Here is a 115,343-nt window from a genome sequence, read left to right as displayed (position 1 = left end):
TGTTTTTTCAGGTTTATCTACAAAATTGTAGAGATAAGCAATATGATGACTCGGTTCATTTCCCTGCGCATACTGGCCCATTAACCCTGTAATATCTACCTGCTCTCTGCCTGTTGTCTTATCCGGAGCAGCGAAGATGGCATCAATGAACTTTTCAAATTTCTCTTTTCCGCCATGAGCTGCAATAAGACCGGGAATATCCTGTTGTACGGAATACGAATAATGCCATGAATTTCCTTCTGTATAATTATTGTTTACCTCTCTCGGATCAAAAGGTTCATACCATTTTCCATTCTTTCTGGGTTGCATAAATCCGTTCGTAGGATTATAGAGGTTTTTCCAGTTTTGAGAACGTTTCATGAAATACTGATAATCTTCTTTCTTACCTAAAATTTTAGCCATTTGAGCAATACACCAGTCATCATAGGCATATTCTACTGTTTTGGAAACACTCTCAGACTCATCATCTATGCTGATGTAATTATTATGCTTGTAGGCATTTAACCCAAAAATATCCAGCATGGCAGAATTCTTTGACGCCTGAAAAGCTTTTTCATAATCAAATCCCTGAATTCCTTTAGCCATAGCATCGGCAATTACAGAAACAGCATGATAACCGATCATGCATTCTGTTTCATTGGAAGCCAGCTCCCATACAGGAAGTTTTCCTCCCTGCTCATATTGTTTGATAAAGGTGTTGACAAAATCGGCGGTTCTTTTTCTGTCAATTAAAGTCATCAGAGGGTGTGCTCCCCTGAAGGTATCCCAAAGCGAAAACACGGTATAATAATCGAAGTCTTTGGCTATATAAAGCTTATTATCACGGCCTCTGTATTTTCCATCAGTATCCATATTGATATTAGGCTGTGTAAAAACATGGTACAATGCCGTATAAAAAACAGAGAGTTTGTTTTTATCCTCAGACTTTACCTCTATTTTTGAAAGCTCTTTATCCCAATCTGTTTCAGCCTGTTTTTTTACTGTTTCAAAATCCTTCATCTGTCCTTCTGCCAGCATATTTTTTTCTGCCCCTTCATAGCCTGTAGGGGAAATGGAAACTTTTATATTGATTTTTTCTCCCTTTTTAACCTCTGCAGAAAATGCCAAAGCCAGTTTTGTTCCGGTATAAAGGTTGGCCTCCTGTTTTCCGTTAACTTCCTTCTTAGAGATTTTCATAGGTTTAGAAAATTCAATTCTGGAATAGATATACTGATTGGTTGCCCAGGCTTCACTTCTTCTGAAAACTTCAATGGTTTTATCATCAATGATTTTTACTTCACCTTCCAGCAATTTGTCTCTATGGTTGAGGTCCAGAATAATATTAGCATTTCCGGCATTATTGAAAGTATACTCGTGATAGCCGACTCTTTTGGTAGTGGTAAGGCGGACGTTGATGTTGTTTTTATCTAATTTTACAGTATAAAATCCGGCAGTAGCTTTTTCGTTCTTATGTGAAAATTTTGAAGAATAGTCTTTACTATTCAGACTTGGATTGCCCATCGTAGGCATAAGCATAATATCTCCATAATCAGAAACCCCGGTTCCATTCAGGTGAGTATGGGAAAACCCATAGATCACCGAATCCGAATAATGATATCCGCTGCATCCGTCCCAGCTTCCGTCTATTCTGGTATCCGGAGAAAGCTGTACCATTCCGAAAGGAACTATAGCGCCCGGAAAAGTATGACCATGACCTCCTGTCCCTATGAACGGATTGACATATTGTGAATAGTTCTGAGCAGAAATAATCTGGGTAACAAATAAAGAAAACGTGATGAGCCCTTTTTTCATATTCTAATTTTATAATAGCGAATATATTGAAAAACAGCAAAACAGATGTAATAAAAGAATGGTATAGCTTGTCCTATAAAAAACGATCATAATTCATGAAGAGAATATTTTTGTCAGGAATACTCCTGCTTCCGGCAATTGCTTTTTCACAAAGTATAACGGGAAAAATCACACAAACCGGACATGAGGTTTCCTACGTTGAAGTAGTAGCTGTAAAAGGTGAGAAGAAACAAACTGTTATTTCGGATGAAAAAGGAAATTATTCACTGAAACTTTTGGAGAAAGGAAATTACCATATACAACTTATACAGGAAGGAGTGGAAGTATTCAATAAGGATATTACGGTAAGTGGAGATCTGAAACAGGATTTTTTTATTGAAAAAAAGAAAGAACAGCAGATCGAAGGAGTTAGTCTTACCGCCAGAAAAAAACTGATTGAGAGAAAGGCAGACCGATTGGTTTTCAATGTTGCTAACTCCATTGCCTCACAGGGAATGGATGGGGCAGATGCTCTTGCAACAACACCATTGGTTAAAATAGATGATAATACAGGAGTTTCCATTGTTGGGAAAAATGGGGTAGCGGTAATGGTAAACGACAGGATACTGAACTTTTCACCCACCGAGCTTGTAACCTACCTTAAGAGTCTGCGATCTGAAAATATCGAAAAAATAGAAGTCATTACCTCACCGCCTGCCAAATACGAAGCACAGGGAAATAGCGGACTGATCAATATTGTGTTGAAGAAGAATCAGAATCTGGGATGGAGCGGAAGTTTTACGACAAGTCTTCAGCAGCAAACGTATACAGGAACATCCAATAGTGCAACCGTCAATTATCAGAACGAAAAGCTCCGTTCTTCATTGAAATTAAGACAGAATAAATATGACAAACATTCATATGAAAATTACTGGATAGAAGGTGCAGATGGTCTTAAAAGTAACGACAACAGAAAAGATTTCGGTGACGGGTTGGGCGCTAATCTAAGTATTGACTATCAGTTGGGGAATAAGTCTAATATAGGCTTTATCTATGATTATGGATTCGGCCACTCCAATATGAATATCACAAATACGTCGAACTATTTTCAGAATGACAACTATACCAATACACTACTTACGTATGCAGAACACAGAGCAACAGGGAAGCAGCATACGGCAAGTGCCTATTATGATCTGAAATTCGGAAAACAGGATCATAAGCTGAGCATTACAGGAAATTATTTTTCCAATGTTCCTGAAACGACCATTGATTTTACAACAACGGAAAACCTGGGAGACCGCTTTGTGGTAAAATCTCCTTCAACGGTAGATTATAAAATCTATTCCGGGCAGGCCGATCTTACCTTACCTTATCAGTTTGCAAAAACCGAAACAGGTGTGAAGTTCACTAATTTTGATAATAATTCTAATATATCCTATCAGAATCTGATCAATGGAAATTATGTGACAGATCCATTAAAAAGCAATCAGTTTGAATATAATGAGAAAAATTATGCCGCCTATATCAGCTTTGAAAAATCTTTCAATGAAAAATGGTCGGCAAAAGCTGGGCTTCGCTATGAATACGCTGTTGTTAACGGAAATTCTTTAACCTCAGGACAGCAGACAGAGAATTCTTATGGGAAATTTTTTCCAACGGCTTATGTCACCTATAAAAGTAATGAAAATCATACCTTCAATCTTAATTATTCCAAAAGGATCAACAGGCCCGGATTCCGGGCGATCAATCCATATCGCTGGTACATCAATATCAATTCTTACTTTACAGGGAATCCGTTTCTGAAACCTTCTATCAATCACAATTTTGAACTGTCCTATGTCTACAAAGGAAAACTGTCAGCTTCTGCTTATTTTCAGAGAACTTTGGATGCGTTTGGTCAGCTGGCGAACCTGAAAAATGAAAACAGGATCAGTACTTTTGAAAACTACTACAATCAGAACAGTATGGGAGTTTCCCTTAACTATTCAGATACTTTTTTCAAAATGTGGGAAGCGAATTATTCAGCCAATTATTCTTATATGAATACAACTGTTTTTGCAACCGATGCCGTTTCCAGAAAAGGAAACAGCTACGATTTCGATGTTCAGAATACTCTGGGACTTACTAAGGGCAAAACAATTCAGTTGATTCTCAATTATTGGTTCCGTTTACCTTCAAATTCAGGAAATATGTATATGGATTTTGCCGGAGTTTTTACGTCAGGGCTTAAGTTGAGCTTTATGGAAAGGAACCTTCAGGTGAATGTAATGGTTTCCGATATTTTTAAGCAAGGGAAAAGTATTGGTAAAATTTATTATACGACAGGAACCCATTCTTACAATAATTATTACGATGCCAGAAGACTAACAGTATCGGCCACTTATACTTTTGGAAACAAAAAGGTAAAAGGAGCCAGCCGTCATGTGAATTTTGATGAGAAGAACAGAGCGAATTAGGAAAGGAAGTTAGAAAAAGGCCATTATTATTGGACTTTTAAATTGCTGAAAACTATAAGTTATTAGGATACTCCTTTACATTCAAATCTATAGGGTTTCGCAAAAATAGCTTTCAAAAAATCCGGAGTAATATCTATACTTCTCCCTCAAAGAAATCTTGAAGATACAGCTCCTGATCATTCTCTCTTCTTTCTGTTCCCAGGTATTTTTTCCATGCCCGGGATTCATAATATACAATTCCCATTTCCCAGACACAATAAGTGGGGAGATGGGTTTTATTTCTGTCCCATATTTCAAATGTTCCCGAACCATCATAGTATACACTTTCCCATAATTCATTTTCACTTCGCCATGTGCAGACCAAAAGAAGATAGTTTTCTCCACATCGGTGCATGATAACAAAGCCAAGATCATTGATCTCCTGAAAATTTTCACCGGCATTTTCTATGGCAAGTTGGGCATTTTTGATGTCTTGGGAAGAAATTTCGGAAAGATTTCCGGCAAGGTCATACCATTTGAACCTGGTCTTTCCAACGTTGAAAATTCCTTTGGGAGAAGCATATTTAGATGGGTAAGCAGTATTTTTCATACATTATTTTGTGTGACGGAGAAAAAGTCAGAATGAAAAAATAGAATAAACAACATTTTTAATCATCTGATTTATCACCTGATATTATAGATTTTATTGATTCTAAATTACCGAAAAAATCCGTAAATTTGTAAACAATTTATATTTATATGTTGACGAAAGAAAAGGTTCAAAATTTCCTTAAAGAAATAGAAGTAGACGATTTAGTGAATAATTTTCAGATTATGGGTGAAGATGTTTATATTGACATGACCGCTCATTCGCCTGCAATGCATGAAAAGAAAAAGCTGGAGGCTGCAATGAAGCAGGCTTTTGCCAGTGAGTTTGGAGAAAATGTTCATTTAAAACTTAAAATCGTTTCTCCGGAGCCTAGTGAAATTCAGCAAAGTCAGATCAAAGGAAAACAAATTCCCGGGATTCAAAATATTATCGCTATTGCTTCCGGAAAAGGAGGAGTAGGAAAGTCTACTGTTTCTGCAAATATGGCAGTAACATTGGCTAAAATGGGCTTTAAAGTTGGGTTATTGGATGCCGATATTTACGGACCATCAGTACCTACTATGTTCGATACAGAAGGCGCAAAACCCATTTCTGTAGATGTTGGTGGTAAAAGCATGATGAAGCCTATTGAAAATTATGGGGTGAAAATGCTTTCTATAGGATATTTCTCAGGAGCTAATCAGGCTGTGGTATGGAGAGGTCCAATGGCTTCAAAAGCATTGAACCAAATGATCAGAGATGCAGCGTGGGGAGAATTGGATTTCTTATTAATAGATCTTCCTCCGGGAACAGGTGATATTCACTTATCAATTATCCAGGAAGTTCCTGTTACAGGTGCTGTAATTGTAAGTACACCTCAGCATGTAGCATTGGCAGATGTAAGAAAAGGTATTGCAATGTTCCAGATGGAAAGTATTAATATTCCTGTTCTTGGATTAATCGAAAATATGGCGTATTTTACACCGGATGAACTTCCTGAGAATAAATATTATATCTTTGGAAACCAGGGAGCACAGTATCTTGCTGAAGATCTTGGAATTCCGGTGCTTGGAGAAATCCCTTTGATCCAAAGTATCAGAGAAGCCGGAGATGTAGGAAGACCTGCAGCCCTTCAGGAAGGTTCTAAAATTGAAGAAATCTATACAGAAACAGCAAGAAAGATGGTTGAAAGCTTAGTAGAAAGAAATAAGAATATTCCTCCTACTGAAGCTGTAAAGATCTCAACAATGGCAGGGTGCTCACCAAAAGCAAAATAATAATAACTTTCAATCAAATTTGAAAAAACCGAATTGAACTGAAAAAATATGGAAACAAATATAACGCACGAAGATACAGTAACAAGAGTAATGGAAGCTCTGGAAAGCATCAGACCGTTTCTGAATAAGGACGGAGGTGATATTGAGCTTATTGATGTGAAAGATAACCAGGTTTTTGTGAAACTTTTAGGTAACTGTTCCGGATGTTCATTGAACTTTTCAACCCTTAAATTAGGTGTTGAAAATACCATTAAACAACATGCCCCGGAAATTGAAAAAGTAATCAACGTAGAGTAAAACTACATCGGAGATATTTTTAAGACAGATCTTTTTTAAAGGTCTGTCTTTTTTGTTTTCTTATTTATCTATCATTAGCTACCAATAAACCTCACCGGTTTTTAAAACCGGTGAGGTTTGGGTCTGCTAAAGATATTATACCGGGATGTAAGTGTGCCCTACAGGAATAAAAAACCTGGCAATTATCCATTGCCAGGCCATTAAAACAATAGTAGAAAAATATAAACTATGAATGCTGAGTTAAAAACTTTTTATAGTTTTCCTCATTTTCAAAATAAGCCACCTCACCGTCATCACTTATCATCACAATATAGGCATTGGCCTTATCTACTGTTTTGCCGGTATACGGATCTACAGCTTCTCTTACAGTTTTGTCCTTGGGAATACGTTCTACACACATCTCACAGCAGCCGTAATATATTTTTCCGTCGTGGGGAACTTCTATTTGCTTTTTACCCATATAGGCATTGTTCACCATACAGACGGTTTCATTAGGAACTTTGTCCCCTTTTGCATATTTTCCTGAGGCTACAGGCTGCATTTTTTGCATTGTAGCAGCTTCCTGACTGTTCTTTTTAGGTTTTTCATTGCTGCATGCAGACCAGGTAACAGCACAGAAAATAATGATGAGTGGGGTTCTGATAATTGTTGTCATTATTGATATTATTTAATTATACTTCCTTCTAAAATTTCTTCACTTCCTTTCTTAATAATTTGATCACCTTCAGACAGATCACCGAACACTTCGATGGTGTCATTTAGAATTCTTCCCTTTTTTACAGGGATAAACTGAGCTTTCCCAGCCTCTTTTCTGATGATATAAATTCCCATATTGCTTTCTACCAGAGCTGACCTTGGGATGAAGAATGTAGCTTCATTATTTTGTAAAGGGATCCTTGATTCTGCAATCATAAAAGGTTTCAGCTCTCTGGAATGATTAATGAAATCAGCTTCTATTTTCTCAGAACGAAGCTTCATATCTAAAGAGCCTGATTTTCTTGATATCCTGGCTTTAAAACTTATTTCCGGAAGAGCATTGATTCTGAATGAAATGGTATCTCCCAGATTCAAGTAAGGAACATTAGCTTCGGGAACAGATAAACTGAGACGTAATTTCGAGGTATTCTGTATCACCATCAGTGGAGCTCCACTCATAGGGCCAACATAGGCTCCCACGTCTACATTTCTTTCTGTAATGACTCCGCTGAAAGGAGCACGGATAACCAGATATTGGTTGATATCCTGAATTTCACGGTATGCCGACCTTGCTGCATTAAGCTGTGCTTCATCAGAAAGTTTGCGCGCAGTGATCTGATCCAGGGCATCTTTGGCAATTGCTCCTTTGGTTTCATTGGCCCTGTAGGTTCTGTCATAATTGGATTTTGTGGCAGTATATATGGCCTCCTGGGCCTGCCATTTAGCTTTTGCATTGGCTGCCTGAGACTGTATTTCCGGTGCTTCCAGAACCATAAGGATTTGTCCGGCATTTACATAAGAACCGATGTCTACATTAATTTTCTTGACATAGCTCTGTATTTTGGCAAATAAAGCAGTTTCCTGATCCGGAACAAGCTCACCGGGAAGTGTAAGATCAACTTTTGGATTGCTTTTTTTTATCTCCACAGTTTCCATGGCAGGCATCATCATAGATTTTGTTTCCAGCTTTGGCTCAGTTTCCGTTTTATCTCTGCAGGAAGCCGGAATAACAATAAGACTTAAAGTAATGGCGGTATATAAAATGTTTTTCATTGGATATAAAATTATGGATTGGGATTAGAATAATGAATGCTTTCTTTGTCTTCAGGATCTAGCGAAGGAGAAATAATGCTGGTGTTTTTTTGCATCCATCCGAAAACAAGAGGAAGGATAAACAGAACAGAGAATGTAGAAAAAATAAGTCCTCCGATGACAGCCCGGCCTAGTGGTGATACCTGATCACCACCTTCTCCAAAGCCGATAGCCATAGGAAGCATTCCGGCAACCATAGCTAGTGTGGTCATAATAATGGGACGGATACGCAACCTGGCAGCTTCAATACCTGCTTCTAAAGCATTTCCTGTTGATTTCCTGATTGTTTCAGCATTACTGATTAATAAAACAGCATTGGCAATGGATACTCCTACAGACATAATGAGTCCCATATATGACTGCAGATTTAAAGTAGAGCCGGTAAGTTTCAGTAATGCCAATGAACCGACAATTACAAATGGAACGGTTGTCAGAATTACCAGAGAGACTCGGAAAGACTGGAAGGTAGCAGCAAGCATCAGAAAAATAACTGTAGCAGCAATAAGCAATCCCGAAGAAAGGCTATCCAATGTTTCATGCAATACCGGAGACATTCCCACCACTTCAATATTAACTCCTTTTGGAAGCTCACCAAGAGATTCAATTGCTTTTTTCACATCTTTGGAAGCCTGCTCCAGATCTGTTTTGTGGATATTGGCTGTCACGGTAGTGTAGCCCATCGTTCCCAAATTGTAACTTTCGCCTAATTCTTTTGTGGGGGTAATGGTGGCTACATCTCCGAGAACAGGTCTATCAGAATTTTTAGACAGCGGAAGGCTGGCCAGCTCTTCTTTGCTGTTCAGAATATTCTGGGGAGTCTGAACCTGTACATCATAGGCAATCCCCATCATTCCTCCTACCCAGAAGTTTTTATTGGTATAGCGCGTGGAAGCTGTAGCTGTTACCAGTGATTTTGCAATATCCTGGGCATCCAGTCCTAATTGAGCAGCTCTCGTTCTGTCTATATTAATCTGTAAAGCAGGGTAATTCATCGATTGAGGAATTTGCTGATCACGCATGTAGTCTATATCTTTCAGTTTTGCTAAAAGTTTTTCGGCATACATACGGTTCATTTTTTTCATCATTCCGGAAATCCGTATCTCTACAGGATTATTGGTTCCCTGGCTCAGAATTTTTTCTGTCAGTTCTATAGGCTCAAAAGAGAGCTGAAGATCCGGCATTTTTTCCTTGTAATATTTTCGTAGCTCATCTTTGAACTCGTCTGAATTTCCGTTGAATTCTTTTAGGGCAACCTGCATCAATGCTTCATGTGGGCCGGCATTATACAGATAGATAGGGCTCACCGCAAATGTAGAAGGATGCTGCCCGATAAATACGGAAGAAATAGCAATATTGTCTTTTCCTACTTTATTTTTCAGGTGTTCCAGAAATTTTTTCACTTTGATTTCAGTCACTTCAATGCGGGTTCCTTCAGCCGCTTTTATACGAACCTGAAACTGGCGTGAGTTGGCTGTAGGAAGGACATCTTTTCCTGTCCCCTGATAAAGTCCGATTCCGATACACAAAATAACCGCAAGACTTAGACTTACTATGATCTTTCTTCGTTTCATCAGTGAAGATAAAAATCCGGCAAAACGGTCCCGGAAACGGGTAAACCAATTGGGTTTATGATTCTCACAGACTTGTGGATCGTGTTTCATCATCCAATTGGCCATTACCGGAACAAAAGTTTGGGATAAGATGAAAGAAACAATCATTGAAAAACCAATAGCCATCGCCAGTGGCATAAATAATGACCCCGGAATACCACTCATCATAAAGGCCGGAGCAAAAACGGCAAGAATACAAAGCATGATTAAAAGCTTCGGAAAGGCAATCTCCTGACAAGCATCCCATATTGCCCGTGCCCGGGTTTTACCCATTGCAAAATGCTGATGGATATTTTCAATGGTCACCGTACTTTCATCAACCAGGATTCCGATGGCTAAAGCAAGGCCTGATAAAGACATGATATTAATAGACTGTCCGAATAATTTCAGAAATAATACTCCCGAAATAATGGATATCGGAATAGTCAGAACAACAATTAGCGCAGCACGGCGGTCATTTAAAAATAACATCACCATAAGCCCGGTTAGTAAAGCTCCTAAAATACCTTCTATAACTAAACTTTTTAAAGCATTTGAAATATAAACGGACTGATCAAATTCATAGGAAATATTGACATCATCGGGCATATTCCGTTGTATTTTAGGTAGGGATTTTTTCAGCGTATTGACCACTTCCAGAGTAGAAGCATTACTGGCTTTGGCGATATTAATATAAACGGATCTTTTCCCGTCTATCAAAGCATATCCTGTTGCGATATCCGCCCCGTCTTTTACGGTAGCTACATCCCGGATATACACATTATCTGCTGTCCCCTTGAAAAGAGGAATGTCTCCAAGTTCTTCAACCTTTTTTACAGTATTGTTGGTGGGGGTAAGATAATTGGTTTCTCCTATATACACATTTCCCGAAGGTGAAGTGATATTATTTCGGCTTATGGCTTCCACTACCTGCTCCGGAGACATATGGTGCGCACGGAGTTTAACGGGATCTACATTAACCTCTATGGTACGCGGACTTCCTCCGAATGGCGGAGCAGTAGTAAGCCCGGGAATAGCAATCAAAAAAGGACGTGCATTGAAATTGGCAATATCCTGAAGTTCATTATTGGTTTTTGTACTGCTTCGGAAAACAAGCTGTCCTACAGGTTGTGAAGAGGAGTCGAACCGGATAATAAACGGTGGTGGAGCTCCGGGAGGTAAAAATACCTGCGAACGGGTGGAAAGCGCATTAATCTGTGCAATGGCTTCCCCCATATTTGTTCCTTCATAAAAATTGACTTTCATTAAGGTGAGCCCCTGAGTGTTTTTAGATTCAATACTCTTGATTCCGTTGGTAAATAAGAGCATATTCACATACATTTTTGTGAAGTACCCTTCCATCTGCTGTGGGGTATATCCATTAAAAGAATGGGCTACATATACAACGGGAAGATTCATTTCCGGGAGGATATCCACTTTAACGTCTTTAGCGGCTTTTATTCCAAAAAACAGCAGACCCAATACCAATACCATTACAGATATCGGTCTGCGTAATGCAAACTTTATAAGATTCATGTTTAAATTTTTGGTTAGTGGGTAATTGCTTTTGTAATGATCGAGATGTCACCTTTTGAAGCCGCAATAAGGATTACTGCCTGCCAGGAATTATTTTGTGCAATTTCATAATTGATCTCAGCACGGTTCAAAAGATAGAGAGCCTGGGTGAAGTCTACAATGGTTGTCAAGCCATTTTCATATAAAGCTTTTTGTTGTTGAAAAGCGTCTGTGGCAGCCTGCATCTGTATTCGGGACTCTTTTACTTTTATAAGCGCATTTTTATACTTTGATTCAGAAAGGCTCTGCTGATTGGATAACTCCTGTTGTAGTTGCTGATAATCAAAATCCAATGCTTTTGTGATCAGTTTCTGTTCATGGACTTTGAAGCTGGTTCTGTAGAAGTCCGTAAGGTTCCAGCTGAGGTTTAAGCCAACAATGTAATTCATTCTGTCTACTCCGATTCCTTTTAGGTAAGACGATGAAAAAGCAGCATTATCCTGAACATAATTCCATCCAAAACCTGATCCACGACCCTGAAATACTCCAAAAAGTGAGAGTGACGGAAGTTTCAATGTGTGTAAATGGTCTTCCTGTTTCCTGCTTTTATTCATTTTCTGAGCAATAAAAAGAATGCTTGGATGCATTTCAGAAGATGATGCGGTTTCCTGAGTCAGAGATGGGGTATTGCTACTGAAATAATGATCCAGCTGATAATCTGTAAAGTCTTCCACCAGCAAATCAGCTAGTTTTTTGTTGTAGTCCAGTACATGATCATTAGCATTGATCGTTGCTGTCTGGGCACTGGACATTTCCGCTTTGGCGAGTGAGGCATCTACTTCCGGAATTAATCCGCTTTCTGCTCTTGCTTTCGCGATGGTATAAATGACTTCTGAACGGGTATGATTTTCGTGCTGAACCTTTTCAAGGCGTTGGCTGACAAGAAGATTGAAATAAGCGGCGGCTGTTTTGATCTGGTGTTGGAAAATTTCCTGATGCAAATCTGCTTGATGAACTTCTGTATTGGCGATTTCTATATTTTCTTTGGAGGCAAGCTTTCCAAACGTGTAGATATTCCAGTTGACATTAGCAAGATATAAGCTTCCAAATGCAGCATTCCAGTTCTGTTCTGCCAGCGGCATTGAGGTAGCGGCTGTGCCAAGTCCACCCTGGCTGTACATAGGTCCGTTTTGTGCGTTAATAGTCCCAAAACTCTGTTGAGCCATTAACGTAACTTCCGGAAGGTAGTAGGTTTTTTGAAGCTGAAGCCTTTCCTGAGAGGCCTGTATATTGATTTCCTTTTTTTTGATGGACTGGTAATTTTTTTCGGCCCTAAGTAATACGTCTTCTAAGCTCGTTAATTGAGCAAAGGACAGGGCAGGGCAGCCCAGCCATAAGATGAGTGCTCTGAATGATAAATTCATATGGTATATTTAGAATTAAAATTGAAAAATAGTTGTCCCTATTGGGATCATAGTATGATTCAACAGTATTCTAAATTCTGTAAACGCAATGAAGGATGAAAAGGGAAGGGTAGTTGAGATGGTATTTTGAAGGATCAAAATAAGAAGTATGATTCTCAGGGTCAGCAGCAGGTGCACTGTCAAATACTGTCCCTAAGTTATAATAAGGAATGGATGCTGATAAAAATTTAACCGGAGAGTTTTTGTAAGAATGTGGCAGGTTGTCTTCTTTACAGATTTTTTTAACTTCCAGCTTACAGCATCCACTATGATTTTTTTGTTTATTGGCACTGCATTTCGGGCAATCCAGATCAGAAAGCTTTTTCAGTCCTACATGGATTTCACTTGAATTTCCTTTGCATACATGTTTGCTGGTAGTAAACCCTGAAGATACCACCATATAAAGAAAGAGAAATAATATGTGAAAGACGCTTTTCATTTCGCGTGATAAAATTAGCCTGATTAGCGTTGATGATATTATATAATTATGGAAGAAGTTTATACTTTACGGGAAATAGGTCTCATTTCTATGGATAATCATTGTTTTCAACCATTAAAAAAGACCCAAAGATATCTCTGAGTCTTAATTAATTGTTTAGTTATGGTGATACCGTTCGATTATTTATTGTTTCACAACCTTATTTCCCACTCCTGTAAGAGAGGCATTAGGCTTTCCTGATTTTGTTCCGGAAGTTCTGTAGTATACTGTATTGTTGCCACCTTCTATGGCAACGTTATCCACTTTATCAATGTATATTTTGTTACCGGTTCCTGAAACAGAAACCTTTCTTGCGCTTCCTTTAACTGTTACTGTATTATCACCACCAGAAACCTCTACATTTCCACCATTAAGGGTATAATTAAGGGTATGTCCAACACCATCTACCTGTATTGTTTTACCATTAGACTGTTCCACCCCTTTCATGGATTCTGTTTTTCTGGATTGAGAAAATGCAGTACCTGTTCCTAGTAACAGGATAGCTAAAATACCTGCTGTTTTAATACTTTTCATATTGAATTTGGTTTTTGTTGGAGGTAAATATAAGTACAAAATAATTTTCTCATTGTTAATCAAAAGTTAAATGATTGCTTTTTTTGGATGTAAAGAGAATCTGTCTCAAAAGTCAAGGGAAGATTCCTAGACGACATCCTTGGATATCCTTGTCAAGGTTTTAAACCTCTCTTCTTTAAGTTAAAATTATAAACAAAAAAGCCTCTAAAAATAGAGGCTTCAATCAAATCGTAAAATGTAGATTACTTGATAATAATTCTTTTAAGATGTCCTTCAGAAGTTTTCATAAGATAAACTCCTGTAGAAAGACCGGAAGTATTGATGGTTAAAGCGTCCTTTTCTTTTCCAATCAGTTTTCCTGACATATCATACAGCTCATAATCCTGTTTTCTGTTAAAATAAAGGGTATTTCCTTTGTTTACAGGATTAGGGAATACATTGAATGTTGCAGTTTCAGATTGTATTTCGCCCGTTCCCAGGGTTGGAGCCTGGGCTACCTCATAGATCGATAAGGTACCACTGATCTCATTGGCTACAATGACATACCCTTTGTGGGATGTGGTATTTTCAGGAGCTATATAAATAATACCTTCAGGTCCGTTATCACCACCATAGGCAGAAGTAGAACGGGAATGTTTATAATCTGTAAAAGTAGGATTGTTAGGATCTGTAATATTGTAAACCATTACTCCTCCTGTTCTTTCCAATGTAATGAAAGCGAAGGTTTGCCCGTTGATTGTCCCTAAGGTAACTCCTTCCGGCTCCGGACCTTTTGCACGGCTTCTGTTTTTAATGGCATTGGATTCATTATCCACATTGAAAAGCATTGGATAATAGGTTGCAATGTATCTTTCAAACTGGTCTCCACTGTCATAGACTCTTTGTTTTGTATCTGCATTGAAAATGGAGAATGAGCGTGCTCCTAATGCTGCTATTTCCTCAAAATCTGTATCTCCGTCTGCATTCCCTGTAGCCGATGAAACTCTGAATCTCCCTAAATTATGAGAAGCTTTTAGTATGGCTGACTGAGGAAAAGCAGTTGGATCTAAAGTGTAATTATTAGCACCTACAGTGGTTCTTTCGCTGTATCCGGAAAGGTCTTTCTCATCCCCTTCATTGGCTGTTACAATATAATGGGTATTTCCTACTTTATAGTTCTGTACAGCATCAGGAGTGTAATAAGCTTTTACAGGCCAGTTGGCAATTAATACCTCTCCATTGTTATCAGAGGCATCAAAGCCATTCCCCGGTAGGCTCATGTCCTTTTTACCTAATCCCCAAATCCCAGTAATGGATTTGGTGGTAAGGTCAACTTCTGCAATAGCATTGTTTTCCTGAAGCGTTACCCAGGCCTTTTGGCTGTCTGCACTTACGGTGACATATTCAGGTTCTAAATCCTGAGAAAGGGTATTGTTGGTTCTTACTTTTCTTAATCCGGTTGCTGTTAAGGCTGAAACCTGAGAATCAAAACTGTTAAAATTAAGAGTAGCTACATGAGTTTGGGTAAGGTTACCGATTCCTCCTGATATATCAATGATGCTGACAGTACCTTCAGGGTCTACCGTATAAGCATCGTTTGGCTCTCCTTCATTGGCTGTAATCACTTTTGTACCGTCAGGAGTGAAGGTAATCATATCCGGTAAAGCTCCTACGGTAACCTGTTTCAGAAAGTTTCCGTTAATATCAAAAAATACTACAGAACCGTTCTGTTGAGGATTGGTGTTTGGAGATGCTGCCGCTATGATTCCGTTTTTCACAGCGATACTTGTAATTCCGCCGTAAGGAGCCATATTGACTGTTTTGATAACCGATGGAATGTTAGGATTACTGAAATCAATAATATCAAATACATCGGTAATGGAGCTGATTGTAAATAAACGCTGTGTGGAAGGATCGTGAACTACAATTTCTGTGGAACTGTTATTATTTCCTGAAGGATCAAAACTTCCGATATAATTCAGCTGGATCTGATTGGATGGAACAGGGGCCGGTTTATCATTGTCTATAATATAAACTGTTGCAGAATTATCTCCCGAAATGGTTGCTCCGGTTGGGTTTTCGAGACTTACCACAAAATATTCTGCCTGCTGCTCTTCCGTTGCATCATCAATAATAGGGATATTGACAGTATAACTTGTTGTGGAAGGCGTAATAGTAATGGTCTGGTTAGCTAAACTAAAATCATTACTGTCTGCTGTACTGAATGGAGCAGGTTTAACCACTACATTAACTGTTGCCGTTGAGGGATTGGCTACGTTAATTTTGAAGGCCAGGGTTCCTATATTTTCATTGACTTTAATGAAATTCTTATCTAATGAAATTGTAGTTCCTGCTGTTGTAAATGTACTGGATGTCACTGCTGTGACTCCATTATCGCTGAAATCTTCAATTGTATTGGGTTTAAGAGCTACATAATAAGTCTGCCCCGGCACTAAGCCGGAAGTTGGGATGACGGTAATGATGTTGTTGCTGAAAGCTGTAGTAAAGGGAACTTGTGTACCAGTAGAGTTTCCCAGACGAAACTCTACCAGATTTTGTGCATTAGAATCGTTAATCGCGGAATTGTCTGCCCATCTTACATTTTCATTAAAAGAAATAGTAGGGTTGACAGTTGTTGAAGCATTATTTGTGTTGTTTATAGGAAAATAAGTGACGGTGGGGGGAGTAGTGTCAGCACTTCCTGCTGAAGTCGCATCTACCGTAAAATTATCAAAGCGATTGTTTCCACCTGTTCCTCCTCCTGTTGCAGAAAATTCAACTTTTAATTTAAAATTCGGGTTATTGGAAGCTCCTGCTACAGCCGAAAAGTCAAAGGTAATGAGTTGTGGGTTGATATCCTGAGGATTTACAGTCTGGTAGGGGATAAAGGTGGTTCCATCCGTAGAATAAGACCATGCCTGTGTTCCTGCTCCCTGACCTGATCTTCTTGTCGTGAATTTTATATTCACATTATTATAACCTGTTGTAGGAAGGTTGAATTGTAATGCACCCCCAATAGGATTATTAAATCTTAAATGGGTTCCGGATGGATCTCCATTTCGGGCATTCAGATTAGCCGGATCGAAGTTTTGTCCTGTACCATTCGCAAAATCTATTATACTGCTGCCACCTGCTAAAACATTCAGTGAGCCATTAGTAAGTGTAGAAGTAGGTGTCGTGATGGAAGCTGTGGAAGCATTATTATTAAAATTCCAGTAATGAATAAGGGTTTGCCCGAAAAGTCCGCTCTGAAAAAAGAATGCGGCAATGACAGATCCTTTTAATAGGTAGTTGTTGATCATTTTTTACTTTTATTAGATAAATGCAAAAATGAACTTTATGTTTGTTAACTATTTTAATGGAATTTTAAGAAATGTTTAAAAAACAGGTTCATACCATACCCAATATGCAATAGAGGATAGCCGATTATAGAATTTACTTACTGACAGACTTACCGGAAAAATTGAGAATAGATCCGGATTTGTTTCCTTCCAGAGGGTGTTGTTGCATGTAAAAAAATCCTGAAACTGCAGTCAGGAGCAAGAGTACAAAAATAACCAGAACAATTCTTTTTAACATGTCTCTCATATCGCTAAATTTTTAATATCTCTAATCTCTAAAGTGGAAGTTGGGTATCCTTTTTGTACAGCATTGATCATAGCTTTCCCCACTTCGTGTAAAGATAATGATTTTGACGGTAAAAAAATAGGAAAAAACCAAATAAAAGGTTTGAAAAACCATTTTACATTCAATTGACCTTCAACAGGTTTCATAAATCCGGGGCGAAAATTATAAGCGCTTTTGAAATTCATCTTTTTTAAAGCGTTTTCTGTTTTCCCCTTCACTCTTGCCCACATTAGCTTTCCACTTTCCGTGCTATCAGTCTGAGCTCCTGAAACATAGGTGAAGACCATTTCCGGATTCTGATTCAGAACAGCTTTTGCCAAATGCAGAGTGGTATCGTAAGTAATTTTAGTATAGTCTTCCTCATTCATGCCGACACTGCTGATCCCGGCGCAGAAAAAACAGGCATCATAGCCTTTCAGGTTTTCATCATTGATATGTATTGACAAAAAGTCAGAAACAAGATATTCCTTTAGTTTTGAATGCTTTTTTCCGGAAGGTTTTCTGCTTATGCTCAGTATTTCAGAAACGTTCGGGTTTTCCAGGCATTCCAGTAAAACACCTTCACCTACCATTCCGGTAGCTCCTGTAAGAATTATTTTGATTGGGTTCGTTGTTTTGCTATTGATAGTTGTATGACGGATGAGGGATCGGGTTTACTTTAAAGTTAGGGATTTTTTTTTGTTTAAAGAATAAAGAATAAAGAATAAAGAATAAAGAATAAAGAATAAAGAATAAAGAATAAAGAATAAAGAATAAAGATATTGGATATTAAAATTCAATAGGAGCGGACTTTAGTCCGCTTTCATAGATAAATACAATTCATTGGGCTTTAGCCCAAACTTAAATTTTAGATGATGAATGAGAATTTCATAGCCCTGATTGCAGCGACATCCTTTTTCCGGAATGGCTTTAAAAAGTGGCTGTAGAAAAAGATACAGCGGAAAGCAGGAATAGCTTCAAAAAAAGAAAACCCGGACCAATACGGCCCGGTTTTCAAATATAATATTGTGAAAATTATTCTTTATGCTGTAGCTGACTGTAAATATTCTGGATCAATCCATCTGCCACAGAGATCTTAGGAACGAAAATCCTGTTGATATCGGACCATGACATTACATTGTTGAAAATGCGTAAGGCAGGAACTAAAACATCTGCTCGGTCTTCTCTCAGGCTATAGTTTGTCATCCTTTCTTCTACTGAAAGTTCATTAAATTCCTTATATACCTTTTTAAGATGAGATAAAGACATTGGTTTGCCTTCTTTTGTTTTGCTCATGGAGAAAATTTTGTTGATATTTCCTCCAGAACCTATAGCAACAATAGGTTTTTTACTGACAATATTTTTTTTGATCTCTTCTTTCATCTCTTTCCAGTTGTCTGCCGTGACAAGGTCATTAAGCAGACGGATGGTTCCGATATTAAAGGATCTTTCGTAGAGCATTTTACCGTTTTCGTAGAAGGTAAGTTCTGTAGAACCTCCACCTACATCGATGTATAAATAAGCAAAATCTTTGTCGAGCCCTTCAGCTACGTGGTTTTCATAGATCAGGGTAGCCTCTTCATCTCCGGAGATAATTTCTATATTGATTCCGGATGTCTCCTGCACCTGTCTGATGATTTCATCACCGTTTGCAGCATCACGCATGGCACTTGTAGCACAAGCCCTGTAATGGTCTACTTTATAGATCTTCATGAGGTCGCTAAAGATCTTCATGGAATCGATGACCATTTTTTCCCTTTCGCTGCCTATTTTTCCAATGGTGAACACATCCATTCCCAGCCTCAGAGGGATTCTTAAGAGGTTGAGTTTAATGAATTCAGGTTTTCTATTATTTATTTTTACTTCATTAATAAGAAGTCTGGCTGCGTTACTTCCTATGTCTATCGCTGCGATCTTCATTTTTTGTTGGTTTTAGCTTTTAAATATTTATAGGTTTCTATTTGAGAGCGACATTCTTTCTTGTCATTTCTTACATATTCGTTGCTCAGTTTCTTATCTAAAATCCGGGCTTTTACATTGTCTCTGAGCTGAATGTCGAGGATATCTTTAATTTCTTTTTTTAGATTTTTATCTGTAATTCTTGCTGCTGCCTCAATTCTGTAATCGAGGTTTCGGGTCATCCAGTCTGCAGAAGAGATGTAGATGTCCTCAGAGCCTTTATTGTAAAAATACATTACTCTGGCATGTTCCAGATATTCATCAACGATACTTATCGCTTTTATTTTTTCTTTAAAGTCTTTTTGATTGACGGCGCAGTAGATTCCTCTTACAATAAGCTTTGTCATTACTCCTGCTTTTGCGGCCTCATAAAGTTTTTCAATTAAAGACCTGTCACTTAGAGAATTGGCTTTAACAATAATTTCGGTTTTTCTTCCGGCTTTAGCCTCTTCAATTTCTTTATCAATATGGTGAATGATTTTTTCACGCATAAATTGTGGACAAACCAATAGATTTTTGCAGGTTTTCAATACCGGAAGATAATCATCTTTTGGTTTTTTCAGGACATTGAAGACTTTATTGATGTCTGCCATAATGCCACGGTCAGCTGTCAGCAACAGATGATCTCCATAGATTCTGGCTGTTTTTTCGTTGAAATTTCCGGTGCTTACAAATCCATACTGAATGGTTTTGTTATGGGCTCTTTTTTTGATCACACAAAGTTTGGCATGTACTTTTTTGTTGGGAAGTCCCACCAATACTGTAATTCCTTCGGGTTCCAGCATGTCTTTCCATTTCAGATTGGATTCTTCATCAAATCTTGCCTGAAGCTCCAGCATGACCGTTACTTCTTTGCCATTTCTTGCGGCATAGATCAACGCATTGATGATCTTTGAGCTGCTTGCCATACGGTAGGCTGTGATCTGTATAGATTTTACATCCGGGTCCATAGCAGCTTCACGAAGAAGATCGATGACCGGATTATATTTATGGTAAGGAAAAGTAAGCAGTATATCTTCTTTTAAAATGACGTCTGTTACCCTTTCACCGTGTTCAAAAGCCTGATGGGTGAAAGAAGTTCTTTCCTCGGGTCTTGCATAGGTCTCAAAAACATCGGGAAAGTCCATGAAATGTTTGAAGTTATGGATTTTTCCTCCCGGAATAATACTGTCTTTTTTGGTAAGGTTAAGCTTTCTGATCAGGAGCTCCAGGAGTGCCTTATCCATATCTTTATCAAACACAAAACGGGTAGGTTTTCCTTTTCTCCTGTTTTTGAGTCCTTTTTCTATTTTTTCTGCGAAGTTGGTACGGATGTCATTATCCAGGTCCAGTTCAGCATCTTTTGTTACTTTAAAAGCATTGGCTGCAAATTCATCATAACCGAAATAAGAGAAAATATGGGGTAAGTTGAAGGTGATGACATCTTCCAACAGCATTACATTTTTCTCTTCCGGATCTTCAGTAGGAAGCAGTACAAATCTTCCGACAAATCTTGAAGGAATCTCAATAATGGCATAGTTACTGGAATACTGCCAGTCTTTTTTTCTCATGGCAACACCCAGATAAAGACTTTTATCTCTTAGATAGGGCATGGGAGTATTCTCATGAAGCAGGATAGGGATCACATTAGATTCCACCACTTCATCAAAATAATTTCTGACAAATTCCTTTTGTTTGGCAGTCAGATTTTTAGAATTCTTAATGAAAACTTTATGGTCAGCCATTTCTGCCTGGATTTTTTTCCAGGTTTTATCAAAATTCAGCTGGTGCCTCATCACAATATCGTTAATGTGCTGAAGAATTTTGGAAGGAGGCTGATAGAAAGATTCAGCAATCACTTTTTCCTTAAAATCCATGGCACGCTTTAATCCGGCAACACGTACTCTGAAAAATTCATCCAGATTATTGGAAAAAATGCCGAGGAAACGTATTCTTAAATGAAGAGGAACTTTCTCGTCCATAGCCTCCTGTAAAACTCTTTCATTGAAGGCAAGCCATGTAATATCTCGCGGATTAAAGTGTAATGACATTCTTAAATGTATATAATTTATCAAAAATAATAATTCGTAAAGTTTCTGACTCTATTTATAAGGTTAAACTTTGATTAATTTTTAAGGAAGAGTGAATTATTGCTCCTGGGTTGATAATAATTATCCGGAGATCATTGTGAATCAGTGTGTTTTTTATATTCTAATAACTAAATATCATGAAAAAAACAATTGTACTGAGTGTATTACTTTCTGTGGGGGTAATGAATGCCCAGCAAAAACAGAGATACGGTCTTTTTGCAGGAGTCAATATCAGCAGTCTTTCAGGCTCTGATGCGGACGGTTTCTCTTCCAGAACAGGATTTCATGCCGGTGGTTTTATCTGGAATTATCTGTCTGATAAAATTTCTATTGATGTAGAGCTGGCCTATTCACAGATGGGATCAGATTTTAATGCCAATATTCCTTATAAGATCAATGATATGAACCCTTCCTCATTTTCATTAAGTGGGAAATTAAAAGCAGATTATCTGAGACTGCCCGTATTGTTCAGCTATCATCCTATAAATGACCTTTCTGTTTCTTTAGGACCGGAAATTGGAATTTTAATCAATAAGGAACTTGAATATAACCAGAGCATCAATGGGACAACGAAACAAAAACCGGATAATATGCAGCAATTTGATGCCGGAATAAAAGTAAAAGCACAGTATATTTTCGCAAAACATTATCTGGCCTCAGTGGGATATTATGTTGGAATGACAAAAATTTATAAAAGCACTGCAGTATATGCTTCCAATTCTTTGAATTTTCAGGATGCCCCTAAAATATATAATTCCAATCTTGGAATATCTGTAGGCTATGTTTTTTAAATTTTCCCGCACCAATGCTAGCTATTGTCTGCTGATTATCTGAAAAAATTTCCATATTAATCTATAGAAAACCTCGATGTAACGGGGTTTTTATTTTTATTGTGTCATTTTGTCACAAATCTTTGAATGGTACAGATATTGAGAAATTGAGAGTGTAAATTAAACTTAAAAATTAGAAAAAATAAAATATTATGAGTAAAATAATTGGAATTGACTTAGGAACAACCAACTCTTGTGTTGCTGTTATGGAGGGTAAAGACCCTGTTGTTATCCCAAATGCAGAAGGTAAAAGAACAACACCTTCTATTGTAGCATTTACAGAAGATGGTGAAAGAAAAGTAGGTGATCCTGCAAAAAGACAGGCTGTAACGAATCCAAAGAAAACTGTATACTCTATCAAAAGATTTATCGGAACTCACTTTAAAGAAGATGCTAAAGAAATCTCAAGAGTACCATATGAAGTAGTAAGCGGACCAAACGATACGGTAAAAGTAAAAATTGACGATAGAGAATATACTCCACAGGAAATTTCTGCAATGACTCTTCAGAAAATGAAGAAAACTGCTGAGGACTACCTTGGGCAAGAAGTAACAAGAGCGGTAATTACTGTTCCTGCATACTTCAATGACGCGCAAAGACAGGCTACTAAAGAAGCTGGTGAAATTGCAGGTCTTAAAGTAGAAAGAATTATCAACGAACCTACAGCTGCAGCGTTAGCGTACGGTCTTGATAAAAACCATAAAGATCAAAAAATCGCAGTATATGACCTTGGTGGTGGTACTTTCGATATCTCTATCCTTGATTTGGGAGATGGTGTATTTGAAGTATTATCTACAAACGGAGATACTCACTTAGGAGGTGATGACTTTGATGATGTGATCATCAACTGGATGGCTGATGAGTTCAAAGCTGAAGAAGGTGTAGATTTAAAAACAGACGCTATTGCTCTTCAAAGATTGAAAGAAGCTGCTGAAAAAGCAAAAGTTGAATTATCTTCTTCTGCTCAGACTGAAATCAACTTACCATATATTACAGCTACAGCTACAGGTCCTAAACACTTAGTGAAATCTTTAACTAAAGCTAAATTTGAGCAATTATCTGCTGATTTGGTAAGAAGATCTATGGAACCGGTTGCTAAAGCATTAAAAGATGCAGGTTTATCAACTTCTGATATTGACGAAGTAATCTTGGTAGGAGGTTCTACAAGAATCCCAATTATCCAGGAAGAAGTAGAAAAATTCTTCGGTAAAAAACCTTCTAAAGGTGTTAACCCGGATGAGGTTGTAGCAATTGGTGCAGCTATCCAGGGAGGTGTATTGACAGGAGACGTAAAAGACGTATTACTTCTTGACGTTACTCCACTTTCTTTAGGTATCGAAACTATGGGTTCTGTATTCACTAAATTAATTGAAGCGAATACTACAATCCCAACTAAAAAATCTGAGGTATTCTCTACAGCTTCTGACAATCAGCCAGCTGTAAGCATCAGAGTAGGACAGGGAGAAAGATCTATGTTCAACGACAACAAAGAAATCGGTAGATTTGATCTTACAGATATTCCACCAGCACCAAGAGGAGTTCCTCAAATTGAAGTAACTTTCGATATTGATGCAAACGGTATCTTAAGTGTATCTGCTAAAGATAAAGGTACAGGTAAAGAGCAAACAATCAAAATTCAGGCTTCTTCAGGTCTTTCTGACGAGGAAATTGAAAGAATGAAAAAAGAAGCTCAGGAGAACTCTGCAGCGGATGCTAAGAAAAAAGAAGAAGTTGAAATTTTCAACAAAGCTGACGGATTGATCTTCCAGACTGAAAAGCAGTTGAAAGAATTCGGTGAAAAGCTTTCTGCTGACAAAAAAGCAGCTATTGAAGCAGCTCACACAGAATTGAAAACAGCTTTCGAAGCTAAAAATGTTGATGATGTAAAAGCTAAAACTGAAGCTTTAGATGCAGCATGGATGGCCGCTTCTGAAGAATTGTATGCAGCAGGTCAACAACCGGGTGCTGATGCAGGAGCAGGAGCTCAAAACCCTGGAGGTAGCAATGCAGGAGGTGAAGATGTACAGGATGCAGACTTCGAAGAAGTAAAATAATCGATGTAGTAAGAAATACGAACATCTATTTATAAATAAAGACCGCAGTAAACATTGTTTGCTGCGGTTTTTTATGATTGATAATAAAGGTCTTAATGTATAAATTTATTTTACAAAGGGCTGTGTAAATAATCAGATTTAAAGAATTTCAACTTCTTCAGGAACAATAAAGAGAATCGTGCAGCCATTTTCAGAGGTCACAGAATGCTTAAAAGTAGGCGGAGTATATAGATAATCTCCTTTTTCCAATTGGGCACCTGCTATGTGGGCACTTCCTTCTAAGATGAAAAGCTCTTCTCCGGCAGGGTGATTGTGATAAGGATAACTTGCTCCGGGTTCAAATTTTAAAAGAATAGTGGTAGAGCGGTTTTTCTCCGGATCAAATTTCAGCGATTTTACGAAAATACCTTCGTAATAAATTCCTTTTTCAATGAGAGGTTGCCATTCTTTCTGTTCTGTTTTTACGATATAATCGTGAATGTTTGTGTTCATAATATTACATTTTAAATTGTTATTGAGGTAGAAATTGTTCTAAGGTCCATTTGTAATGAGAGAAAGTGCTCAGCAGAAATGCCCCGGCACTGAAAACAAAAACCGAATAATCCAGAGGTTCTTTAAGTCCAAAGGAAATACTCATGGCAACAGTAAATAATAGGGTGAGTATAGATGCACAAAAGGCAACTTTCTTGATACGATATCCTACAAGAAGTAAGATCCCGATCAATACTTCGGCAACCGTGGATAATATTGCAATGCCCGGCGCAAGAGACTGAGGTAAAAAAGAATTGGTTTCTGCGGTATAGTGTACAAAGTTTTTCCAGCCGGAAGATTGAGATCCCCAAAGGTTTAATCTGCTTGCTGTCGCCGATAAAAATCCTGCGGCTAATGCTATTCTTAATGAGAAGACGGCTATGTTCTGTTGAGTTTTCATACTTATTTTAAGTCTTAATTATAAGTACAAAGTTCAGGGAAAGAGACCTTCTAAAGAATAGAGAATTCCGGGAAAAGCATATAATATTTTAGTTTTTCACTGCTTTCTGATAGTCTTTTGGAGAGTGAGAAGTATGCTTTTTAAAGAAATTGGAAAAATAAAAAGGATCATTAAACCCAAGCTGGTAAGCAATTTCCTTTACACTCAACTTTTCATAAAGTAAAAGTCTTTTCGCTTCGGAAATAACAAGGCTGTAGATGACATTCTGTGCCGTTTTATGGGTATGCAGTTTTGAAACCTCATTCAGTTTAGCTTCAGTAGTCCCCAATAGATCGGCAAAACGAGATACCGGATAATTGTCAGCAAAATGATTCCGTACGCTTTCAAGGAATTTTAAAAACAAAGCGTCGGGTTTCCAGATTTCATCTCTGTTGGCAATTTTACTGCGGTTGATTTCTACTAATAATAGTTCAATTAAGGAGTGGGTGGAGATCAGATATTGATAGGGTTTTTCTTCAATTTCTTTTTCAATCCGGCTGAGGGTTTCTGTAAAAAAAGATGGATGCTGAATGCTGATCATTTCATTCATTCCAAAATGACAAAAAAGACCGTTGTGGAAAATAAGTTCAATATCACGGTCACTTTTACTGAAAAAATCCAGAGTAAATTCCAGGACAGTCAGTTCTCCTTCTGCCATCATGAGCTGGTGGAACTGTCCGGAAGTAATCGTGATGGTCTGTCCGGCTTTCAGGATAAAGGTGTTTTCATCAATCAGAATTTCTGCACTTCCGCTTTGGCACCAGAAGAGTGTATATTTTATAATCCGTCTTGGCTCAGGATGTCCCGCCTGATGTGAATATTTTTTTATTTCAATCATAATAGGAATATATCGATAGCTTCTGATTTTCAGTTTTTGGTTTAGCTCAGACTAAATTACAAAATTGCTCATGTAAAGATGATATATACCCATTATTTTTTAAACTTTTAGCTAAGTTGCTTTTATAGCTGTTGAAACTTCTGTTGGAGCTGTAAAAGATGTTGTAGTACTTCTTTTTTATGTATTTAATTATTTGATATTCAGTATGTTTTGTGTTTTTGATGAAAATCATAATAATGAAATCAATTATTTACGTTTAATTTATATATTTGTTTTTATTTAGAATAAATAAAAAATATTAATACAGAAAAATAAAAATGACATACAATCCCTGTGAAATAAGGAATTCATGAACAAGTGGATTATTTGTTATCAAAAAAATAAACTAACGAAATTTTAAGATTACTACAAAAATGGCTGCCGGGTACACTCAAAAAGTGTAATTCCCTATGTGAAATGCAGCTTACGCTTTAAAAACTAAAAAAATTATGGAACAACAAAGCAAAAGGATCCTGGCACTGGATTTAATAAAAGGAATGAGTGTTATAGGAATGGTGATTATACATACCTTACTCATATTTGCGAATGTAAAATCACAATCAGAGTCGGTTATTGGAAGTTTTATTGTGTTTTTGGGAAGAGGAACTTCCATCTTTCTGATCTGTATGGGAATAACGTTTATGACGTCGAGCCATCAAAGCCTTAAGAGTGCATTAAAGCGCGGAGTTTTACTCGTATTTGCAGGCCTTTTTATGAATTTTATGAAGTTTATGATCCCTGTGATTTTTAATTTTGCTCCGGATAATTTTATCCAAAAATATGGCTGGCACGCTCCCATAGAACAACAATATGTGTATCTGGTGTTGTTGGGTGATATTTTGCAGTTAGCGGGGATGTCTTTACTATTCGTAGGCTTTATCAGAGAATATGTCAAAAATAAATATGTAATTCTTGCGATAGGATTATTGGTAGCGCTTGTATCCCGGGAGGTAAGTGGAATCAATATGGATTATCCTGTTATTAATTATGTTTTAGACCTTCTTTTTAATAATGATTACCCTGCCTATGTTTATTTTCCTGTTTTCCCATGGATGTCTTTTATTATTATCGGGATGTTTTTTGGTAAATGGTTTGTGGAACTTAATCATAACAGCAGGCAGCTGTTTAGAAATATGCTATATGTAGGACTGTTGTTTATAGCCATTGGGGCTCCTTTGGTTTTCTTATATGGTGAATACCACTACAATGGTTTTTATCACATGGGACCCGGAGGTGTTATTTATTTTGCAGGATGGACATTAGTTTTTCTGTGGCTTATTTTTAGGATCACCTTACATACGAAAGAAAATAATGCGATCAGAATTTTAAAATACTGCAGTAAAAATCTAACATCAATGTATATGATACAATGGATATTAATTTCCTGGGGTAAAGGTATCTTCGGGTATAGACAACATGGAATTGGGTATGTGCTTGTACTGATCCTGTTTTATATTGTCCTCACATTTGCCGTTCAGATTTCATTAGATATACTAAGAAAGAAGAAAACATTAGTTCTCTTTAGAAGAGCATCAATGGATGAAACCGCTCTGAAATAATACTGAATGCTTATTGGGTTTCAGAAAAAAGGGATACCACACCGGATATTAATATTTTACAAGAAATACAATAATGTGATTACCATATTTCTTGTAAAATACTTACATTCGTGTAGATAAAAAACAAAAGTATTAATGAAATATTCTAAAATTATTGTGGTGGCTGCCTTACTGTTCTTTCAGTTAGGTCTGGCACAGGAGAAGGCAGGTATCGTATTAGATAAAGCGTTTAAAGAAGCTAAAGTAAGCCATAAAAATGTATTGCTGGTGTTTCATGCTTCATGGTGCAAGTGGTGTAAAGTTATGGAGAAAAATATGAACCTTCCGGAAACCAAACCTATTTTTGAAAAGAATTTTGTTACCGCATATGTAGATGTTCAGGAAAGAGGAGAAAAGAAAGCGCTGGAAAATCCGGGCGGACAGGAGCTGATGAATAAATACAAAGGAGAGAATGCCGGACTTCCTTTCTGGCTGATCTTAAATCCTAAAGGAGAAGTGCTTGCCGATTCTTTTGATGACAAGAAACAAAATCTGGGGTCACCCTCTACCCCTGAGGAAGTTGCCATTTTTAGTGCAAAACTGAAGAAAAGCTCAAAACTGAGTAAAGAAGAGCTTCAGATCATTGAGAATGTTTTTACTAAAAAAGATAATTAGAAAAATCCCGGGTTAGACGCCTGGGATTTTTTATGTTCCTTCCCTAATTTCCATAAAATATAACTCCCCGAACAACAAAAGTTGTCCGGGGAGTCTTTTCAAATTAAACTATTTTATTTACCAAAGTAGATCTGATCCTGTTTTTGCTGTTCAGTATAGATGATCTGGAAACTTACGGGCATATAACGGTAAAGAAGCTTCCAATGCTGGATTTTAGCATGCTTTTTAAAGCTCTCAAAAGACCTGATGAAGATATTTTCGATCATCGTTCTTACATAAGAATTTCCATTCCTGTAAAGCCCGTCCATGAGTTTGATGTGATGAGCTATAATGCTGATCTTCGATTCCTGCAAAAGACCCTTCAGGTAATTAACGGTAGCCTGCATGATTCCTGCAAAATTATCCTGAACAGATAACTGTGTGATTTCCCTGCGAAGGGGCGGATAGAAAAATTTTAAGTATTCAACAGCTATTTTTTGATTAATAGTTTGCATTTGTACTTTCATCATAATTTAGAATTTTTCAAACACTTAGTATTGCAGCGAAATGTATACCAAAATTTATAAACATGCTGCAAAAATGAAAACACTTACAATCACAGCAATGTGAGTGAGTAATATCTCGGAATTGTGTCTGTTAGTCGTGGTTTTCCAGGTTTTCCAATCTGAAATTTTTCTTATTTTATTTTTCATAATCTATTGATTGTGAGTTATTTTGATTTTTGTTTAATTTAAACACTTTGTAATGAAACGGGTCAAAAATGTAATAAACTTATATCCCGTGACTGTAAATTTGTCTTGAATAGATCTTTTGTAGGTCTATGGAAATATGACTAAAGATCATTTTTTTATATTCTTCACTGCAGAATGCTGTAAAATTGTCCAGAGAATAGATAAAAGTATTCTCAATAGCATTTTTTAGGACTGTATCTCCATCGCTGTACATTTTGTCCATCTTCTGTAAACTCCTCAGCAACAGATTTCTGTCATTCTGGCGGATCATATTTTTAATACGTTCGGTGAAAGCCCGGACTATAGCATAAGGATTTTGATTTTTCTCCTCTTTCAGTTCACGTTCAAAGTCGGGAACGAGTTCTGTGATTTCCTGTGCAGCCTGTAAATAGTTCATATTATTATGATTTTAATGATTTTGTTCCAGTATTTTGATGATAGCACCAAAAATAAAAACGGTTAAAAAAGCAAAGAAAAGCAGGTGATAGGGTTTCAGCCATTTCGGAGTTTTTGGTCCTCTGCTTTTTAATCTTCTCAACTTGTCTATTCTGTTTAATGTTTTTAAGTCCATTTTTGTATGTTTTGAAACTAATGATGCCAAGACTGTTCCTTTGGAGTTTGATTGTGTTTATTTAATTGTAATACAGTCTGTTATATTGATTTTATTGAGCTTTTAGAATTGAAAAAGCATGTCAAAATGATAAGGATTTTATCAAAATGAAATAAATTTTCTAAAGTGAAATTTTATTTTTGATGAATTCAAAAATTAGAATTGTTTCTTCCATCAATGTTTGTTCAATTCCCAAGTACTGAATCACAGAAACCTTGATAAATTCTATAATTACTTGTTTCAGAAGGATTTTACAATTTGTCATAAAAAATTTTCTGGAAAAGTATTTTTTGACTAAAATTTTAGAAAGGACACAAATTAAATAATTCAATTTATTGATAATCAGTATTTTAATTTTTATTTTGTAAATTTGACTGAAATGATTAAACGAGTATTTATTTGATTATCAGTTTATTGTGATTTTGATCGGCCATTTTTTTGACCCATTTTTGTGACAATTTTACACAGGTGTATCTATATGATGGAAAGAATAGAATGAATATCTTTGCAGTCCAAATATTCAGAAGATGTTTTCAAAAATTATAGTACACAGAGTCGGAAATAAAATCAATGGAGATTCCTTAACGCTTTCCCAGGAGGAATTGAAGCTGGAGGAAGGAATGGCAGAATTGCTTGAAGATTACTTTTTAGGATCATTCAAATCAGAAGAAACTTTTCATTTTTACAGTGATACCTATCTGGTAAACAATCCGGTTTACAGTGCGGTTTCTGAAATTTTTGAAGATAAGGCCAAATTTATATGGGAATCTGAAAATATTGCAAAACACCTTTTCGAAGCAGCGGAGAACCCTAGAGTTCAAAGTGGAGAGCTGTTTATTGTACTTTTTGAAGATGAAAGTGATCGTCCGGACAGAGTGGATAAGATAGGGATCTTCAAAACCGAAAAAAGAGAATCTTTCCTGAAAATTAATCCTACAGAAGAAACATTTGATATTGAAAAAGATCAGGGAATCGGCTTATCCAAAATTGATAAGGCAGCTTTAATCTATAATAATGATAAAAATACAGGCTATGTACTTTCGGTAGTTGACAACAACAAAAACGGAGATATGTATTACTGGTTTGAAGATTTCCTGAAAGTAAAGCAGCGCGATGATGAATATTTCCATACTCAGGAAGCGTTGATGGTCTATAAAGATTATATCACCAAGCAACTTCCACAGGAATTTGAAGTTTCTAAAGCTGATCAGGCAGATTTCCTTAATAAATCTATTAATTTCTTCAAGGAGAAAGAAGAGTTTAAGCTGGATGAGTTTGCCAGTGAAGTATTGGGAGACGAGCACGTCATTGAAAGTTTTGTGAATTTTAAAACAGATTATGAGCAGGATATGCAGGTGAATATTGCTGAGGAATTCCCCATCAGTGAAGCCGCTGTAAAGAAAACCCAGAGACATTTCAAAAGCATCATTAAACTTGATAAAAATTTCCATATCTATATCCACGGGGACAGACAGAAAATTGAAACAGGGGAGGATGATAAAGGAAAATACTACAGACTTTATTTTGAAAAAGAAGTATAATAGAAATCAATTCATTAAATAATATCATAACTTTATTGCTGATTACAAAATAGCAGTTATGAAGTTTATGATCGTTTTCTGGGGAGCTTTCCTCTTTTTCTTCTGCGTACCTTTTCCGATTTTCATTTATATGGTGACGGAGGAAGTCGCAACAGGACCGAGAAATTCATTAGCGGTGAGCTATGGATATCTCGGTCTTTCTTTATTACTATGGGGATATATTCTCGTATTCTTCATTAATACTCTTTTCATTAAAACTTTTAAGCAGAGGAACACCATTCATTCCATTCTGAGAAATGGTATTCCCAGAGAGGCTAAGGTAATGCGTTACCAGCTTTTAAAATACTTTCCGAAAACCAATATGAATGCTATTCAGATTGTTCTTTCATTTCCCAACCTTAGGAATACCATGATTGAACATGAGATGATGTTTCATGATTCCAAGCCACAGGAAAAAAGGTTTGATGTAGGAAATCATGTGAAGGTATTGTTGAATCCTAATGTTTCACAGGAACCTTACTTCATTTTAAGTGATCAAAAGGTTAGTTTCAATGCATCGGGAATGGTTTTAAGAATAGTATTTATCATATTGTTAATCGCTTATATTATCGGTCTGTACTCTTATTTCTATAGGCGGGAATCCTTTGATTTTGGCTGGCAGTTTCTCACTTTTATGCATCCTATTATTTTCAGTGGAGTGATGACCCTTATTTATGTATTGGTTTTTCAGCTGATTATAAGGAAGTTTTTTAAGAACAAAAAAGAAGAACGTATCCTCTTTGTGGGAAGAAGTGCCGAAGCACAGATTATCAGTGTGAATCAGACGGGGCTGACAGTTAATGACCAGCCGCAGATTATGTTTCAGGTCAGTTTTAAGGATTTTAAGGGAAAAGAACATATTGCGGTCTATAAAAAGGTGATCAGACTTCTGGACCTTTCCTCAGTTCCCAAACAAGGTGCTGTTGAGATCTTATATGATGAGAATGATCCGGGTACAATTACGATTCCCAGAGTTTAAATAAAGGAATACTACAACATATTGAACCTGGAAAACCCATGTTCAATCTAAAGATAAAAAAGAGCGGATTTGTAATGGACAAATCCGCTCTTTTTATGATAATTTTTTTGTTCACTTATTTTTTCTGAAAAAACAGCGACCTGTTGTATTCAAAATTCATTCTGGCGATATTGAGTACAGAAATTCCCTGTGGACATTCTACCTCACAGGCTTCTGTATTGGAGCAATGTCCGAATAATTCGCTGTCCATCTGGGCTACCATATCCAATACCCGTTTGCTTCTTTCCTCTTTTCCCTGAGGAAGCAGAGCCATATGGGTAATTTTTGCTGAGGTAAATAAAGCGGCACTTCCATTTTTACAGGTTGCCACACAAGCGCCACACCCGATACAGGCTGCAGAGTCAAAAGATTCTTCAGCAGTCTGATGGGTAACCGGAATGGCCGTGGCATCAGGAGCCTGACCGGTATTCACAGATACGAAACCTCCTGAAGAAATAATTCTGTCGAAAGCGGAACGGTCTACCTTTAAATCCTTCTTCACTGGAAAAGCGCCTGCCCGGAAAGGCTCTATCAAGATTGTTTCCCCATCTTTAAAAGATCGCAGGTGAAGCTGGCAAGTAGTCGTATTTTTTAAAGGACCATGAGCGATACCATTAATCATCATTCCGCACTGTCCGCAGATCCCTTCACGGCAGTCGTGATCGAATTCTACGGGTTCATCTCCTTCAGTGATCAGTTTTTCATTTAACGTATCAAGCATTTCTAAGAAAGACATGTGAGAATTTAATCCTTTCAGGTCATAATTAACCAGTTTTCCTTCACTTTGTCTGTCTTTCTGTCTCCATATCTTAAGGTGTAAATCCATAATTTTTTGTTTTTTATTTGTAGCTTCTTACCGTTGGCTGTATTTCTTCGAATATCAGGGGCTCTTTGATCAGTTCAGGTTCTTTGTTTTCGCCTGCCCAAGCCCATGCAGAGATAAACTGATATTCTGAATCGTTTCTCAATGCTTCACCATCCGGTGTTTGAAATTCTTCCCGGAAATGAGCACCGCAGGATTCATTACGGGTTAATGCATCATAACACATAAGCTCGCCAATCTCAAAATAATCAGCAACACGGCCTGCTTTTTCAAGTTCGGAATTCATTTGATCTCCCTGTCCGGAAACTTTTACTTCTTTATAGAATTCCTGTTTCAGTTTTCTGATCTCCTCGATGGCATATTTCAGACCTTCCTCATTTCTTGCCAGTCCGCAATAGTCATATAATAATTTTCCTAACGTTTTATGGAAATGATCTACGGTTTTGGTTCCTTTGATATTGATCAGGTCCCGAATCTGGTTCTTAACTGCATTTTCGGCCTGTTCAAACTCAGGCGTATCCGGGGATATTTTTCCGGTATGAATCTCATCTGCCAGGTAATTGGCAATGGTATAAGGAGCAATAAAGTATCCATCTACAGAAGCCTGTAAAAGGGAGTTTGCTCCTAAACGATTGGCGCCATGATCTGCAAAATTGGCTTCTCCCAATGCAAAAAGTCCCGGAACGGTAGTCATCAGCTCATAGTCTACCCAAAGACCTCCCATTGAAAAGTGAGCAGACGGAGAAATCATCATCGGTTCTTTATATGCGTCGTATCCTGTTATTTTAAGATACATATCGAATAAATTTCCGTATTTCTCTTTAATCTTATCTTTTCCCTGTTCCTTAATAGCCTTTGAAAAATCAAGATAAACAGCATTCTTTAACGGTCCTATCCCATATCCTGCATCGATTCTTTCTTTTGCAGCACGGGAGGAAATATCTCTTGGCGCCAAATTTCCAAATGCGGGATATCTTCTTTCCAGATAATAATCCCTTTCATTTTCAGGAATATCGTTAGGCTGTCTGTTTTCATCCAGTTTAGCAGGGACCCAGATTCTCCCGTCGTTACGCAGAGACTCGGACATCAGGGTTAATTTAGACTGGTAATCTCCGGATTGTGGAAGGGAAGTAGGGTGCACCTGAATCCAGCTTGGAGAAGCCATTAATGCTCCTTTTTTATGAGCTCTCCAGATGGCAGAGCCATTGCATCCCATAGCCAATGTAGAAAGGTAGTAGATCTTTCCGTAACCTCCTGTTGCCAGTACTACAGCATGGGCCGCATGTCTTTCAATTGCTCCGGTATCTAAATTCCTTACGATGATTCCTCTTGCTTTGCCGTCAATAGTCACCAAATCGAGCATTTCATGTCTTGAAAAAAGTTCTACAGAACCCTTTCCAACCTGTCTCATCAAAGCCTGGTAGGCTCCTAAAAGCAACTGCTGTCCGGTTTGCCCTCTGGCGTAGAATGTCCGGCTCACCTGAACACCACCAAATGAACGGTTGTTGAGATAGCCTCCATACTCACGTCCAAAAGGAACGCCTTGTGCTACGGCCTGATCGATGAGGTTTAAAGAACATTCAGCCATACGGTAAACATTGGCTTCACGGGCCCTGAAGTCTCCTCCTTTCAGGGTGTCTACAAACATTCTGTAAACACTGTCACCGTCATTTTTATAATTTTTTGCGGCATTTACCCCTCCCTGTGCAGCTACGGAGTGAGCTCTTCTCGGACTGTCCTGAAAACAGAATGACTTGACATTATATCCCATTTCACCCAAAGATGCAGCAATAGAACTTCCGGCCAATCCTGTTCCCACAACAATCACGTCCAGTTTTTTACGGTTGGCAGGGTTTACAAGTCTGGCTTTCTTTTTATAGTAATCCCATTTTTGTTCTAATGGGCCTTGTGGTATTTTTGAATCTAAAATCATAACGGGGTTTTTAATGATAAGTAAAGAATACATAAACCGGCATCAGGGCAAAACCTAAGCTGATAATGATTGAATAAGCAATTCCAATGGTCTTGAACCACTTTACAAATTTAGGGTGATACAATCCCAGAGTTCTTACCGCACTGTGTATTCCATGAATCAGGTGATAGCAGAGTGCAATCATAGATGCTACATAAATGAGCACATACCACCACTCTTTAAAAACTGTAACCACCAGAATATACAGGTCTTTATTTCCATTCTCGTCCAAAGGTGGATTTCCGAATTTGTAGACATACCAGAAGTTTTGAAAATGAATCACCAGGAAGATTAAAATCAATGTTCCCAGGATTCCCATATTCCGGGAAGCCCATTGGCTGGCTCTTCCACGTCTGTCATTCCGGTAGTCACCTCCTGATTTTCTATTTTTTAGAGTGATCACCAATCCGTCTACGGCATGCAGAATAATACTGGCATATAAAACGTAAGACACTATTTTGATAATGATATTTCCGGATAAAAAATGGGAATAGGCATTAAACTGAAGATGTGCCTGCTCCTGAGGAAGGAACAGCTGGAGATTTCCCAGAAAATGAATCAGCAGAAAGAACCCCAGAAACAGTCCCGTAAGACACATCAGCATTTTTCTTAACAATGTTGATAACATAAATTTGATTTTATAATTAATAATATCCTAAAACTTTCATCCATAATCCTCCTACAACCATGTAGATAATTAATAATACAATCCCTATTTCGAGACCTCTGAGCCACCAGACTTTCAGGTCTACATATCCGCTTCCGAAGAATACCGGAGCAGGGCCGTGTCCGTAATGTGTAAGTACACCATAGATTGAACCTAAGAAACCAAGCATCATGGCAAGTAACATGGGTGGAATTCCCAAAGAAACACCTACTCCCAGTAATGCAGCATACATCGCTGCAACGTGAGCTGTAGCACTGGCAAAAATATAATGACTGAAAAAATACACAACGATAATGACAGGGAAGGCTACCTGCCAGCTGAGACCTCCGATTTTCATTTTGATAAGGTCACTGAACCATCCGATAAAGCCTAATTCATTCAAAGAACTTGCCATCATTACCAGTACAGCAAACCAGACAATAGTATCCCAGGCTCCTTTTTCCCCTTTTACATCTTCCCATGTCAGAACTGAGGTTAATAATAAGAGTGTTAATCCAATAAATGCCGTTGTAGTAGCATCAATAGATAAGGTTCCCCCAAATATCCAAAGCGCTAAAAGGATGAAGAACGCCAGTAGCATCAGCCATTCGTTTCGGGAGATAGGTCCCATTTCTTTTAATTTCTGAGCAGCCATTTTCGGGGCATCTCCTGTTTTTTTCAATTCCGGCGGATATAATTTGTATAAAACCAAAGGAACGACAAAGAATGCTACGGCACCAGGCAAGAAACCGGCTGCTGCCCAGGACATCCAGGTAATATCAATACCCAGGTTGGCTGCAAATTTCTGACACATCGGGTTACTGGCCGTACCTGTCAGAAACATGGAAGAAGCGATGAGGTTCATATAGTAGCTGTTCAGCGTTAAAAAAGAACCTAATTTTCTATGGGTTTCGGGTTTTTCAGGAACGGAATCGAAGCTTATGGCCATAGATTTCATAATAGGGTAGATAATTCCGCCACCTCTTGCCGTATTACTCGGAATAGCCGGTGCCAGACAAACATCTGCAAGGCCCAGCCCATATGCTAATCCTAATGAGCTTTTTCCGAAAACCCTGATGAATAAAAAGGCAATGCGGTTTCCAAGGCCTGTTTTGATAAATCCTCTGGCTATAAAGAATGAAATCCCAATCAGCCAGATCACTTTATCTCCAAAACCTGAAAGGGCTTTGGTGATTGATTTTCCGGCATCTCCCGGAGCCACCACCTGTGTAAGGGCCGTAAATGCGATAGCCATCATACACATTGTGCCCATGGGAGCAGCTTTAAGGATAATTCCTAAAATGGTTGCAGCAAAGATGGCGAACAGGTGCCATGCATCCTGAGTAACACCTTCGGGTACAGGAATGAACCATATAATCAATGCCACGATAAATGTAATCGCTACATTTTTGATATTAATTTCTTTCATGATAATAACTATTTAAGGGTTTAGAATCTACTCTGTACCTGAACAATGAATAGATTGTTGTTGTATTGTGAGGTGTTTGCCACCTGATATTTGTAACGGTCAAACTGTACTCCCAGCTGGATTCTTGCTCCATAATTTTTCAGAAACTCCAGTCCAACCATTGGGGTGATCGTTTGTCTTGGGTTGGAAGCCAATCTGAAGTTGGTATCCAGATATTCATAGCGGCATGAGAGTTCAAAAGCGCTGAGGTTTTTATGGTTAATCTCATATCTTAGATTAGGAAGAAAGTAAACCCCGCGAACCAGGTACTGATCCGGGTTTTCAGGTCTTACTTCAGGGGCTATAGAATTGTATAAAACGTGATTGGTGGCTTGTTTGGCTTCCAGTTGCATATCAAGGCTCCATCTTGGATCAAATTGTACCAAAGAGCTCAGGTCAACTCCTAAAGCATATACTTTTTTACTGAATACTTCACCAATACCTCCATTAAGGCCTACGTTGAAATTGTATTTTTTAGACAGTCCAAAGACCAGGCGGGTAGAATACTGCTTTCCGTTGTCATTGTCATTGACCTGGTTTTTTCCGTTTCCATTCACTACAGACACGGCATACTGGAAGGGGACTTCTCCAAGCTGAAGCTGCCCGGTTGCAGACATTCCGATCTGGAAACTCGTCCAGCCCAGCTTTCCAAATTCAGAATACTGATTAGACCAGTCCAAAGATTTAATAATATCGATAGGGTAGGTTTCCTCGATCCCGAACCAAGGTCTGAACTGTCCGACCGTAATCGCTAATTTAGGATTAAAAGTATACTTCAGATAAGCGTTTTCAAGGACCCTGCTTTTAGGATCATTTTTAAAATCTGCAAGGTTGGCCAAAACAACAACTTCAGTACGTTTACTGATCTGCGCCCGGACCTGAACTCTCATGTATTTGAGCATGAAATTATTGCTGGTTCCGGAACCATCTGCGTGATGAAGTCCGTTTACATCCACATCTTTGCTCATGCCTACCAGATAACGCGCCTGGAAAAGGCCTTTGATCTGAAGCTGCGGGTATTTTACATTATCTTCTTCCGGTTGTGGTTTGGTCTGTAAAGAATCCTGTATCTGCGCATGAGCTGAAAACCAGCAGGCAAGCATGCAGAGCAACAGGCTTCTCTTTTTAAGTGAAAAAAAGGCCATATCTTTTTGTTTGTTTTTTGTTTAAACCCACCTGTCAACTCTTCGAATTGCCACATCTCCCAAGGAAGAGAATGGTCACCTATCAAGTAATTGTCTTATGGACAAACCTCTGATATAAAGAAAGGGGGTGTATTTCTTATGTGTTGAGGTGAGCACTTAAATGACTTAAGTGTTTTATTATTTTATGGTTTTTGGGTAGTTTTTATTCTAATCCCAGAAATTTGAATGGTATTGATTCCTTGAAATCCGTATTGGATTTCCCATTATAGGTATGAAAGCTGCCCAGGTCCAGTTTCATTACTTTTCCTTTTGGGCTGAGGTCAAAATCTTTAAGATCTACCCAAAAAGTATTAGGGGTGAAAACGGTTTCAAAATAGTAAACCAGATTCTTTTGATCCGAAACAGAGCGCCATCTTGTGGAAGAGATATTAGGTTCCGTTGCTGAGGTAATTCCATAAGGTACAGAACAGTTTCTGATGACACTGAAAACACTGGCCACTGCCGTACGTGTATCAGCACTTCTTGGGATCGCATTGATATAATAAGAGGCTCTTACAAATCTGTCTGCAGCGCGGTTGGTACCCGGAAGCATAACGTTACCGGGAATCCCTTTCCAGTAATTATTAAGGGCCAGCTGCTCCTCAAAGATCGGAGAGTTGGTCATCACCGTATAGGAAGGGTCATGGTGAATCACCAGTTTTCCATTGATATACTCAAATACCGCGTTGTCTCCTGAAGCATCAGAAATGGAAAGGTGTATGGTGGTGAATTTTTCGGTTCCGGGAATATAATCGCTTACAATAACGAAAGGCTCCTTTTTTGAAAATTCTACCGCTTCTTTTACAGTGGCAAAATTATCGAGATAATATTGTGCCCATAAAGAAATGGCAAGTCCCTTTTTACTTCCTTTAGGATCGAATTTTGGGTACTGGGATTCACCAAGCCATAGCATATTGGCAACCAGTCCTTTTTCATTCATTCCGTCTGCTGAGGCAATATCCCAGCTGGAGCTGATGATACTTCCGTATTTTGAAGTCCATTTTACAGATTTTGGCCCTGTTTGTCCGGTATGTTCTATTCCTTTTGGAAAAACCCACAGATTGGCTGGGATTTCATCACGCCAGTCCATAGAACGGGCTGTCAGAATAGTGTTTTGTGGACCTTTGTAGACTACACGGGTACATGCTTCAGACGGATTCCATAATCCTATTGAAAGGACAAGAGAAAATAAAATTAATGGGAACTTTTTCATAATAGTATTATTTGAATTTAAATTTTATATTGAATTTATTGTGAATAATTCAATGAATTTTTCATCATATTCATTATTTGGTGATATAAATTTAGTTAAAATTGTTTAAATGTCACAATTATTTTAACTGATAATGTGTAATTCATGTTATGAATCATGAAGTATGGCTGGTTAACATTATTATTGGATTTTTTTTTGTATATTTTAGAGATATCTTATTAAAACAGGGGTAAAATAAAGAATGTTTCAAAGTGATTTGTAATGGGTTGAGAAGCATGACAGATAGAGATTATTGCCTGAAACAAAGGAAAATAGATACCACACAGCTCTCGCTGTAGAAAAAAAGCTATATCTTTGATAGATTGACTGACATATTATGAATTTTGTAGAGTGCCATGAGGAACCCATCCATATTCCAGGCTATATACAGAGTTTTGGCTATTTGATTGGCATTGATGCGGAATCCCATTCCATTACTTTTTTCAGCAGGAATATTTTGGATATATTGAATATTGAGAGTTCAGATGAACTTTTCAACAGAAAACTTACGGACTTTCCTGAAAGTTTTCAAAGCATTATTGATTCAGATATTTATACTTCGCTGGATAAATTTACCAGAAGGGAGAATGAAACATATTTCGATAAGATTTTTATTGATGATAAAGAATATCACTTTTCTGTTTTTAAAAGCGGAGGGTATATCTTTTTAGAATTTGAAGAAGTCCTGATCAATCCGAATAAGCGGATATCCAACAAATATGACAATTTTTATACTATAGATAACCAGCAGGAGCTTTGGAATCATCTGTTGGAAACGCTTTCCAAGGTTGTGAATTATGACCGGATGATGGTGTATAAATTTATGATGGATGGTTCGGGAAAAGTGATTGCAGAAAAAAAAGGGGATAGTATGGAAAGCTTTCTGGGACTTCATTACCCGGAATCTGATATACCCAAGCAGGCGAGGGAGCTTTATCTTAAAAAACGAAAAAGAATATTCAGCAATGTTGATGCTGAAACGGTTCCTCTTTTAAGTAAAGCAGAGAAATATATTGACCTCAGTTTTGCGGCTTCAAGGGGAATGTCTCCTATTCATGGGCAGTATCTTAAAAATTCGGGAGTATCTTCCAGTTTCAGTATTTCCATTATCATTGATGATCACCTTTGGGGGCTGGTTACCTGTCAGAATATTGAGGCTAAGCATATTGACCTTGAAGACAGGGTACAGGCCGGTATTTTTACGGCTCTGGCCGCAAATGCCTATTCATCTTTTAAATCTAAAAATGAACTGAATTACCGCCTGGAGCTGAATGAGAAATTATCCCATCTTAAAACGGATTTTTTAAAACATAATAATCTACTGGATTCGCTGTCCGAAAATAAAACGGAAATAAAGGATTTGCCGGAAGCTGACGGTCTTGTGGTTATTTCGGATGAAAATATAGTGACAGACGGAGTTACTCCGGATTATGAGACGATCAATACCATTGTAGAATGGGCTTTTGAAAACTGCGAAAACACGATTTATATAAGCCGAAGTTTTCTGAAAGATTATGGTGAGAAATTAGGTTTGTCTGAAAATGAGGCAGGCGTGATTATCTATTTTATTGACAGAGACAAAAAAGAAATGCTGATCTGGTTCCGGAAAGAATTTGATGAGCATATTAACTGGGCAGGGAACCCTGAAAAGAACATCGGGGTATTTTCTCAAAATGGGGAAGAAAAACAGATTGTTTCTCCGAGAACTTCTTTTCAGATTTTTACAGAAAACATAAAAGGTCATTCTAAAAGATGGAATTCCCGAAATATAAGTTCTGTTCATGCAATCCGCGACCTGATCCTGGAAAGTTCCCACAAAAATTATATTGCGATCAAAAGACTGAATGATGAGCTTAAAAAAGTAAACGAAGAGCTAGACAGTTTTTCTTATACTATCTCCCATGATTTAGGAACTCCTCTGACCGTGATGAAGCTTAATGCACAGATGCTTTTGGGAAATTTATCTGACGATTCTGAAAAAAGTAAAGGGAAGATCCATACGATCATTGAGGAAATTGATACTATGGCGGAGATGATGCATGATGTATTGCAGCTCAGCCGTGCCAAGCACAGTGAGATCCAGCTTGAAACCCTGAAAACAGGTCATACCATTCATAAGATTTCTGAAAATGCTAAGATGACGTATGGAAGTTCGAAAAGTGAAATCATCATTAAAGACTGCCCTGATGTAATGGGGGATAAAACCATGCTTCATCAGGTATTTTTAAATATTATCAACAATGCTGTAAAATACTCTTCCCATAAAGATCAGCCAAAAGTGGAGATTGAAGGGGTAGAGGATGGCTCTGCTATTGTGTACCGGATTTCAGATAACGGCATCGGAATTCCTGAGGAGGAGAAGCATAAAATGTTTAAAATTTTCAACAGGATGGAAAATGCGAAGAAATTCAAAGGAAATGGAATAGGGTTGTCTATTGTTCATCGGATTATGAAAAGAATTGGTGGGAATGTAGATTTTGAGAGCAATAAAGAAGGGACTTCTTTCATTTTAACGTTTAAAAAGCCTTAAATTTGAGAAACTTTTAAAACGTTATTATGGTATCAGAATATTTAAAACAGAATACAGCCAATTATCACGATGCAGCAGAAAAGCTTTTTAATTCTGAAAAAATTTTTAATAAAACTTTCACTTTAGAAGATTATAAAAAAATCATTCATACCAATTATCTGATGCTTCTTCACAGCGAGGATAAAATATTCACCAGTCTTTCTGAGAAATATTCGGAAAAACTTCAACTCAACGAGAGAAAGAAACTCTCTCTTATTGAAAAAGACCTGAAAAGCCTTTCCCTGAACAGTCAGGAAGTTTCCCATGATCTGGAATTTAATAATGAACATGAAGCGTTGGGAGCAATGTATGTAATTGAAGGTTCTACATTGGGAGGAAACGTAATCGCCAAGCAGCTTTCTAAAACGGAAGGTTTTGATGAGGTTACCTTCAATTTTTTCGGATGTTATCAGGAAAATACAGGACCTATGTGGAAGAATTTTAAGGAGGTGCTGGATACTGAAATTCGTGAAGAAAACTACAATGAAGTCCTATCCGGCGCGAAAAAACTATACTCGTTTTTACTGAACGTCAATTAATTTCTTTTAATACCTAATAAAATTCCTGAAAAATTGCCCACTTTTTCAGGAATTGTTAAATTTGGGGAGTTTCAATTTTAAACTTAACTTAAAAAATAAATAATTTAAAAAGTATACAATATGAAAGTAACTGTAGTAGGTGCAGGCGCTGTAGGAGCAAGCTGTGCAGAATACATCGCAATGAAGAACTTCTGTTCAGAAGTAGTTTTAGTAGATATTAAAGAAGGATTTGCTGAAGGTAAAGCAATGGATTTGATGCAGACAGCGTCGCTGAACGGATTCGATACAAAAATTACCGGAACAACAGGAGATTACAGCAAAACTGCAGGTTCTCATGTAGCAGTGATTACTTCAGGTATTCCTAGAAAACCTGGAATGACAAGAGAAGAGTTGATTGGTATCAACGCAGGAATCGTAAAAGATGTTACTGAAAATTTAGTAAAACATTCTCCGGAAGTAATCATCATCGTAGTTTCTAACCCAATGGATACGATGGCTTATTTAGTGCATAAAACTTCAGGTCTTCCTAAGCACAAAATCATCGGAATGGGTGGTGCTTTGGATTCTGCAAGATTCAAATACAGATTGGCTGAAGCATTAGAAAGCCCTATTTCTGATGTGGACGGAATGGTAATCGCTGCTCACAGTGATACAGGTATGCTTCCACTATTGAGCAAAGCGACAAGAAACGGGGTTCCTGTAACTGAATTCTTAGACGAAGAAAAACAAAAATATGTAATTGAAGAAACTAAAGTAGGAGGAGCTACGCTTACTAAACTATTAGGAACTTCAGCTTGGTATGCACCAGGTGCAGCGGTTTCTGTAATGGTTCAGGCTATTGCATGTGACCAAAAGAAAATGATCCCTTGTTCTTTAATGCTTGAAGGTGAGTACGGTCAAAACGATATCTGCTTAGGAGTTCCTGCTATCATCGGAGCAAACGGAGTAGAGAAAATCGTAAACGTTACTTTAACTGCTGAAGAGCAATTAAAATTCGCTGAAGCTGCAAATGCAGTAAGAGAAGTGAACGGAGATTTGAAATTCTAATCATTAGATTTTGCATAAATGAGAACCGCACCTACAGGCTGCGGTTCTTTTAGTTTACTATTTATTGAGACTTGCTAAATTTGTTGAAAAACTCTTTTCTTCCTTTTTTATCGTAAACATAAGGATCAATAAAATTTTTTGTCCAGTTATTTCTGATTTGGGGAAAGTCTCTTCCAATAAATTTTTCAAGTTCAGTTTTTTTAACATCAATCGCATACACTTTATTTTGGAACGGGAGTGTAATTTGTACTTCATTAATAAAATCAAGGTTTTTCATTAGTCTTACCGATCCATCTACTAGTGCTTTTTGAATAGCATCTCCGCTTAAGTTTTCAGATTGTCTTTGTTTGTCTATTGAACCATTATATCTTATTTGATTTCAGATCTATGAGTAATACCTTCCCAATTATTTTTCTCATAGTAGTCTAATTATTTTATAGCACGTCAAAACTAAAAAAAACTGTAATAATTAATTACGGGAAACCATAACTAGAATCAGCGCGGCCGAAGGCCGCGCTGATTCTAGTTTACAATAAATAACTTATTTCATTCTATGTACAAACTCTCCAATCGTATTCACAAAATCTTGGTTTTTCTCATAATACAGCAGGTGTCCGCCATCAATGGAAGCTACTTTCTGATTGGGAAACTGAAAGGTTTGATAATGTTTTGTTCCTACAGCTTTATCTTTTTTTCCTGTAATAATTAATACCGGGACTCTGATGTCTTTTGTAAGAAGAGTGTAGTCCGTATAATATTCAGGGTATTCTTTGGGCTTTGTAATCACAGCCATCCCGAAATCGATGATCCTTGGATGAAGAGAGTCTATTTTATCCATTTGTTTAATGGTTTCAATATCATCGGTAAGAAATTTATACCCGATACGCTTTTTTCTCATTAAGCTGCTGACTTTTGCAATTTCTGACTGAAGGCTGTCTTTAGAAATGTCTTTGACAGGAGTGTGGAGAAGTTCATTTCCATATTGAATCTGTTCTCTTAGTGATTCATTATTGAGAAAATGTAACGTGACATTGGCTAGGATAAGTCCTTTTGTATATTGAGGATATTTTTTAGCATAATTCACCGCAATAATCCCTCCAAAAGAATGTGCCAGTAAGAAAACCCTGTTCAGTTTCATATGTTGTCTCAGCTCTTCAATATCCTGGATCATTTTGTCAAGGTGATAGTTTTCTGCCTGAGCTGATCCCCCGGAGCCGCGCTGATCCATATAGATCATTTTCATGTTTTTTTCAAGGTTATTTCCTCCCATCAGTTCAAATGAGGGATATCCCTGTCCGGGTCCTCCCGGAACATAGATGCAGGCTTCTCCTTTTCCGGAGACTTTATATTTTATTTTGATATGGTCGGAGGTTTCAAAAAAGCCTTCAGAACTGTTGCCTTGGGCAGAAACAGAAATGATAGATAAGAAGAAACAGAGGAGTAGCGAGATGGTTTTCATATACTAATAACAGTTGAGAGAACCTGTTTATTACTTTTTTTTATGAATTATTTTTCTTAAAAAAGGCTCAACGGTGAAAGTTGAGCCTTTTTCTAATTATTGATGATATAATTACAGAACGGCTAAATATTTAAGATAGGGTTCCAGAATATCTTTGTTGATCAATGGGGGATATGGCATATCACTGTCCTTTATAAAATCGAGAGTATTTTCTGCATCATAATAGTATGTGTTTTTATATACCTCTTTTAAAGTTGCTTTTCCATATACTTTATCTGTGAACATTCCCAACAGGGGGTATAGTGGATCTTCCTCATTATTTTTCCATGTATCCAGCCATTCATTATAGGGAAGGGGTTTCATATCAAATCCGAAGTATTGATTGATCCTGTCAAAAAAATCTGTGATAGAAACATCTCTTTCGGCTAGAGGAGTCAGATGGAATTTCTTGCCTAAAGCATTTTTCTGTCGGGATATATGAACAATTGATTTGGCCATATAATCTACCGGAACCAATTGAGATTTGAAGCCTAAAATAGTAGGGTAGGCCTTATTGGCGATACAGCTTTTCACCAATGCCCCCCACCATTGATAGACTGCTGTAGAGCCTGTCTGTGAATTACTCAATGCGTATCCCAGTCGGAAAACAATCACCGGAACTCCTTTTTCCTCTGCCTTTTGCATAATCTGTTCCATTACCCATTTACTTTGTACATATCCCAAATCTCGGCTTACCGCCTGTAAATCCTGGTGGATATCATCATTTTCATACACCCATTTTTTATGGGTAAACTGATGGCCAAAGCTAAAGACTGCACTTGTAGAAAATAATGAAACCGGTTTTACTTTTTCAGCTGCAGCAAATTTAATGACTTCCTGAAGTCCCAGAATATTAGCTTTTCGGATAATGGAATAAGGTTCAATAAAATTCACAGAACTCCCTGAATGATAAATACAGTCTATTGTTTTTGCTAAATAATTAAATTGTTCCTCTCCAAGACCCAGTAAAGGGTTGTTTAAATCTCCGGTTACCACTTTTATCCTCCCTGTTGTCAGCCAATGGGTAGGAAGTAAAAATTGTTCAAATGCCTGGTGTAAACGTTTTAATGCAATCTGTTCATTTTCTCCCCGAATAAGGCAATAGATGGTGGTTTCGGTTTGCTTCATCAGTTCATCAATAATATGCACTCCCACAAAACCATTAGCTCCTGTCAGCAGTACATTTTGAGGAGAGTTCATTACTGAAGCATCTATATCACTATCGGTTACAGAGATTTCAGGGACAAGCTGGGCATCTTCTAAGAGCTGCTTGATCATACTTTCATTTTGAGCATCATCCTGATGAGAAATATTCTGCCTGGTCCTGTTTTCTATAATATTTGCTTGTGATTCAATTGTTTTGTGAATAAACAGATCCTGTAGTGATATTCTGTCGCGATAAGAATCGGGTAACCTGTTATAGAGTTTAGCCAGGAGCAAAGAATGGCCCCCCAGTTCAAAAAAATTATCAGTGACTTCAATGAATGGGTATTGTAAAATTTCTGTCCAGATTCCGAATATTGTTTTTTCATAATTGTTTCTGAACTCTTTTTTCTCGTCTACAGAAACGAATGCTTTTTTATAATTGTCCAATAAAGCCTTCTTGTCAATTTTTCCATTCGAATTTATAGGGAGTTTTTCCATGATCACAAAGTCATGGGGAATCATATAAACAGGTAGGGTCTGTTTAAGCTGCTCACGGAAGTTTTTGATCAGCAGATTTTTATTTTTATCATCAAGGGGCATTCCGGGATATTCTAAAAATCCGATTAATTTTTTATCATAATCGCTTTCAGGTTTTACTTTTACCACTGCTTTTCCTACACCTTCCAGTTTTGAAATATTTTCTTCTATTTCCTGAAGCTCAATACGGTATCCCCTGATTTTAACTTGATCATCTATTCTGCCTGCATATTCTATTTCTCCGTTAGGTACCCATTTGCCAAGGTCACCTGTTTTATATATTTTTTCTCCTTTTTTTAATGGATGGTCTATAAATTTGGAATCAGTGAGTTCCTGATGTCCAAAATATCCTCTGCTTAGATTTATACCACTCACACAAATTTCACCGGTTTCATGGATCGGTAGAATTTGATCATTTTCCATAATATAAATATCAGTGTTGGCAATAGGGCCTCCGATGGTCATAAGGTCCTCTTCTGATTTTATAATTTTTGACGTTACCCAGATCGTGGTTTCTGTGGGTCCATAAACATTACATATGGTGTGTTTTCCTTTTAATAATGTTTTGCCTAATGCAGGGGATAAATACTCTCCGCCACAAATGATCATCATGGGTTCTATTTTCTCCCAATTTACGGTGTCTGCCAGCATAGACCAGGTACTCGGTGTGGTCTGAGCTACCGTGATTTTATATTTTAAAAGTAATTCGACTATAGCTTCGGGATTCAGCTGATCTTCCTGTGAAGCGACAACCAGTGTGTTTCCTGTCATGAGTATTGAAAATATTTCCAGAACAGAAATGTCAAAAGCGTAGGTGCTTACAGCAAGCATATGTCCTGCAGATCCGGGAATTACCTTTTCTATGAAATAGCTTAATGCATTAACCACATTGATATGTTCCACGGCTACTCCTTTGGGTCCTCCAGTAGAACCGGAGGTAAACATAACGTACATCAGATGATGGGGTTTCAATGTTCTTTCAGGTTTTTCTGCAGACATCGTTTCCCAGTATACATTTTCCCAGCATAAAGATTTTTCAGCCACTTCCTTTGCGGTCTTTTCAAAAGCATTTTCAGTTAGTAACAGTGATATTTTACTTTCACTGCTTATATTTTTCAATCTGTCCTCAGGGTATAAAGGAGGCATTGGAACATAGGCTGCTCCTGTTTTCATAATAGCTAAAAGTGAAATAATAAGCTTTTCACTACGGTCAATCATAAGGCCTATACGGTCATCTGGTTGTATGGAAACGATCCTCATTATATGGTTGGCTAGCTGATTGGCCATTTCGTCCATTTCGCGGTAAGTAAGTTCTTTGTTCTGGTAAATGATGGCGGTTTTATCCGGAACCATTTTTACCTGTTCTTCTATCAAATCTATAATAGTTTTGTGTAGAGGATAAGTGTCATTTGAGGTGTAATTGAATTCAAGGATCTGTTTTAGTTGTTCATCCTGAATAAGTTGTCCTTTGATCATTTTTGGATCAGGTAATGCATTTAAGTTCATGGTTTGTGATATGGGTTTTTAAAAATATTGATAAAAGATATGCTGTACTCTTAAAAAGTAAGAGCAGAATCAGTATGTTTTAATTAATGAAATGGTAGAAAAATGCTGAGTCAATCAGTTATTTTATTTATTGACTCTATTAATTTTAAACGTCTGAGATAAAATGATGGGTACTGAATTTAAATTCAAAAAGTATTTTCAGATTTTCATCTCTTATGGAATTGTGTATCATCTTTTTTTGTGGTTTTCATGGGTTAGTGACAGGAAATAGTAACAAAAAAATGAGTATTTCTGTTAAGAATAAAATAGAATTTTTTTCGCTGGAAAATTAATGAAGGATAAAGTGAAATTCGTGATCACTTAAAGGGAATATTCACATTTTTATTCTTAGAAAGAACGGGGTACAATCTTGATTATTTAATGATATGTAAATGTATTGATAAAAATCATAATATTTCTATTAATATTGATTTATTTTTTAACATATTTGTTTTATGGTTTAAAAATAAATAATCATTATTTAAGTAGGAGGTTACTTCTGAAAAATTGTGAAATTAGAATCTGGAATTACTTTTCGTAAAATTAGAGCTGGTTTTTATTGTCATAACTTAAACAATCATGTATTATTAAATTATTGGTTATATAAGATTTAAGTAAGCTCAGCAATTTTTTTAAACAACCCTGGATAATGGATGACCAATCCATCTTCATCCACTAAGATGTCAGCTTTAAAGTCGGTCTCAATATTTTCGTACAGATATCCTGTAGGGCTTGTTTGGGTATACTGTTGCTTGGCTGGTTTAATATGATTGTTTAAAATATCAATATAAATAACTTCGATCTTCTGCGGATGGTTTTCAGTTAGAATCAAATTATTTATTGGCAGTGTATTGGTAAAAGGGGTTAAAGAGATATCGATATATTTAAACCCTTTCAACTCAGGATGTATAAGGTCGTTGATCTCCCAATGATCCTGTTGTTTTTTTCCTGTTATCTTAGTCTTTATGGTATTGACTTCAGATTCAATTAAAAAATCCAGCATTGTCCAATCTTTATTAAGGATGAGCTGATAATCTACAGTATACATTTTATCCTGGTAACAGCCAATGATTTTTGATGTTACGGTGTAGTTTTTATCATCCTCCTGTATATTGAAATATTCGAGAGACTGATAAATTATTCCTTGCCATATTAATGTTTTCATTTTACTTTGGTGTATTGTATGATCTGTTTTAGAATGTATTGAACAAAATATTGATTAATGGGAGATTCTTCGTTTCCTGATCCTGCTTAATGTTTCCCTTGCTACGCCTAAGAAAGATGCCAGTTGGGTAAGTGATACCCGCTGTAGCATTTCTGGGTATCTGTTTTCAAGATATTCCAGCCTTTCCTGAGCGGAATAGAGTTTGAAAAGATTGGAAAACTCTTCCTGTTTTGTAGCAAACTGACGGATACAATGACGTCCCAGGCTTTCAATTTCATGAGATTCTTTAGCAATTGTGAACAGTTTTTCTTTATTGAAAATAACTGTATGTACTTCTTCACATGCAGCCATATTGAACTCAGATGGCTGTCCACTGCCAAAGCTGCTGATATTGGTAGCTATTTCATTTTCAAAGAAAAATCCGGTGTTCTTTGTCACTCCATTTATCTCATAATATGTTTTAGAAAATCCTTTATCAATAAAGAACAGAGAATGGCAAACCTCTCCTTCCCGCAGCATAATTTCATTTTTTTTAAAATTTTTTTCAGAAAGGGCAGGCTGGAGCAAAGACCAGCTTTCATCAGAAAAAGGAGTGAGAGAACGGAGATAGCTTAATAGGTTTTCCATGCTTAGTTTTTTGCTCTTAAAATTATTAAAAGATTAATATGATTTACTTCCTATTATTCCAGATCCAATGTCATAAAAAGGGCAATCTCGTCGGAATTATTATACAATCTTGTGTTCATACCGGTAATATTGAAGCCCATTCTTCTGTAAAATTGTATCGCAGGATAATTAGTATTCTGGGTTTCAAGTTCAATAACCCGGCAGTTTAATCTTCTGGCTTCTTTAATGGCATTTTTGATCAGCTGTATCCCTGCGCCCTGTCTCCGGTGTTTCTCATGGATCAGAATGTTTTCGATATAAAAGCTGTTGTTCCAGGTTCTTTGCTCACCAATAATCCAGCCTACCAGCTCATGATTCATATACGCTCCGAAAGAATTTCCTTTTTCAATAACTGTATTAAGGGTTTCAAGCTCATCAAGCTTTGTTTCCCATAATTTGGTATAGGAAAAAGCTTTTTCTTTTACCGTAAATTCAAAAACACCGGCATATTCTATGGAAGAGACAGAATATATGGTATCCGTAGTATAGCCATTGTGCCCCCAATTTGTGGAGGGATTGTTGGTAAGCTTTTCCAGTTTTTTTATTTCCATAAAATGATTTTAATAGGAAGTTTATGACATTTCGGTACAGATCTCTACCAGATAATTATCCAGATCTTTGATGTAAGCTGTTTTTTGTCCCCAGGGTTTTACTGTAATATTCTCATATAGAGAGGCACCATTTTTAACGGCTTTTTCTACCAATGTTTCCACATTATCTGTAATAAACCCCAGTTCTATCCCGAAAGGTTTAGTTTCCGATTTCGAGGATAAAAAACCTTCTTTTAAATTGGAACTGGCCAGACTGATCGATGCAAAAGAAATAGTAGTTTCTCCGGTTATCAGCTCACCATAATCCTTTTCTGGAGTGATGAATTTTATTTCTGTATCAAAAGTATTTTTGTAGAAATTCATTGATTTTTCTACCTCTTCTACATACAGGATGACATATTTAAATTTGATCATAGTATAGGTTTAATATTTAATAATTGTTGGATAAAATTATTTTTTCTTGATAATATAGTTTTCATCTACCATCAGTTCGATATGAGGTCCATTCAGCGGATAATATTTCATACCTCCAAAATGACCGAAGCGAAGCGGGTATTTTTGACTCAGGTCCCTTATTTTTGCTCCAAAGGAATTAACATCAACGTCTATACTCTGGTCTTTATACTGTCTGCCATTGGTAAAGAAGAGCATCAGATTACACTGATCATTAAAGTCGAAATCGTGGTAATAAAATACGCTGAGGTTTTCTTCGCGGCATATTGCAGCTAAATCATTAATACAATCTTTTTTGTATACCAGAGGAAGGTTACAGTCAATTCTTATTGAAAAATTTTCAGCGTTATTCTGCCTGAAATCAGAACCTGTCATCTGAATAAACCGATGTTCTATAGTCCTGAATATTTCTCTTTCCGGATCATAGTTTTTGGTATACTGAGCTTCAAAAGGAATATGTCCATCCAAAAGTACTGCATTTTGATCTGTCAGCAGCTCTTCCATTTCAGCAGCTAACTGAAAGTAATAATCAAAAAGCTGATCGTCTCCGATGGTAATCATCACCTGATTGCCATTGATTTTTAGCTGTAAATAGGTTTGAGGGAATTTTGCTTTCAAAACTTCCAGTCTGTTGAGGAAATTTTTAATATCATCCACCTGAACTTTTGTCTCCAGTTCGGCAAGACTATCGGTATGACCACCATATCCCTGCATGAAGCTGAAAAATTTGAAATGATATAAATTTTCAGGAAATTTAAAATACCAGTATACTCCTAAAATCATGGATGAATTGATTGGTGAATTGAATATTGATCAAAATTAAATAAAATTTCACACTCCAAAACATTCAAAACCCTTAAATTTGTGGTCAATAAAAATTTACTTGGATGCTTAGGAAAATTTCAATTGCGGCAGCTGCTGTTTTGTCCGTAGTTACAATCAATGCGCAGAAGAACAAAAATACTCAACTGGAAAGACCGAAATTAGTAGTAGGTTTGGTAGTAGACCAAATGCGTTGGGATTATTTATACCGTTTTTATGGTAAATATGGAAATGACGGTTTCAAAAGGTTGCTGAATACAGGATATTCTTTAAATAATGTACATATTCCTTATGTTCCTACGATTACTGCTTTGGGGCATACATGTATCTATACCGGGTCTGTACCTGCCATCCACGGAATTGCAGGAAACGACTGGACAGATAAGGAAACAGGTAAAGGAGTGTACTGTACGGCAGATGACAGCGTTCAGCCGGTAGGAACTACCAATACTAAAACAGGAAGCCACTCTCCAAAAAATCTATGGTCTACCACAGTAACCGACGAGTTGAGGCTGGCAACGAACTTCCAGGGTAAAGTAATAGGAGTTTCTCTGAAAGACCGTGCTTCTATTCTTCCGGCAGGACATACGCCGAACGGAGCTTTCTGGTTTGACGACAGTACCGGGAACTTTATTACAAGTACATGGTATATGAAGGAGCTTCCACAATGGATCCAATCATTCAATGCTCAGAATTTACCTGAAAAATTGGTGGCTAACGGTTGGAATACCTTACTTCCAATCAATCAGTATACAGAAAGTTCACCCGACAATTCTTCATGGGAAGGTCTATTGGGAAGTGCCAAAACACCTACATTCCCATATACCAATCTGGCGAAAGATTATCAGACAAAGAAAGATAATATCCGTTATACTCCTTTTGGAAATACATTGACATTAAAACTGGCTGAAGCTTCTGTAGAAGGAGAACAGTTGGGTGGAGACAATATTACAGACTTCTTAGCGATCAATTTGGCTTCTACAGATTATGCAGGTCATAAATATGGGCCGAATTCTATTGAGGTTGAAGATGTTTATATCAGACTGGATCAGGATTTGGCTCAGTTTTTCAGCTACCTGGATTCAAAAGTAGGAAAAGGGCAGTATACTGTTTTTCTTTCAGCTGACCACGGAGGAGCTCATTCTGTAGGATTCCTTAAAGAGCATAAAATTACTACAGGCTTTTTTGGAGAAGGAATGGAAAAAAATCTTAATCAGAAACTGAAAGAAAAATTTGGGGCTGATAATTTAATCAATGCTATAGACAATTATCAGGTGTATTTTGATAGAAAAGTATTGACAGATGCTAAACTTGAACTGGATGATGTGAGAAACTTTGCGGTAAAAGAGCTTGAAAAAGACCCTACGGTTTTATATGCTGTTTCTGTAGACAGAGTTCAGGAAGCCAGCATTCCGGAGCCTATCAAACAAAGAATCATCAATGGGATCAACAGACAGAGAAGTGGAGATATTCAGTTAATCTCTCATGACTCTATGCTTCCTCCTTATTCTAAAACAGGAACTACACACAGTGTTTGGAACTCTTATGATTCCCATATTCCATTGATTTTTATGGGTTGGGGAGTTCAGCATGGGGAAAGCAATAAAGAATACCATATGACAGATATTGCACCTACGGTTTCTTCTTTATTGAAGATCCAGTTCCCAAGTGGAAATGTTGGAAATCCAATTACAGAAGTGATGGGTAAATAATCAAACAACATCAGTATATATAAATGGCTGCCTTCAACTATTGAAGGCAGCTTTTATTTTTATAGTATTCATAAAGGTCAGGTTTTATAAAGGGTTTTTATGTTTGAATTTTTCTACACCTTATTCATACGCCTTCATTTTTCACCCGGTATTTCACTTTTTGTCCAATACATTTAAAAAGCTATCTTTGCAAAAATTATGGTTTCCAATATATTGGAATGAAAAGGGAATCGGGTGGAACTCCCGGACTGTCCCCGCAACTGTAAATCGCAACAAAAGTTTCTGTAAAAAACCACTGTGTAAAAACGGGAAGGTACAGAAGGCGAAAGTCAGGAGACCTGCCAGAATAATAATCAAAATATATATTGCTTTCGGAGGAAGAGTAAATTAGTATGGATATAAAAAGATCTTTAGTACTGCTTTTTTCGTCTTATGGCTGCTTTCTTTTTGGACAAGAGAAGGCCTTAGATACTATTTATATATTCGACAGCCAGATGAACAAAGTAAAGCTCTTCCATCACGTAACGAATATTACCAATGAAGATGCTGAAAAAAACTCGACTAACCTTTCCGAATTACTGAGATTTCAATCTTCAGTCTATATCAAAGAAAATGGACGTGGTGCTGTTTCTTCACCTTCTTTCAGGGGGACTACCGCCCAGCAGACTGCTTTTGTATGGAATGGAATTAATATTAACTCCAGTTTTTTAGGACAAGGAGATGTCAATAATATAGCCTTGTTTGGATATGACCAGATCGGAATTAAACCTGGTGGAGGTAGTGTCATTTACGGCAGTGGTGCCATCGGGGGAAGTATTCATTTGAATAACAGCCTTGATTTTAATAAAGGGTTCCATGCTGTTCTGTTTTCAGAATTTGCATCTTTTAATACTTATAATAATGTTGTTAAAGGTTCTTACAGCAATGATAAGTTCAGCTTTAAAGTTTCCGGAAGCCATTCAATAAGCCAGAATGATTATGAAGTAGAAGAAGCGGGCGGAAAGAGGTATACGAATGACAACGGAAAATACTATAATACCAATTTCAATATAGCAGCAGCTTACAAAATTGCTCCCCATCATCAGATCTCATGGATATCAGAGACTTTTAACGGAAAGCAACATTATCCTGTTCGTTTTGGTGACCTGGAAACCAAGACAAAGTACCATACCCAGAATTTCAGAAACCTGATGGCCTGGGATTGGAATACTACGCGTTTCAGCAATTCATTTAAAGCAGCCTATACCGAGGAAAATTTTGAGTATTTTGGAGATATTGCAGGACCAGAAACCAGTGGAGGTGCCGGAAAGAATTATATTTTAAAAAATGATTTCAATTACTTCCTCAATTCAAAATGGAATATCAATATTATCGGGGAATTTCAAGTGAATAAAGGTAAGGGCGAAGGAAGTTCAAAAATAGGTGATATCAGTAGAAATGCTGGATCTATTGCCGGATTACTTCGTTATTTTCCTACCAAAGATTTAAGGTTTGAAGCCGGAATCAAGAAAGACTTTGTGGAAGACTTCAGCTCGCCGGTCTTATTTTCTTTTTCAGGAAAATGGAATGCCAACAAATGGTATGATGTAGGGCTAAGTATTTCAAGAAACTTCAGAGCTCCTTCATTTAATGATCTTTACTGGACTCCAGGAGGAAATCTGGATTTAAAACCGGAAACTTCTTATCAGTTTGAATGGAGAAACCAGTTTAAATTAGGAGACTTTAAATTATCTGTAGCTCCTTACTATATGAATATCCGTGATATGATCCGGTGGCTTCCAACAGCTTCAGGATATTACGGAGCGACCAATACCAATAGAGTAGAGTCTTATGGAGTAGAGTCTCAACTGGAATTTGAGAAAAAGTTTGGAAAGCATATGTTGAAATCAAATCTTGGATATTCTTATACAAAATCCAAAGACCTTGATGTTCAGAAACAGCTGATGTATGTGCCTTTCCATAAATTTACAGGAGGTATAGACTACCAATATGATTTTGTGAAGGTATATGTACAGGGAATGTTTAATGGGCTTACCTATACAGATTCCAATGAAAAAAGAAGTGATGCTTTAGATCCTTATTTTGTGATGAATGCCGGTGCCGGAGCTACATTTCTTACAAATTATACCCTCGGTTTTAAAGTAAATAATATTTTAAATGAAACCTATTATACGATGCTTTCCTATCCGTTACCCGGACGAAATTACAGTATAAGCCTTACTATCAATTTTTAAAATAAATTAATTATATGAATATCAGAAAAATTTTACCTCTTGCGTTTGCTTCCATGTTACTTTTCAATGTTTCATGTAGCAGCGATAGCGACATTGTAGAGCAGCCAGTTACTTACGAAGCCGGAGTGCTTATTTCCAATGAAGGCGGATTTACAACCACTACAGCTGAAGTTTCTTTCGTAAGCAGCAATCTTGCTAATCTGTATGACAAAATTTATGCTTCTAATAACAATGGTGAACCTCTGGGAAAAGTTCTTCAGAGTATAGGTTTTCAGGGAGATCGTGCTTATTTAGTGTCTAATGTTCCCAATAAAATTGATATCGTAAACAGATATACTTTCAAAAAACAAGCTACTGTAACCGCTAATCTTGATGGCGCAAGATATATTGCTTTCTCAGGAAACCAATATTATGTAACCAACAATAACTTTACAACAAATAAAAGAAAGCTGAATGTTTACAATACAGGAGATAATTCTTATGTAAAGAGTATTGATTTTACAAATGCTGCTGAAAAAGTGGTGGAAGCTGAAGGAAAAATTGTTGTACAGACTGATGGTACAGGATATGACGCGAGTTGGAATCCAATTGCAACAGGATATACTATCTCTGTGATAAATCCGTCTACAAATACAGTGAGCCAAACAGTAACTCTTCCTGCCAACGGGATTATTAAAGATCTTATTTCTTATAAAGGAACTGCTTATGCATTGGCTTCCGGGGATACCAATTCTTATATCTATAAGATCAATACTGCAGATGGAACGTTTACAACAACAACTCTTCCTATCCCTAAAGTTCAGAAGCTTAGAGCAGAGGATAATAAATTCTATTTTATTACAGATACCAACAAAATATACGGAATGACTATTGGTGCTGCTGCTGTACCAACAACTCCTATTATGACTGCTATAGGTAATGTATATGGATTTGATGTAATTGATGGCAGAATCTTTGCCTCAGACGCAAGTTTTTCAGCAGACAGTAAAGTGAATGTTTACAGTGCAAGCAATGGAACTCTATTGAGAAGCTTCACAGCAGGAATCGGAACAAACGGTTTCTATAAAAACTAACATACAAGGCTTTGGCCTGTATACATAAATTTTTATTTTTTCATCATTTGTGTTTTTTTTCGGTCGGTCTCATAGAGCCGGCCGATTTTGATTCACATATTAAAATAAAAACCCCGGGCTGGAAATCTTTCCAGCCCGGGGTTTTATGATTTAAAATTATATTTTTAATCCTAATTTTTCTGCTTCAGCAATCACAAATTTTGTTGCCTCATCTTTTTCATTAGGAATTTCTCCTTCAAGAATAGCTTCCTTTACTTTCTCCTTTAAGATACCGATTTCACGGCCTGGTTTAAGCTGGAACATTTCCATGATCTCTTCTCCGGTAATAGGAGGTTGAAAATTCCTTACCTGATCCTTTTCCTCTACTTCTTTGATTTTGACAGCCACATATTCGAAATTCTTTTTAAACTTATCCTGCTTTTTAGAATTTTTTGTGGTGATATCGGCCTTACAAAGGGTAAAAAGATCTTCAAGGTTTTCACCGGCATCAAATAATAATCTTCTTAATGCCGAATCAGATGCATCATCCGTGATCAAGGCAATAGGTCGGGAGGAAAGCTTTACCATTTTCTGAACATACTTCATATCGCTTCCTAAAGGTAATTTAAGTCTTTGAAAAAGAGCTTTTACCATTTTTGAACCTAAGAATTCATGTCCATGAAATGTCCATCCTGTTCCTTCAACAAACTTTTTAGTAGGAGCTTTTCCCACATCGTGAAGAAGTGCTGACCAACGCAACCAAAGATTATCTGTATTCACAGAAATATTGTCTACAACTTCTAGGGTATGGTAAAAGTTATCTTTGTGAGTTTGCCCTTCCACTTCTTCCACTCCCTTAAGCTCTATAAGCTCAGGAATAATAAGTTTTAAAAGGCCTGTTTGTTCCATTAAACTTAATCCTACAGAAGGTCTTTCAGACAGCATGATTTTGTTAAATTCCACCATGATTCTTTCCATGGAAACAATTTCAATTCTTTTGGCTTCCTGTTTGATAGCCTCCAGAGAATTTTCTTCAATGGTAAAGTGTAATGTAGAAGCAAACCTTACTGCTCTCATCATTCTCAACGGGTCATCAGAATAAGTCTGTGCAGGCTCTAGCGGAGTTCTTAAAATTCCTTTTTCCAGATCCTCAATTCCATGAAAAGGATCAATCAGTTCGCCGAAATTATCTTTATTTAAAGAAATGGCCATGGCGTTGATGGTAAAATCCCTTCTTTTCTGATCATCCTCCAATGTTCCACCTTCTACTTCAGGCTTGCGGCTGTTTTCAGTATAACTTTCCTTTCTCGCTCCTACAAATTCAAGATCAAGGTCCTTGTATTTGATCATAGCCGTTCCATATGTTTTAAACACAGAAACTTTTAGTTTAGGATCAATATCCTGAGCTACAGTCTGAGCAAGCTCAATACCATTTTGTTCGGTCACAAAATCTATATCTGTAGAAGCTTTTCTTTTCATTAAAAGATCCCGGACATAGCCCCCAACAATGTATACGGACTGATTATTCTTTTCCGCAGCCTCAGAAATTATTTTGAAAAGTTTTAAATTTTTATTTTGGTTAAGATTAATTTTCATCGTTAGTAAATAGCGTCAAGTTGTACTCATATCACCCATTAATCATAATGAGCATACATTTTATTAATTTTTCCTTCTTCATTAAAAAACATGACTTCAACAGCCTGTTTGTCCATAATAGATTTGTAGAATAATGCAACAGAATCAACTCCTGCAGTAGATTGTATCAGCTCGAAGTGAAGATTAGGAAATTTTTCCAGCGCCTTTCTCCAGTAATCACGAACGGATTGTTTTCCCTGCAGTGAACTTTCCTTTCCTCCTGTAGCCATTGAAATCATTGGAGTGGTGATTTCAATATCATCAGAATAGTGGGATAGAATAGCTTCTAAATCATGAGAATTCCAGACATGTATCCACTCCCGGGCAAAATCTTTATGGTTTATCATATATTGTAATGAGTTGGAATTTTGCAAAGATAGAACTAAAAAAAGAAATCCTGCCGATATGAACAGACAAGACTCTAAAATAAACAGATCAATATATTTTATTCACGAAGAACTTTGATTCGGTTGTCACTCCATATTTTGATCACCGAAGATCCTGAATATTTTGACACTTTATCTCTATCTTCTTCCACAGCATAATCTACAAGACTGATCATCTCATTTGAAATATCTGAAAACTTCAACGGACTTTTCTCACCACTGAAATTAGCAGAGGTAGAAACCAAAGGTTTATTCAGTTTTGTAATTAATTTTTTACAAAAGTCATTTTTTACCAATCTGATACCAATACTGCCATCTTCGGCAAGTAATTCTTTGGGCAATCCGCGGGGATTTTCATAAACAATGGTAACCGGCTTTTCACTAAGATCAATAATTTCCCATGCCATTTCCGGAACATCCACCAGATCCTGAAGTCTTTTTTCAGACTCCACTAAAATGATCATGGATTTATTTTTTTCACGTTTCTTAATGTCAAAAATTTTATTGACAGCCTCTATATTGGTAGCATCACAACCAATTCCCCAAATAGTATCTGTAGGATAAAGAATTGTTCCGCCGGATTTTAATACTTCGATAATATGTTCCATAATGGTATTGAATTCAAAACAGTCTATAAAGGTAGAGAATCTGGGAATTTCAGACAAAAAATTGAGGAATAAATGATATTGTATTTTAATTTTTTTAGGCTTTGGCTAAAGCCAACGGAAGATTTTTTCATAGGAAAACGGGCTAAAGCCCGTTCCTATTGATGATGGAGATGTTTTGTATTAATGATTTATGATTCAAGGGTGAAATAGACATTTTCAAAATGGTTATGCCTTATGTATTGAATTCAATAGAAATGGGCTAAAGCCCATTTAACAAGAAAATATACATGATATGGCTTTAGCCAAAACTATACGGGTAGAGAATCGGGGAATTTCAGACAAAAAATTGAGGAATAAATGATATTATATTTTAATTTTTTTTAGGCTTTGGCTAAAGCCAATGGAAGATTTTTTCATAGGAAAACGGGCTAAAGCCCGTTCCTATTGATGATGGATATGTTTTATATTAATGATTTATAATTCCAGAGTGAAATAGACATTTTCAAAATAGTTATGCCTTACGTGTTAAATTCAATAGAAATGGGCTTTAGCCCATTTAACAAGAAAATATACATGATATGGCTTTAGCCAAAACTTAGAAAATTCTTATGGATATAATTACATCCATCCCAACTTAGATAAATATCTTTCTTCAATAATATTCAGATGATGATAGTTGTGGCCAACGATCAATTTTCCAATGGTTTCTACTGAAATTTCGTTGCCATTAGCGATTCCTGTGTTTTGTAAAGCAGAGGGATTAAGACTTTCTAATAAGATCTGAGAAGATTTTCTTACCAGTTTATATTCTTCGATCAGAGACTCTGGTGTTCTTTCATCTGCGAAAGAGTTATTGGCATATTCATTTTCATCAAATCCCGGAAGATTGTTTTTGTCACCTCTTGCAAAGGCTAATATTCTGTATTGAAAAACTCTTTCGGTATCTGATAAATGCAACAGAAGTTCTTTCAGTGTCCATTTGCCTTCAGCATAAGCAAACCTGGATTGTTCTTCCGTAAGGTTGGAATAAATTCCTATTGTTTTCTCTTCTGATATTTTTAATTCTGCCAACCAGTTTCCTGTTGGCACCTGATCTAGATATCTTTGAATATATTTTTGAAAATCTGTCATGTTTTTAATTTTTTTAAGTTAGATAGATTGTACATTATACAAAAAAATCATGAATTGCTCCACTCATAGAAATTGACGGAATTATACAATTCAAAACCACAGGTAGGGTATAATTGATTTCCGATATCATTGCTTTTACCTGTTTCCAGTAATATACCGCAGGCTTTTGATGATCTGCATAGTTCTTTAGATGCTTCGATCAGTGCTTTAGAATATCCTTTTCCTCTGTGATTTTCATTGACGTATAAGTCATTAAGCAGCCAGTAACGCTGCATTCTTGTGGATGAAAATAGCGGATATAATTGTACAAAACCTGTCAGTTCACTGTTCTCTTCTGCAACAAAAATTTCAGAGTCTTTATTTTCAAGTCTTTCCTGAAGAAATTTTTCTGCTGAAGGAATATCTGATTCTTTATGATAAAAAATCCGATACTGGTCAAATAATGCAGCTAATTGAGGGAGGTCATTAGCGACCGCTTTTCTTATATTTTTCATAAATATTTGGTGATAATAGGTAAATAAAAAGGAGTATTTTATATGATAAATACTCCTTTTTACTATTGTATGTTAAGAAAAAGCTTTCTCTAAATCTGCAATAAGATCTTCTGCATCTTCAATACCAACACTTAAACGAACCAAGTCATCTGTAATTCCTAATTCAGCACGTTTTTCTGCCGGGATAGAAGCGTGAGTCATTAAAGCCGGGTGATTGGCTAAAGACTCTACACCACCTAAAGATTCAGCTAAGGTAAATACTCTTACTTTTTCCAGAAACTTGATGGCATCCTCTTTTTTTCCGGATTTGAAAGTGAATGATACCATTCCTCCAGATTCTTTCATCTGAGATTTTGCAAGCTCATACTGTGGGTGAGATTCTAATCCAGGATAGATTACTTTATCTACAGCAGGATGTGTTTCAAGATATTTTGCTACGGCAAGACCGTTGTCAGAATGTCTCTGCATTCTTAATGCTAAAGTTTTAATCCCTCTCAATACAAGATAAGAATCATGAGGTCCTAAAATACCACCGCTTGCAAACTGAATAAAGTGAAGTTTTTCTCCCAATTCAGCATCCTTAGCGATCAGTGCACCTGCAATCACGTCAGAATGTCCTCCTAAATATTTCGTAGCAGAATGCATCACAATATCAGCTCCTAAATCAATTGGTCTCTGGATGTAAGGTGTAGCAAAAGTATTGTCTACAGCTACTAGAATGTCTTTTCCTTTAGCAATTTCTACTACAGCTTTGATATCTACCAACTTCATCAATGGGTTCGTTGGTGTTTCTACCCAGATTAATTTTGTTTTATCTGTAATTACGTCAGCAATTTTAGAAACATCATCAAAATTCACGAAAGTAAATTTCAGTTGATATTTTTCAAAAAGCCTTGTAAACATTCTGTAAGTTCCACCGTAAAGATCATCTACAGCAATAACTTCGTCGCCTGGGTTTAATAATTTTAAAACACAGTCGATAGCAGCAAGACCTGACCCGAAAGCTAAACCTCTTGCTCCATTCTCAATGCTTGCCAAAGAGTCTTCCAATGCCTGTCTTGTAGGATTGGCAGCTCTTGAATATTCGTATCCGGAATGCACTCCCGGGCTTTTCTGTGCAAATGTAGACGTTAAAAATACAGGTACATTTACAGAACCTGTTGCAGATTCATGATGCTGCCCTCCGTGAATTACTTTTGTATTAAAATTCATATTTATATAATTTGATACTTTAAAAATGGGGTAATTTGAAGATGAGATAATGGTTTTTGATTGTATTATGATCTCATCCTATTTTCAAATTATCAAAGAACCCTATTTTCAAATTGTTTTTATTTTATTGCTGACTTTACTGCAAATTCTTCTGCAATTTCTTCCATCCACTGCGCTACATCCTCCTCTCCGGTAGCTCTCTGGTATGTACTTCCTAAAGATACTAAGATCTGGTGGATAAACATCTTCATTTGATCTACAGGCATTTCTTTAGTCCAAAGGTCTATTCTCAAAGCTTCCATTGCTTTATCATCCCATACAGAGATCATGGTTGCTTTAGTTTCTTCCTTTTCAACTCCGCCATCCTGTGCATTCCATGTTATACTTTCAGGGATGTGGTTTTCATCCAGCTCTACATCTATCGTAATCTGAGTCTTTCTCATTTTTCTATTTTTCTAAATTCTAAATTTTCTATTATTTAAGTTTCGGTTTATAACCGGACTGATTAAAGATTGTCGTCGCGTCCATTTTCAGGAAAGCAGTCAGTTTTGTTTCAGGTTTTTCTTTAAGATAAGCTTTACAAATCTGCCATCCTGTAAAAATTCCAATTTGTGGTGAAGATTCATTATCAATCTCTGTATAAAATTTGGAGAAGGGGCCCGGAGCAATAAAACGTTCTCCTAACCTTGGATCATCCCCAAAAAGCAGATTGCTTTCCACAAAATAATTCCAGATATTCGCTTCATTTACCTTAGCCCATTCATATTGTTTCTGGGTATAATTCATTTTAAGGTAATCAGGAAAATCCGGTAAGAAAGCATCCTGAAGAGTCATTACCTTTCCGTTCAGAATTACCTGGTCAATAAATTTCTGGTGATCCGGAGATTCTGTAACAATATTTTCAGCAAATAACTGTGAAACCTTAGGAACAATATTCTGAGGATTCATCGATTTCTGGAAATACAGTTCCAATCCTTTGTAATGAGGATTGCCATCACCCATAAAACCTGTAATATCTATAAACAGGAGATTCCCTTTTTCATCATAAAAAATAGGATCCTGTACCATCTGTAATGCAGATGAAAAAAGATATACTTTAGGACTTTTGAACTGTGGAAAATAATATTTGATATGTGAAAATAAATCCTGCAGTTCCTTCTGAAGTTTTACTCCATCAATTTTTCCAATCGCTTCTTTATAGATTTTTATTTCTTCAGTATCAGCTCTTCTTTTCTGAAAGTCAGCATCAGAAACACTTCCCTGAAACCAGGGAAACTTAGTTTTAAACTGATCTAACGGAATTCCCGGATTATAAAATTCTTTTGAAATATCCGTCACTTCAACTTTTTCAGCGGTATTGGTTATTTCTACCTTCCATTGATTTTCCGGTTCTTTTTTACAGGAATCTAAGCCCAAAACTAAAACAGAAGAAAGCGCAATAAATCTAAAAATCTTCATTATTTTTACATGAAATTAAGTTTACAAAAATAAGGATTAAAAAGACAATTAATGATGAAAATTAAAATATTTACAGCACTATTTCTTATTTTGGGATTTTCTTTTTTCTACGGTCAAAAGCTTGAGTTTAAAGATAAAAACTTTGAAAAAGCAGTCCTTGAAAATTTTGATCTGAATAAGAATGGAATATTGGAAAAGACCGAAATAAGTATGATCACAAACTTATTTTTAGTTCAGAAAGGAATTACATCAGCAGAGGATTTACGTTTTTTTGAGCATGTAAAAATGGTTATTCTGGATGATAATATTATTTCCAATATAGCGATAAGCAATATGGATAATCTGGAACTGTTCTCATGCACAGGATGTAAGGTTTCCTCATTCAGTGCTGAAAACCTGAAAAGTATGACCTCGTTATATCTTGACAATAATCTTTTGGAAACAATTTCATTAAAGGTAGCGCCAAAAATTAATCAATTAACATTATCTTTAAATCAACTAAAAACTATCGATTTGACTTCATTTAAAAAATTAAGAAAGTTGAATCTTGAGCATAATAAACTCCAAAAACTGGATATTTCAGAAAATACTGATCTTCAGACAGTGAACGTTGGCGGAAATAAAATGAAAGATGCAGATATAAAGAAGGGAATGAAAACCAATATTACTATTTTTGGAACCGAAGAATAAACTAATGATATGAGAATAGAGACGGATCGACTGATTTTAAGACAGCTTGAGGATAATGACTGTGAACGGATGTTTCTTATGGATTCTGATCCTGAGGTGATGAAATATCTTGGAACACCGGTAGCAAGCATCCAGGAATCAAAAGAGATGATAAAAATGATTCAGAAGCAATATGAGGAAAATGGAGTGGGAAGGCTTGCTGTTATAGAAAAAGAAAGTGGACTGATGATAGGGTGGAGTGGACTGAAATTATTAACTCAACCCATCAATAACCATGTCGATACATTGGATCTTGGATATCGTTTCATCCCTGAATTCTGGGGAAAAGGCTATGCCATGGAAACAGCGATAGCTGTTCTTCATTATGGTTTTCATGAATTGAATGCAGATGCTATATACGCTTATGCAGATTCCGGAAATACAGGATCCAATTATATTTTAGGCAAATTGGGGTTTGAACGAACCGGAGAGTTTGAGGATTCTGGAGTACTCTGCTGCTGGTATGAACTGAAACGTGAAAAATATCTTTAATATAAATATGACAATACGCAAAGAGGAAGAAAAAGACCATAAAAAAGTATTTCAGCTTATAGAAGAAGCTTTTAGGAATATGGAACATAGCGACTATCAGGAACATTTTCTTGTTGAAAAATTAAGAAAATCGGATGCTTTTATCCCCGAACTGTCTTTGGTAGCAGAAGATGAGCAGGGTGAAATTACCGGTCATATTCTCTTCACAAAAATCAAAATAGATAATGGCCCAGAATCTTATGAATCATTAGCATTAGCTCCTGTTTCAGTAAAACCTGAGTTTCAGAATAAAGGAGTGGGTGGCAAACTTATTCTTCAAGGACATGCGATAGCCAGGGAACTAGGCTATTCCTCAATTATACTTATCGGACATGAGAATTATTATCCAAGATTTGGTTACGAAAAAACCAGTAATTTTGGAATCTCTTTTCCATTTGATATTTCGGAAGAAAACGGAATGGCTATTGAGTTGACAGAGAACGGATTAAAAAATAAAAAAGGGGTGGTGAAATACCCTAAAGAATTTGGAATAGACTAAAAAATATAAACAATGCAGACACAAAAAGTGATAGATCATATTGTAAGCTGGTTAAAAGATTATGCAACAAAAGCTAAAGTAAACGGGTATGTATTAGGTGTTTCCGGAGGCGTAGATTCCGGAGTGGTTTCGACTCTGGCGGCAATGACCGGTCTGAAAACATTATTGATCGAGATGCCTATCCGTCAGAAAGCTGATCAGGTAGATAGAGCAAGGGAACATATGAATGATTTGAAGTCAAGATTCCCGAATGTAGAAGTGATGTCTGTGGATCTTACGCCTGCATTTGAAGAACTTTATAAAACTTTTGATGTAAAAGATGATTTATATCCCAATGAAAAATTAGCTTTTGCCAATACAAGATCCCGTTTAAGAATGCTTACCCTTTACTATTATGGGCAGCTTAACGGACTTTTAGTATGTGGAACCGGAAATAAAGTTGAAGATTTCGGAATCGGATTTTATACAAAATACGGAGATGGTGGTGTAGATGTTTCTCCCATTGCAGACCTTTATAAAACAGAAGTTTATACCCTTGCAAAAGGATTAAACCTTATTAAAAGTATTCAGGAAGCGATTCCTACGGATGGACTTTGGGATGTAGACCGTACAGACGAACAGCAGATTGGAGCTACGTATCCGGAACTGGAAAAAATTCAGAAAGAATATGGATCCAAAACGGTAGAAGATTATGAAGGAAGAGATAAAGAAGTCTTTTTAATCTTCGACAGAATGCATAAAGCGGCCAAACATAAAATGGATCCCATTCCCATCTGTGATATTCCGGAAGAGTGGAGAAGCTAATAAAATTGTTGTATTATTAATAGAGTATTACCATGAACAGTAAAATAAGATCAGTTTTTTTTATATGCCTGGGACTTCTTTTTGGAATGTCTGTCATGTATATTTACAATAATTTTATTGCAGATAAAAAAGACCAGGCCGCTACAAAAAAAGAAACTGTAAGTTACGGAAGTACATCTGCTCAAGATGGGTACACTAACGGAACATCATCTGCCCAAATTTCCATTGATAAGTTAACAGAAGAAAAAACCGTTATTACCTATGTGAAACAAAACCATAGGCTGCCTGATTACTATCTTACAAAAAATGAGGCCCGAAAACTGGGATGGAATCCTTCAAAAGGAAATCTTTGTGAAGTGCTTCCCGGGAAGGCTATTGGAGGAGATAAATTCGGAAACAGGGAAGGACGGTTGCCGGGTGGCGAAAAATACTTTGAAGCCGATGTTAATTATCAATGCGGAGGTAGAAATGCAGACCGAATCATATACACTGAAAATGGCGACGTCTACCTTACTAAGAATCATTATAAGAGTTTTGACAAACAGTAAATAGTCATTGCTTTATCACTTACGTTCCTCGCCATGACAATTGGTATATTGTATTTTAAATTATTGTATTAATTTTGAAAAATAATAATCTCTTTTATCTGCTATTGGCTTTGCTCCTGATTATCTCATGTTCGGAAAAACAGAAGATGAAGATCGAGGAAAGGCGTAAACCCGCGATTACCATTCTTATACAGCCATTTAAAGATGTTAAACCAGAAAGTTTGGAAACCGTGGCAGAAGGAATTAGGGAGGTTTATCCGAATGTCAAAGTACTTGATGCTATAGATTTTCCGGAAAATACTTATTATAAAGAGAGAAACCGGTACAGGGCTGATTCAATTATCAAGTTCTTGAGTAAAAGGACAAAAGAAGGTTTTGTAACAATAGGATTAACCTCGAAAGATATTAGTGCTACCAGAGGGGAAATCAGAGACTTTGGAATTATGGGATTGGGATATACTCCCGGAAAGGCCTGTGTAGCATCAAAATTTAGGTTAAGTAAAGAAAATTCTGATGAACAGTTTTTTAAAATAGCCATTCATGAGCTTGGCCATACGCAGGGGCTTCCACATTGCCCGGAAAAAATGTGCTTTATGAGAAATGCAGAAGGTAAAAACCCCACCAATGAGGAAACCGGGTTCTGCAAGAAATGTAAAAGTTTTTTAATCAAAAAAAATTGGAAATTCAGTTCAATATGAAGACAGTATATATAGATTTTACAGACATAGGCGATTATGAAGATTTTTACGCCCAATTAAAGGAAAAAATTCAGCTTCCTGAATACTTTGGGGATAATCTTGATGCGCTTTATGATACCATTACAGGAGACCTGGAAATGCCTCTCCACATTGAATTCGTAAATATGACAGTAGATCAGCTTGAAATTTTCGAAGATCTGCTTACCAGTTTGGAAGATGCTGAAGAAGAAGTTGAAGACTTTAGTTTCAGTTATTATCTGGAGCAATATGAAGATGAAGATGAAGACGATGAGGATGTAGAATCAGAAGAAGAAAAATAAACGAAAAATAGAAAGAGATTGTTTCATAAATAGAAACAGCCTCTTTTTTTGATCTGTGGTTTTATTTACCATGTGATGCAAAATTGATTGAAAAATAAAAACCTGCAGAAAACTCTGCAGGTTTTTATAAGTCTATTTGTCTTGTTACAGATTCACTCTTTCTTACAAGAACGTTGAATCAAAATAAAAAGGGAGAAGATCTTTTACGGCGTGTACTTTTACAACCTCATCATTCATGCTTGAAAAATAGAGATCAATGTCTTCACTTTGTTTTGTTTCATATTCTATTAAACTCTGACGGCATGCTCCGCAAGGAGGAATCGGCGGATTGCTTTCATGAAATTCTTTAGGACCTCCTACGACGAAGATCTTTTTTATTTTCACATCCGGAAAATTAGCAGCTACCCAAAAAAGAGTGGTTCTTTCAGCACAAAGTCCTGATGGAAATGCAGCATTCTCCTGATTATTGCCGGAATAGATTTCTCCATTTTCCAATAATACGGAACACCCTACCAAAAATTGGGAATAAGGTGCGTAAGCGTTTTCACGAGCCGCTTTGGCTCTTGCTAATAATGTATTTTCTATATCACTCAGCTCACTGCTATTTTTAAAATATTCGTAACTGATCTGTATGTCTTTTTTCATATATTGTAGACTAAAAAAGGGGGGTAAAATTACTTCTTTTTAATGAAGTGGGCAATATTTATTCTTCTGGAGTTAAGTTGAATTTTTTTAAAAAGATAAAATGTTATATACACCAATACAATTCAGAAATGTAGAGCTAAAAAACCGATGGGTAATGTCACCTATGTGTATGTATTCATGTGAAAACGGAATGGCCAATGATTTTCATTTTGTACATTATGGAAGCAGAGCACAGGGAGGTACAGGACTGATTGTGATAGAGGCTACAGGAGTAGAACCCCGGGGAAGGATTACCAATCATTGTATGGGAATCTGGAATGATGAGCAGGCGGAAAAACTACAGAGAATAGTAGAGTTTGTACATACCCACTCAGATTCCAAAATAGGAATCCAGCTGGCACATGCTGGTAGAAAGGGCTCTACCTGGAACAATCATCAGATCTCTATTGAAGAAGGCTGGGAAACGATTGCTCCTAGTCCTATTCCTTATCATCCTTCAGAAAGAATTCCACATGTGCTGACTACTGATGAGGTAAAAGGGCTTGTGCTCAACTTTAAAGAGGCAGCAAGAAGAGCTGTAAAAGCAGGTTTTGATATTATTGAACTTCATGGGGCACACGGATATCTTATCCATCAGTTTCTTTCGCCACTTTCCAATATAAGAACCGATGAATATGGCGGAAGTTTTGAAAACAGAATCCGTTTTCTGTTGGAGATTGTAGAGGCCGTAAATGAAGAGCTGAATGCAGAAACGGCACTTTTTGTAAGGGTTTCCGGAACAGAATATGCTGAAAACGGATGGGATATTGAAAGCAGTGTGGCTTTAGCTAAAGTTTTAAAAGACTATTCCGTTGATCTGGTAGATGTATCGAGTGGAGGAAATATTCATGGAGCTAAAATTTCAGTTTTTGATGGCTATCAGGTTCCATTTTCTTCACAGATAAGAAATGAGGCCGCTGTTAAGACAGGTGCTGTAGGTTTGATTACTGAAGTTGAACAGGCTGAAGAAATCCTTCAGAATGGAAATGCCGATCTTATATTTGTAGCACGGGAAATCTTGAGAAATCCATACATAGCGGTTCAGGGGTCATTTGAGATGAAAGAAGAATGTTTTTTTCCTCATCAATATACAAGGGCGAAAATCTCATCATAAATACGTGTAATATAGTTTAATACTGCAGAAATGGATATTGAAGATTTCATGCTGACCTGTCCCAGTAAAAAATTTCTGGGAGTAGAATGCCTTGGGTGTGGTGCTCAAAGAGCTATTGTGCTGGTATTTGAAGGAAAGTTTTCAGAGGCTTTTCATATGTATCCTGCCGTATATACTTTATTATTGTTTTTCTTTACCCTTGGCTGGAGTTTCATCGACAAGAAAAGAAAATATGGTGTTGCTTTAGGGATTATGGTGGTAATCAATCTTTTAATTATGATTGCCGCTTATATTTATAAACATAATATTTTTGAAACCGTTTAACGTTTTGTAATTAATTGTTAATCATTCTTATAATGGTCTACAGAAGACTGAAAAATCCAATATGAAAACTTTCCTGTTGTTTGTTTTGTTTCCGGTGATTCTATTTTCACAAACGAGTACCATGATGAAGAATCTGGATGATACTCAAAAGAAAATTCTTTTGAACCTGGTAAAAGAAGATGCGAAAGTATCCATTTTCTCTATACAGCATCAGCAATACCTTGATTCCATTCTTATTATTTTACCTAAAGAAGCCTTTTTCTGGCAACAAAAAGCAATGCCGCTGTTCAAACAAAAAAAATATGAATTGGGTATGGTATATCTGAATAAAGCCGTTGAATTAGATAAAACCAATCACTACAAAGAATACAGGGCATTTATAAAATGTGTATTTCAAAAAAATTATACGGAAGCCCTGAATGAATTTAAAGCTCTTTCAGAAGAAAATGAGAATGGAGTTATTATGGATCATCCCTATACGTTTTGGATGGCTTTATGTTACCTGCAGTTAAATCAATTTGATATATCCAAAAGATATATGGAAAAAGCTGTTGCTTTCGGAAAGAAATACAATGAGGTGAATCCTTATGAAATGTTTTATCTGGGAGTTATAGAATATGAAAAAGGTAATTATCAGGAAGCCATAAAAAATCTCGATATATCCTTGAAGTATTATAAAGATTTTGCTGATGCTAAGTATTACAAAGCTTTGTCATTAGCCAGAACTGACAAAAAAGAAGAAGCCGGCAAATTACTTCTGGAGTCAAAAGAGAATTTTGAAACAGGAAAATCTTTCAATGAAGGAAATTCTTTATACGAGACATTTCCCTATCAGGTTTCCAGGCTTAGCTACATCAGTATGGAGGCATTGTAAAAGAAGAACAGCAAATCATCAATAAAAACACATGAAATTATTGAATGAAATATAAGCTTAAAATCACAGAGTTAGAGGGGAAATCCTCTTGAATTAGAATTCAAAATCCGGTAAAAAGTCGTAGAACTACTACAATTTATGAAACTGTTGCTTAAAAACTTTTTAGATTAGAACATGAACTCTATCTTTGTTATATAAATCCTATATACGGGAACAATCATTAAGGATAAAATTTAAGAAATGGCAGGAAATTCAAGAGGAATCTTAAAATTCAATGGAGGTGAAGGTCAAAAGTTATTAAAGCTTAATTACAGCGTATCAAGAGCTACAGATGTTTCAGGACGTGTAGCATCTGATCCGACAAACGCCCTTATTAAAGTAACGATTGAAGCAACAGAAAAATCTGATGTTTTGGAAAGCTTACTCAACAGCAAATACAAGCCTACAAACGGAGAAATTAATTTCAATAAATCTCATGAAGAGGGAACATTGATCTCTTTAAAATGGGAGAATGGATATGTGATCCAGCACGAAGTAGACTTTGATGCTTTAGACAGCAACAATATGCTGATCAGCTTTGTAGTTAGTGCAGAAAGTATTACGTACGGAAATTCATCTTATGACGGACTTTGGCCTATGAGCTAGATCCTCAGTGTTGAGATATAAAAAGGCTGTCCTCTTAAGACGGTCTTTTTTTACCTATTATAAAACCTGATTTCAGGGATTATTATTTACTAAGTCCCGTTTTATAAAAAAATTAAAAACCTTAACAAATCACTACAAAATATGTCAAACACATCTGGAAGAAGTGCAGGATCTTTTCGTCCGACACAAAATGCAGACGGTGTATCTGAAAATCACCATACTGGAATTAACCGCCTGGTAAAGCTTTCTTTGGTTATAGAAGGAAAGATGATCAAATACTATAAACACTTTAAACTTAAGCAAAGTACAAGACGCCACCATGAGTTTACCCTTACTCTGGCACATGATGCGCTGGGAGACAGGCAAACCCATTCACTGGAAGAGGCTAATAAGTTTCTGGGTAAGCGTCTTACGGCAGTACTCTCTTATAAAGATATAGACAACAGTCCGGAAAGAACTTTTGTGGGAGTTATTACGGGAGTAGGATTCAGCCAGGAGAAAATGAGCCTGGGAAATGTCGTGCTTACGGGTTGTAGCCCAACCATTCTGCTTGATGGGGCACCACATATTCAGAGTTTTGGAGGTACTCAGCCTGTTAATATGGGAATTATTGCTGATGAAGTGATTAAACAGGGGATTGACAAAGGTCGTTTTGATATCAGGGTGGATGCCAATAATTTTTCACAGATTATCTACAGCAGCCAATATGACGAAACCCATTACAATTATCTGGCGAGGATGGCAGAAGCCTATGGAGAGCAATTCTATTACGATGGGGAAGTGCTTCATTTCGGAAAACTGCCCCCACAAAACAAACCTATTGTATTGACCTATGGAAGCAGTGCCAATGATATAAAGGTTGACCTGAAAGCTGTTCATACCCGACCGCAATTCTACGGCTACAACAGTAATAAAGATGAAAAGCTGACTTCAGGATCCACCCCGATTAAGCATGTGGGAGATCTGGCTAAAACAGCATACAGCCATAACGATTCTATCTATAAAACTCCTGCATTACAAATAGCTCCTGTAAAAGCAGCTACGCATCTCGATGTTGAATATTCACAGAAAAGCGCTTCAGGAAGTGAAGCGGTAAATGTTTTTTCTATCTCAGGAAATACAACGGTTCCTTTTCTGCATCCCGGATGTGTAGTAGATATGCAGATGCGTAAACCGGATTCTAATGAAACCTCTTATTTCACTAGAATTATGATTACAGAAGCAGAACATGAAATTGATACTATAGGTCATTATCAGGGAAGCTTTGTAGGAATAGCTTCAGATACGGGTTTTCTTCCCAAACCGGAATACACGGTTCCAAAAGCAGAGCCACAGACCGCAACGGTAATCTCCAATACGGATCCTGAAGGACAAGGAAGAATACAGGTGAGATTCGACTGGCAGACCAATGACACTACCCACTTTATCCGAATGATGAGCCCTGATGCCGGAGGAACGGATCAGATTTCTCAAAACAGAGGATATGTAGCCATTCCTGAAGTAGGAGACCAGGTGATGGTTAATTTTGTTCACAGTCATCCGGACAGACCTTTCGTAATGGGAGGAATGTTCCATGGAGGGGTAGCGTTAGGGGGAGGTGTCAATAACCATTTGAAATCAATACAAACCCGAAGTGGGATCAGAATCTTAATGAATGATCAGGAAGGAAGTGTAACGATCCTTGATCCAAGTGGCAATAGCTATTTTATGGATGGTAAAGGAAATATCAGCATGAAAGCTCCGAAAAATTTCACGTTAAATGCCGGTGAGAATATCAATATCAGTGCAGGAAAGGAAATCTCTGTGAGTGCAGGGGCAAGTATTACCAGTACTGCCAATGAAGATATTATTTCTACCGCCGGAAAAGATATGAAACTAACGGCATCAGGGGATATCACAGAATCTTCGGATACCAGAACAGAAATGGTGGAAAAAGAATTTAAAAGACAGTCTGAAACGTCTAATGAAATAGCCGGTGAAATTTCTATGTTTAGCGAACTTGAGAATATGACCATGCAGAGCGGAAAAATTGTAGAATTCAACAGTGCTGAAAAATCAAAATTATTCTGATATGGCCATTATAAAGACAGCAACTAATATAAAAATAACGGTCAAAGATTCTTATCATCTGAACGTGGGGAAAAAAGTTGAAAAAATAGCAAAGAAGATCAACGTTGAAGCACAAAGAGATAACCTTGTGTTAGCAAGTAATAAGAAAATCATGTCTCATGGGAATAAATAAATGTAGTTTTTTTCTTGATATGGTTTCTTATCAAAGAATTTGCAGTTAAAGTTAATAAAGACAATCAAACTATTTCTGTCAATCAATTTTTAGTGAAAAACTATGCATAATAATCAATTTGGAAATTATACACCGCCAGCACCCCCAAAAGGGCAGATAGACATTAGAATCGGTGTTTTTTTTGACGGTACACAGAATAACAGAAGAAATTCACAAGCTGCAGGAAACGAACCTGGATATAAACCTACTGCTGAAGAGAAAGCAGCTTACAAAAAACATTCAAATAAATCTGATGATAGCTATACTAATGATTTATCTAACGTAGCCAGAAAAGAATACTGGTATAATGAAGATAAAAGCAAGTATATCAGTAAAGTATATATCGAAGGGATTGCAACAGAAGATTTACAGGGAGATGTGGATAAAAAGACAAATCATAAAGGTGTGGCTTACGGTGCAGGAAGCACAGGGGTAATAGCGAAGGTTCAAAAAGGCTGTCAAAGAGTAGCTGAGAAAATTAATGAGCTTAAAGGCAGGTTTGAAATAAATACCATTATACTAGATGTTTTTGGTTTTAGCCGAGGTGCTGCAGCGGCAAGGAATTTCGTATATGAAGTGACGCAAACGAAACCAAGGAATGGGCTGTTAGGGTTTATTTTAGATAACGATAAAATAGAATATGGATCCCTTCAAATTAGATTTCTTGGGGTATATGATACTGTATCCTCCTATGATCCTAAAGCGAGTGAAATTACAGTACACCCCGATTTTAACAATGATGTAGGAGAGCTGAATTTAAACACATTAAAAGCAAAGAAAATTATTCATTTATGTGCTTCAGATGAGCATAGAGAAAATTTTATGCTGACAAGAGTAAGGCTAGCGCCAGGAGGTAAAGATTTTTTTCTACCGGGTGTTCACTCTGATGTTGGTGGATGTTACACTCATAATATGCCTGAAAGTAAACAGATCATGGATTTTGATAATACTGTGGGAGATGGTTTGAGTGATGCAGACTATGATAGGGCCTTAAATATTGATTTAAATAATCTTATTGAGCAAGGTTGGTTTAAGCGCAGTGAAGTGGTAGCTCCCAATTCATGGCATGAAACATACATTAATAGAGAAAAAATAAGTAACAGGTATAGTTTTATTCCTCTGCATATAATGAGTGAACAGGTTAATGAAAACTATTCTAATACAATTGATATAACCAATTTAAATAAGTCATATCGTATTCCTAACGGGACTGAAGATAAATATTATCCGCTGGATTTAACTAAGGTTAAAAAACGGCTCGATGAATATGTCAGCGGGTCGGCTCCTGAGATGACTTATTATACGAATACAGAAATTGAAGCACTACGAAAGCAACTAGCAGCTAAAAAAATAACCGCAGAGAAATTTAATCGAATTGTACAGGATCACAATTTACTAATATATTTAAGAAACAGATACTTACACTGGAACTCAAAATTTGGAGATATTGGGTATAATCCTCATTTCACCTTTGACAAAAAAACATTACAAATAAAAAGATTTCGAGAAATGGCTTTTAACTCATGAAAATACCTGTAAAACATATACTCTTCAGACTTATTATATTGCTTATCCCTTATTTAGGGTTTTATTTTATGTTTGCAGAAAGCGGTTTCAAGGGACAAACCTATGATTTAGATGAACTCCCTTTGTATTTGTTTTTTGCTTTGTTTGGTTATGTTTTTGTAGAGATATTTTATTGGAAATATAAAAAAGATAAAAATAAACTTATTGCGAATATATGTTTGATCGTATTTTTCACATTGCTTTATTTTATATTACCTCACCGAAGATATTTTAATTAAAATCTCAAAAAGAAATGCATTTTAAAACGAATATAATTTATTGTTTACTTTTCATCAGTACTTTAATCTCATGCCAAAATAAAATGGAAAAATACAAATGGCTTCCCACGGAAAGTTCACCCCTTCTATATCCTATGAATATTTATAAAGGTCATCTTTTTCTTGAAGATGGCAGCAGTGTATATATTCCTTGTTCGGGTAGTTCTCATACAGGTTGGGGCTATAGCGGATCTATGCATACTCAGGGAAGTGATTTAAAAGCTGTTCCCATTAAGCTTGAGGTAACCTGGGCATCATTTTTAGAAAATAAATTTTATACCGGAAGCTGGGACTTGCCTGTAGATAAAATAAAAGAACTTTTTAAAGAAGGAACCGTTAATTGGAGAACCAATGAAAAAGAAGGCTATTCCTCTGTTGTCGTAGGACTGGCCCCTGGAGGAGTGGTAGTAGTCTGGATGTATGGTAATGATCAGCAGGTAGAAATAGGACGATACCAGGCAAAAGAAACTTCTGTATCTATGAAAGATTATGTTCCCGGAAATCCTACCATAACGCAGGAAGAATATTTTGATATGAGTAAATCTGTTCCTGAGGCATATGAAAATATGAAGAAAAATGGAATTCAGTTTGGGATTTGGGATACCTACCGTAAAAAATATAACTGGAGAACCAGCATAGAAATTCCTAATCATACTTTCAAAAATGTGACATTGGAAATGTATAACGGAGAGGAGGAAACATTGTTTAATGAGACCATTAACAAAAATCCTTTTAAGGAAAGAGCGATCCCACGTCTGTTATCTTATTTATTTGAAGACAAAAATGGTAAGCAAACAGTTTTTGAAGTAAGATACTTCGATGAAGAAGAGATATTTTCATTATTTAAAAAAGTAGATGAAAACAAACCTATAGAGATTGTCCTTCGTATGAATGAATATCTGACCAATAGAAGACTGATCTTAAAACAAGGAAATAATGAGTTTCCTATACAGAAAATTGATTATGACAATATGTGGGAACTTAAAAAATATAAGTCAAAATAATGTAAAACCAGGATTACATGATGATCTGCATAATATGGAGAAGGATGTAATCGTAAGCGTTGTAAAGTAAATATTGAAATTATGGGCATAGCTCTGCTGGCAACAACATCTCAGAAAAAATAGTATGCCGGTAGAAAAATAAAGTGGGAAGATGATTTTATGCAGAAATTTAATAAACATATCGTTCAACAAGAAGAAACTTTAAAAAGCATTGCCGCTTTTTATGACCTGGATACGGATGCTTTAAAGCTATTTCACAATAATCTTTGTCAGGTAAAAGATATGATCCTCATAGAACTGACCGGGCAAAAGGAGCTCTTTATTCCAAGAACGGCAGTAGCAGACAAAAATAAACTGGTGAAGTTCGGGAGAGGAAACAGCCTGATTTTTCAACCAGGTAATTCATTTTTTAAATATGGGGTGATCATTAATCTGGAAAGGGGAGATCATAAAAATGAGCTGAAATACGAAACCTCAGTACGCTGGCTGAAAAGTGAAAATAACCTGCATTTTTTTGAAATTGACCGAACCTCTAATCTGTTTCTGAATGAAGAAGAAGTAAATGAGATTGCTGATACACTGGCCTATAAAACATCAAAAGTTTTATATCCTTTACAGGTAAGTGTAGATCAATATGGAAAATTCAGTGCAGTTGAAAACCTTTCCGTTTTCAGTGAGCGGTGGCCGGATGTTAAAAATGAAGTCTATAAAGAATTTGAAGGAGAAATAGTGGATGAATATTGCAGAAAGATTGAAGCGATACTGGATGAGCCGGATGCAATCAGCCTGTATCTTAAAAATGATTATTTCATCAGAACACTATTCTTCGGAGTCTATCAGCGTTTTGGGCAGAATTATCAAATTGAGGGAACAGAAAGTTTTCCTGTTGTAAATAACCCTATAGAGCCCCGGTATAAAATAAAACTGGAGATCGACCCGCTGAAAGATGAATACGATCTTGTGAATATTGGAGGAGAAGGAAAATTGCATGATGAAAGAGATGTATATGACTTTATCAACGAATCACCTTTTTCATTAATTATTGATGATAACCCAACAATCAATCACCAGGGAGATTTTAGGATAAAATATTATCTCAACGGAAAACTCCAGCTTCCCGAATCCATGTATATGGAGTGCAGTATTATGCTGAAGGAAGAAAAAAAAATATCAGTAGTAGTATCCGCCCTGACGGAACAGTAAAAAACAAAATAAAATGAAAATAAAATTAAATCATAAACTTCTTACACTGCTTTTTATGGCCTGGTTTGGCCTGTATTTTGGGCAGAAAGTGGAATTTACCGTACCTAAAAGTATTGAAACATTACAGAATTCTATATTTTATTTCAGTAATGACTTTACAAAAGATGAAGCCAAAGCGGCGGCAGCATCTGATGACAATTTTTCAACTACTGTTGATCTTTATAATTTAAAATACGATACAGACTACAAAAACCCTTATCTGAAACTGGCATTGAAAAACGGAGCAAAACCTAAGCAGTTTATTCAGCAGGCAGTATGGAATGTAACCATGAAAAAAGTGTCCGGGAAAAGTACGAAAATCAGTGTTTTCCTTGAAACTGTTACTCCGGACCGTTGGTCAAAAAAAGATATTGACATAAAACAGACCCAGTCTACAGGAAAAGTAGAACAGGAAATCAAAGAATTTCTTTTAAATTATAATGAACCAAAGGTTTCTGAAGCTTTAGAAGCAGCGGCAGACGCAGCTGACGTAGCCGCTACAGAAGCTATGGCCACAGCTCAGGTTGCTGATTTTGAAGCCAGAAATTCAATAGAGAAGGTAACATCAAAAAAATTGCAAACCTTATTCGGTAAAAAGCAGTTTATTTCTCTGCCCTCAACATCCGGAACCTTTACGAAGCTTTTACAGATCCAACCCAGCGAACTTGAATGTGGAGATTGTAAAAACGGGAAATACTCCAGTTGGGATTTTGATGATTTTAATATGATCTACACTCAGATGACGACAGGATTAGAATATTATGCCCTGCAGTATTATGGCAGTCAAAAAGTTTCAGGATTACCGTATGGCCTGGTATTCAATGAAAGTTCACCCACAGAATGTAAAACAAAATTTGCAAGATATAATGCCCAGCTTTACCAGACAACGGTGGATACCGATGAAAACTCATCAAAGGCACTTACAGTAGTTACTTTTAAGATCAACAACAGTTTTGTTCGTCTTGAATTTGGAAATGAATATTTAACCAGACTTGTTATCTCAAATAAAGAATTCTAACCATGGCTGAAAAACATATTGTAGTACAGGGCGCGATGTGCAAATGTCAGTTTGGACAGGCCCCGGATAAACTTAAGGTGCTTACGCACCAAAAAGAATATGCAAACGATAAAAGTGCATCCAAAAAACTGATCGTTACCACAAAGGAAATAGGAGGTGCCACTTTTGAAAAAAATACATTTGGAAACTGTACAAAAAACGGGGGACCACCACCGCCATGCAAAATAATGGTTACCGAATGGCAGAAGTTTTATGATAAAGTACAGCTTAGCAATGGTGGGTTTATCATCCTTGAAGACAGTAAAGCGGTCTGTGCTGTGGCAGGAACTCCTTGTATTGAGATTATAGACCATGGGCAGAGAGCCGAAGCCGGCCAGCAGAATTTTAAGAATGCTGATAAAGATGTACAGCAGCAGATCAATCCTTTAGTGAATGCTGAAGAAATGTATAAAAAAGAACCTGTTTATGACACATCAGGTGATAATTCAAAGAATACGGGATGGCAAAAGGAATAAAGAAAATAAATATAGCTACAACTCAGGACAATACAAAAGTGGTAGTCACCCAGGGCGACTTTATAGGAGTTGAACCCGGAAAACCTATTTGGTTTAAAGTTTCAGAATGGTTTCCCGGTACCCCTGAAGCAGACAAAAAAAAGGAAGTGATCTGGATACGGCAAGACAGTGCACGGCAAAAAGTGATTAACCAGCTTAGAAGACCTGCGGGCTATGTATACTGCTATACATTCAGTAAAAAAGAATGTGGAGTTCTCTCTTATTATATAGAAGCAAGCCTGGGTGGAAAACCGGATAAAGTAAATAAAGTAGGAAAATATATCTTTGGACATTGCCCTCCGAGGATTGTAGACTCCAGATGGAGTACTCAGGAAGGGGGAAAAGATGTCAGACAGACATATTATTTCAGCTATGGACATATTATTCACCTTTACCTGGGAACAGAAGGGCTGAATGGAAGAAAAGATCTTATCGTTGAAATCTACAGAAGAATCAGAACAGGAGGAGGAGCAAAAGATGATCCTATGATGAGAAGATGGACAGATGTGGAGGTCAATAATGGGGAGATTAATGTGAAGGTTCAGAATACATCACAATGGAAAGGAACCATCAAGAATATAAAAAATATAGAAGAGCTGTATGTAAAGGTTAAAGATCCCAAGACCGGAAAATATATTGTAGATGATAATAATGATGACATTCACGCAAGGTTTTTAAGGATGCAAAATAACTTGGTGGCTGAAGCACCTCAGCCGCCTCAGAATGTTGTTCCTACCAAAATCTATGCACCGGATAAAAACCTGGCAAGGTATGAACCCTGCAAATTTGAAACAATACAGATCAGCGACATTGTTTTTGAAAAAGATAAAGAAGTTAAAAAGCCAATCATGCTTTTTAATAACGGGGTTGGCGTTAAAAATATAGCAGAAAGAGAAACCATACACGCGACTATTTTTTATGAGTTCAATTCTGCAATCATTGAAGGTGACGGAGAAAAGAAACTGAATAATATTCTTCGTTTTTTACTGGAACACCAACATTCTACAATAACTGTAGATGGATATGCCTGTGTGATTGGTAAGATGCAGTACAACCAAAGCCTTTCTCAGAAAAGATCAGATATTGTAAAGAAATTTTTTACGGACGGAGGACTGGACAGCAAAAGAATAAAATCCCTGGGAAAAGGGGAAGTCCATGCTACAGATGATAAAAACGGTAAGGACAACATCAAATATAAAGACGAAAAAGAATATAAAAATAACCGAAGAGTAGATATTTATTTTGATTATTATCCACATGATGCGAATACCATTATTTATCATACCATTGCACCTTCTTCATCCACCAAAAGGAATATAACGATAGATGTTTCGGCATTTGATACAAAAGCCTGTTTCAGGAATAATGATCTTCATACCAAAGAAATAAGATTACTGGATGTAGGTCAGGCTATTGATGCCGGAGATAAGGAGAAAAAATTTGCCCCACCCACATTCGATTATCCGATATATTCAGATTTATCCAGAGCAAATGCTCTTCCGCTGCAGTATATCTGGCCGGAAGCAACCACTCCGAATAAAATACAGATGTATGCCCACAGCTGTAGATTTTATAGCAATAAAAAACGTACGACGGTTTTAATAAAAGCCTATCCTGATATCAAATGGGATTTCCATTTTTTCCTGAATCTGAGTAATGATCTAAGCGTTAAATGGCAAAATCTTTCTGCTGCAAAGCATAAGGAGATGCAGAGCAAAGCCGGAAAAATAGGAGCTGAAAAAAGATGGAAACAGACCGAAATAGATTTTGGGGTAACAATGGAAGCCAACTGGGACAGAACAGCCGCGGATAAATATAACGGTCATGCTGATGCCACCTTAAAATTTGAGGATAAAATAAAGTGGATGTATAAAGTCTTTAGCTCACTGAAAGAATTTTCAAAAGGAGTGACAGACCAAACCAAAGGTAAAATCAGGAAAAATAGTTTTACCAGTAAAATGCCGTTAACAATAGAAATGAAACCACCCAATTTCTGTCTGGGAGCAGAATGGATGCTGGAAAGAGGGAAGAAAAATAAAAAATCCCTTTCTACTATTGGAACAGATCTGGAGTTTTATTTCAAAGCTTCCCCGATTGTAGGTATTGAAATGACTATAGACCTCCTTGATATGCTGATTCAGGCCGGAGTAGGAGTGGTAAGCGGAGGAACCGCCAATGTAGCTGCTAAACTGATCCTTGATGAGGTGAGAGCCTGGCTGGCTGATGAAGACCATCCTATATCTCTGAATATGTATATTGACCTGAAGCTCTTTGGAAATCTTTCCGGAGAGTCAAAAATTCATTTTAATACCAATTCAGACGAAAGTAAAGGAAATGGAAAACTGGAAACTCAGATTGGTATTGAATTGGATGCCGGTATTGAGGTAAAAGCAAAATTTGTAATCATTGTGGCTGAAGCCTATGCCGAAGGTAAAATAAAAGCAACCGGTAAAGCAACTGCTACTTTTGGACATAATCTTATCTATGACCAGAAGAGCAGCACCCAGAAAACTTTATACTACAAACCGGATGTAAAGTTTGATGGTCTGGTAGCCACCGTAGTCGTGAAAGCAAGTGTTGGTTTATATATTAAAAAAGGAATTTTAAAAGGAGACCGGAAAATGGATTTGGCGGATTTTGATAAAACATACGAAATCCTTCCGGAATTCGATGTTATAGAAAAGCTGGAGAAATATACCGGATTCTCTCCAACGATACCGTTCATTCAGCAGGGATAATATGAAAAAAATAATAGTAACAGGTGTGCTTATGCTGTTTAATTTCTGCAGCTCACAGTCAAAAACAGATCTGACAGCTTTACAATTGGGAGCTGCCAATGAAATAGTGATCAAAAATACCACTAAGCAAGTTGACCTTGAACAGACCACTGGATTTCCCTATTATAATACCTACAAAGTAGACCAATATCAATATGGAGATATCAGTTTTGTGCAGGATTACCCCAAAGAAAGAAAGTACATAAAAAGTGAGGTCGGATTTTTAGTAGAAAACCAGAAGCAGAATGCACTGTCAGGATATTATATAATGACCAAAAACTTTAAGGAAAGTGACGCATTGTCGGCTGCATTGAAGAAAAAATATGGTGAGCCTAAAATAATTATTGAAGCTACCGACAGATGGCCATATTCGGGGTATTACTGGCAGGGTACTAAAGATGGGTTTGATATTATGCTGGAGCAGGTGAAAAAGAAAATTAGTGTTGATCAGAAAGAAATAAAAGGTTTTGAAACCAACCTTTATTTTATAAAAACAGGATCACATTACGGAAATATGAAAGACAGAGAGACTGTATTGCAGAGCTTTATAACCAGACATGAACAATAATATGAAAAATTTAAAATACGCATTAATACCAATAATCTGTATGGGATTTACATCATGTAACCAACAGGACAAGAAAAGCAGTGAAGCCCAAATTGAAGCCCGGAATGATACTCAAACGGGACCTTTCAATCTTGCTGCTCTGACGATGGGACAAAATATCAATGATATTTTAAAATCGGGAGGAATGACCTCTAAAGATACCGTACAAACCGATGAGGTAACTCTGATTGGAAATGAGAGATTAGCTTTTTCTTCAGAAGCATTATTACATTTTAACGGGATCAGTTTAGACGGTAAAAACAATAAAAACATCAATAAAGTGATTTTACACTTTGGAAAAGTAGATCAGGAAATTGGACCTCTCGCTAATGAAAAGGATGACGAGCTGGGAATGTACCAGCTGGATATTTATACTGAACCTGAAAAAAAAGCTCTTTTTGAAAACTTAAACAAAACCCTTCAGAAACCTGTTTTTACCACAGTACATGAAAGTTTTGAATCAGACGTCAAAGACAATGAGATCATACAGACTCAAAATAAATTCAGACAGGAAGTGGCCATATGGAAAAATAAAGGAATGATCTATTATTATTGTGAAACCAAAATAGATAATAAACCTGATGAATACAGATGTAACTTATTTGTGTTTAAAAATAAAGAATGGAAAGATCTGCTGAAAGGATCAGGATATCAGGATCTCGATAAAATTTCTCTTAATTGATCCGAACAGATAATATTTCAATTTCAATAAAATAAAACCAGTAAAAAAATAGTATATATTTCCCATGCAGCAGCCTTATTATGTAATTGACTTCAGTGCATCAGCATGTATGTTTGAGATCAGGATTAATGATTATCCGGTTATCCATATGAATGCTACCAATCAGGTATCTACCATGATCCCTGTTAACTATGCCCTACTGGAAAAAGGAAAACAGACGATAACAGCCTCTATTTTACCGGTGGCAGGGCAAACCGAAATTGATAAACAGGCTGAGCTGAAATTCAATATCAAGCTTTTTGATGTTACCAATAATTTTGTGTTTGATAGACAGTTTGGAGACTATCAGTCTAAACCCGTAGAAGATAAAAAATTACCGGTGATCAGGTATGAAAGTTCGTTTGATGCCGATGTTCCTTATAAGCTTACTGCATGGCAGGACGGAATGAACCTTAAGGATGTTAAAGACTGCCGGGAAAAACTGGATCTGGCTTATAATAAAATCATCAGGCTGATTCAGAATGCCAAATATGATGAGTATAAGAAACTCATTCTAAGAAGAGAAGGAAATATGGCTCAGTCGATGTATCTGTCTCCACAGGAATCCGAAGGAAGATTCAAAGAATTACTTAATGAGTTTATGGGAGGCATGAAAATTCAGCCGATACCTGCTGATGCCATGATGATCCTGTATGCAGACAACAGAACAGCTGTTTTAAAAAGGCCAAATGGTGATGCCGCATTATATTTAATAGATCCTAAAACACAGGAAGAGCTGATGCTCGATATTACCTTCTATATTCCGCAGGGAAAAAATGAATTTGAGATCATATAATCTTGGAAATAAAATGTATTTTTGAAGGCCATCCCCATTCTTAATGAATGTTTTAATGGGCTTTCAATATCCAAATCATCTATGAAGAGCGAAAAGAAAACGTCATATACGGGATACATTGTTCTGGGAATAATAGGATTTTGTTTTCTCTATTTTATTCTGTGGACTATTTTTAAAGAGAAAATGCCGTTACATAAGTATCTGTATGAAATATCCAGTAATTATGATGCTTATGCAGAAAAAGCATTGTTTATTTTTCCTGTAGTATTTTTTGTTTTCATTTTTCTTACCTTAATGAAATCTACTTCTGCTAAACGTTTTTTAAGGTTGCAGGCATCTCTTCCAACCTCGAAAATAAAATCCTTAGCTAAAGGACTTGTAGAAGTGGAAGGAACATTGGTCATGAAAAACCCTTTACTTTCTCCGGTAGACAATGAAACCTGTATCGGGTATTATTATACCATTGAAGATATTGATAAAGATTCAGACGGTAAAGAATCTTACAGAACGATACATAGAGAAACCCAGTGTAATCCTTTTCAGATAAAAGATGAAACGGGAATTATAGAGGTAGAACCCGAAGGAATTGAATTGATCCTTCTCGGAGAAACAAATATTGGCAGCAACAATAGTAAAAGACACAAAGAAACCCTTCTGAAAGACGGTCAGAAAATGTTGTTGGTAGGCTATGCCGATGTTAAAAACGGACAGCCATTTATCAGAAAAGACGACCATTATAAAGTGCTGGGAATCACCTCTGCATCAGGAATCACGGTATGGAATAAATATCAGCCGTTGTTGAGGTCTTTTCTGTTTACCTGTTCCGTTATCCTTTTAATAATCATATTTATATTTACACAATAATGAACCAAACTGTTGCAATTATATTACTGATCCTACTGGGTGTTGCCGTTATAAGCTTCTTCATCAATTTGTATAATAAGCTGGTGATGCTCAAATTCAATGTAGAAAAAGCCTACGGTAATATTGATGTGGTTTTGAAACAAAGAGCAGATGAAATTCCTAATCTGGTGAACGTAGCCAAACACTTTATGAGCTATGAAGAAAAGCTGCTTACACGCCTTACAGAACTGAGAACCTTTTATAACAGTACTACAGATGCTGATAAAAAGACCGAACTGGCCAATGAAACTTCAAAGGCTTTATCTTCATTCTTTGCCGTTTCTGAAAACTACCCGGAGCTTGCTTCCAATAACAACTTTTTGGAACTGCAGAAAAGAATTTCTGAACTTGAAAACAAAATAGCCGACAGAAGAGAATTTTTTAACGACAGTATTAACCTTTACAATATAGGAATTCATGAATTCCCCAATGTAATACTGGCAAAAATGCTGGGTTATAAAGACAAAACTTTACTGGAAGTAACAAACGCCGAAAAACAATATGACGGAGTTCAGTTTTAATACCTTTTTCGGACTCGAAAAACAAATGGCAGAATATCCTGAAGTCGCGATATTTGGAGCCCTGTTTTTACCTTTGCTTTTATTTATCCCTGTAGCTGTAATAGGCTGGATATTCAGAAAGCTGAAATTCAATATGTATATTATTCATGTATTGCTGTATACGCTGATGTTTACCTTTGTTATAGGAGCTCTTGCCGTATTTATACTCTTCTTTATCACGGATAGAAACGGTGTGAAATTAGCGTATTGCTGGCTCACTGTATTGATAGGGATGTTCTTTTTCAGTATGATGAATACCAATACCATTACCAAAATGTTTACCGATTGGTCAAAGATTATTAAAGAGAAGGATAGCAAGTGATTGAGGAAAGATAAAGAATAAAGAGTGCAATTCACGGCTGCTTGGTCAGATCAGCCTGCGGCTATTTCTTAGGTTTAAACATTTTAAAAATAAGCCTTTGCGTCAAAATTAATACTGCATTCAGGAACAAGAGAATCTCTGTATTGGCAAACACGAAAGGCATAAAATAAAGGCTGGTCTCTGAAAATAGAGACCAGCCTTACTTATTGTTATCAATTCAAGATTATTTTACCAAAAACTGCATCGTTGTATTATCCAGTTTCAAAATATAAATTCCCTGACCAAGATTTTGGGTCTTAATAGAATTTCCATTTTTAAAAGGCTGAGTAACCGTTTGCATTACTTTCCCCTGTACATTATAAATCTCTGCTTTTTTGATATGCTGTACATCTCCACTTACAAAGATTTCCTGATTAGTAATCGGGTTAGGAGAGATTTTAAAATTTTGAACTTTTGTTTCTAAAGCTGCAGTTTGAGCATTTCTGGCAGTTCCACCAGGATAACATGTCCATTTAAGATCGTCAATAGCAATTCTGTTACTTGCAGAACCATTAACCAGACTTACAGTTACATTACCAGAAACATCAATATTGTTAATCGTAGTAGTCGTTACCGTTGCACTGTAAGGAATACTTCCTACTGTGGTTCCGTTTACTTTTACATCAAGATTTCCATTACTTCCGGAAAACTTCAGCTGGGTAGTTACTGTTAAAGAACCAATACCATTGCCTGAATTACCTGATGTTAAAGAACCGCTTCTTATGGTAATGGCTTTATTGTTGATCGTTTGGTCTGTTCTGGCATCAGTAGCTGTCCAGGAGATCCCGCCGTTGCTCCATGTTCTTGTAGAATAAGAGGCACTGGTGGCAGGGATGGTTTCAAAAGTTTCATTGACACAGTCTGTAGATGGATTGGTTGATCCTGCATTGGTTGTTCCTGAAACAGTAGAGCTGTTTGCGGAAGAATTTCCAGCAGCATCTTTAGCAACCACATAGAAAGTATAGGTAGTAGAAGGGTTGAGACCTGAAATAGTAGCTGTAGTAGAATTTACTGTAGTATTCAGGCTTCCGTTCATATAAACAGCATAAGAAGAAACACCTACGTTATCAGAAGAAGCATTCCATCCAAGAGAAATACTGTTAGATGTTTTTCCGCTAACCGCTAACCCTGTAGCCGTTGTTGGAGCCTGTGTATCATTGCTTGGCTGTTGAGATCCCCAGATAAGATTCACATAGCTTGGATTATCAATAAACGGGTTTCTATTACCCTGGTAAGTATAGGATGCATTATTTCTGTTGATTTCAGCCTGAGAAACAGGATCCTGGTTGTTCCAGGCTAAAAGAACATTAAGCTCCCATGTCTGTAAGCCCGGAAATGCAGAACTTCCCAGCATATTTCCTGAAGAAAAAGAAGAAAGCTTACTCTGATAGCGGGTTACAAAATAAAAGATCATACGTGCCACATCACCTTTAAACTCATCGATCGGTTCGAAAACAGTTCCTGAATATCCTGAAGATGTAGAATTTCCAAGCTTAGATCCGTTTTTAGATGTAAAAGTAGCACTTCCCACCTGTCCGAAAGGATAATTACTTCTCATACCGTTTACCTTTCCGTCAGTAGCTCTGATGAAATGAATATCAGAAACCATAGGGGAAGATTGATTAAATAAACTTTGAGGAACAATATGCTCTCTGTTATAGCAATTTCCTTCCGTAGAATAAGTACCACACTGATTGGTGCCCGGTGTATAGTTATAAGGATCTGCTCCTACAGGCTTTTCTGAGTAAATATCAAGGATAGACCCATCATTTTCATAATTCTTGTCAATATCAGTGGTTTTATACCCGGTCCACAATCCGTTGTAACCTTTATCCTGATGTCCATTGGTAATAATGGTGCTTAATTCCGTTTTCAAAGCAGCACCGCTCAGTCCGTTGGCAGAATTGTAATATCCTGCAGGAGCCTGAGCATTGGCAAGGCCTGCAAAAACAGAAAATAAAATGATTTTTTTCATACTAATATTATTTCCAGCAAGAATACTACATTTTTATGAATAAAAAATTACATAATTATTAATTTTCAATAAGCAATATTGTGCTTTGCATAATAAGCGATTAAGTAGTATTGTTCATTAAAATAGGATAGAGGTGCAAGGAGAATTTTTTAGCTAATCTGTATGTAAAAATAGGATAAGTGATGAAAGTCTGCATCATAATTCAACAGGATCAGACTTCAGTTTTGTTTGTTAATTAAAATCATTCTGTATCAGAGTTATTCTAAACCTGTTCTTATAGCCATCATAAAAAATGCCGGCACAAATGTACCGGCATCTATAATAAGTGCTTTAATTTATTTCCTTTGTGGCGGATAATTTTTCATGATCTCAGCAAGAATTTCCGGAATTTGTCTCTGTTTGGATTTTGGTGAATCCACAGAAATCCCACTTCCGATACCTTGCCAAACTAATTTGTTTGTTTTTGAATCGATAAGATCTACGATTAATGCCCCTTCATTATAATTGCTGGTCCATGTTCTGCTCATTCCTACGCCCCATCCGAACGGGCCTCCCCAGCCCCACATTCCGTAAGGTGATGAAGAATTGATATCCGTTACTTTTTTATGATTGGCTTTTACGTTGACAATCAGATCAGGATTTTCTCCGGACTGAAGTCCTTTGCTTTGAAGCTGTCTTGATAATTCATTCAAAACCCTGTCTTTATCAATATCATTCAATTTCAAATCATCAATTCTTATTTTATAGGTTTTATAAGAATTGAAATTGGCTGTTTCAGCATAATCAGAACGTACCTGAAAAGGGCTACATGAAGTAAGACCTAATGTAGCAGAAGCCAACAAGATAAAAATATATTTTTTCATTTTATTTATTTTTTTTTATCGTTTTTAATGAATGTATCTGTCTTTTTATCATACCCGTAAGGACAGTGTCTGCAGCCGCTTTTACAGCAATGTCCTCTTTTCAGATGAAATTTTTCTGTAAAAACCTTGTATCCCTGTTCGTTGTAGTAAAAGTCCTCACCTTCTTTGATGTCAAAATGGGCCATAAGTTAAACGTTAGTCAAAAAACTTTTTATATTTGTTGTTATGATAATTGTATGCCAAAAGCCTTTAAAAAAATTAAAAATTAACGGCATTGCTCTCTTTCCCTTTATCTTCATTAGGAAACCCGAAGATAAGGAAAATAAAGTACTTATCAATCACGAAAAGATCCATTTAAGACAGCAGCTGGAGATGCTTATTATTTTCTTTTATATTTTCTATGTCATCGAATATTATTATTGGCTGTTCAAATTTAAAAATGGATATCTGGCCTATAAAAGGATTTCATTTGAAAGAGAAGCTTACGCAAGAGAAAAAGATTTGAATTATCTCAAAACAAGAAAACTGTGGGGGTTTTGGAAATATATAAAATGATAAAGCTCTGTTTTTTATTTTTCCATTCATTATCAAAATCCTGTTGAGTTTTCTGGGGCTTAAAATATTTGTCGTGATTTCTCTTGATATCATAGAGAATAGCATTACCTATTAAGTTCTTTTGTAAGAATCAGGTATTACTAAATTACAATATAATCTGATTATGTACCAGAGCTTATCCCATTCAATAGAAGTGGACTTTAGCCCGCTTATAAATAAACATTCAACCATTGGCTTTAGCTAAAACCTAGTAAATAGATTCTTCAACGAAAATACCCCATCAGAATTTCGACAGGTGTTGAAACCTATAAGGAAATAAATCTTTTGTTATTTTTGTAATCAATAAACCTTGAGTAGTTCAAAAATAAACATGTTATTACAACTTCCCACAGAACCTGTTCCCATTCAGGAAATTTTCACTGATAAAAAGGTGAGCCTTTTTATCAAAAGAGAAGACCTTATTCATCCTCAAGTTTCAGGAAATAAATACTGGAAACTTTTCTATAATATCAATAAGTATCTTGAAAAAAATCCTGAAAACCCTTATGTTATTACCTTTGGAGGGGCCTTCTCGAATCATATTTCTGCAGTTTCTGCTGCAGGGAACATGGCGGGTATTCCAACATTGGGAATTATAAGAGGGGAAGAGCTGCAGAATAAATGGCGGGATAATCCTACTTTGGTTTTTGCCAAAAGAAATGGGATGAACCTGAAATTTGTCACCCGTGAGGAGTACCGCCATAAAGAAAAACTCACTGAATTCCTGCAACAGGAGTTCCCTGATGCGTTGATCGTTCCGGAAGGAGGCACCAATAAAGAGGCCGTGGAGGGGATAAAAATGATGCTCAATGAGCAAACAAAAGATTTTGACTATCTTTGCACCGCAGTGGGAACAGGAGGAACCATTGCCGGAATCTCAAAATTTTGTGAAGAAAATCAGAACGTTATAGGATTTAAGGTCGTTGACGATACTTCACTGGAGAAGAAAATAGGAGAATTAACTTTGAAACATAATTTTAATCTAATAGATTCAAGTTTTGGAGGTTATGGTAAAATAAATGATGAAAACATTCGTTTTATCAATGATTTTAAAGAGAAATATAATATTCCTTTAGAACCGATTTATACAGGAAAGATGATGCAGAGGGTTTTTGAATTGATGGAGCAAGACTACTTTCCTGAAAACAGCAGGATATTGTGCTTTCATACAGGAGGATTACAGGGGATTGAGGGAGCAAATCTGCTTTTAGAAAAACAGAATAGAAATTTAATTATATAAGTAAAATTGAAAAACATGAAAAGACTTTTCTTATTAATAAGCCTTTTAGTTTTATCAAAATTTTCTGCCCAAAGTTGGGCAACTGAAGATCAGTATATCCAAAAATTCGCTAAATATGCGGTAGAGGAGATGGAAAAATATAAAATTCCGGCTTCTATTACCCTTGCTCAGGGACTGCTGGAAACAGGAGGAGGGCAAAGCAGACTGGCGCTGGAGGGTAAAAACCACTTTGGAATAAAATGCAAGGAAGATTGGACAGGTAAAACAATGAAACATACAGATGATGCACCTAATGAATGCTTCCGTGTGTATGAAGATCCAAGACAGTCTTATGAAGACCATTCCATATTTTTATCTACAAGGAAATACTACGCCAATCTTTTTAATCTGGATATGAAGGATTATAGAGCCTGGGCTTATGGTCTTAAAAAAGCGGGATATGCCACCAATCCACGTTATGCTTCCATCCTGATTACTAAAATTGAAAAATACAGATTATACGAATACGACAATACCAGTTCTAATGAAGTATTGTATGCCGTTCTAAAAATGTATCCGGATCTTAAGGATGACAGAGCTTTCATGGCACAGCTTGAACCTTCAAAAATGGGTAAAAAGGCTAAAGATCCTGTTACTGTAGAAGTTCCTTACAAGCAAACCTCTTATGCACAGCAGCAGAAAAGAGTGGAGAGAATCAAAACAAAAGCGGAGATTCTTAATTCTATTCTAATCAAAAGCCATCCAAATGATGGTCTGAAGTATATTGTTATTCCTGAAGATACTAACGTACAGTTTATTGCCAATAAATTTAAAGTGAGCGAAAGCAGACTGATGAAATGGAATGAGCTGGAAAATGATGTATTAAAGAAAAACGATATTGTTTTCCTTGAGTCTAAAAACTCTTCGGGAAATACGGCCACTTACAAGGCTGCATCAGGGGAAGATATGCATGATATCGCCCAGAAATTCGGAATCAAATTACATAAATTATATGCTAAAAACAGAATGGATGAAGGACAGCAGCCATCTGCAGGACAGTTAATTTATTTAATAGATAAAAAACCAAGAAATTAATTTTTGTTGATAAAGGATCATTAACGGTTAATTATTAACTGTTGATCAATGCTTGTCAACCCGTAACTAATATATGAAGTATCAAAGAAGTTCGGCTTTATTTGATGAAGCCTACAAATACATTCCGGGAGGAGTAAACTCTCCGGTTCGCGCATTCAAATCAGTGGGAGGAGTTCCTGTTTTCATGAAATCGGCAAAAGGAGCTTACCTTACCGATGCAGATGATAATACGTATATCGATTACATCAATTCATGGGGCCCTGCCATCTTAGGACATACCCATCCTGAAGTTTTGGAAGAACTGAAAATTCAGGCTGAGAAAGGTTTTTCTTTCGGTGCTCCTACAGAACTGGAAACAGAAATTGCAAAATTTATCATTGAAAATGTACCTAATATTGACCAGATCAGAATGGTTTCTTCAGGAACTGAGGCATGTATGAGTGCCATCAGACTGGCAAGAGGGTATACAGGAAGAGATAAAATTGTAAAATTTGAAGGTTGCTACCACGGACATTCAGATTCATTCCTGATTAAAGCAGGAAGTGGAGCTGCTACCTTCGGAAATCCCAATTCTCCGGGAGTAACAGCAGGAACAGCTAAAGATACTTTATTAGCCCGTTATAATGATTTTGAACAGGTTGAAGATCTGTTCCGTCATAATCAGGGTGAAATTGCAGCAGTGATCATCGAGCCTGTTGCAGGAAATATGGGTTGTGTTTTACCCGAAAATAATTTTCTTCAAAATTTAAGAAGAATCTGTGACGAAAATGGGGCTTTACTTATTTTTGATGAAGTAATGACCGGTTTCAGATTGGCTTTTGGTGGAGCTCAGGAGCTTTTCAATGTGAAAGCTGACCTGGTAACCTATGGAAAGGTAATCGGTGGAGGTCTGCCGGTAGGTGCTTTTGCCGGAAGAAATGAAATTATGGATCATCTGGCTCCAAAAGGAGGCGTGTATCAGGCTGGAACGTTAAGTGGAAATCCACTGGCTATGAGAGCAGGATTAAAAACCCTTCAGCTTATTAAAAATGATTCGGAATTCTTCAACAGACTGAATAAAACAACAGAAACTTTAGATTTTGAAATTGGAAAAATTTTAAATGAAAAAGGAATTGCTCATAAGATCAACAGAAATGGGTCTATGATGTCTGTATTCTTCCATATCAACAGCGTTTCAAATTTTGATGAAGCTCAGGAAGCCAATCATTCATTATTTAATAACTTCTTCCATCAGATGCTGCAACATGGAGTGTATCTTCCACCAAGCGGATATGAAACTTATTTCATCAGCGATGCGATCAAGGAGAAAGAAATTGATATGACGCTGGAAGCAGTAAGGAAATTTGAATATTCTAATAAATAATAAAAAAGACCGGATTTTAATCTGGTCTTTTTTTTGGGTAACCAGACTCAATCTATCAATTTTTTTAAAGGGGAATCTCTACTTCTAGAGTTAAAGAGCCTGTTTAAATTTGATTCAGGAATTCTTATATATTTTGTTGACAAGACTCGATAGATCAGTTTGAAATTATTTTTTTGATTAAAAAGATTAATGCAAAGTTTATGAATAATTCCGCTTTATTGTAAGCGCGCAAAGTGATGCGACTTCGTCGCTGATGAAGATATATGCTTATCCATACGCTTCGACGAGTCAACGAAGTTGATTCTATCCTTTGCTCCCTTATAATATGGATAATGAAGCTAAAGCTTTGCGTTAGAAAAACATATCATCAGTACATTATCTTTTTAATCCTTTAAAGGATGTGATTTGGATAAAGATTTGAATGTTATACAAAAAATCAAATTTAGAAATTTAAACAGACTTAAAGTCATCGTTTGTTTTTTACCTGTTTTTAGGTCATACCCTATAAAAACAAATTTTCAAAGCATAAATCATACAGATTTTGTAATAAACCATACACTTTGTTCCTGATCATTCTTTTTAATTTTGTCATAAATAGATTGGAAATGATGACTTCAGACAATAATATATCCCGTAAGGATTTTATCAGGAATTCTGCATGGGCAATGGCCGGATTAACTTTACTCCCTAATATCATGACAGCATCACCTTTTTTGGATGAGAAAAATATATTGGCGAAAGGAAAATTAAGCCTTAAAAATGTTCGTTTGGAAACCGGGTTTGAATATCAGGAAGGAGAAGTTGCATCCACCAAGACGGATCTGTTTTATATAGAAGTTGAGCATGGAAAGATCACAAAAATTGCTCCCAACCAACCTCATGCTAAAGCAGTAGACGGAAAAGGATTACTTATGCTTCCCGCATTTAAAGACATGCATATTCATCTCGATAAAACATTTTATGGAGATCAATGGCAGGCCGTGAGAAAAAGAACTGGCGGTATCAAAGGGATGATTGAACTGGAGCAGAAAATGCTTCCTGAGATGTTGAAAAATTCAACTTTTAAAGCTGAAAAACTGATCGAACTGTTGCAGTCAAAAGGAACTTCATATGCCAGAAGCCACGTGAATATTGAACCTACTTCAAAACTTCAATCATTAAAAAACCTTCAAAAGGCTTTAGAGAATAAAAAGAAAGGTTTTGGAGCAGAGCTGGTTGCTTTTCCTCAGCATGGAGTATTCTATACCGATTCAGCTCCTTATCTGAAAGAGGCTGCGAAGATGGATATTGATTTCATTGGGGGGGTAGATCCATTCAATATTGACGGAAATATTGAAAAAGTAATGGATTTTACCGTTCAGTTGGCATTGGATCATCAAAAGGGAATAGATATTCATTTGCATGAAACCGGAGATTCCGGATTGAAAACCGTAGAATATCTTATTAAAAAAGTGAATGAAAACCCTTCTTTAAAAGGGAAAACTTATATAAGTCACTGTTTCATCCTGGCTAAGCTGGAGAATACAAAACAGGAAGAAATAGCCGAAAAATTAGCAGAGGCCCAAATAGGAATTGTTTCTACGATTCCTTTTGGAAGAATGATTATGCCTATTCCAACCTTATACAAGCATAATGTAAAGGTATTGACAGGTAATGACAGTATTGTAGACCACTGGAATACTTTCGGAACAGGAAGTGTACTGGAGAAAGCCAACCTGATGGCCCAGTTATATGGGTATTCTACAGAGTTTTTACTGTCAAGAAGTTTAAAACTGGCGACAGGAAATATCCTTCCATTAGATGATAAAGGAAATCAGCAGTGGCCCAAAACAGGTGACCAGGCAGATTTTGTATTGCTAAAGGCAAGCTGCTCTGCAGAAGCTGTATCTAGGATTTCAAATGTTGAATCATTGGTGCATCAGGGAAATGTAGTCTTTTAAATTTTCTGCCTAAAAATAAACGATTATGAAAGTTTTAGTATTTCTTTTAACATTTGGAAGTATGAGTGCCTGCGGAGAGAAACCCGTTGATTTCTCAAAAGAGGATACGAGACCACAGGAAAATATTATAGAAAAGGTGAAAAACAATGATCTCACGGCCGTAAAATCTGCTTTAGAAAATGGAGCGGATGTTAATACTCAGGATAAAAGGGGACGTTCTTTATTACTGCTGGCAACAGTAGAAAAGAACATAGAAATGGCAAAGCTGCTTGTTTCGTATAAAGCCGATGTGAACCTCCAGGATCATCAGAAAGACAGTCCGTTTTTATATGCAGGAGCAAGCGGGCAGACAGAATTGGTTACATTGTTTTTGAATAACGGAGCCCGTTTTGATTTGTATAACCGATATAATGGTACCGCATTAATTCCGGCATGTGAACGGGGATATGTAGAAACTGTAAAAGTTTTAGTGAAGGCAAAAGGTTTCCCAATCAATCACGTGAACCGCTTAGGATGGACGGCATTAATGGAAGCCGTGATCCTTGGAAATGGTACCCGGAAATATCAGGAAATCGTGCAGATTTTAAAAGATAATGGCGCGGATATCAACATTCCTGACCATTCCGGGAAGACTCCTTTGGAACATGCAGAATCATTAGGTTTTAAAGAAATAGCTGAGATTTTAACATCATAGCATGCCATAGGAGTAGGCGTAGAAGTGCAAAGAGTTAAGCTGTATTGAATTTTGTCCTTTTGTCTTTGCGTTACTTAATGTCCTGTAATTAATAAATTTAGATATATTTTAGTTTGTGTTTGAACCACAAAGGATTCAGTATTTGTTTCTTTTGTGGTTATTTTAATTTTTCTCTCATAATTTTTATTAATTTTAGGAGAAATTCAGGTAGTGTGGGTTATCATACGGATCATTTTCCCATTTTAGGAATTCAGGAGTTTAGTGAGAATCAGCTTAAGGGCTGCAATCTGCTGTTTAACGAACTTTACGGGGCACGTTCTATTGATGATCCCCATAAACACGATTTTTTTATCATTAATCTTTTTGAAAAGGGAGTTGGTTCTCACACCATTGATTTCGTAGAATATCAGGTGAAAGATTTCCAGATCCATCTTGTTTTTCCGGATCAGGTGCATCAATGGGTGATTGAAAAAGAAACAATAGGATACCAGCTGATGATCAGCAGGGATTGGTTTGAAAGTTTTCTGCCTTCATTAAGATTTTCCGCATCCTATTACCAGAACCATCCGGTGATCAATCTTTCCCAGGATATTTTTACAACTTTCAGATATGAATTTCAGGCAATCCAGAAAGAACTGAAGGGTGAAAAGGTTTTTTGGGAACTGATCCAGAAGAGAAGTGAGCTGATAGGCCTGTTGGTAAGTAAGTCTGTGGAAGGTGCTTTCAAAGATTTTGAAGTCTATAATTCAAATCCTATTATTTCAAAATTCTTACATCTGATTGATGAACATTTTAAAACTGAAAGATCCGTTTCTTTTTATGCAGATAAACTTAATATTTCTGCCAATTATCTGAATATTGTCTGCAAAAAAAATCTCAATGCTTCAGCATCATCCCTTATTCAGGACAGAATTTTATTAGAAGCAAAACGTCTTCTGAAAGTTTCTGAAATGTCTGTAAAAGACATTGTATATGATCTTGGTTTTTATGACCATGCCAGCTTTTCGAAATTCTTTAAGGCACAAACCGGGATGACCCCCTCTCAGTTTAAAGAATAATTTGTACAACATATGACATAATTGATACACCGGTTTTGAGAAAGAGCTGATGTAATTTTGTATTGTTAAAATTTTAAATCATGCAATTTCCATATCAATTAGCTGCAAAAGGAAAATACTCACTGAAAAATGTCCGCCTGGAGACAGGTTTTGAATACGAAAATGAAGAGGTGACAGGTACAAAAACAGATCTTTTCAGTATTGACATTGAAGATGGGAAAATAAAAGCAGTAAAAATTAATGAACCGGCTTCAAACGCTATAGATGCTAAAGGATATCTGATGCTTCCTGCTTTCAGAGATATGCACATCCATTTGGATAAAACATTATACGGACTTCCATGGCAGGCACTCTCTCCGAAAAGGAGAACTGTAAAAGATATGATTGCCTATGAACAGGAGATTATTCCTGAACTGTTAAAAACTTCTGTAGAAAGAGCTGAACAGCTCATCAACCTGCAGCAACATTACGGGACTCATTTTGCAAGAACCCATTTTAATATTGATCCTACTTCGGGATTACAATCACTTGAACATCTGGAGCAGGCCCTTGAAAATAAAAAAGACTCTTTCAAAGCTGAGTTGGTGGCTTTCCCACAGCATGGAGTATACTATACGGATACAGCCCCTTTACTGAAAGAAGCGGCACAGCTGAAAAGTGTAGGCTTTATCGGGGGACTTGATCCTTTAAGTATTGATGGAAGTATCGAAAAGGTAATGGATTTTACCGTTCAGTTGGCTTTAGATCATCATAAAGGAATTGATATTCACCTCCATGAGGTAGGAGAATCAGGTATGAAAACCATCAATTACCTGATCGATAAAGCTATTGAAAACCCGGAACTTCAGGGGAAAACATTTGTAAGTCATGCTTTTGCTTTAGCCCATCTTTCTCCAAAAGAAACAGAGCAGATTGCTGAAAGGCTGGCTGAAGGGAAAGTGGGAATAGCATCTTCTGTCCCGTTCAAAGGAATTGTAATGCCCATACCTACTTTAAAGAAATATGGGGTGAATGTATTGATAGGGAACGATAATGTACAGGATTACTGGAGTACTTTCGGATCAGGAAATATGCTGCAGAAAGCAAACCTGATCGCTGAACTGTATGGGTATGCGACAGAGCTGGCATTATCAAGAGCACTGCAGTTTGCTACCCCGAGTATTCTTCCACTGGATGAACAAGGAAAACAGCAGTGGCCTAAAGCAGGAGATGAAGCGGCTATTGTTCTTACCAATGCATCATGCTCCGCAGAAGCTGTTTCCAGAATGACCACAATAGAAGCCCTGATGAATGACGGGAATCTGTTTTGGAGAAATTAGAAAGAATATATATTTTTTTATATACACTTGTTTTTTGTAGATCAGCCATCGGATTTTTCCGGTGGTTGATTGTTTACAGCTTGTCTGAAAGTATATGACTTGTATATCCAGGGCAAAGTGAAAGCACTAAAAAAGCCTTCAGAATTTTCTGAAGGCTTTTTTAATAATTTGATATGATATTAACTGCTAATAAATAAATTATAAGTTATAGTTAGTCCAACCAGCATACCAAGTATCATTAGTGTCTTTTACAGCTCCTCTGTACGTTACAGGCGTGAACCAAGATGCTAATTTAGTATGGGTGAATACACCTCCAGTCAATAATGGTGACCCGGCAGCAGGGGAGAAGTTAGGAGTCGTTCCTGCAGGAGCCCATGCATTGGTGAATTTTACATCAGCTGTATAGGTAAGGCTTGTATTTCCTTTAGCATTAAAGAAAGTCGTAAGATCAGTGATAGAATACCCTGTTGGAGAAGAAGTAGAAGCTCCGTATTTTAAAGGAGTTACACTTCCTGCCAAAATATTATTTTCGAAAGCAAGACTTCCACTGGTGATGTTTTTATCTGTAGGCGTTCCTTTGGTAGCATCAACGAATAAACCAACCGGGAAACCTGTGAAAACAGAGTTAAATACTGAGATAGAAGAATTTCTTCTGATCTGTAAACCATTTTGGAACAATGAGTTGATTGAACCTACATTGGTACTTGTACTTGAAGAGTTGATTGGCCCGATAATCGTCATATTTGAGAATGTAGCAGAGCTCTGAGGTGTTAAAGCAGAACCGTTGGCATCATTATCAGATTCAAATCCGTTAGAACCTGAAACGTCAGCTACCTGAGCATCTCTTACCGCAATACCGAACTGGATTTTTCCTGAAAAACCGTTATCTGTATCAAAGTCATCATCAAGACCTTTATAAGAAATAAGGTGAGAACAGTTTACTGTTCCTCCGAACCACTCAAAACTGTCGTCATTAGCGTAAGCAACTTCTACATAATCTACAGTAGTTCCGCTACCTACACCTCCGAACGTAAGTCCGTTGATCTCCTTGTCTGGTAAGAATGCATATCCTGCATATTCAATTCTTACATATTTTAAGATACCACTGTTGTCAGCAGCATTATTTCCTCCGTAAAGACCATGTCCTTCTGTATTGTTGATACCTCCTTCAATCTCTCCAACTCCTTGTTGGTTGTTGAAAGAAGCATTCGTAGGAGCATTTCCTAAGATGACAACACCTGCCCAGTCCCCTCTTTTTGGGCTTGGTTTTTCAGAAGTAAAGATAATAGGGTTGGCAGCCGTACCTTCTGCCATGATTTTACTTCCTCTTGTGATAATCAAAGCACCATTTTTATCAGCTTCACCTACAATCTTCGTTCCTGGCTCAATGGTTAAAGTTGCTCCGTTTGTTACATATACTAATCCTCTTAACTTATAAATTTTATTAGCTTTAAGCGTAACATTGGATGTGATCTTTCCTGAGAGAATAAGGTTGTCAGTTTCTCCATTTCCGGAACCACCCTGAACGATGGTTTGCCCGTCTTCTTCTATATTTCTACATGCAGTAGTTGTAGCAAGAGCGCCAAGCATTAAAGAATATAAAACGAATTTTTTCATGTTATAAAGAATTAAATTATTTATTAAATATTGAATGTGTTAAAAATTGTATCCCAGTGTTAAACTGATATTGGTTCCTGTTACTCTTTCTATAGCAAGAGCATCAGAGTTGTCATATTTCTTGTTTCCGTTAAGGTCATGATAAAATCTTGCACGACGGTTAAGGATATCCGAAACGTTTAATTTGATTTCTCCTTTGTTTTGCCAGATCTTCTTAGCAATCTGGAAATCTAAAAGAGGTCTTGGAGCTTCCCAGATCGGTGGCACCTGATCGTTACCTACATAAAGAATTCTTCTTCCGATCATATTGAAAAGTACCGTAGAAGACCATCCTGTTTTTTCAGCATCATACTGAAGACTTAAGTTGATGGTGTAAGGAGACTGTCCCTGCATTGGTCTGTCAATATTCGTAGCTTCATCCGTTACTTTATTTTTGATGTAAGCGAAGTTTCCACCTAACGTAAAGTTTTTAAGAGCGCTTGCGAAATCAAGTTTTTTTCTGAATTCCAACTCAACTCCATAAGCATCGGCTTTATCTACATTAAGATAGTTGAAGGTATTACTGGTTCCTACTCCGGATTGATTGAAGTACAATTCGATTGGATTTTTGAAATTCTTATAGAAACCTGCTACGGAAAGGATCTCTCCGTTTCTTGGATAATATTCCCAACGAAGGTCTACGTTGGTAATTTTTGTTCTTTCAATGAATTTGTTACCGATTACAGTAGCTCCCAAATCGAAGTCATAATAAGCTAAAGGTGAAACCTCTCTGAATTCAGGTCTTACAACAGTTTGAGAACCTGCAAGACGGACATTCATTTTAGGGTTTACCTTGAATGTTAAGTTAACAGCTGGTAAAAAGTCTGTTACACGAGTATTAACAAAACGGTCATCACTTCTTTTTGTACTTCCTACCAATTGATCAAAGTTTTCAACTCTTAATCCCCAAACAGCTCTTAACCATGGAGCAAAGTTGTTGTCAAACTGTAAATATCCTGCATTAAGGATCGTATTGGCAATATATCTGTACTGATTTCCGGCAATTTCATCAAATGTAAATTTACCATCTGTTCCGAAATTTTCAGAATTGAAGATACTTTCAAAAGGTTGGGAAAGTAATCCCTGGTTGTATTTTTCAAGCCTTACAGAGAATGGTCTTGAGTTGTAGATCCTGTCTTTTACCTGGAATAAGTACCCCCCTTTAACGGTTTGCTTTTGTCCAAACATGGTAAAAGTCTTCGATACATCTCCACCTGCATTATACAGATAATCGCTCAATGTAGAATAGAAAACACTTCCTGATTTTTGAGAAAGACCATTAGAGATTAGAGCTAAATAAGGACTTCCGTCAAGGTTTGTATACTGGTTGTATTGTAAACGTTGCAATAACGGAATATACTGATCAAGGATTCCAAAGCTTCCATACCAGTTTACGGTAAGACCACCAAGAGCATCTATCTTATGAGTTCCGTTAAGGGTTGAATTATAGAATGTAGTTTGCTTAAATCCTATCTCTCTTGCGATAATGTTGGTTCCGTTGATAGGATCAAATTCAAAATCCTTTCCTGTTCTGAAAGACATATGGTTCACTGTGTTGTTTGTGATAATGTTTTTCAGGGAAATTTTGTTATTGCTATTGAGTTTTAAAGTAAGGTTTAATAACCCTCCTAAAATAACATCATTTGTGTATTTTTCAGTGTAGTAATCAAAGTTGGTGTCAGCAAGCTGGTCATTAATCGTAAAGAAACGGTTTTTAGATTCTGTTCTTCTTTTGTTGTTGCTGTAGTTAAGAACAGCAATAACCCCTAAATCTTTTCCGAAAATTTTGGTATTAAAACCTCCGTCAAGCTGTAAACTTATGTTTTCAGGATAACCAACGCTGTTGTATCCGAAGTTTTTTGTGAATCCCTTACCAATATCTGTTTTCTGAGCTTCATTCAGAATACTGAAAGCATTTTTAGCAGGCATATTTGTAGGGATCTTTCTGTATCCGTCATCAATACCCAGGAAATCCCATTTTCCTCCTTTCTGCATAAGAAATTCTTTATTCATTGTAATAGAATTTCCTCCTACACCTACTTGTACATTGAAGAAGTTTTTATTGGGAATATCTTTAGTATTTACCTGAATCAATCCTCCGGCCCATTCACCACTGTATTCAGGAATAAAAGTCTTATTGATTACCAGGGTCTCAATAACGCTGGCAGGAAAAAGGTCAAAAGAAAAAGTTTTTCGGTCAGGCTCAGTACTGGAAAGTTGAATCCCATTTAACATAGCCTGGTTATAACGGTCAGATAAACCTCTTACAACAATATATTTTCCGTCAAATAAACTCACACCGGATACTCTTTTCAGAACCTCTCCTGTGTTTCTATCCGGACTTCTTTTAATAGCTTCAACACCTATAACCTGTGAAACCACACCTGCATTCTTCTGTAAACCGATAGTAGAAGCTATCGTTTCTTTTCTTGCATTGGATTTGATAACAACTCCTTCAATTTCCTTTTCCTTAGCGGATGGCTTTTCCAGAACAATATCAAGGTGAGTGTTGGCGTCATTTTTTACAATAACTTCACTGATCTCTTTTTTGTTATATCCGTTAGAACTTACCGTGATAATGTAGTTGGTTCCAGGAGAAAGATTGATAGAGTAGTATCCGGCAATATCAGTTACGACCTCCTGGTCATTTACCTTTACCTTTACCCCCTCAATAGGTGTGTTGTCTTTCTCATCCAGTACTCTACCTTCTAAGATCTGACTTTGTGCAAATGCGTAGCCGGCAGAAAACAAAGCAAGTAGCATAATGCTCTTGTGGAGTTGTTTTTTCATTTTACTTCTTTTTCAGGGGCAAAATAAGGGCTAAGTTTTCACTAAACGTTTAGGAGAATTTTAATTAATTGTGAAGTTTGTATTAATAAAATTGATCAATCATGCACTGTGAATGTTTGTTTTTTATATTTATATTTTTTTGCTTTATTTCAATTATTCTTTTGTATATTTGTTTAATATGTATTTATTTATTCATTTTATTAATGATTTTCTAATTCAAATTGCTATATCTGTTTTTTAATAATTAGTTAACATTGCCCGGATAGATAAAATCAATGAAAATAATTAATTTTGTGGGAATTCTTAAACTAGAAGATGAGTAAAAAAATTCTTTTAATAGACGATGAACTGGACATTTTAGAGATTCTGTCTTACAACTTGGAAAAAGAAGGTTATAGTATCTATACTGCTACTAACGGTAATGAAGGTATAGAAAAAGCAAAGGAAATTATTCCGGACCTTATTTTGCTGGATGTAATGATGCCTGAGAAAGATGGCATTGAAACCTGTCAGGAGCTTCGTAAAGTGAAAGAACTACAAAAAACTCTTATCGTTTTCCTTTCAGCAAGAAGCGAAGAGTTTTCACAGTTGGCCGGGTTTCAGGCAGGTGCTAATGATTATATCGTAAAACTAATCAAACCGAAAATCCTTATTTCTAAAGTAAATGCACTGTTACAACTGACTTCTCAGGTTTCAGATAATGCTAAACTTATTGAAATTGGAGACCTTATTATTGATAAAGATAACTTCAGGGTTTCCAAAAGCGGACAGCAGTTTTTGCTTCCTAAAAAAGAATTTGATCTGCTTTATCTGCTTGCCTCCAATACCGAGAAAGTTTTCAAAAGAGAAGAAATTCTGGAAAAAGTATGGGGTAATGATGTAATTGTAGGAGAAAGAACCATTGATGTTCATATCCGAAGATTAAGAGAGAAATTGGGAATCAATACCATTCAGACATTAAAAGGGATAGGCTATAAACTGATCGTTTAATCACTTAAAAAACCTACCTTTACGTTCAATCCTAAAACTTTGTAAAATTGAAATTTTACAGACTTACCTTCGTTGCTTCCTGTCTGCTGACACTGGTAATGCTTTTCTTAGTAGTTGTTTTCGACTCACTAAAAGATATCTATTATGAAACCCCTTTATTCAAAGCGGGGGTTTTTGTTTGTGTAGTCATGATCTTTATTATCAACTATGTTGTATTAGAGCTTCTTTTCAGCTATTATGGAAGAAAACAGGTGAGAGGGCTTTCTCAGCTTCTTCCACAGGAGATTGTTCATGATCATGACGAAAATATTACCATTAAAGAATTAGGAGAACGTTTTTCGGATCTTAATCAGCAAAAGGTAACAGAAATTGACATGATGAAGGAAATGGAAAGTTACCGTAAAGAATATATCGGAAATGTTTCCCATGAGCTTAAAACTCCGCTGTTTTCTATTCAGGGCTATGTAGAAACCCTAAGAGAAGGTGGGGTGGAAGATCTTATCATTCGGGACAAATACCTTGAAAGAATAGATAAATCTGTTGAAAGACTTATAGCCATTGTTACAGATCTTGATATGATCAACAGGCTCGAGGCAGGTGAAATTAACCTTAATATTTCGAAATTTGATGTTAACCTTCTGATCAAAGAAATTTTTGACCTCCTTGATCTTGAGGCAGAAAAAAGAAATACGACATTACAAATCCAGACCCTTCATCCACAAATTTTTGTGGATGCCGATAAACAGAAGATTTCACAGGTTTTTATTAATCTTATTTCGAATGCTATCCACTATGCAAACAGGCAGGAAGCAAAAGTAATTGTAAAAACAAGTGTCTTAAAAAACAAAGTGCTGATAGAAGTTATAGACAATGGAATGGGAATAAAATCTGAAATTCTTCCAAGAATCTTTGAACGTTTCTACCGTGTAGAAACCAGCAGAAGCAGAAGAGAGGGCGGATCCGGATTAGGATTGGCCATCGTAAAACATATCCTTGAAGCTCATAACGAAAACATTACCGTAGAAAGCGTATACCTTGAAGGGACGAAATTCAGTTTTATGCTGGAAAAAAGTAAATAACTTTGGCAAAATGTAAGAAAAAAAAATATTTTAAAAAATCCTGAAATATTTTTTTGTCACCTGTCATTTATTATATATTTGCACCAGAGATTTATCATAATTATAAAGGCAAAAAAGTAATTTAAGAAACTGATATGGTTTACAAAATCCGCGTAATATTAGATGCGAAAGAGGATATTTTCCGAGATATTGAAGTTAAGGGAAAACAAACGTTATGGAATTTACATTTAGGTATTAAAAGTGCATTCAGTCTGCAGGGTGACGAGCTTTCTACTTTTAATCTGTTGGAAAATGACGGAACAATAGTAAAAAGTGTCCCATTAGAAGATATGAGTGATGATGGTGATGGTGAGATTATGTCAGACGTATACATTGATGAAGCTTTTGAAAATGTAGGCGACAAAGCACAGTTCCAGTATGGACTTCTTGATTTATGGGAATTCTTCTGCGAGCTGATAGAAGTCATCGAAGAGACAAAAGGTGTTAATTATCCAATTACTGTATATAGATTTGGAAATGTTCCATTGAAAGCACCAAGTAAAAGTGGAAACACGGGATCTAAAAAGAAATCAGCTACCCCATTAATGGATGATGATTTTGGATTTGAAGATGATTTCGGATCAGGTGGAAATTTTTCAGATGAAGATGACAGCTTTGATGATGAGGAAGAAGATGACTACAATGATGACGCTTTCGATGACGAAGATGACAATGACGACGAAAGATAAGAGATAACAATACAATATAGGCCCCGGATTTTTGATCCGGGGCTTTTTTTATTGAAGAGAAGATGAAAGAATACGGAATATGTCACGTTTCAATTGTTAACATGTATTCACAATTCACTTGCATAGCAAATGGAGTGTTAAGGATAATGGGGCTATATTCCGGATAAGTTTTCCATGATTTTGCCTTTTCCCACTTTTACTTCCCAAAATCATTACTTTTGTTAAAAATAGATTAATGAAAAAATTAATTTTATTAAGCTTAATTGGTCTGGGAATTGTTTCCTGTACCACTCAGAAAAATACCCGGAAAATGACAGAGCTGCCAAAAGATTGGAAATACACTACAAATATCTACGAAGTAAACATAAGACAATATACCAAAGAAGGAACTTTCAAAGCTTTTGCCAAAGAGATGCCCCGTCTGAAAGCAATGGGTATAAAAACACTTTGGCTAATGCCTGTTACCCCAATTGCACAGCAGAATAAGAAAGGAAGTTTGGGTAGCCCTTATGCTGCAGCCGACTATACTTCAGTGAATCCGGAATTCGGAACACTTGAGGATTTTAAAGATATGGTGAATGAAGCCCACAGGTTAGGGTTTAAAATAATCATAGACTGGGTGGCTAACCATACGGGCTGGGATCATGTATGGACCCAAGCGCATCCTGAATTCTATTTAAAAGATCCTGACGGAAAATTTCATATAGCCTCCGGAATGGATGATATTATCGAACTGGATTACAAAAATCAGGAAATGCGTCTGGAGATGATCAAAGCTATGAAATTTTGGGTACAGGAAACAGATATTGACGGCTTCAGATGTGATCTTGCTTCCTGGGTAGAAGTAGATTTTTGGGAACAGGCCCGTCCTGAAGTTGAAAAAGTAAAACCGCTTTTTTGGCTGGGAGAATTTGATGAATTGGAAAGTCCCGAATATGGAAAAGTTTTTGATGCCAGCTATTCGTGGAAATGGATGCACAAGTCTGCCGATTATTACAAGAAAAATGAGCCACTTCAGGAACTGAAAGATTTATTGATTCAATATTCCAATATAGGAGACCAGTCTATGAGGGCGTGGTTTACCTCCAATCATGATGAAAACTCCTGGAACGGAACTGAATATGAAAAATATGGTGTTATTACAAAACCCATGGCCGTATTTTCAGCAACATGGAACGGGGTGCCATTGGTATACTCAGGTCAGGAACTTCCCAATATGAAAAGACTTGAATTTTTCGAAAAAGATGTGATCCAATGGACCAATACCTACCAGGTTGCAGACTTTTACAAAATATTATTGGATTTAAAAGCTTCCAATCCGGCTTTAAGAGGTGGTGATGCTAATGTGATCACGTATTTTCTGAATACAACAGCAAATGATAAAATTCTGGCCTATATAAGAAAAAATGGAAAGGATGAAGTGCTGGTAGTCCTGAATATGTCCAAAGAACCTGTACATTTTACTATTGAAGACGATCATTTATCAGGAACTTTCAAAAATGTTTTTGATAAAACAAAAAGAGATTTCAGTAATGGCAAAGATTTTATTTTCAAAATATCAGACTATGCTGTTTTTGAAAAATGAATCCTGAAACCATTAAAGCACTGGCTGAAATTGTGAAACCTTAATTATCAGTTTTCAAAGGTACTCCATTCCCCTCCGACGGAGGGGTGTCAAAATCTTTGATTTTGACGGGATGGTTTTACTCATCCATCATAAAAATAATCCGACTTACAACAATGAACAAACAGGAAATACTCAATAGAATCAATACAAAAATTACCGAAAAGATCAAGAATTTTGAAACCCTGATTGCAGAAACCCGGGCTTCCAATAATGATACAAAAAGTTCGATGGGGGATAAATATGAAACCGGACGTGAAATGCTTCAGCAGGAAATTAATAACCTTCAGAGACAGCTTAACGAGACATTAAATCAACAGGCTATCCTGCAGAAAATAACTTCTGATCCTTCTGAAAAAGTTCAGAATGGAGCTTTGGTGAAAACTGATAAAGGACTTTTTTATATTGCAGCTTCGATAGGGGAAATTATAGTTGAAAATCAAAAAATCATGACTGTTTCAGCAGAATCGCCACTGGTAAAAGCAATGTTTGGCAAGAAAACGGGAGATGTATTTGCAATCAATACGATGACTCAAACCATTGAAAATATCTGGTAAATAACTATGAAATTTAAATATATACTTTTCTTTACTTTCTTATGGTGTAGTATGACCCTGCAAGCACAAATCCGTGCTAATATCTCAGGGAAAAACTATGATCTGGAATCTGTAAATCTTAAAGTAGACGGCTTTATCATTACAATCGATGCTCAGGGGAAAATCAGCGATTTTCACAATCCTGATCTGAATGGCGAACTTACCTATTATGAAGACCCCTATTTTGACCAGTATAAATATGGCAAGCTTAAAAGCATAGGTGATGTCAAAATAGATTATTGGGATGATTTGAATAAAAGCAGTGCCAGATACGGCCAACTGAAAAACATAGGAGATATTGATGTGGAATATTGGGACGACTCGATTTTTAATAAAGAAAAATGGGGCAAAGTAAAGAAAATAGGAAACTTTACCATCGATTACTGGCCCAGCGATGTCATTGATAACAGCAGAATGGGAAAACTGAAATCAGTAGGAGATATCTCTGTCGATTATGGGATAAAAGATATCATTGATGAAAGTAAGTACAGGAAACTTATAAAATTCGGGCCGGTAAGCCTGGAATACTGGAATGATAAATTCATAGAGAAAAATAAATACGGTCAGTTAAAATCAATGAAAGGAAACAGTGCTGATGTCAGTGTTTTTATTCTGTAGTTACGTAAAATAATTATTTTCCAGATAACAGATACACAGTCCTTTAATAGAAATTGAGTATCTGACTTATAAAAAGCATTCATAAAAAGGGATGCTTTTTTTGATCATTTTTAGTAAATTTGAACCATAAAATTCCTTTCAAAATGCAAAACTACCTAGATCTTTTACAACATATCTTAGATAACGGAACAGATAAAACCGATAGAACAGGTACCGGAACAAGAAGTGTATTCGGCTATCAGCTAAGATATGACCTGTCAAAAGGTTTTCCTTTGGTGACTACTAAAAAGGTGCATTTGAAATCAATAATTTACGAATTACTTTGGTTTTTGAAAGGGGATACCAATGTGAAGTACCTTAACGATAACGGCGTGAGCATCTGGGATGAATGGGCCAATGAAAATGGTGACCTTGGGCCGGTGTATGGTGCACAGTGGAGAAGCTGGAATGGTGCTGACGGTAAAATTGTAGACCAGATCACAGAAGTGATTGATCAGATTAAAAAAAATCCGGATTCCAGAAGACTGATTGTCTCTGCATGGAATGTTGCAGAAATTCCTAATATGGCATTGGCTCCCTGCCATGCTTTATTCCAGTTTTATGTAGCGGATGGCAAATTATCCCTACAGCTGTACCAGAGAAGTGCTGACGTATTTCTTGGGGTCCCTTTCAATATTGCCAGCTATGCCCTTTTATTAATGATGGTGGCTCAGGTTTGTGATCTGGAAGTAGGAGATTATGTACACAGTTTCGGTGATGTTCACATATATAACAATCATTTCGAACAGGTAAACAGACAGCTTTCAAGAGAAACAAAACCTCTTCCGACTATGAAGCTAAACCCGGAAATCAAAGATATCTTCGATTTTGATTTTGAAGATTTTACCCTTGAAAATTATGACCCACATCCGGGAATCAAAGCTCCTGTAGCGATATAATGATATTTTCCCGTGTTTTTGTAGTTGCCCTGGCACTGATTCTCTTCAGCTGTGCTCAAAAAGAGAATAAAGAACAGGGATATGATATTCTTGTTGAAGACCTGAACTTTTCTAAAGATGTGGTCTTTGATTCTGTACAGGTACCTCATCATTTAAGAAGGATAGTAAGGGATATCTCTACTTTAAATACGTATCAAACAGAGGCTTTGGCAAAAGGTGCTACTGAAAATCCTAATTTTGAAAATGCAAAAAAACTGTATGATCTGGCCTCAGAAGGGGAATTACTAAGCCTTACCGACAATAGAAATAATGCAGTTGCCTTATATGCAGCAGTGGGGCTTTTAGAAATAAATCCTCAGTATGCTACAGCCATTTTTCAAAAATTTCTCAATAGAAAAGGGAAGGTTCATACTCAGAACGGATGCATCATCGGCTATGAATACCTTGCTGAACCTTTATATCAACACTATTCCAATACACTGAAACCTGAAGAGGTGAGATCAGATGCTGGTCTGCAAAAACTGGACAGTATGCTTTTGTTTGCTAAAAATTCCTCCGAGCCTATGCTCGTAATGGCATTCAGAAACAGGACCTATTCTGATCATCTGAAAAAGCAGATCGAAAAACTGGCATTCCAGGAGCATAGAGGTTCGGCAATTCTTTATCTCAGCAATTGGCATAAAAAAGAATACGCTCTGCAGCTAGAACAGGAATATCTTCATTTTCTTGCCAATGATACTATTCATGAAATTCAGAAGAGAAAATACCTCTATCACTTGATGTCATTTAATAATCCTGATCATAAAAAAGTAATTCTTGATTACATAAAAAAAGACAGTGCTTCAATAGATGACAGTGGAATCAGACATCAGCTGGAAAATAACGGAATCTACCCTACAGATTATTAACTATTTTCTGTTGTATCTTTAAAGAGGTACTCAATTCATTTTTTTGGAATCTTTAATCTCATTCTTAGATTTCCTTCATCTGTAATTAATAAATACAGGTATCGTTGTAACAAATTCCTCTTCCCATGAACTTATCATGCAGCGTCCGTAGGCTGCCCCAAAAGAAATTTGTAATTTTAAAGGAAATTACCTCTCATGAAATATTTAAAAGTAGATCTTGAAAAAACTGCTGATATAGAAGTACTGAAAAATGCATTACTTCAATTGAAGGGAGTGGCTTCCGTAGATATTATCGATGATGAAAATCCGGAAAGCGAACTGAAAAAAGCTTTTGCCAAAACAAAAGAACAGCTGAAAACAGGTGACTACGAAACTCTTGTTAATGATATTTTTGAAATAATAATAAAAAAATAATTCTAAAAATAATAATAAAATAGAAGAATGAAAAAGGCCATTTTATCCATTGCAATACTTGGGATTTTATTTTCCGCTAATGTATCGGCACAAACTGAGACTTCAGGAAGAGAAAAGGTGTACAGAGCCACTCATACTAAAGTAACGGAGCTTAAACATACCAAGCTGAAAGTAAACTTTGATTATCAGAAAGAACAGATGAACGGGGAAGAATGGCTGACCGCTTCACCCTATTTTTATCCTACCAATGAATTGACTCTGGATGCTAAGGGAATGCTGATTCATGAGGTTGCTCTCGAGACTAACGGAAAGAAATCTCCTTTGCAGTACCAATATAAAGATGAAACACTAAAGGTTACCCTTGATAAAACGTATCAGAAGAATCAGGATTATACCATTTATATCAAATATACAGCCCGTCCGAATGAGGTAAAACAAAAAGGAAGCATGGCGATTAATGATGCAAAAGGACTTTACTTCATTAATGCCCAGGGTACGGAGCCTGATATGCCTACCCAGATTTGGACACAGGGTGAAACCGAATCATCTTCTGCATGGTTCCCCACAATTGATAAACCCAATCAAAAGACGACTCAGGAAATCTATATGACGGTTCCTGACAAATATGTAACCCTTTCAAATGGTATTCTAAAAGATTCTCAGAAAGAATCCAATAACCTGAGAACTGACCATTGGGTAATGGATAAAAGACATTCTACCTACCTTTTCTTTATGGGAGTAGGAGAATATGCCGTAGTGAAAGACAAATGGAAAAATATTGCGGTTGATTATTATATCGAGAAAGAATATGAACCTTATGTAAAACAGATCTACGGAAACACTCCTGAAATGATCGAGTTTTTCTCCAAAAAAATGAACTATGATTATCCATGGGCAAAATATGCACAGATTTCCGGAAGAAAATATGTAAGTGGGGCTATGGAGAATACTACGGCGACCCTTCACGGAAGTGATATTCTTCAAAAACCGGGGCAGCTGATTGATGAAAATAAATGGGAAGATACTATTGCCCACGAATTATTCCATCATTGGTTTGGTGATCTTGTGACCGCAGAAAGCTGGAGCAACCTTACCGTGAATGAATCCTTTGCCAATTATTCCGAATATCTTTGGAATGAATATAAGTATGGGAAAGATCAGGCAGATTACCACCAGATGAAGGATGTGAATATGTACATTCATAACCCTGCAGATTTTAAGAAAAACCTGGTAAGATTCAATTATGAATCCCGTGAAGATGTTTTTGATCTGGTAACCTATCAGAAAGGAGGTGGAATCCTTCATATGCTAAGAAATTATCTGGGAGATGATGCTTTTTTTGCCGGTATGAATGATTATCTGAAAACCAATGAATATCAAAACGCTGAAGCTCATCAGTTGAGACTTTCTTTTGAAAAAGTTTCAGGAAAAGATCTGAACTGGTTCTTTAACCAATGGTATTTTGGAAGTGGAAATCCAAAATTGAATTATTCATTTACTTTTGAACCTGTAAAAAAACAGATTGCTGTAACAGTTAATCAGACGCAGGATCAATTATTCGAGTTTCCTTTAGCTATTGATGTATATGATAATGGCAAACCTAAAAGATATAATGTTTGGGTGAATGCTGAAACCAAGAATACTTTTAATTTTGATGTATCCAAAACACCGGATCTTGTCAATATCAATGCAGACGGAATATTGCTAGCTGATATCACGGATACCAAAACACCGGAGCAGAACCTGCTACAGTTTACCAATTCTAAAGAATTTAAAAGCAGATATAAAGCTCTAACTGGAATTAAAGACCAGGCAGGGAAAAGTCCTGCTGCTATAAAATTATTGGCGGCTGCCTTAAAAGATCCATTCTTTAGAATAAGAATTAAAGCGTTGGAATTAATGGATCTTACCAATTCCGATCAGATGAAAGCATTGGGAACAGAAGTTGAGAAAATAGCTTCGAATGATCCTAAAACATTAGCTCAGGCTGCAGCTATTGGTGCTTTGGCGAAAACAAAAGATAAGAAATACCTTCCGATATTTGAAAAAGGAGTGAATGCAGTTTCCAATGCGGTTAAAGGAAATTCTTTAAGTGCTGTTCTTACCATTGATCCGTCACGGGCGAATGCCTTAGCTGATAAAATTGAACTGGATGGAGCTTCAGATGAATTGCTTGCTCTTTTACTTCCGGTTATTGTGAAGAATAAAATAAGTTCTCAAATGGAACATATTGCTCCACTTGCTGCATTTTACCCGTTTGTTAAATTCCAGAATCCGGAATTGGGGAAAACTGCAGAAGAAGGATATAACTGGATTATGAGTTCTGACAATCTAAAAGCAGTGGAAAATATCACGAAAATGTTGGATTATGCAAAAAGTGATATGGGAAATAACCCACAGGCTAAGATGATGATTGTTCAAATGCTGAAAGACGGACTAAGCAAAAAAATGGAATTGCTGAAACAAAATCCACAGAAATCGGCAAGTATCAATAAACAGATTGATGCCCTGAATAAAGCTATTGAAAATTTCAGATAGGTTCCTCAGATCTGATTAAAAATAAAAAAGCAGTATTACAATTTTGTGATGCTGCTTTTTTTGTGATTGATAGCCAGAAATAAAAAGTTAAATTATGAACAAATAGTTAAAAAGTCATGATATATTGACCGGTTATTCAGACTACATTTTCTAAATTCGTATAAAAATTAGAATAAAATGACTTTTGGAATTGAGGCGGCGAGCTATTATGTACCTGGTTTGTATTTGGAAATTAAGGATTTAGCTGAAAAAAGAGGGATTGAACCTGCAAAACTGGAGAAAGGATTGGGACTGCATAAAATGGGGCTTCCCGATGTTCACGAAGATGCAGCAACATTTGCAGCAGAAGCATTATTACAACTTATTAAAGATTATACAATTGATCCCAGAGAGATTTCAAGAGTCTACTTAGGAACAGAAAGTGCCCTGGATGCTGCAAAACCTACTGCGTCATATGCTGTACAGATGGTAGAAAAAGTGTTGGAGGAAGAATTCGGAACAAGAGCTTTTAAACATTGTGATGTTGTAGATATGACCTTTGCATGTGTGGGAGGGGTGGATGCCCTGCATAATGCTCTTGATTTTGTAAGGGTAAATCCAGATAAAAAGACTGTGGTTATTGCCAGCGATTATGCAAAATATGAATTGGCTTCTTCAGGAGAATATACACAGGGAGGCGGAGCTGTTGCTCTACTGATCTCTTCTAAGCCAGATCTCCTTGAAATAGAAAATCATTGGGGCGTAGCATCAGAAAGTGTTTTTGACTTTTTTAAACCAAGGAGACAGTATAAAAAGGAAGATTTACATAATGCACCTGAAATGTACCCGGATACCATTGAAATATTCACGGATGAACCTGTTTTTGATGGTCAGTATTCCAATCAGTGTTATCAGGACAGAATAAGAGAAGCCTATCAGCATTATAAAGACGTTACGGGACAGGAAAAACCTTATGAAAACTGGAAATATATTATTTTCCATCTTCCTTACGCTTTTCATGGGAAAAGAGTATTTACAGAAATCTACAGTCTTGAAAACGAACTTGATTATACCAGTCCTGAGGAGCAAAAAGCAGTGGCAAAATCTGAAAGTTATCTGAATCTAATCAGTGACAAAATAGAGAAAACACAGCGGGCTTCTTCCGAAATCGGGAATATGTATACCGCTTCTATTTTCATGGCATTTCTTTCTGCTTTACAGACTTCCTTTGATGATCATGAAGAATTATCAGGAACAGAAATCGGTTTCTTCGGTTACGGAAGCGGTTCAAAATCAAAAGTTTTTGCTGGTAAAGTTTCTGAAAACTGGAAACAAGTGGTGGAAAAATGGAATGTATTCGAAAATCTGAACAATAGAATTCCTATTGATTTTGAAACTTACGAGAAATTGCATAGAAAACAGGTAGATCAATCTATAAACCCTGATTATAAAGGATTTGGGCTTACCTCAATCGAATCTGAAAATCCTGTTCTTATAGGAGCAAGATACTATACCTATCAGAGTTAAAATTTTGGAATAAAGAATAAAGAATAAAGAATAAAGAATAAAGAATAAAGAATAAAGAAGAGCTATAAATATCTGTTCTTTCTAACTTCATTCAAGGGTATGTTCCAGTTCTCAGGAAAAACACCTTATTGTAAACTCAACGTATTTTAATATTATATAAAGCATTCCAATCGATTGGAATGCTTTGCTTTTTTATAAGCTTTTAGCAATTCTTTTTATCTGTTTTTGACTGTTTTGTTGATTTTAATAAGGATCTGTTGCAATTATTTTTTGGATTTTTTATACTTAAACCATTATTTTACATTAATTTTTTTTGTTCCTTTTTATAATTAAGTGTAAGCTAACAATATTTTTAATGGTT

The 115,343-nt window shown here is 36.6% G+C and carries 105 protein-coding genes and 1 riboswitch (1 of these 106 running past the window's edge); of the genes, 59 read left to right on the top strand and 46 right to left on the bottom strand.

Features of this window, described 5'->3' with window-relative positions:
* Nucleotides 1-1,791, bottom strand: partial view of a GH92 family glycosyl hydrolase gene (locus B8967_RS05890; RefSeq protein WP_084085159.1) — the 5' portion only. The gene continues 1,011 nt to the left of window position 1, outside the view; the window shows 1,791 of its 2,802 coding nt (coding positions 1-1,791); the start codon lies at nucleotides 1,789-1,791; its stop codon lies beyond the left edge, outside the window.
* 95 nt (nucleotides 1,792-1,886) lie between these two features.
* On the opposite strand from B8967_RS05890, the gene B8967_RS05885 reads away from it, so the two are divergent.
* A complete protein-coding gene (locus tag B8967_RS05885) occupies nucleotides 1,887-4,229 on the top strand; it encodes a TonB-dependent receptor (RefSeq protein WP_084085157.1) in 2,343 nt (780 codons plus the stop codon).
* Between the two features lie 133 nt (nucleotides 4,230-4,362).
* Here B8967_RS05885 and B8967_RS05880 read toward each other — a convergent pair whose 3' ends face one another.
* Nucleotides 4,363-4,818: a hypothetical protein gene (locus tag B8967_RS05880; protein ID WP_084085155.1), complete on the bottom strand. Its 456-nt coding sequence runs from the start codon at nucleotides 4,816-4,818 to the stop codon at nucleotides 4,363-4,365.
* A gap of 149 nt (nucleotides 4,819-4,967) precedes the next feature.
* Here B8967_RS05880 and B8967_RS05875 point away from each other — a divergent pair, with 149 nt between their 5' ends.
* Together B8967_RS05875 and B8967_RS05870 are read left to right on the top strand one after the other, a co-directional pair.
* Nucleotides 4,968-6,074 (top strand): Mrp/NBP35 family ATP-binding protein, encoded by a 1,107-nt coding sequence (locus B8967_RS05875; protein WP_047492057.1) that lies wholly within the window; start codon nucleotides 4,968-4,970, stop codon nucleotides 6,072-6,074.
* Nucleotides 6,075-6,122: 48 nt separating this feature from the next.
* Complete coding sequence (locus B8967_RS05870; RefSeq protein WP_002977212.1) at nucleotides 6,123-6,371, top strand: NifU family protein; 249 nt, start codon at nucleotides 6,123-6,125, stop codon at nucleotides 6,369-6,371.
* Nucleotides 6,372-6,597: 226 nt separating this feature from the next.
* Here B8967_RS05870 and B8967_RS05865 read toward each other — a convergent pair whose 3' ends face one another.
* The 10 genes from B8967_RS05865 to ppk1 all read right to left on the bottom strand — a co-directional run bounded on the left by B8967_RS05865 (nucleotide 6,598) and on the right by ppk1 (nucleotide 21,312).
* A complete protein-coding gene (locus B8967_RS05865; protein WP_084085153.1) occupies nucleotides 6,598-7,026 on the bottom strand; it encodes a hypothetical protein in 429 nt (142 codons plus the stop codon).
* An 8-nt stretch (nucleotides 7,027-7,034) separates the two neighbouring features.
* Nucleotides 7,035-8,120 (bottom strand): efflux RND transporter periplasmic adaptor subunit, encoded by a 1,086-nt coding sequence (locus B8967_RS05860; protein WP_084085151.1) that lies wholly within the window; start codon nucleotides 8,118-8,120, stop codon nucleotides 7,035-7,037.
* Between the two features lie 11 nt (nucleotides 8,121-8,131).
* Entirely contained in the window at nucleotides 8,132-11,284 is a 3,153-nt protein-coding gene (locus tag B8967_RS05855; protein ID WP_084085149.1) for an efflux RND transporter permease subunit, read from the bottom strand.
* A 14-nt stretch (nucleotides 11,285-11,298) separates the two neighbouring features.
* On the bottom strand, nucleotides 11,299-12,687 hold the full coding sequence (locus B8967_RS05850; RefSeq protein ID WP_084085147.1) for a TolC family protein: 1,389 nt from the start codon (nucleotides 12,685-12,687) through the stop codon (nucleotides 11,299-11,301).
* A gap of 70 nt (nucleotides 12,688-12,757) precedes the next feature.
* Nucleotides 12,758-13,165, bottom strand: coding sequence for an HYC_CC_PP family protein (locus B8967_RS05845; protein WP_123863317.1), 408 nt, complete (start codon nucleotides 13,163-13,165; stop codon nucleotides 12,758-12,760).
* Nucleotides 13,166-13,348: 183 nt separating this feature from the next.
* Complete coding sequence (locus B8967_RS05840; protein ID WP_084085145.1) at nucleotides 13,349-13,738, bottom strand: DUF3060 domain-containing protein; 390 nt, start codon at nucleotides 13,736-13,738, stop codon at nucleotides 13,349-13,351.
* Nucleotides 13,739-13,980: 242 nt separating this feature from the next.
* Nucleotides 13,981-17,019 (bottom strand): choice-of-anchor I family protein, encoded by a 3,039-nt coding sequence (locus tag B8967_RS05835; protein ID WP_084085143.1) that lies wholly within the window; start codon nucleotides 17,017-17,019, stop codon nucleotides 13,981-13,983.
* Nucleotides 17,020-17,301: 282 nt separating this feature from the next.
* Nucleotides 17,302-17,946, bottom strand: coding sequence for an NAD-dependent epimerase/dehydratase family protein (locus B8967_RS05830; protein WP_143330478.1), 645 nt, complete (start codon nucleotides 17,944-17,946; stop codon nucleotides 17,302-17,304).
* A 412-nt stretch (nucleotides 17,947-18,358) separates the two neighbouring features.
* Complete coding sequence (locus B8967_RS05825) at nucleotides 18,359-19,243, bottom strand: Ppx/GppA phosphatase family protein (RefSeq protein WP_084085139.1); 885 nt, start codon at nucleotides 19,241-19,243, stop codon at nucleotides 18,359-18,361.
* On the bottom strand, nucleotides 19,240-21,312 hold the full coding sequence (ppk1, locus tag B8967_RS05820; protein WP_047492083.1) for a polyphosphate kinase 1: 2,073 nt from the start codon (nucleotides 21,310-21,312) through the stop codon (nucleotides 19,240-19,242). Before ppk1 ends, B8967_RS05825 begins: the two co-directional genes overlap by 4 nt.
* Before the next feature lie 176 nt (nucleotides 21,313-21,488).
* Here ppk1 and B8967_RS05815 point away from each other — a divergent pair, with 176 nt between their 5' ends.
* Nucleotides 21,489-22,142, top strand: coding sequence for a porin family protein (locus B8967_RS05815; protein WP_084085137.1), 654 nt, complete (start codon nucleotides 21,489-21,491; stop codon nucleotides 22,140-22,142).
* Between the two features lie 191 nt (nucleotides 22,143-22,333).
* Entirely contained in the window at nucleotides 22,334-24,235 is a 1,902-nt protein-coding gene (dnaK, locus tag B8967_RS05810; protein WP_047492086.1) for a molecular chaperone DnaK, read from the top strand.
* A 138-nt stretch (nucleotides 24,236-24,373) separates the two neighbouring features.
* Here dnaK and B8967_RS05805 read toward each other — a convergent pair whose 3' ends face one another.
* From B8967_RS05805 to B8967_RS05795, 3 genes are all read right to left on the bottom strand, one after another.
* Nucleotides 24,374-24,727, bottom strand: a complete 354-nt coding sequence (locus B8967_RS05805) for a cupin domain-containing protein (RefSeq protein ID WP_084085135.1) — start codon at nucleotides 24,725-24,727, stop codon at nucleotides 24,374-24,376.
* A gap of 19 nt (nucleotides 24,728-24,746) precedes the next feature.
* Nucleotides 24,747-25,166 (bottom strand): MauE/DoxX family redox-associated membrane protein, encoded by a 420-nt coding sequence (locus tag B8967_RS05800; RefSeq protein WP_084085133.1) that lies wholly within the window; start codon nucleotides 25,164-25,166, stop codon nucleotides 24,747-24,749.
* Nucleotides 25,167-25,254: 88 nt separating this feature from the next.
* The gene (locus B8967_RS05795; RefSeq protein ID WP_084085131.1) at nucleotides 25,255-26,043 is read right to left on the bottom strand and encodes a helix-turn-helix domain-containing protein; all 789 of its coding nucleotides are present in this window, start codon (nucleotides 26,041-26,043) and stop codon (nucleotides 25,255-25,257) included.
* A 488-nt stretch (nucleotides 26,044-26,531) separates the two neighbouring features.
* Here B8967_RS05795 and B8967_RS05790 point away from each other — a divergent pair, with 488 nt between their 5' ends.
* Nucleotides 26,532-27,641: a heparan-alpha-glucosaminide N-acetyltransferase domain-containing protein gene (locus B8967_RS05790; RefSeq protein ID WP_084085129.1), complete on the top strand. Its 1,110-nt coding sequence runs from the start codon at nucleotides 26,532-26,534 to the stop codon at nucleotides 27,639-27,641.
* Nucleotides 27,642-27,776: 135 nt separating this feature from the next.
* Entirely contained in the window at nucleotides 27,777-28,295 is a 519-nt protein-coding gene (locus tag B8967_RS05785) for a thioredoxin family protein (protein WP_084085127.1), read from the top strand.
* A 113-nt stretch (nucleotides 28,296-28,408) separates the two neighbouring features.
* On the opposite strand, the gene B8967_RS05780 is transcribed toward B8967_RS05785, so the two are convergent.
* The 3 genes from B8967_RS05780 to B8967_RS22415 all read right to left on the bottom strand — a co-directional run bounded on the left by B8967_RS05780 (nucleotide 28,409) and on the right by B8967_RS22415 (nucleotide 29,597).
* Nucleotides 28,409-28,804 (bottom strand): DUF7674 family protein, encoded by a 396-nt coding sequence (locus B8967_RS05780; RefSeq protein ID WP_047492103.1) that lies wholly within the window; start codon nucleotides 28,802-28,804, stop codon nucleotides 28,409-28,411.
* A gap of 262 nt (nucleotides 28,805-29,066) precedes the next feature.
* Nucleotides 29,067-29,423: a DUF7674 family protein gene (locus B8967_RS05775; protein ID WP_047492105.1), complete on the bottom strand. Its 357-nt coding sequence runs from the start codon at nucleotides 29,421-29,423 to the stop codon at nucleotides 29,067-29,069.
* A 12-nt stretch (nucleotides 29,424-29,435) separates the two neighbouring features.
* Nucleotides 29,436-29,597, bottom strand: a complete 162-nt coding sequence (locus B8967_RS22415) for a hypothetical protein (RefSeq protein ID WP_167449368.1) — start codon at nucleotides 29,595-29,597, stop codon at nucleotides 29,436-29,438.
* A gap of 566 nt (nucleotides 29,598-30,163) precedes the next feature.
* Between B8967_RS22415 and B8967_RS05770 the strand changes: the two genes are divergently transcribed.
* A complete protein-coding gene (locus B8967_RS05770; RefSeq protein WP_047492108.1) occupies nucleotides 30,164-31,177 on the top strand; it encodes a nucleoid-associated protein in 1,014 nt (337 codons plus the stop codon).
* 58 nt (nucleotides 31,178-31,235) lie between these two features.
* Nucleotides 31,236-32,195 carry a hypothetical protein gene (locus tag B8967_RS05765; protein WP_084085125.1) on the top strand — a complete coding sequence of 320 codons (960 nt, stop codon included), beginning with the start codon at nucleotides 31,236-31,238 and terminating at the stop codon, nucleotides 32,193-32,195.
* Nucleotides 32,196-32,310: 115 nt separating this feature from the next.
* Here B8967_RS05765 and B8967_RS05760 read toward each other — a convergent pair whose 3' ends face one another.
* The 6 genes from B8967_RS05760 to B8967_RS05735 all read right to left on the bottom strand — a co-directional run bounded on the left by B8967_RS05760 (nucleotide 32,311) and on the right by B8967_RS05735 (nucleotide 39,540).
* The gene (locus B8967_RS05760) at nucleotides 32,311-33,060 is read right to left on the bottom strand and encodes a succinate dehydrogenase/fumarate reductase iron-sulfur subunit (protein ID WP_047492116.1); all 750 of its coding nucleotides are present in this window, start codon (nucleotides 33,058-33,060) and stop codon (nucleotides 32,311-32,313) included.
* A gap of 13 nt (nucleotides 33,061-33,073) precedes the next feature.
* On the bottom strand, nucleotides 33,074-34,990 hold the full coding sequence (locus tag B8967_RS05755) for a fumarate reductase/succinate dehydrogenase flavoprotein subunit (RefSeq protein WP_084085863.1): 1,917 nt from the start codon (nucleotides 34,988-34,990) through the stop codon (nucleotides 33,074-33,076).
* A gap of 10 nt (nucleotides 34,991-35,000) precedes the next feature.
* Nucleotides 35,001-35,657: a succinate dehydrogenase cytochrome b subunit gene (locus B8967_RS05750; RefSeq protein WP_047492118.1), complete on the bottom strand. Its 657-nt coding sequence runs from the start codon at nucleotides 35,655-35,657 to the stop codon at nucleotides 35,001-35,003.
* A gap of 16 nt (nucleotides 35,658-35,673) precedes the next feature.
* Nucleotides 35,674-37,104 (bottom strand): anion permease, encoded by a 1,431-nt coding sequence (locus tag B8967_RS05745; RefSeq protein WP_047492120.1) that lies wholly within the window; start codon nucleotides 37,102-37,104, stop codon nucleotides 35,674-35,676.
* A 20-nt stretch (nucleotides 37,105-37,124) separates the two neighbouring features.
* Entirely contained in the window at nucleotides 37,125-38,288 is a 1,164-nt protein-coding gene (locus B8967_RS05740) for a porin (RefSeq protein ID WP_084085123.1), read from the bottom strand.
* Nucleotides 38,289-38,490: 202 nt separating this feature from the next.
* The gene (locus B8967_RS05735) at nucleotides 38,491-39,540 is read right to left on the bottom strand and encodes a linear amide C-N hydrolase (protein ID WP_084085121.1); all 1,050 of its coding nucleotides are present in this window, start codon (nucleotides 39,538-39,540) and stop codon (nucleotides 38,491-38,493) included.
* Between the two features lie 376 nt (nucleotides 39,541-39,916).
* On the opposite strand from B8967_RS05735, the gene B8967_RS05730 reads away from it, so the two are divergent.
* The 3 genes from B8967_RS05730 (at nucleotide 39,917) to B8967_RS05720 (ending at nucleotide 43,734) form a co-directional block, all read left to right on the top strand.
* Nucleotides 39,917-42,109 (top strand): ATP-binding protein, encoded by a 2,193-nt coding sequence (locus tag B8967_RS05730; protein ID WP_084085119.1) that lies wholly within the window; start codon nucleotides 39,917-39,919, stop codon nucleotides 42,107-42,109.
* A 26-nt stretch (nucleotides 42,110-42,135) separates the two neighbouring features.
* Entirely contained in the window at nucleotides 42,136-42,687 is a 552-nt protein-coding gene (locus tag B8967_RS05725; protein WP_084085117.1) for a biliverdin-producing heme oxygenase, read from the top strand.
* A 120-nt stretch (nucleotides 42,688-42,807) separates the two neighbouring features.
* A complete protein-coding gene (locus B8967_RS05720) occupies nucleotides 42,808-43,734 on the top strand; it encodes a malate dehydrogenase (protein WP_047492134.1) in 927 nt (308 codons plus the stop codon).
* A 61-nt stretch (nucleotides 43,735-43,795) separates the two neighbouring features.
* On the opposite strand, the gene B8967_RS05715 is transcribed toward B8967_RS05720, so the two are convergent.
* The 8 genes from B8967_RS05715 to B8967_RS05680 form a co-directional block, all read right to left on the bottom strand.
* Nucleotides 43,796-44,011, bottom strand: coding sequence for a hypothetical protein (locus B8967_RS05715; RefSeq protein WP_084085115.1), 216 nt, complete (start codon nucleotides 44,009-44,011; stop codon nucleotides 43,796-43,798).
* Between the two features lie 264 nt (nucleotides 44,012-44,275).
* Complete coding sequence (locus B8967_RS05710; protein WP_084085113.1) at nucleotides 44,276-45,193, bottom strand: alpha/beta fold hydrolase; 918 nt, start codon at nucleotides 45,191-45,193, stop codon at nucleotides 44,276-44,278.
* Between the two features lie 111 nt (nucleotides 45,194-45,304).
* Complete coding sequence (locus B8967_RS05705; protein ID WP_084085111.1) at nucleotides 45,305-48,421, bottom strand: non-ribosomal peptide synthetase; 3,117 nt, start codon at nucleotides 48,419-48,421, stop codon at nucleotides 45,305-45,307.
* A gap of 649 nt (nucleotides 48,422-49,070) precedes the next feature.
* The gene (locus B8967_RS05700) at nucleotides 49,071-49,625 is read right to left on the bottom strand and encodes a putative glycolipid-binding domain-containing protein (RefSeq protein ID WP_084085109.1); all 555 of its coding nucleotides are present in this window, start codon (nucleotides 49,623-49,625) and stop codon (nucleotides 49,071-49,073) included.
* A gap of 54 nt (nucleotides 49,626-49,679) precedes the next feature.
* Nucleotides 49,680-50,252, bottom strand: a complete 573-nt coding sequence (locus tag B8967_RS05695) for a Crp/Fnr family transcriptional regulator (RefSeq protein WP_084085107.1) — start codon at nucleotides 50,250-50,252, stop codon at nucleotides 49,680-49,682.
* A gap of 53 nt (nucleotides 50,253-50,305) precedes the next feature.
* Nucleotides 50,306-50,842 (bottom strand): GNAT family N-acetyltransferase, encoded by a 537-nt coding sequence (locus B8967_RS05690; protein WP_084085105.1) that lies wholly within the window; start codon nucleotides 50,840-50,842, stop codon nucleotides 50,306-50,308.
* A 21-nt stretch (nucleotides 50,843-50,863) separates the two neighbouring features.
* Nucleotides 50,864-51,256, bottom strand: coding sequence for a VOC family protein (locus tag B8967_RS05685; RefSeq protein WP_084085103.1), 393 nt, complete (start codon nucleotides 51,254-51,256; stop codon nucleotides 50,864-50,866).
* Nucleotides 51,257-51,292: 36 nt separating this feature from the next.
* Nucleotides 51,293-52,078, bottom strand: a complete 786-nt coding sequence (locus B8967_RS05680; protein WP_084085101.1) for a hypothetical protein — start codon at nucleotides 52,076-52,078, stop codon at nucleotides 51,293-51,295.
* 104 nt (nucleotides 52,079-52,182) lie between these two features.
* On the opposite strand from B8967_RS05680, the gene pafA reads away from it, so the two are divergent.
* The 3 genes from pafA to B8967_RS05665 all read left to right on the top strand — a co-directional run bounded on the left by pafA (nucleotide 52,183) and on the right by B8967_RS05665 (nucleotide 57,136).
* Nucleotides 52,183-53,829: an alkaline phosphatase PafA gene (pafA, locus tag B8967_RS05675; protein ID WP_084085099.1), complete on the top strand. Its 1,647-nt coding sequence runs from the start codon at nucleotides 52,183-52,185 to the stop codon at nucleotides 53,827-53,829.
* Nucleotides 53,830-54,011: 182 nt separating this feature from the next.
* Nucleotides 54,012-54,190, top strand: a riboswitch (cobalamin riboswitch).
* 31 nt (nucleotides 54,191-54,221) lie between these two features.
* Nucleotides 54,222-56,063 (top strand): TonB-dependent receptor plug domain-containing protein, encoded by a 1,842-nt coding sequence (locus B8967_RS05670; protein ID WP_084085097.1) that lies wholly within the window; start codon nucleotides 54,222-54,224, stop codon nucleotides 56,061-56,063.
* 14 nt (nucleotides 56,064-56,077) lie between these two features.
* Nucleotides 56,078-57,136 (top strand): DUF5074 domain-containing protein, encoded by a 1,059-nt coding sequence (locus B8967_RS05665; protein ID WP_084085095.1) that lies wholly within the window; start codon nucleotides 56,078-56,080, stop codon nucleotides 57,134-57,136.
* A gap of 156 nt (nucleotides 57,137-57,292) precedes the next feature.
* Here the strand turns inward: B8967_RS05665 and B8967_RS05660 are convergent, their stop codons facing one another.
* The 8 genes from B8967_RS05660 to B8967_RS22410 form a co-directional block, all read right to left on the bottom strand.
* Nucleotides 57,293-58,711 carry a CCA tRNA nucleotidyltransferase gene (locus B8967_RS05660; RefSeq protein ID WP_084085093.1) on the bottom strand — a complete coding sequence of 473 codons (1,419 nt, stop codon included), beginning with the start codon at nucleotides 58,709-58,711 and terminating at the stop codon, nucleotides 57,293-57,295.
* Between the two features lie 38 nt (nucleotides 58,712-58,749).
* Nucleotides 58,750-59,097: a nuclear transport factor 2 family protein gene (locus tag B8967_RS05655; RefSeq protein WP_047492172.1), complete on the bottom strand. Its 348-nt coding sequence runs from the start codon at nucleotides 59,095-59,097 to the stop codon at nucleotides 58,750-58,752.
* 98 nt (nucleotides 59,098-59,195) lie between these two features.
* Complete coding sequence (locus tag B8967_RS05650; protein WP_047492175.1) at nucleotides 59,196-59,744, bottom strand: L-threonylcarbamoyladenylate synthase; 549 nt, start codon at nucleotides 59,742-59,744, stop codon at nucleotides 59,196-59,198.
* Nucleotides 59,745-60,362: 618 nt separating this feature from the next.
* Nucleotides 60,363-60,875 carry a DinB family protein gene (locus tag B8967_RS05645; RefSeq protein WP_084085091.1) on the bottom strand — a complete coding sequence of 171 codons (513 nt, stop codon included), beginning with the start codon at nucleotides 60,873-60,875 and terminating at the stop codon, nucleotides 60,363-60,365.
* A gap of 47 nt (nucleotides 60,876-60,922) precedes the next feature.
* Nucleotides 60,923-61,369: a GNAT family N-acetyltransferase gene (locus B8967_RS05640; RefSeq protein WP_084085089.1), complete on the bottom strand. Its 447-nt coding sequence runs from the start codon at nucleotides 61,367-61,369 to the stop codon at nucleotides 60,923-60,925.
* Between the two features lie 72 nt (nucleotides 61,370-61,441).
* Complete coding sequence (locus B8967_RS05635) at nucleotides 61,442-62,581, bottom strand: cystathionine gamma-synthase (protein ID WP_047492187.1); 1,140 nt, start codon at nucleotides 62,579-62,581, stop codon at nucleotides 61,442-61,444.
* Between the two features lie 119 nt (nucleotides 62,582-62,700).
* On the bottom strand, nucleotides 62,701-63,024 hold the full coding sequence (gene gldC / locus B8967_RS05630; RefSeq protein ID WP_047492191.1) for a gliding motility protein GldC: 324 nt from the start codon (nucleotides 63,022-63,024) through the stop codon (nucleotides 62,701-62,703).
* Between the two features lie 31 nt (nucleotides 63,025-63,055).
* Nucleotides 63,056-64,039, bottom strand: coding sequence for a gliding motility lipoprotein GldB (locus B8967_RS22410; RefSeq protein ID WP_084085087.1), 984 nt, complete (start codon nucleotides 64,037-64,039; stop codon nucleotides 63,056-63,058).
* Nucleotides 64,040-64,090: 51 nt separating this feature from the next.
* Between B8967_RS22410 and B8967_RS05620 the strand changes: the two genes are divergently transcribed.
* The 7 genes from B8967_RS05620 to B8967_RS05590 all read left to right on the top strand — a co-directional run bounded on the left by B8967_RS05620 (nucleotide 64,091) and on the right by B8967_RS05590 (nucleotide 68,168).
* Nucleotides 64,091-64,729 carry a leucine-rich repeat domain-containing protein gene (locus B8967_RS05620; protein WP_084085085.1) on the top strand — a complete coding sequence of 213 codons (639 nt, stop codon included), beginning with the start codon at nucleotides 64,091-64,093 and terminating at the stop codon, nucleotides 64,727-64,729.
* A 9-nt stretch (nucleotides 64,730-64,738) separates the two neighbouring features.
* On the top strand, nucleotides 64,739-65,260 hold the full coding sequence (locus B8967_RS05615) for a GNAT family N-acetyltransferase (protein WP_084085083.1): 522 nt from the start codon (nucleotides 64,739-64,741) through the stop codon (nucleotides 65,258-65,260).
* A 7-nt stretch (nucleotides 65,261-65,267) separates the two neighbouring features.
* Nucleotides 65,268-65,798 carry a GNAT family N-acetyltransferase gene (locus B8967_RS05610; RefSeq protein WP_084085862.1) on the top strand — a complete coding sequence of 177 codons (531 nt, stop codon included), beginning with the start codon at nucleotides 65,268-65,270 and terminating at the stop codon, nucleotides 65,796-65,798.
* Nucleotides 65,799-65,810: 12 nt separating this feature from the next.
* A complete protein-coding gene (gene nadE, locus B8967_RS05605) occupies nucleotides 65,811-66,602 on the top strand; it encodes an NAD(+) synthase (protein WP_084085081.1) in 792 nt (263 codons plus the stop codon).
* A 32-nt stretch (nucleotides 66,603-66,634) separates the two neighbouring features.
* Nucleotides 66,635-67,150, top strand: coding sequence for a ribonuclease domain-containing protein (locus B8967_RS05600; protein WP_047492205.1), 516 nt, complete (start codon nucleotides 66,635-66,637; stop codon nucleotides 67,148-67,150).
* A gap of 146 nt (nucleotides 67,151-67,296) precedes the next feature.
* Complete coding sequence (locus B8967_RS05595; RefSeq protein ID WP_084085079.1) at nucleotides 67,297-67,848, top strand: hypothetical protein; 552 nt, start codon at nucleotides 67,297-67,299, stop codon at nucleotides 67,846-67,848.
* Nucleotides 67,845-68,168, top strand: a complete 324-nt coding sequence (locus tag B8967_RS05590) for a barstar family protein (RefSeq protein WP_084085077.1) — start codon at nucleotides 67,845-67,847, stop codon at nucleotides 68,166-68,168. Before B8967_RS05595 ends, B8967_RS05590 begins: the two co-directional genes overlap by 4 nt.
* A gap of 162 nt (nucleotides 68,169-68,330) precedes the next feature.
* On the opposite strand, the gene B8967_RS05585 is transcribed toward B8967_RS05590, so the two are convergent.
* Nucleotides 68,331-68,813: a cytidine deaminase gene (locus B8967_RS05585; protein ID WP_084085075.1), complete on the bottom strand. Its 483-nt coding sequence runs from the start codon at nucleotides 68,811-68,813 to the stop codon at nucleotides 68,331-68,333.
* Between the two features lie 100 nt (nucleotides 68,814-68,913).
* On the opposite strand from B8967_RS05585, the gene namA reads away from it, so the two are divergent.
* The 18 genes from namA (at nucleotide 68,914) to B8967_RS05495 (ending at nucleotide 86,438) form a co-directional block, all read left to right on the top strand.
* Complete coding sequence (gene namA / locus B8967_RS05580; RefSeq protein WP_084085073.1) at nucleotides 68,914-69,966, top strand: NADPH dehydrogenase NamA; 1,053 nt, start codon at nucleotides 68,914-68,916, stop codon at nucleotides 69,964-69,966.
* Between the two features lie 30 nt (nucleotides 69,967-69,996).
* A complete protein-coding gene (locus B8967_RS05575; protein ID WP_084085071.1) occupies nucleotides 69,997-70,290 on the top strand; it encodes a DUF2752 domain-containing protein in 294 nt (97 codons plus the stop codon).
* 61 nt (nucleotides 70,291-70,351) lie between these two features.
* The gene (locus B8967_RS05570; protein ID WP_143330477.1) at nucleotides 70,352-71,164 is read left to right on the top strand and encodes a tetratricopeptide repeat protein; all 813 of its coding nucleotides are present in this window, start codon (nucleotides 70,352-70,354) and stop codon (nucleotides 71,162-71,164) included.
* A gap of 240 nt (nucleotides 71,165-71,404) precedes the next feature.
* A complete protein-coding gene (gene tssD / locus B8967_RS05565) occupies nucleotides 71,405-71,809 on the top strand; it encodes a type VI secretion system tube protein TssD (RefSeq protein ID WP_047492225.1) in 405 nt (134 codons plus the stop codon).
* 141 nt (nucleotides 71,810-71,950) lie between these two features.
* Complete coding sequence (locus tag B8967_RS05560; protein ID WP_084085067.1) at nucleotides 71,951-73,879, top strand: type VI secretion system Vgr family protein; 1,929 nt, start codon at nucleotides 71,951-71,953, stop codon at nucleotides 73,877-73,879.
* Nucleotide 73,880: 1 nt separating this feature from the next.
* Nucleotides 73,881-74,051, top strand: a complete 171-nt coding sequence (locus B8967_RS22405; protein WP_156126088.1) for a hypothetical protein — start codon at nucleotides 73,881-73,883, stop codon at nucleotides 74,049-74,051.
* 102 nt (nucleotides 74,052-74,153) lie between these two features.
* Nucleotides 74,154-75,617, top strand: a complete 1,464-nt coding sequence (locus B8967_RS05555) for a phospholipase effector Tle1 domain-containing protein (protein WP_047492233.1) — start codon at nucleotides 74,154-74,156, stop codon at nucleotides 75,615-75,617.
* Between the two features lie 361 nt (nucleotides 75,618-75,978).
* Nucleotides 75,979-76,938, top strand: coding sequence for a DUF2931 family protein (locus B8967_RS05545; RefSeq protein WP_262484683.1), 960 nt, complete (start codon nucleotides 75,979-75,981; stop codon nucleotides 76,936-76,938).
* A 159-nt stretch (nucleotides 76,939-77,097) separates the two neighbouring features.
* Nucleotides 77,098-78,141 (top strand): hypothetical protein, encoded by a 1,044-nt coding sequence (locus B8967_RS05540; RefSeq protein WP_084085061.1) that lies wholly within the window; start codon nucleotides 77,098-77,100, stop codon nucleotides 78,139-78,141.
* 13 nt (nucleotides 78,142-78,154) lie between these two features.
* Nucleotides 78,155-79,198: a hypothetical protein gene (locus B8967_RS05535; RefSeq protein ID WP_084085059.1), complete on the top strand. Its 1,044-nt coding sequence runs from the start codon at nucleotides 78,155-78,157 to the stop codon at nucleotides 79,196-79,198.
* 2 nt (nucleotides 79,199-79,200) lie between these two features.
* Nucleotides 79,201-79,713: a DUF4280 domain-containing protein gene (locus tag B8967_RS05530; protein ID WP_047492247.1), complete on the top strand. Its 513-nt coding sequence runs from the start codon at nucleotides 79,201-79,203 to the stop codon at nucleotides 79,711-79,713.
* Complete coding sequence (locus tag B8967_RS05525) at nucleotides 79,698-82,490, top strand: OmpA family protein (RefSeq protein WP_047492251.1); 2,793 nt, start codon at nucleotides 79,698-79,700, stop codon at nucleotides 82,488-82,490. The genes B8967_RS05530 and B8967_RS05525 overlap by 16 nt, the downstream gene beginning before the upstream one ends.
* Nucleotide 82,491: 1 nt before the next feature.
* Complete coding sequence (locus tag B8967_RS05520; protein WP_084085057.1) at nucleotides 82,492-83,097, top strand: hypothetical protein; 606 nt, start codon at nucleotides 82,492-82,494, stop codon at nucleotides 83,095-83,097.
* 1 nt (nucleotide 83,098) lies between these two features.
* Nucleotides 83,099-83,818, top strand: coding sequence for a hypothetical protein (locus B8967_RS05515; RefSeq protein ID WP_143330476.1), 720 nt, complete (start codon nucleotides 83,099-83,101; stop codon nucleotides 83,816-83,818).
* Nucleotides 83,819-83,882: 64 nt separating this feature from the next.
* Nucleotides 83,883-84,653, top strand: coding sequence for a hypothetical protein (locus B8967_RS05510; protein WP_084085055.1), 771 nt, complete (start codon nucleotides 83,883-83,885; stop codon nucleotides 84,651-84,653).
* A gap of 81 nt (nucleotides 84,654-84,734) precedes the next feature.
* The gene (locus B8967_RS05505; RefSeq protein ID WP_084085053.1) at nucleotides 84,735-85,517 is read left to right on the top strand and encodes a hypothetical protein; all 783 of its coding nucleotides are present in this window, start codon (nucleotides 84,735-84,737) and stop codon (nucleotides 85,515-85,517) included.
* On the top strand, nucleotides 85,517-86,077 hold the full coding sequence (locus B8967_RS05500) for a LemA family protein (RefSeq protein WP_047492265.1): 561 nt from the start codon (nucleotides 85,517-85,519) through the stop codon (nucleotides 86,075-86,077). Before B8967_RS05505 ends, B8967_RS05500 begins: the two co-directional genes overlap by 1 nt.
* Nucleotides 86,058-86,438: a hypothetical protein gene (locus B8967_RS05495; RefSeq protein ID WP_084085051.1), complete on the top strand. Its 381-nt coding sequence runs from the start codon at nucleotides 86,058-86,060 to the stop codon at nucleotides 86,436-86,438. The genes B8967_RS05500 and B8967_RS05495 overlap by 20 nt, the downstream gene beginning before the upstream one ends.
* A gap of 223 nt (nucleotides 86,439-86,661) precedes the next feature.
* Here B8967_RS05495 and B8967_RS05490 read toward each other — a convergent pair whose 3' ends face one another.
* The 3 genes from B8967_RS05490 to B8967_RS05480 form a co-directional block, all read right to left on the bottom strand.
* Nucleotides 86,662-88,452: an endonuclease gene (locus tag B8967_RS05490; protein WP_084085049.1), complete on the bottom strand. Its 1,791-nt coding sequence runs from the start codon at nucleotides 88,450-88,452 to the stop codon at nucleotides 86,662-86,664.
* A gap of 335 nt (nucleotides 88,453-88,787) precedes the next feature.
* Entirely contained in the window at nucleotides 88,788-89,315 is a 528-nt protein-coding gene (locus tag B8967_RS05485) for a DUF4136 domain-containing protein (protein ID WP_047492272.1), read from the bottom strand.
* A 5-nt stretch (nucleotides 89,316-89,320) separates the two neighbouring features.
* Complete coding sequence (locus tag B8967_RS05480) at nucleotides 89,321-89,500, bottom strand: DUF5522 domain-containing protein (protein ID WP_084085047.1); 180 nt, start codon at nucleotides 89,498-89,500, stop codon at nucleotides 89,321-89,323.
* A gap of 40 nt (nucleotides 89,501-89,540) precedes the next feature.
* Here B8967_RS05480 and B8967_RS22650 point away from each other — a divergent pair, with 40 nt between their 5' ends.
* The 8 genes from B8967_RS22650 (at nucleotide 89,541) to B8967_RS05440 (ending at nucleotide 98,597) form a co-directional block, all read left to right on the top strand.
* A complete protein-coding gene (locus B8967_RS22650) occupies nucleotides 89,541-89,870 on the top strand; it encodes a hypothetical protein (RefSeq protein ID WP_084085045.1) in 330 nt (109 codons plus the stop codon).
* A 370-nt stretch (nucleotides 89,871-90,240) separates the two neighbouring features.
* Nucleotides 90,241-91,149: a 1-aminocyclopropane-1-carboxylate deaminase/D-cysteine desulfhydrase gene (locus B8967_RS05470; RefSeq protein WP_084085044.1), complete on the top strand. Its 909-nt coding sequence runs from the start codon at nucleotides 90,241-90,243 to the stop codon at nucleotides 91,147-91,149.
* 15 nt (nucleotides 91,150-91,164) lie between these two features.
* Nucleotides 91,165-92,223: a glucosaminidase domain-containing protein gene (locus tag B8967_RS05465; protein WP_047492285.1), complete on the top strand. Its 1,059-nt coding sequence runs from the start codon at nucleotides 91,165-91,167 to the stop codon at nucleotides 92,221-92,223.
* A 73-nt stretch (nucleotides 92,224-92,296) separates the two neighbouring features.
* Nucleotides 92,297-93,586, top strand: a complete 1,290-nt coding sequence (hemL, locus tag B8967_RS05460; RefSeq protein ID WP_084085042.1) for a glutamate-1-semialdehyde 2,1-aminomutase — start codon at nucleotides 92,297-92,299, stop codon at nucleotides 93,584-93,586.
* Between the two features lie 605 nt (nucleotides 93,587-94,191).
* A complete protein-coding gene (locus tag B8967_RS05455) occupies nucleotides 94,192-95,526 on the top strand; it encodes an amidohydrolase (protein WP_084085040.1) in 1,335 nt (444 codons plus the stop codon).
* A 25-nt stretch (nucleotides 95,527-95,551) separates the two neighbouring features.
* Nucleotides 95,552-96,220 carry an ankyrin repeat domain-containing protein gene (locus tag B8967_RS05450; RefSeq protein ID WP_084085038.1) on the top strand — a complete coding sequence of 223 codons (669 nt, stop codon included), beginning with the start codon at nucleotides 95,552-95,554 and terminating at the stop codon, nucleotides 96,218-96,220.
* 212 nt (nucleotides 96,221-96,432) lie between these two features.
* Nucleotides 96,433-97,278 (top strand): AraC family transcriptional regulator, encoded by an 846-nt coding sequence (locus B8967_RS05445; RefSeq protein WP_047492297.1) that lies wholly within the window; start codon nucleotides 96,433-96,435, stop codon nucleotides 97,276-97,278.
* Nucleotides 97,279-97,358: 80 nt separating this feature from the next.
* Nucleotides 97,359-98,597: an amidohydrolase gene (locus B8967_RS05440; protein ID WP_084085036.1), complete on the top strand. Its 1,239-nt coding sequence runs from the start codon at nucleotides 97,359-97,361 to the stop codon at nucleotides 98,595-98,597.
* A gap of 198 nt (nucleotides 98,598-98,795) precedes the next feature.
* On the opposite strand, the gene B8967_RS05435 is transcribed toward B8967_RS05440, so the two are convergent.
* Together B8967_RS05435 and B8967_RS05430 are read right to left on the bottom strand one after the other, a co-directional pair.
* A complete protein-coding gene (locus tag B8967_RS05435; protein ID WP_084085035.1) occupies nucleotides 98,796-100,214 on the bottom strand; it encodes a hypothetical protein in 1,419 nt (472 codons plus the stop codon).
* A 39-nt stretch (nucleotides 100,215-100,253) separates the two neighbouring features.
* Nucleotides 100,254-103,043: a TonB-dependent receptor domain-containing protein gene (locus tag B8967_RS05430; protein ID WP_047494766.1), complete on the bottom strand. Its 2,790-nt coding sequence runs from the start codon at nucleotides 103,041-103,043 to the stop codon at nucleotides 100,254-100,256.
* A gap of 315 nt (nucleotides 103,044-103,358) precedes the next feature.
* On the opposite strand from B8967_RS05430, the gene B8967_RS05425 reads away from it, so the two are divergent.
* The 11 genes from B8967_RS05425 (at nucleotide 103,359) to B8967_RS05375 (ending at nucleotide 114,982) form a co-directional block, all read left to right on the top strand.
* Nucleotides 103,359-104,033, top strand: coding sequence for a response regulator (locus B8967_RS05425; RefSeq protein ID WP_047494769.1), 675 nt, complete (start codon nucleotides 103,359-103,361; stop codon nucleotides 104,031-104,033).
* Nucleotides 104,034-104,080: 47 nt separating this feature from the next.
* Nucleotides 104,081-105,112, top strand: a complete 1,032-nt coding sequence (locus B8967_RS05420; protein ID WP_047494772.1) for a sensor histidine kinase — start codon at nucleotides 104,081-104,083, stop codon at nucleotides 105,110-105,112.
* A gap of 134 nt (nucleotides 105,113-105,246) precedes the next feature.
* Nucleotides 105,247-105,840 carry an IS1096 element passenger TnpR family protein gene (locus B8967_RS05415; RefSeq protein ID WP_084085034.1) on the top strand — a complete coding sequence of 198 codons (594 nt, stop codon included), beginning with the start codon at nucleotides 105,247-105,249 and terminating at the stop codon, nucleotides 105,838-105,840.
* Between the two features lie 235 nt (nucleotides 105,841-106,075).
* Nucleotides 106,076-107,425, top strand: coding sequence for an alpha-amylase family glycosyl hydrolase (locus B8967_RS05410; protein ID WP_047494777.1), 1,350 nt, complete (start codon nucleotides 106,076-106,078; stop codon nucleotides 107,423-107,425).
* A 155-nt stretch (nucleotides 107,426-107,580) separates the two neighbouring features.
* The gene (locus tag B8967_RS05405; RefSeq protein ID WP_047494780.1) at nucleotides 107,581-108,021 is read left to right on the top strand and encodes a GreA/GreB family elongation factor; all 441 of its coding nucleotides are present in this window, start codon (nucleotides 107,581-107,583) and stop codon (nucleotides 108,019-108,021) included.
* Nucleotides 108,022-108,027: 6 nt separating this feature from the next.
* Complete coding sequence (locus tag B8967_RS05400) at nucleotides 108,028-108,678, top strand: hypothetical protein (protein WP_143330475.1); 651 nt, start codon at nucleotides 108,028-108,030, stop codon at nucleotides 108,676-108,678.
* A 143-nt stretch (nucleotides 108,679-108,821) separates the two neighbouring features.
* On the top strand, nucleotides 108,822-109,616 hold the full coding sequence (locus tag B8967_RS05395; protein ID WP_084085032.1) for a thymidylate synthase: 795 nt from the start codon (nucleotides 108,822-108,824) through the stop codon (nucleotides 109,614-109,616).
* Complete coding sequence (locus B8967_RS05390; RefSeq protein WP_084085031.1) at nucleotides 109,616-110,524, top strand: hypothetical protein; 909 nt, start codon at nucleotides 109,616-109,618, stop codon at nucleotides 110,522-110,524. The genes B8967_RS05395 and B8967_RS05390 overlap by 1 nt, the downstream gene beginning before the upstream one ends.
* 195 nt (nucleotides 110,525-110,719) lie before the next feature.
* Entirely contained in the window at nucleotides 110,720-110,938 is a 219-nt protein-coding gene (locus B8967_RS05385) for a hypothetical protein (protein WP_047494792.1), read from the top strand.
* A gap of 27 nt (nucleotides 110,939-110,965) precedes the next feature.
* Nucleotides 110,966-113,476: a M1 family metallopeptidase gene (locus tag B8967_RS05380; protein WP_084085030.1), complete on the top strand. Its 2,511-nt coding sequence runs from the start codon at nucleotides 110,966-110,968 to the stop codon at nucleotides 113,474-113,476.
* 177 nt (nucleotides 113,477-113,653) lie between these two features.
* On the top strand, nucleotides 113,654-114,982 hold the full coding sequence (locus tag B8967_RS05375; RefSeq protein ID WP_084085029.1) for a hydroxymethylglutaryl-CoA synthase family protein: 1,329 nt from the start codon (nucleotides 113,654-113,656) through the stop codon (nucleotides 114,980-114,982).
* The last annotated feature ends 361 nt before the right edge of the window (nucleotides 114,983-115,343 follow it).

This window comes from Chryseobacterium sp. YR221, assembly GCF_900176315.1.
Taxonomy (GTDB): domain Bacteria; phylum Bacteroidota; class Bacteroidia; order Flavobacteriales; family Weeksellaceae; genus Chryseobacterium; species Chryseobacterium rhizosphaerae.
This window is presented reverse-complemented; position numbering and strand designations above follow the sequence as displayed.

What these genes read in the sequence shown, in the direction of transcription:
- B8967_RS05725 (WP_084085117.1), top strand. Translation starts at nt 42,136, where the DNA reads ATGGTATCAGAATATTTAAAACAGAATACAGCCAATTATCACGATGCA.
- B8967_RS05390 (WP_084085031.1), top strand. Translation starts at nt 109,616, where the DNA reads ATGATATTTTCCCGTGTTTTTGTAGTTGCCCTGGCACTGATTCTCTTC.
- B8967_RS05540 (WP_084085061.1), top strand. Translation starts at nt 77,098, where the DNA reads ATGCAGAAATTTAATAAACATATCGTTCAACAAGAAGAAACTTTAAAA.
- B8967_RS05600 (WP_047492205.1), top strand. Translation starts at nt 66,635, where the DNA reads ATGAACAGTAAAATAAGATCAGTTTTTTTTATATGCCTGGGACTTCTT.
- B8967_RS05745 (WP_047492120.1), bottom strand. Translation starts at nt 37,104, where the DNA reads ATGAAAGAAATTAATATCAAAAATGTAGCGATTACATTTATCGTGGCA.
- B8967_RS05465 (WP_047492285.1), top strand. Translation starts at nt 91,165, where the DNA reads ATGAAAAGACTTTTCTTATTAATAAGCCTTTTAGTTTTATCAAAATTT.
- B8967_RS05400 (WP_143330475.1), top strand. Translation starts at nt 108,028, where the DNA reads ATGAAATTTAAATATATACTTTTCTTTACTTTCTTATGGTGTAGTATG.
- ppk1 (WP_047492083.1), bottom strand. Translation starts at nt 21,312, where the DNA reads ATGTCATTACACTTTAATCCGCGAGATATTACATGGCTTGCCTTCAAT.
- B8967_RS05450 (WP_084085038.1), top strand. Translation starts at nt 95,552, where the DNA reads ATGAAAGTTTTAGTATTTCTTTTAACATTTGGAAGTATGAGTGCCTGC.
- B8967_RS05435 (WP_084085035.1), bottom strand. Translation starts at nt 100,214, where the DNA reads ATGAAAAAATTCGTTTTATATTCTTTAATGCTTGGCGCTCTTGCTACA.
- B8967_RS22405 (WP_156126088.1), top strand. Translation starts at nt 73,881, where the DNA reads ATGGCCATTATAAAGACAGCAACTAATATAAAAATAACGGTCAAAGAT.
- B8967_RS05495 (WP_084085051.1), top strand. Translation starts at nt 86,058, where the DNA reads ATGACGGAGTTCAGTTTTAATACCTTTTTCGGACTCGAAAAACAAATG.
- B8967_RS05670 (WP_084085097.1), top strand. Translation starts at nt 54,222, where the DNA reads ATGGATATAAAAAGATCTTTAGTACTGCTTTTTTCGTCTTATGGCTGC.
- namA (WP_084085073.1), top strand. Translation starts at nt 68,914, where the DNA reads ATGTTATATACACCAATACAATTCAGAAATGTAGAGCTAAAAAACCGA.
- B8967_RS05720 (WP_047492134.1), top strand. Translation starts at nt 42,808, where the DNA reads ATGAAAGTAACTGTAGTAGGTGCAGGCGCTGTAGGAGCAAGCTGTGCA.
- B8967_RS05620 (WP_084085085.1), top strand. Translation starts at nt 64,091, where the DNA reads ATGATGAAAATTAAAATATTTACAGCACTATTTCTTATTTTGGGATTT.
- gldC (WP_047492191.1), bottom strand. Translation starts at nt 63,024, where the DNA reads ATGAGAAAGACTCAGATTACGATAGATGTAGAGCTGGATGAAAACCAC.
- pafA (WP_084085099.1), top strand. Translation starts at nt 52,183, where the DNA reads ATGCTTAGGAAAATTTCAATTGCGGCAGCTGCTGTTTTGTCCGTAGTT.
- B8967_RS05870 (WP_002977212.1), top strand. Translation starts at nt 6,123, where the DNA reads ATGGAAACAAATATAACGCACGAAGATACAGTAACAAGAGTAATGGAA.
- B8967_RS05700 (WP_084085109.1), bottom strand. Translation starts at nt 49,625, where the DNA reads ATGAAAACATTAATATGGCAAGGAATAATTTATCAGTCTCTCGAATAT.
- B8967_RS05710 (WP_084085113.1), bottom strand. Translation starts at nt 45,193, where the DNA reads ATGAAAACCATCTCGCTACTCCTCTGTTTCTTCTTATCTATCATTTCT.
- B8967_RS05650 (WP_047492175.1), bottom strand. Translation starts at nt 59,744, where the DNA reads ATGGAACATATTATCGAAGTATTAAAATCCGGCGGAACAATTCTTTAT.
- B8967_RS05560 (WP_084085067.1), top strand. Translation starts at nt 71,951, where the DNA reads ATGTCAAACACATCTGGAAGAAGTGCAGGATCTTTTCGTCCGACACAA.
- B8967_RS05640 (WP_084085089.1), bottom strand. Translation starts at nt 61,369, where the DNA reads ATGAAAAATATAAGAAAAGCGGTCGCTAATGACCTCCCTCAATTAGCT.
- B8967_RS05375 (WP_084085029.1), top strand. Translation starts at nt 113,654, where the DNA reads ATGACTTTTGGAATTGAGGCGGCGAGCTATTATGTACCTGGTTTGTAT.
- B8967_RS05760 (WP_047492116.1), bottom strand. Translation starts at nt 33,060, where the DNA reads ATGGATTTACACCTTAAGATATGGAGACAGAAAGACAGACAAAGTGAA.
- B8967_RS05800 (WP_084085133.1), bottom strand. Translation starts at nt 25,166, where the DNA reads ATGAAAACTCAACAGAACATAGCCGTCTTCTCATTAAGAATAGCATTA.
- B8967_RS05755 (WP_084085863.1), bottom strand. Translation starts at nt 34,990, where the DNA reads ATGATTTTAGATTCAAAAATACCACAAGGCCCATTAGAACAAAAATGG.
- B8967_RS05690 (WP_084085105.1), bottom strand. Translation starts at nt 50,842, where the DNA reads ATGGAAATAAAAAAACTGGAAAAGCTTACCAACAATCCCTCCACAAAT.
- B8967_RS05430 (WP_047494766.1), bottom strand. Translation starts at nt 103,043, where the DNA reads ATGAAAAAACAACTCCACAAGAGCATTATGCTACTTGCTTTGTTTTCT.
- B8967_RS05525 (WP_047492251.1), top strand. Translation starts at nt 79,698, where the DNA reads ATGGCAAAAGGAATAAAGAAAATAAATATAGCTACAACTCAGGACAAT.
- B8967_RS05515 (WP_143330476.1), top strand. Translation starts at nt 83,099, where the DNA reads ATGAAAAATTTAAAATACGCATTAATACCAATAATCTGTATGGGATTT.
- B8967_RS05415 (WP_084085034.1), top strand. Translation starts at nt 105,247, where the DNA reads ATGGTTTACAAAATCCGCGTAATATTAGATGCGAAAGAGGATATTTTC.
- B8967_RS05770 (WP_047492108.1), top strand. Translation starts at nt 30,164, where the DNA reads ATGTTTTCAAAAATTATAGTACACAGAGTCGGAAATAAAATCAATGGA.
- B8967_RS05825 (WP_084085139.1), bottom strand. Translation starts at nt 19,243, where the DNA reads ATGAAGATCGCAGCGATAGACATAGGAAGTAACGCAGCCAGACTTCTT.
- tssD (WP_047492225.1), top strand. Translation starts at nt 71,405, where the DNA reads ATGGCAGGAAATTCAAGAGGAATCTTAAAATTCAATGGAGGTGAAGGT.
- B8967_RS05615 (WP_084085083.1), top strand. Translation starts at nt 64,739, where the DNA reads ATGAGAATAGAGACGGATCGACTGATTTTAAGACAGCTTGAGGATAAT.
- B8967_RS05695 (WP_084085107.1), bottom strand. Translation starts at nt 50,252, where the DNA reads ATGGAAAACCTATTAAGCTATCTCCGTTCTCTCACTCCTTTTTCTGAT.
- B8967_RS05575 (WP_084085071.1), top strand. Translation starts at nt 69,997, where the DNA reads ATGGATATTGAAGATTTCATGCTGACCTGTCCCAGTAAAAAATTTCTG.
- B8967_RS05500 (WP_047492265.1), top strand. Translation starts at nt 85,517, where the DNA reads ATGAACCAAACTGTTGCAATTATATTACTGATCCTACTGGGTGTTGCC.
- B8967_RS05425 (WP_047494769.1), top strand. Translation starts at nt 103,359, where the DNA reads ATGAGTAAAAAAATTCTTTTAATAGACGATGAACTGGACATTTTAGAG.
- B8967_RS05470 (WP_084085044.1), top strand. Translation starts at nt 90,241, where the DNA reads ATGTTATTACAACTTCCCACAGAACCTGTTCCCATTCAGGAAATTTTC.
- B8967_RS05875 (WP_047492057.1), top strand. Translation starts at nt 4,968, where the DNA reads ATGTTGACGAAAGAAAAGGTTCAAAATTTCCTTAAAGAAATAGAAGTA.
- B8967_RS22650 (WP_084085045.1), top strand. Translation starts at nt 89,541, where the DNA reads ATGATAATTGTATGCCAAAAGCCTTTAAAAAAATTAAAAATTAACGGC.
- hemL (WP_084085042.1), top strand. Translation starts at nt 92,297, where the DNA reads ATGAAGTATCAAAGAAGTTCGGCTTTATTTGATGAAGCCTACAAATAC.
- B8967_RS05660 (WP_084085093.1), bottom strand. Translation starts at nt 58,711, where the DNA reads ATGAAAATTAATCTTAACCAAAATAAAAATTTAAAACTTTTCAAAATA.
- B8967_RS05735 (WP_084085121.1), bottom strand. Translation starts at nt 39,540, where the DNA reads ATGAAAAAGTTCCCATTAATTTTATTTTCTCTTGTCCTTTCAATAGGA.
- B8967_RS05405 (WP_047494780.1), top strand. Translation starts at nt 107,581, where the DNA reads ATGAACAAACAGGAAATACTCAATAGAATCAATACAAAAATTACCGAA.
- B8967_RS05855 (WP_084085149.1), bottom strand. Translation starts at nt 11,284, where the DNA reads ATGAATCTTATAAAGTTTGCATTACGCAGACCGATATCTGTAATGGTA.
- B8967_RS05785 (WP_084085127.1), top strand. Translation starts at nt 27,777, where the DNA reads ATGAAATATTCTAAAATTATTGTGGTGGCTGCCTTACTGTTCTTTCAG.
- B8967_RS05455 (WP_084085040.1), top strand. Translation starts at nt 94,192, where the DNA reads ATGATGACTTCAGACAATAATATATCCCGTAAGGATTTTATCAGGAAT.
- dnaK (WP_047492086.1), top strand. Translation starts at nt 22,334, where the DNA reads ATGAGTAAAATAATTGGAATTGACTTAGGAACAACCAACTCTTGTGTT.
- B8967_RS05850 (WP_084085147.1), bottom strand. Translation starts at nt 12,687, where the DNA reads ATGAATTTATCATTCAGAGCACTCATCTTATGGCTGGGCTGCCCTGCC.
- B8967_RS05385 (WP_047494792.1), top strand. Translation starts at nt 110,720, where the DNA reads ATGAAATATTTAAAAGTAGATCTTGAAAAAACTGCTGATATAGAAGTA.
- B8967_RS05780 (WP_047492103.1), bottom strand. Translation starts at nt 28,804, where the DNA reads ATGATGAAAGTACAAATGCAAACTATTAATCAAAAAATAGCTGTTGAA.
- B8967_RS05815 (WP_084085137.1), top strand. Translation starts at nt 21,489, where the DNA reads ATGAAAAAAACAATTGTACTGAGTGTATTACTTTCTGTGGGGGTAATG.
- B8967_RS05715 (WP_084085115.1), bottom strand. Translation starts at nt 44,011, where the DNA reads ATGAAAAACCTTGATTTTATTAATGAAGTACAAATTACACTCCCGTTC.
- B8967_RS05590 (WP_084085077.1), top strand. Translation starts at nt 67,845, where the DNA reads ATGAAGACAGTATATATAGATTTTACAGACATAGGCGATTATGAAGAT.
- B8967_RS05635 (WP_047492187.1), bottom strand. Translation starts at nt 62,581, where the DNA reads ATGAATTTTAATACAAAAGTAATTCACGGAGGGCAGCATCATGAATCT.
- B8967_RS05440 (WP_084085036.1), top strand. Translation starts at nt 97,359, where the DNA reads ATGCAATTTCCATATCAATTAGCTGCAAAAGGAAAATACTCACTGAAA.
- B8967_RS05730 (WP_084085119.1), top strand. Translation starts at nt 39,917, where the DNA reads ATGAATTTTGTAGAGTGCCATGAGGAACCCATCCATATTCCAGGCTAT.
- B8967_RS05790 (WP_084085129.1), top strand. Translation starts at nt 26,532, where the DNA reads ATGGAACAACAAAGCAAAAGGATCCTGGCACTGGATTTAATAAAAGGA.
- B8967_RS05885 (WP_084085157.1), top strand. Translation starts at nt 1,887, where the DNA reads ATGAAGAGAATATTTTTGTCAGGAATACTCCTGCTTCCGGCAATTGCT.
- B8967_RS05840 (WP_084085145.1), bottom strand. Translation starts at nt 13,738, where the DNA reads ATGAAAAGTATTAAAACAGCAGGTATTTTAGCTATCCTGTTACTAGGA.
- B8967_RS05835 (WP_084085143.1), bottom strand. Translation starts at nt 17,019, where the DNA reads ATGATCAACAACTACCTATTAAAAGGATCTGTCATTGCCGCATTCTTT.
- B8967_RS05595 (WP_084085079.1), top strand. Translation starts at nt 67,297, where the DNA reads ATGAAGATCGAGGAAAGGCGTAAACCCGCGATTACCATTCTTATACAG.
- B8967_RS05750 (WP_047492118.1), bottom strand. Translation starts at nt 35,657, where the DNA reads ATGTTATCAACATTGTTAAGAAAAATGCTGATGTGTCTTACGGGACTG.
- B8967_RS05505 (WP_084085053.1), top strand. Translation starts at nt 84,735, where the DNA reads ATGAAGAGCGAAAAGAAAACGTCATATACGGGATACATTGTTCTGGGA.
- B8967_RS05485 (WP_047492272.1), bottom strand. Translation starts at nt 89,315, where the DNA reads ATGAAAAAATATATTTTTATCTTGTTGGCTTCTGCTACATTAGGTCTT.
- B8967_RS05530 (WP_047492247.1), top strand. Translation starts at nt 79,201, where the DNA reads ATGGCTGAAAAACATATTGTAGTACAGGGCGCGATGTGCAAATGTCAG.
- B8967_RS05555 (WP_047492233.1), top strand. Translation starts at nt 74,154, where the DNA reads ATGCATAATAATCAATTTGGAAATTATACACCGCCAGCACCCCCAAAA.
- B8967_RS05395 (WP_084085032.1), top strand. Translation starts at nt 108,822, where the DNA reads ATGCAAAACTACCTAGATCTTTTACAACATATCTTAGATAACGGAACA.
- B8967_RS05610 (WP_084085862.1), top strand. Translation starts at nt 65,268, where the DNA reads ATGACAATACGCAAAGAGGAAGAAAAAGACCATAAAAAAGTATTTCAG.
- B8967_RS05685 (WP_084085103.1), bottom strand. Translation starts at nt 51,256, where the DNA reads ATGATCAAATTTAAATATGTCATCCTGTATGTAGAAGAGGTAGAAAAA.
- B8967_RS05795 (WP_084085131.1), bottom strand. Translation starts at nt 26,043, where the DNA reads ATGATTGAAATAAAAAAATATTCACATCAGGCGGGACATCCTGAGCCA.
- B8967_RS05665 (WP_084085095.1), top strand. Translation starts at nt 56,078, where the DNA reads ATGAATATCAGAAAAATTTTACCTCTTGCGTTTGCTTCCATGTTACTT.
- B8967_RS05410 (WP_047494777.1), top strand. Translation starts at nt 106,076, where the DNA reads ATGAAAAAATTAATTTTATTAAGCTTAATTGGTCTGGGAATTGTTTCC.
- B8967_RS22410 (WP_084085087.1), bottom strand. Translation starts at nt 64,039, where the DNA reads ATGAAGATTTTTAGATTTATTGCGCTTTCTTCTGTTTTAGTTTTGGGC.
- B8967_RS05740 (WP_084085123.1), bottom strand. Translation starts at nt 38,288, where the DNA reads ATGGCCTTTTTTTCACTTAAAAAGAGAAGCCTGTTGCTCTGCATGCTT.
- B8967_RS05845 (WP_123863317.1), bottom strand. Translation starts at nt 13,165, where the DNA reads ATGAAAAGCGTCTTTCACATATTATTTCTCTTTCTTTATATGGTGGTA.
- B8967_RS05860 (WP_084085151.1), bottom strand. Translation starts at nt 8,120, where the DNA reads ATGAAAAACATTTTATATACCGCCATTACTTTAAGTCTTATTGTTATT.
- B8967_RS05380 (WP_084085030.1), top strand. Translation starts at nt 110,966, where the DNA reads ATGAAAAAGGCCATTTTATCCATTGCAATACTTGGGATTTTATTTTCC.
- B8967_RS05865 (WP_084085153.1), bottom strand. Translation starts at nt 7,026, where the DNA reads ATGACAACAATTATCAGAACCCCACTCATCATTATTTTCTGTGCTGTT.
- B8967_RS05805 (WP_084085135.1), bottom strand. Translation starts at nt 24,727, where the DNA reads ATGAACACAAACATTCACGATTATATCGTAAAAACAGAACAGAAAGAA.
- B8967_RS05490 (WP_084085049.1), bottom strand. Translation starts at nt 88,452, where the DNA reads ATGAAAAAAATCATTTTATTTTCTGTTTTTGCAGGCCTTGCCAATGCT.
- B8967_RS05585 (WP_084085075.1), bottom strand. Translation starts at nt 68,813, where the DNA reads ATGAAAAAAGACATACAGATCAGTTACGAATATTTTAAAAATAGCAGT.
- B8967_RS05880 (WP_084085155.1), bottom strand. Translation starts at nt 4,818, where the DNA reads ATGAAAAATACTGCTTACCCATCTAAATATGCTTCTCCCAAAGGAATT.
- B8967_RS05765 (WP_084085125.1), top strand. Translation starts at nt 31,236, where the DNA reads ATGAAGTTTATGATCGTTTTCTGGGGAGCTTTCCTCTTTTTCTTCTGC.
- B8967_RS22415 (WP_167449368.1), bottom strand. Translation starts at nt 29,597, where the DNA reads ATGGACTTAAAAACATTAAACAGAATAGACAAGTTGAGAAGATTAAAA.
- B8967_RS05570 (WP_143330477.1), top strand. Translation starts at nt 70,352, where the DNA reads ATGAAAACTTTCCTGTTGTTTGTTTTGTTTCCGGTGATTCTATTTTCA.
- nadE (WP_084085081.1), top strand. Translation starts at nt 65,811, where the DNA reads ATGCAGACACAAAAAGTGATAGATCATATTGTAAGCTGGTTAAAAGAT.
- B8967_RS05680 (WP_084085101.1), bottom strand. Translation starts at nt 52,078, where the DNA reads ATGATTTTAGGAGTATACTGGTATTTTAAATTTCCTGAAAATTTATAT.
- B8967_RS05655 (WP_047492172.1), bottom strand. Translation starts at nt 59,097, where the DNA reads ATGATAAACCATAAAGATTTTGCCCGGGAGTGGATACATGTCTGGAAT.
- B8967_RS05480 (WP_084085047.1), bottom strand. Translation starts at nt 89,500, where the DNA reads ATGGCCCATTTTGACATCAAAGAAGGTGAGGACTTTTACTACAACGAA.
- B8967_RS05775 (WP_047492105.1), bottom strand. Translation starts at nt 29,423, where the DNA reads ATGAACTATTTACAGGCTGCACAGGAAATCACAGAACTCGTTCCCGAC.
- B8967_RS05535 (WP_084085059.1), top strand. Translation starts at nt 78,155, where the DNA reads ATGAAAATAAAATTAAATCATAAACTTCTTACACTGCTTTTTATGGCC.
- B8967_RS05545 (WP_262484683.1), top strand. Translation starts at nt 75,979, where the DNA reads ATGGAAAAATACAAATGGCTTCCCACGGAAAGTTCACCCCTTCTATAT.
- B8967_RS05645 (WP_084085091.1), bottom strand. Translation starts at nt 60,875, where the DNA reads ATGACAGATTTTCAAAAATATATTCAAAGATATCTAGATCAGGTGCCA.
- B8967_RS05705 (WP_084085111.1), bottom strand. Translation starts at nt 48,421, where the DNA reads ATGAACTTAAATGCATTACCTGATCCAAAAATGATCAAAGGACAACTT.
- B8967_RS05520 (WP_084085057.1), top strand. Translation starts at nt 82,492, where the DNA reads ATGAAAAAAATAATAGTAACAGGTGTGCTTATGCTGTTTAATTTCTGC.
- B8967_RS05510 (WP_084085055.1), top strand. Translation starts at nt 83,883, where the DNA reads ATGCAGCAGCCTTATTATGTAATTGACTTCAGTGCATCAGCATGTATG.